Below are 111,875 nucleotides of genomic sequence, written 5' to 3' on the forward strand. Positions count from 1 at the left end.
GAATTTGAACAGATCCAAGCACATGAAGCCAGTGCTTTCTCACTGTGCGAGCGGAAAGCGCGTATGAATCTGCTAGCGCTGATAACGAAAGTGCTCACTGTTGGCCAAGAACGCTGAGTCAATGGCAGTAAAGCTGGCTTGCTTCCACTAACCGAGCTTGTAAGAGGGCAGGGCTTGCACGCCCGTAGCTTTGCCTTTTGAAGACTTTGAGCCGATTCACCTGGCCCTCAACTTGCCCTTGACTGCTGGTAAACAACAACGCATTTTCGACGGCTTCCCAATCCAGACACAGTCTTTGGACAAAACGCATGAGTTCGGGAATCTGGCTGGTCTTAGCTTCATACGCCCATGAGGGCAAAGCGGTCTCGTCACGCTCGGTGAGGATCTGGCGAAACCAGCGTACCAACGCATACGCACGAGCAATGACCTGGCTCTGCTCTAGGACCCCCTGCACAAAGCGTTGCTCCTCAGCCGTTGGTTTCTCTTTGAACAGCAGCCAAAGCGTTTGCTTGGGAGAATACGATGGATACTGTTGCACCTCTTTCGCACGAGCCAGGCTGGCTGTTGGTCCATGTGTGCGCCAAGGTTGAAGAGCAACATACACTTCTGTGAGTCCCACGGAATGCGCAACGAGATGTTCTCTCTCGCGAACTGGCTCTGACCCTGCTTTGAGCCATTGGCCACTTTCTATCTTGGAACCACGTCCAAGAAGTTGGAAGCCTGGCTGGGGATAGCGGTGAAGCGACCTGCAGAGCTATTTCATCTGAACTGTGCATCTCGTTGCGCATCCCGTGGGTGAGTCCTGCGGGGTAGCCTTGCGCCCGGATTTCCTCGAACAAGAGGCGACCATTGTGTTCCCCTTGCTCCCACCTCTGCCGCAAATAGTCCAGATATGGCTCGATCACGCGTCCGCGGGGAGGATGAGGAGCACGTTCAGGAAACTGCCCGGCTTGAAGATAGATTGCCACTGTCTGCCGATGCAGCCCGGTTTCCTGTGCAATCGCCCGCTGCGACCAGCCTTGCGCTTTGAGCTGAATCACCTGCTCATATCGGGCGTACCGACGAGTCCGTCGCTCACTTTGTTGTCGTTCAGGTGCCAAGGGCTTTGGGGGTGGTGCAGGATGGGTTCCCGATAATCAGCACGCAGATTTGCCACGACTCGGCGGATTGCTGCCTGCTCCCCCGTCAGGAGCGTTTCCAGACACGTCATCGCATTCATATGTAAATGGAAGCGATCCGCAATGTGCAGCACATGAGGAGCTCCACGCCGGATCGCATCAGCAAAGCTGAGGCTGCGGTCGCGCGTGACGATCTGCACACTGGGATGGTGGCGAAACCAGGTGGCCACCGTTTCCTCTTCGCAGTCGGCTAAGAGCGCTAACAGCCGATGCGTTTCCAGATCCACTAGGATTGTGCCATAGCGACGTCTTTTTGCCCACGCAAAATCGTCAACGCCCACGACTCGTGGAGCACCTTCAGGGCTGGTGGCCTGGCGGATGAGGCAGCGAAGCAAGGTGGAGCGACTCATGGGAAGGTGCATCTGGGCAGCAAGGCGTGCGCCAGCCTGACCACCAGCGACTGCTCCCAAGCTGCGCAGGAGATGGGTCACCGCTTGCGTGCGGCGCTGATAGCGGGAAGCAAGGGCGGAGAGGTCCTCTCGAAAGGTCTTACGATGACAGGCGGGATTGAGACAACGAAAACGCCGTGCGCGGACGAGGAACATAACTGCCTGGCCCGAACATGGAAGGCTCTGGATGCGGCGAGTGTACCAACCGTGCCCTGCTTGTGAGTTGGTCTGACAGGTGGGACACTGATCACTCTCGCGGGTTGAAACCAGCGTGATCAGAATCTGCCTTCCTTCAGGATGGCGTCCATCTTCAGAGAGGGGAGAGGTGGGAGAAGGTCTGTCCAGGCCATATGAAGCACTCCTGTGCTGAATAAAAAAAGAGTCAATGGATGGACATACTATAGCACCTCTGATTCGGTAGAACAAGCCAGGAAGCTCTCCGGCATGGAACGCAGGCTCATTGATGAACTTTTCCACCGAAAGTAACCAAGACCCAGTATCAGCGCCAAGCGTGAGCAATCAGCGTGAAGAGTGAGCAGCTCATCAATTGACGAGGGGAGAAACCGCGTCAACAGCGGATCGTACTCAATCGTTTCTGTAAATTCAGTTTTCGTTTTGCTGCCATTGCACGTTCTCGGGGTCCCGACATTTTTCCCGGTGTTTTTCCCTCTAAGCAAAAGGGGAAATAGATAATGCTAGAAGTATTTGAGATGAGAACAAGAGTAACTACTCAGGTCTCCTGAGAGAAGACTGGACAAAGCTGGTAAACTACGAGCATGACAGAAGAAGAAGCGAACCACCTGAGAGAAGCGAACGCACACCTGAAAGAAGCCCTCGCGAGAGCAGAGCGGCGCATTGAAGAAGTAGAAGGGCGGTTGATGAGTGCTATGCTGCGCATCGAAGAACTGGAAAGGCGGTTGGCGAAAGATAGCCATAACAGCAGCAAACCGCCGTCCAGCGATGGGTTCACGCGCAAGGTGCGGTCACGCCCCAAGAGCGCGAAGCCGTCAGGAGGCCAAAGGGGACACCAGGGCCATGCCCTGCTGCAGGTCGCCGAGCCAGACCAGGTGCTCATCCATCGACCAGACCAGTGCGCAGGGTGCTCTGCTTCGCTGATGGAGATCCCCGGACAGGTCACCGAACGGCGGCAAGTGCACGAACTTCCCCCATTGCACCTGATCGTCATCGAATATCAAGTGGAAACGGTCGCATGCCCGACCTGCGGACATCGGACCAGCGGGTCGTTCCCAGTAGGGGTCGAGGCACCAGCTCAGTACGGGCCCCAGATGCAGGCGTTGGCGGTCTATCTCTCGCAGTTTCAATTGCTTCCTCTCGCTCGCGTCAGGGAACTGGTGGCGGATCTGTGGGGAGGTCAACTCTCGGAGGGAACCATCGCGCGCTGGGTCGCGGAAGCTGCCCAGATCTTAGCGCCGAGGATGGACATGCTCAAACAATGGCTGGTGGCGAGCCGACTGAACCATGTGGATGAGAGCGGGATCAGAGTCAAGGGCCTCTTGCGCTGGATGCATGTGATCTTGACCAAATGGCTCACCTTGTATAGCTGGCACCCCAAACGGGGACAGGAGGCCATCGACGCGATCGGGGTGTTGCCACAGTATCAGGGCCGTGCCATGCGTGATCGCTGGCACAGCTATGATCACTATTCGTGTCAGCAGAGCCTCTGTGGTGCCCATCTCTTACGCGACTGCCTGTTTGTGGCCGAGCAAGAGAAGCGGCCCTGGGCTGCTGCCATGTATGAGTTGCTCCTGCAGATGAAGAAGACAACGGATGTGTTCCGGGAGCAGGGAGCCAAAGCGGTTCCACCACCCGAGCGCGACGCCCTCGTGCTCCAGTATTTTGAGGTGCTCCAGCGGGGATTCACTGAGCATGGGGCTCTGGCGCTGCCGCCGCCAGGCCCCGCCCCCAAAAAGTCGGGCCGCAAGAAGCAGAGCGCCTCGAAAAATCTGCTGGATGCCTTGCTCACCCGAGCCGAACAGGTGTTAGCGTTCCTGGATGATCTGTCGATCCCCTTTACCAACAATCAAGCGGAACGCGATCTGCGCATGATCAAGGTCCAACAAAAGATCTCTGGCACCTTCCGCAGTGAACAGGGAGCCACCGCCTTTTGCGCCCTTCGCAGTTATCTGTCCACGATGCGCAAACAAGGTCGTCCTATGCTGGCTGCTCTCACCGCTGTGTTTGAGGGATCTCCATTTCCCATTGCTTGGGAACCTGGCAGGGCTTTGTAAATGTCACCTGCCAGCGTTCCGGTACGGCTTCGCCGCCAGAGGTGCTGCGCCCTCTGGACTCCCTTCCCAAAAGCGGCTCATGCCTGCTGTATGGGCTGCGACTTTTCCTTGCCCTGTTCCGTTTCCAGATATCTTCACAGAAAAAGAATGAAGAGGGTATAATCCTCATACACACATCAAAAAAGAGAGAATCCTCTCTAAAAAGGAGTATCCGCGCATGGAAATGTTTCGTCAGGGGGATGTCTTGATCACACGCATTGCTCGTTTGCCCGAAGGGCTGAACGAACGCCAGAGCAAGATTATTCTCGCGGGAGAAGTGACTGGGCACGCTCATCGACTGGTCCAAGGCCGTGTGCTGGAAGACGCATGTGGCGCGCTCTTCTTGGAAGTGCTTCAACAGACGCAAGTAGTCCATGAGGAACACCGCTCGCTGACATTGGAGCCCGGTTCTTATCAGATCACCCGGCAGCGTGAATACGCACCAGAGGCCATCAGGGAGATTGAGGACTGATGGATTTCACGCAAGAGCCACCCTGCCCGAACATTGTCCGTGGGCAGAAGAAACTCACGCGAGAGCAGGAGGCATACGCCCGGCAATTTGCCCAGGAGCGAGCCACGGCCATGCTGGAGCCGGAGGTCGATGAGCTGGCCGCCGAGGACCATTTGCGCCGGGCGTACCAGGTCGCTGGCTTAGCGCCCCCGCGCATCCGCTGGTTTGATTCTCCTCTGGCCTTCACCCAGGCCCGCGAGCTGGAAGCCGAGACCGAACAGGTCCAGGATCAGGAGGCAAAAGAGCTGTGGGACGACATGCAAGCGTGCGTCACCCGTTTGCAGGTCAGCATGGGGTTTCTGCCACCGCGTATCTACCAGCGAAGGCGGCGGTGGGTGGCGGTGGTTCAGCTCGCAGGGATTCTGGCTCTGAGCGGTGCAATGGTTTGGTCATTACATGCCTGGGTGCTCCGGCGGGGATGGCTCTGGGTGATGATCCTGATGCTCTACGTCGCAGTGCTCTTTCTCTGGGCCTGGATCTGTGAGAGGGAAACAAAGCGTTTGCGCAGGGGCCGGCAGAACTGGGGGGCGAGAATATTTGGATGTGTCTGGGTCGTCAGATGAACACCGCGCTCTACGATCGTCTCGGTCTTTTGGAAGCGATTGACAATGGTGAGAACGGGAACATCATCTGGAACCAGATCGCCTCGGACGGTGTCAGGGCGTATATTGAACAGGGCCAATTGACCGTCTGCAGGTTCTTGCACGACGTGTTCAAGCCGAACAGGCTGATTCACCTAGCGCGTTTCAATGAGCTGGTTTCCGGCTATTATCTGGGCCACAAGCTGGCCTGGCTGGTGCGCAAGCCCATTCGCATGCAGCAAGACGCGGATGGGTTGTTGCACAGCGGCGACAGGAAGTGCCTGGAGTATGGTGATGGGTGGGGGGTCTATGCCTGGCATGGGGTAGTCGTACCGGAACGTGTGATTATGCAGCCTGAAACCCTCACGCGCGAGGATTGGCTCAACGAGCGCAATCTGGAAGTGCGGCGCATGATGCAAGAGCGCATGCCCAACTTTGTTGAGACCATCGGGGCTGGGTGGCTGGACACCGGCAAGTACGGGAGCCTGTACGCGGTTGACCTGGCGCCCGATCCCGAAGAGGTTGCCCACTATGTCCATGTTCAAGATAGTTCAAGCGCGCGCTCCTATTATCTGCGCGTGCCCCCGACCATCCACCGCGCTGATGAAGCTGTCGCCTGGACCTTCGGGCTGAGCGAGCAAGAGTATCAACCTGCGCAGGAGGCGTGAAGCAGAGCGAACAGGACAGGGCTTCCAATGGGATCTCTGCTGACTTTTCCATACCCCTGGGAACCTGGGACCTGAGTAGTTACGAACAAGACTCTTATCAGCCTCTTTGGGCACCAGAGAAAGAGGAAAAAGAGGTTTGCCACGCAAAATTGAGGACTCACGCCGGTTCCTCGATGTTTCTTGGGCCAATGTATCTTTCGAAATACTTTTTATCTTTTTATACATCTACTGCTGCCTACTTAGCGGGAAAAACACCGGAAAAAATGTCGGGACCCCAAAGAGGGGCAAAGTGCCGATTTTTCTCAGGGACTTTGGATCTGGAGGCCACGAGGAGAGGGAACGACGACCCTGGCATGCTGCACCTATGGCCGGGATCGTCATTCCCTCTCAAAATCGGGTTCGAGAGTGGAAGCCCGGCGTCAAGTGATCTGGGGGTTGAGAAAGGGAGCTAACCAGTCACTTGCCGCCAAAACCGAGAGACTAATAAGATGGGGTACTGCAGGCCCGTATCCAGCCACTGCCATAATTGTACATGCCAGACGCATAGGCGGATAACGTGTAGTCAGCATCGCCCACCATGCCAGAATAGCATGATGTTTGACCACGAAGCACAATGCCATTGCCGCCATTCGCACAGTCATACTGCCTGCCATCATTATTGCGCGTAATAATGGCGTTGCCAACTTCACCCTCTAGCGGGGAATCAAATTTCACCAATGCCCATGCGGCTCCGCAAGCGGGGCTAAAACGCAGGGAGATAGCTGCTGTACTAAGTCCTGCTGAGCCCGTATCCGTATATTCATACCAAGCATCAGCGTCACATCCCATCACAATGGGATTTTTGCCATCGCAACTGTAGCCATAACAGCCGACCTGGGCCCTCGAGATAATATTGGTATGTGCGGATACAGTGCCCGAGAAGTAAACCCATGTGGCGCAGAGAACCAACGTCATGATGCCGAACAAAGCTAGACGTCTGAGACTTAAAAGGGTTTTTGCGGTGCGGAGAGATAACATACTTTGTGTGTCCTTTCTTTTTTTGCCACAAATCACCAGCAAACGAGGGTGTAAAGTCCCTGCCGCTCACAGGATGAGAGAGTCCACCTTGGAGTGAACCCTTTTTGCCGGTTCACTCTACCTCTGTCTCTCCCGTGGACAGGGACATGAGTTGCCAGATTGTAAAATAATTATAAGAGAAGCCTGTCACAGTTTACCTGTGACATTGCAGATTCTTTTTGTTTCGTTTCCATGAGGGGGCGCTACGGGCTATTATCAGGCGCAAAGGAGCGGGCCTGTTGCCGATTCTCCGATAAAAAGGATCTGCCTACGGGATACGCAACGAGCTTGTAGCAAGCTAGCAGCATAAAAAGAAAAGAGACATCTAATGAGAGGGAAACAAACCATACTCTCACAAGGAGGTCTCTCTGAGTATGAGACCCAACCCGAGCATAGAGGTCCAAACCTCTCCCGTAGATCGTCCCTCGGTGCCCGCATGGTTCGCCGAAGTTGTCATTGTGTCCCAGCATCTCACCACGAAAGGACTCCTAGAAGCCTTTGCGCATCACATCCAATTGGTACGTGGACGCTTCGGCAGCTATGAACCAATTGATTTTTTCGCACTCCTGTTCGGGTATGCGATGAGTGGAGAACGAACGTTATTGGCGTTCTTTGAACGTGTCGCTCCCTTTGGGCCAGCCTTCATGGCCCTCTTTGGGCGTGCTGACCTTCCCCATCGTGCCACCTTGAGTCGCTTCCTGGCGAGCGTCGACCGTCCCTGTCTGGAAGCGTTTCGTACCCTCTTCGAGCAGCACAGCTTTGCGGAAGGCTGGACGAACGATTCCATCGGTGGGATTTGGGATCGGCAGGGACACCGCTACCTCGTCTTTGATGTCGATGCTACCCGCCAGGCTGCACGGCAACGAGGATTGCCCTGTGATCCAAGCCTGCCTCCCCCTCGACGTCGACTCGATGCGGTCTGTGCACCAGGCTACACCGGGCGAAAACGAGGCGAGGTGGTCCGCACACGTACCGTCGCGCTTCAGATGCATACCCGTCAATGGATCGGTACCTATGCAGGCCGAGGCAATGGCGACTATCAAGGAGAACTTGCCTCGGCGCTCCAAGCCATCACAACCTACTTAGGACTTTTTGCTCTCACTCCAGAGGTTGCTCTCGTTCGTCTCGACGGGCAATATGGTGATACTGTCGCCATTGCTCAACTGATGGCAGCAGGCGTCCATCTGGTGACACGAGCGAGAGGGTATCGCATCCTGGAGCATCCTCAGATCCAGCATGTGCTGGCTCATCCACCAACCGCGAGGGTGAGCAGAGTGAACAGTGATGAGGTCGTCGAGTTGTTTGACGGAGGCTGGCTCCAGTTGGATGGAGACGTGCCTCAAACACGCGTCATTGTGGCTCGACACCGCGCCCCTGAGCCGGGCAAGAGGGTGTCAGTGGGCAAGTGCATCGGTGAGTGGGTGTATGAGGTTTTCATCACAACCCTGCCCATCGATGGCTTCCTTGTCGAAGATGTCCTCGACCTTTATCATGGGCGGGGAGCCTTTGAGGCGGTGCTTGCGGATGAAGATGTCGAAGAAGATCCCGACCGCTGGTGTTCCTACACTGAGTGCGGACAAGAGCTCTGGCAGATTGCGTGTCAATGGATGTGGAATATCCGGCTGTCGCTCGGACATACCATGCAAGGAAAGGAACTGCGCGAGATGGAGTGGTCTCCGGCCAAGGAATGTCCCCCACAGGTTTCTTCGACCGATCAGTTCCCAGACGCCTACGGTCCCTGGCAATGGGCCAGAGACAGTGGTCGGGGCCAGATTCCAGCCAGTGCTTTCACACTGCACGATGAGGTCTCGCTCCGCTGCCCGACTGGGGCGACCCTTTGGTTGAGTGAAGTGCGTCAAGAACATGCGTACACCCAACGGGCAGTGTATGTGGCTCAGTTGGATGATTGTCGGCTCTGTTCCCTGCGCGAGCAGTGTTTGGCGCGAGGAGCGAAAGGAAACCGGGCGCGTCGCGTCAGTGTTGTGCGTCACCTGCTCCCAGCACCTTCCTTGGTGGAACCTCAGACAGGCATCCTGGCTGCAACCCGTTGGGTTGATGTTGCAGGTCGCGCACTTCGACGAACCTGGACGGCTCACTGGCGCGGTCAATACGTTGAAATCCTCCCACTTGTTGAGACCCCACAGCACATTCCTCCACCACCTCGCTCACCTCGTGCGGTCCGCTCGCATGATCGGTGGAGTTGGTTAGATCGGCTCGCGCGCAATGCCTGGTTCGGTCCACCGCACGTGCACATTACCGTGGCTGGGGTTCCTGCTTTCCTGACCACATACCACTGAGGAGGAACAAGCTTCAGCAGAACAACTGACCGCGCTCTCCTTTCCCTCTGAATACCTCAGCAGGGCGAAGAAGCTCTGTGCCTTTTTCCGTTCTTCGCCACGCGTTCTTTTCTCTCTCTATTGCTTGGTTGCTTACATCTCGTTGCGTATCTCGTGGGAATATGGTCCTCCTCAATGGGCTCGTCGGTCATTTACGAGAGGCTTCCCCAGATCAGCTTTTACTCCTCAACCGGATGGCAGTCTGCTCTGCCCCACCAATCACCCTCTCTACCCACAAGAACGCCGGCCTGAGCACGATGGCTCGTACCGGCTGCTGTAGGCTGCCCGCGTCGGCGATTGTCGTTCTTGCGAACTGCGAGCGGAGTGTCAGGAAAGCAAATCCAGCATCAAACCTCGACGGGTCAATGCCGTTTTCTGGCCTCTCGCCGCAACCCCGCCAATTCTCGGTCCACCGCAGCCTTGCCCTGACCTGATCGAAGCTCTTCCGATCTACCCGGTTCTGTGGCGTGATTGGCCACGCTGCCAGATTCGGCGGAACTGGCTCAAAGTGATCCGCTCCGAAACAGTCGTGATGACTCTGGAAGCCAAGCCTCCGCCTGAACTGATCAACGGAACCCAGGAGTACGTGATGACCAGAGCTGAGCGTGCGCATTGGCAGATCACGTGGCAGGAGCGCCTGCTCCGCAACGCTCGTCCGGAAGTCGAGGAGCGACTGATCCTCACGCTCCATGGCCTTTCGACTTCCTTCGCTCACCTCTATGGATTTCCTCTCTACAAAGAGGCGTAGACCCTGATCAATAGGCTTCTTTCCTCTCCTCTCCGAGAACAGTCTGCCGGGTGGCGCCTTTTGATTGATATGTATCTATTTGATTGTGCTTTTTCAGGCTTTCTTGCTGGATGGGACATTTGCCCCATGTGATCCTTCAGGTTTCTCGGTGATACTAGAAACAGAGAAAAACGCCGATCGCATAAAGACAGGAGATTCTCATGACAAGTCGTTTTCCTTCTCGCTTTGGAAACGAGCGCTGGTTCGCGCTGATGCTGGTGTACGCTCTGGTTCTGCTCTCGCTCTTCCAGTTGGTATGCCTGATCGCCTCTTACTTCCAAACAGATCCGTATGGCCTCCAGGAGCACGAGCCTGGCGTCTTCTTCCTTTTACTCGGAAGCCTTTTTTTCAGTGGCTTCTTGCTGAGGACCTCGCAGGAAGAGCTGCGTCGCCCGCTCCCTCTCGCCACTTTTGCCGGGCTCGTGCTTGGAGTATTTCTGGGCGGCATCTCTTACCTCCCGTATTTCTTCGCATTGCTGCTTGCCGGGGGAATATTCGGACCCCTTATGGCACTGACCTCCAGGCATCCCACGCCTCTTGCGAGGGCCTACACGTGACCTGATTTCTGGCTCTCGACGCTGGCTGTGCTTCTCTCCCTCTTGCTCTATGCACTGGTCGCCTTCCTTATCGCACGGCGAACAGGCACGCTGTGGCTGGGATTTTGGGCAGCGATGCTCTCGGCATTCATCACCCTTCTGGCAGCAACCTCTACCTACAGCATCATCGCTCTCATCCGAGCTTTCCCAAGTCCTCCCCAGGAGACACTTCCTATTCTCATTTCTTTCCAGGAGCTGCCGCTGCTCGCTCTGCTGCTGGGACCAGCACAAGTTATCCATGCTGCTCTGGCCGGGTTCGTTGGCTCGCGCATTGCCCTGAGACCCCGAAACCGCCGGGAACGGAACAGAGAAAGCCCATAATCCGCCGGATGCCCAACGGCTTTTCCCTGTCTCGCGTACTCTGGCAGATCAGTATCTCTCTTCTGACTCTCCTTTTTCCATGAAGGCCAAGGGGGATTTCTCATCTCTTGCGAGAAAGAACGCGATGTAAGTGCTTCGAAAGCATTTGAGTCGAAAGTCCATCTCGTTGCGCATCCCGTGGGATCTGGCTCACATTTGGTGATAGATGGGTTTATCTGGCGATTGCCCTCCTTTTCCTGAATATGTAAAGAAGAGCAAAACCTCTTCTACTGAAGTGCTTTCGCCAAGATTGGGTCAGTTCCGAATCTTGAGCACTCTGAGAAAAGCATCGAGCAATACGGCTCCAGCAGAGGTCTATGAGACGCTACATCTGTAAATGCAAGCTGGGACGAGGTCTAGGATCTCTCATGATATCTGCAGGTCACTAGCTTTTTGTCTATAAAGATGGTATAGTTCTTATAGATTTCTAAGATCGTATGATAAGGATGAGAGGAGCATCTGTATGGAAATCTTGATGACTACTGAGGAGGTCGCCCATCTGCTGCACGTTGAGCCGATCACCATTCGTCGCCTCATCATGCGAGGAGAATTAGCCGCTTATCGCATTGCTTCGGAGTACCGTATTGATCCTGCTGATCTGGCTCACTATCTCAAGAGGCAACGGCTGGCAGGAACGGCTGGGGCCCCTGGTCCAGCATTACTGGTACGTCTCTTTGAACAAGGAGATGCTGCCCTCAACGATATGTTGCTGGCAGACCAAAAGCTGAATCCCCTGCTGTTTTCCGACGCCCTTCCTCTCGAAGAAGTGGAGCAATGGTTTGGGCCATGCTCCCGGCAGACGAAGATGGTGCTCACGTTAGCCGAGCAGGCGGTACGCAATATGAGGCATGAGATGTTGGGAACCGAGCATCTTTTGCTAGCCCTGCTGCAAGCTCCTGACAGCAATGCCCGCCAGAGGCTGCGTCTAGATGCCGATCGTGTCCGGCAGGAGATCATAAGGATCAATGAAGAGGGAACACAGCCATCACCTTCCTCCCTCCTCCTCACTCAAAGAGTACAAAAAGCGTTGATCCAAGCTGTCATTGCTGCCTATCGCCTGCAGAGCCACGTGCTGGAGCCTGAGCATTTGCTGGAGGGCCTGCTTCAGGATAAGGAAGGCATCGTGGCAGGTATTGTTGGGCATTTGCAGATCGGACCAGGAGTGTCACCTATCCAGACCACTCAGGACACGTCCCTCGAAGAAAGGAACGAAATGTCTTCCCTTACACATACATCCATGGCGCATATTCTCTGCGCCTCCACGGACCTCATGAGCCTGGTCACCACACTACAAGCACACTTGCGTGAAGAGCAGATGCCCGGAGTGGTTTGTTTCTGGAAGTTTACACGTGAGCAGCAAGGGTTTATCCTTGTGGAATGGCCTGATGCAGTAGAGCAAGCGTTTATAGACTTCCTCTATCAAGAGCCACGCATTACAGACTTTTTTCTCTCGAGTCGCGCTGATTTTTACCATCAACTTGCTTAAATGATAAATGCCCAAATGTGAGGGCCTTTTGCTCCCACCCTGAAACTGTCCCAAATCTGGTGAAAGCCTATCAATAAGCTCATCAATCACCAAATGTGAGCCAGATCCCAAACATGAACAGTTGCCCTCAATGTTGAGCAATCGTGATCCATTATCTGAGAACATGGCTCCAGAAGCAGATCATGATACTTGACAACTGTAAATTCAGAGGTGGCAACTTAGCTACAAAGGATCTTTGTTCGTTTCCTATTGTATGTAGATCCCAAAATTCAGCGGGTCTCCCCACGGGATGCGCAACGAGATTCTAGCAAGCTAGCAGCAGAAAGAAAAAGAGATCTCTCATGAGAAGGAACAAAATCTTCTCTCAGAAGGAGGTCTCTCTACCTATGATACCCAACGCTTGCATTCAAGTCCACACATCTCCTGTAGATCGCCCCTCGGTACCAGTCTGGTTCGCTGAAGTGGTCATCATTGTTCAGCACCTCGCAGCGAGTGGTCTGCTTGATGGGTTTGCTCATGAGGTGCGTTTGGTGCGCGGACGTTTTGGCAGCTATGAACCCATCGATTTTCTTGCCTTGCTGATAGGTTATGCAATCAGCGGCGAGCGGACGTTAGCAGACTTCTTTGAGCGCATAGAGCCTTTCGAGACGGAGTTCATGGCATTGTTTGGGCGCAGATGTCTTCCTCATCGTTCCAGCTTGAGTTGCTTCTTAGCCGATGTAGATCGTCCTTGCTTGCAGGCCTTCCGCGCACTCTTCCAGCACCATGCTTTCACTGATGGCTGGACCTTGGAGAGTATCGGCGGATTGTGGGATCGCCAGGGTCACCGCTGCATTGTTTTTGATGTAGATGCCACGCGTCAGGCCGCACGGCAACGAGCGTTACCTTGTGGTCCTGAACTTCCCGCTACGCGACGCCGTCTTGATGCGGTCTGTGCGCCTGGTTACAAAGGGCGCAAGCGAGGTGAGGTGGTACGTACACGTACCACAGCTCTTCAAATGCATACTCGTCAATGGATCGGGACATATTCAGGGAAAGGGAATGGCGACTATCGTGACGAACTTGCTTCAGCACTTCAGGCGATCACCTCCTACGTGAAAACTTTTGCGCTCACATCAGAGGTGGCCTTAGTCCGTCTCGATGGGCAATATGGCGACGCGGCGGTGATCGCGCAAATCATCCTGGCTGGTGTGCACCTCGTGACACGAGGGAGAGGATATCAGATCTTGGAGCATCCCCAGATTCAAGGTGTCCTGGTTCATGCACCAACAGCAAACATGACGAGCAGAAACACGGGTGAGGTCGTTGAGCTCTTTGATGGAGGCTGGCTTCAACCAGGGGAAGACTTCCCTCAAGTTCGCGTGATTGTTGCCCGACATCAAGCTCCTGCACCTGAAAAGTCGATTTCGGTGGGAAAGCGCATCAATGAGTGGGTCTATGAACTCTTCATGACGACCCTTGATGTCGAAAGATTTCTGGCGGAGGACGTGCTGGACCTGTATCATGGACGTGGGGCGTTTGAAGCGGTGCTCGCAGATGAAGATGTCGAAAACGACCCGGATCGCTGGTGTTGCTACTCAGAGTGTGGGCGTAGCCCTCTGGCAAATCGCGTGCCAATGGATATGGAACCTTCGGCTCGTGCTCGGACATGCCATGCAGGGACAACAAATGCGCGAAATTGAGTGGACCTCCTCGAAGGAGCCTCCAGCACACATAGTGGTGTCGGAACGTCTCTCTGAAGAATATGGCCCTTGGCAGCAGGCGAAAGGTGGGGGATGGGCGCGTGGTGGTTTCGGAGCAGATGCCTTCACCTTACAAGAGAACGAGATGCTGCAATGTCCTGCAGGAAAATCTCTCTGGTTGAGCGAAGTGCGCCAGGAGAACGCCTTCTCTCAACGAGCTGTCTATGTCGCCCTCCAAGAAGATTGCTTGTGCTGCCCTCTGCGTGAGCAATGTCTGGCTCGAAAAGCCAAAGGGAATCGTGCTCGTCGCGTCAGTGCTGTTCGTCGTCTTTTGCCTGCACCTTCATGCGTAGAACCCACGTCTGGAATTCTAGCAGCAACGCAATGGGTGGATGTCGCGGGGCGGATGCTTCGCCGAACATGGATGACCCACTGGCGCAGACAACATGTCGAGAGTGTTCCACTGCCTGACATTCCAAAGAACATTTCCCCTCCACAGCGCTCACCGCGTGCCGTCCGCTCGCATCATCGCTGGAGTTGGTATGATCGACTTGGGCGTAACGCTTGGTGGGGCCCAGCGGTGATGCGAGTCACTGTCGCAGGTGTTCCCGCTTTTCTGGCAGTGAAGTAACGAAGGAGGGATGAGGAGAGAGTAACGTGTCTCAAAAGCGAACAATCTCCCTCTGAGCAGAGTACGAGGGCAGTAATCCTTTGTCCATTTTCACACTCGATCTTTTTCTCTTTTTACTCGCTTGCTGCAACCTCGTTGCGCATCCCGTGGGGTCTCCCGCTACTTTGGTGATAAGATCTTCAATATGGTGGAGCGTGTTTTTTATCTGAGCTTGAAAAACAAGAGCCATCAGAAAAACAAACTCATCCTTCACCAAACCAGCGTGTGTATGAGCCATCGATTTGTCCGAACTCTTGACGGATATCCTGTCCAACACTTGGCTCTACAGGCCAGTTGAGACCTATGCCTAAAATTGTTATTGTTCAGCTTTTGACGCATAAACATGACTGCGGCGCAATTTTTGACAGAATTCCTGTCCATTGGTCCATCAGCGCGAAAATGCACCGTCCTGTTTGTTTCTGGATGGACTATGAGGACAGCAATTCGTCAAAACCGGACGGGATATGGATCAAAACGACGAAAAGACCACATTTGGTCCGAGCCGAAGCATGTGACAGAATGGTTTCTTCTCGCATCAGCGATTGTAGCTCTCCTGTCCCAAGCAGCTTATCAGGCCAATGGACCACTTTGCTGTTTTGACCCATAAGATGTCCGGACTGTCGTTAACCGATAAAGTGTCCATCGGGGACAAAGAGATTGTTAAACCACACAGCGGAAGACCCCATCGAATTATCACATTTACAATAGAGAGGCGTGTAAGAACGACGACATGTGGAGAGTGAAGTATCATTCAGTGAAGGGACGCAATAGTATCTGTTATGTCGTGTGGTTGGATGTGGAGGCCGAATTGGGGTTTGAGCACGGTAGGAACCAAAAGTCGGAATAACCAAGAAAAAAGCAATAAGTTTCCTTTGACTTGAGAGGTAAAAACGGCAGAAACAACTTTTGAGAGCGATATTTCGCTGAAAATAGCTTCTTTACCGTCTGAAGGAGATCTTTCTCCGTGCGCTCTCCAGGTCCGTTCAGCACACTACTCCGACTTTTGGTTCCTGCCGTGCTCAAACCCCTATCTTGTGCAGAGACACAATATGTTTTGTTAAAAGCTTGACAGGACAACAGGACGGCAGTATACTACATCACGGTAAAGCACAGCGTTTCTTGGCGTATCCAAGACCCAATGGAGGGAACTGACGGTGCTGTACAACACCATTGAATAAGAATATGGAGATTTTTGTCCACGCATGGAAGCCACTTTAACTGTTGTAGACAAGCCGTCTACAGATAGTGCCCATCTAACCGGCACCTACACTATTGCGGGGCTGATTGGGGTCCTACCAGAAATTCACTTTTATCAGCTTCTTCATCAAGAGAATATTGTCGAGACACGCCCCATCGAGGAACTCAGTAAGTTATGGCTGACGAGTCAGGAGCATTTTTCTCAATCGTCTCCTCATGCTTTGTCCAGTACGTCTATCACCTTTCTGCCAAAGTCCCTGGAAAAGCGAGAGATGGAACTGCGGCGAGGACGTACCTATACGCAGTACTTTTCAGAGTATCGGTTCTGCCTTGCTCCGGTCCGCCAGCTTATTACCCCACAATGGTATGTTAACCTGGATTATCTCCAGACGCTTCAACCCATTGTCCCAGCACCAGGTCAGTTTCAGCAGGCACTTGACTTTGCTTGTGACGAGGGAACGTCGGAACTGGCTGAGCCAAGTATGAGCAATGTTGCGGGTTCACCTTCCCTGGCCTTCTGGACACCACTTTTCCGTGACCTCGCATTTACCTTTTCTCCTCTTCTCCCCCTCAAGGCCCAGCGCATCGATTCACGTAGATTTGCGGTGACTACCCATGTCGAGGTTGAGTTGAAGCCCAACTACCTGCATGTTGCGAAGATCGGTTCACGCCTCCTCATTTTGAACGGCGTCCATCGCTCCCTTGCCTTTATGCAGGCAGGGTGGGAAGCTATACCGTGCCTCGTTCGCGATTTCCCGAACGTTCGTAGCCTCGCCGAGGTTGGTTTTCTGCCGAACCAGCTAGGTATTCTTCCTGATCAACTGCTGCTAAGAGACTCCCGTGCCGCTTACCTGTCTGATTACCTGGACCCACTTGCAGCTCCGCGCTTTAGACAAAGGGATATGGATGCCTTGTGGCAAGTTTCCTGCCCATTGCAGGCGAACAAGCAGCCGATACCCAGATCCGCGTGATAGAGGTAGGCCCAGAACCGGCAAAAAGAATAAGTATAGATGAGGTAGCACTCGATCCCCAAACCACAATATGTTGTGTGACAATTTATTCACCGACACAACATGTTGAGAATTCGGTCCCATTTGGTCTTGAATAACACTGGCTGATTGGGTATACTCGAAACAGCAATATATGAAAGGAGGTGAAGAAGAAGATGACACAAGGCAAAAATAAAAGCTCGCGCGATACGGCTGATCGGCGAGCTGGTCCACGTCAAGGGCCATATGTGAACAACGGGAAGCTCCCCCGCGCTCGCAACAATGATGGCACCTGGCGCAAGAAACGCTCCGACGCTGGAAAGAAGCGGAGCGTCTAAGTAGCTAAGGCTACCCAAGAGAGGCTGCTCGACCTCGGAAATCGAGTAGCGTCTTTTTACTGCTTTTCCTATTATACACCATGTGGCGTAATTGTGACGCTGACCAGGGTCACCCAGCTGTCACGATTGCGCCAAGAAACGAGGTCCTATGACAACGAGTAAGAGAGATGCTCGCCAGGCGAGCAAAATACTCAGAGACCAAAAATCAACACCAGCCCAAAGGAGTGTCGCCGGAAGCGACCTTGCCCAGGCGAAAAAGCCGAAAAAGGGCAACAAGTAGAGGCTGGGATTTATAGCTTCCATAGATCTAATCGTGACGCCAGGTGCAGTTGCATCTGGCGTCACGATTGTAAGAAAGGAATACATCATGACCTACGACGAGATAAAGGCAATTATTGCCAATTCCCATCAAGCAGAGTGGCTGCACATCGAATCAAAAGGGGTATGGACTTATACACACGATCTCCTCATCCATATCAAAGAAGAGCAAACTGACGCAGGCCAGGACGACCGGCAATTTCACGAGCCCTGGCTGGAACGCTTCGCCGACAAGAAAGCATATCGGACCGAGTTTACCATTTACTATGGCAATTCGCCTGTTGAGTCAATCACTATGGTCAGTGTAGATGGGCACCGCACGCTGATGCCCCTTCCCAAATCCCTGAAGGAGCTAATTATCACCAGGTGGCAATATCGTTTTGCCAAACTTCTGGACCGCGATCCAGCGGGGCCTTATAGCCTGGATGCCCAACTGCACCACGCAGGCTTCAAGATAGAAGAGTAGCTCACACCCTCCCCTCGTGCGGAAGAAGCAGGGCATTGTACACGGACAAAGCAAGCAAGTGCTCAATGCGCTGTGTCTTCCGCACCACCACTTTCTCCTCATGCTCCTGCTCCTTGTGCCGTTTCAAGTCGCACTACAGTTGCACTTGTTAGGAGATCAAAGGTAGGATTTACAAGACCGACCTCAAGTATTAGAGGGCAGTGATGTGAGCGTGAAGTGTGGCTGCCATCTGCTCCAGATGGGCGACGGTCAGATGATCAGTGGTGCCCATATAGCACTTGTAGTTGCGACCGTGGATATAGCGATGAGCTCTCCAAGAGCGCGTGCGCTGACCATGGTCGGAGTCGCGGTAAGCCGTAAAGCGCCCGAGCTGCCCAACAAAACGGAATGAGGTGAGGGAGGCGAGCCAGTCAAACCACTCAGGAGAATCAGGGGACAGAGAAAGCTCTCCTTCCCGTGGACAGATGGTGACATAGGCACCAGCCGCCCCATATTCGATGAGAGGAGTCAGGCGAGAGCGAGCTCGCAACTCCGCAGGCAAGAGACGTCGCTCTGGATGAGTGGAGATATCAGAAACCGCTGCGATGTTCGCCACCTCTGGCTCTTGTCTCGAGAGGGGCAGACTCCCCATTTGTGATAAGAGTGCTTCCAGAGAGCTCAAGCGCTGTTCATAGCGAAGCTCCCGCTCACGGAGTAATTCCAAAGCCAGTTGGGCGAGCTGTTCCTGCATGGTCGTTACTTTCGCCTCCAGAGAAGCGAACGCTCTTCGGAGATCAGTCTCACCTGCGCTAGAGGAGGGCGTGGCGCTGCCTCCCAGAGCCAACTGAGCCTCGCTTTCCTGAAAAGGCGCAGGAGGAGGTGACTGGAGCGGGCGAGCGTGGATGGCTGCTAACTGCTGGACTTGCTCCAAGGTCAAACATTTGAGGCGTGCATCTGTTGGGTGAACACTGAACTGCATGTTGGCATGCCTGAGCCAGTTGCGTAAGGTCTTGGGATCGATGCCGAGCATCGTACAACATGTTGTTTGAGGAAGAATAGTCATGAGTAACACTCCTGATCTGGAAGTTGAGAAAGCACGAGCATCAGTCCAAGGGGAAATCACTGGAAGTGTCCTTTTTGTCCCAGGGGTTTCCCCAGGACAAAGGGGAAACCGCACGAAGGCAACCAATAGGGAAGTAACGCTTCCCCAAGGCCACATTACCCTGCTTGGAGACGACGTTTCGTGTGGAAATAACTGGCAGAGCTTCGGTGGCATCGTCGCCACCAGGACCAGCCCAGCACCAGTTTCACAGCCGACGGTGCAGGCCAGATGAGGTGCCCAAGCAGGTGACGCACTTCAGGAACGGTGAGAGGAAGCAGTGGTCTGGCATCGCAGGGCTCTGTAAGTGCAATTGGGGGAGAAGGGGTGGGAACCTGGGCACAAATCGCGGAAAGGTAGGCATGCGCCAGAAGAACCAGCGTGATGTGCCGATACCATCCGACGAAGCTCCGAATCTGGTAGTGGTTCAGGCCCATATCTTTAGTTCGTTCAAAATCTTCTTCAATCCGCCAACGTGTGCCGATAGCCTCCACCATCTCTTGCAGCGTTGTCTGCGATGGTGCAAAGACAAAGTAGTAGGTCTTTGTGCTAGGATCATCCACACATTGGCGAATGAGCAACCAATGGTGCCTGCTGCCTTCCCATCGGTGCAGGATGGGAACGGCAACCCAATCAAAGCATCGGGGTCCTTTGGTTCCCTGGCTCATCGAGAGACGCTCCCAATCGTGTTTCTCAAGCAAGAGAGCTTCCACTTGGCTGACTTCCACTCGTCTCCGTTGCCCGTCAGGGGTCTGGATTCCAACCGGTTCATTACAAGCGACAGCCAGGACATACGAGTAGCGATGATCTTCCAGCCAGAGGCGCAGGTCTAGGTTGCCTCCGTAAGCGGCATCAGCCACAACCCATGAAATGGGGACTTGCATCTTCCAGATCCGTTCGATCATGCGCTGGGCCAATTCACACTTGGTTTGAAAGCCAACAGTGTGAGGAATGCCTGCTTCTCGGCACCGATCCTGGTCCTCTATCCAGGAAAGCGGGAGATAGAGTTCCCGATCAATGAGGGCATGTCCAGAGGTTGTCACATAATCGAATATGTGGAGTAGAAATGTCAAGGGTACCTGAGTAAGTTACAGGGCAATGCATCTTAAATGGGAGTAATAGAGGAGGGCGTGTTCTGTTACTGATTTGCTTACCACCTCATTGTATCTCGCTCGTCAAGGGAAGCGCATCGTCCAAAGGGCCGATGTTTTTTTCAGGGCTTTTGGGTATACTCTCAGCAATTCAATAGACAAGAGGTGAAAAGCTTCATGGAACAAAAAGATGCGTCTATTGTTGTCAATGTTGGTAAGCGTCGGCTGGTAGGGAGAGAAGCAGGAAATGGAGCACCAACCATCGTGCTGGAAATGGGCTTGGGGGCAGCAGGCAGCTTCTACGATGAGATTGCCAAGCAGCTTGCCACGTTTACTCGCGTGGTGTGGTACGATCACGCTGGACTTGGACAAAGTGATCCTGCTCCGACGCCCCGGACCATTCAAGACCTAGTTTTTGACTTACATGCTTTGCTGCATACTGCCGATATTCCCAGCCCCTACATCCTTGTCGGGCATTCCCTGGGAGGATTGACGGTACGATTCTACCGAGAGCATTACCCCGAAGAAGTTGCAGCCTTGGTCTTGATCGATTCCGCACATGAAGAACAGCAACAACGGCAGTTGGCCATCCTGCCTTCTTCGCAAGCAGATGAGTCGAACGCTCTGGCACAGCTACGCTATGCGTGGGAGGTGAGTTGGAGCAATCCACTTAGCAATGAGGAGCACATCGACAATCTGGCCAACAGTGAGCTCATGCGCGCCTGTGGAACGCTTGGCTCGACGCCGTTAATGGTAATCAGCCGAGGACGCTCGAATCGAGATCCTGACAACTATCCTCCTGGCTTGGTAGAACAACTTGAACAGACCTGGCACCAGATGCAGTGCGAACTAGTGGGTCTCTCATCCAGGAGCAAGCATATCATCGCTGAGCACAGCGGTCATCTCATTAATAAAGACGAGCCAGAGGTGCTGATAAAAGCCCTCCGGGAGATAGTAATGCAGATGAGACAAGAAATGGAGATTTGAGAAGAAGGAGAGGAATAGCTGGGGCAACAGCATCTCCATGGCAAGGAGGTGATACAACTAGGTCGAAAAAGCAGGAGACGATAAGCGTATCAAAGCAGGTCGGGACAACCCATATCTCTTGCGCGTTCTGGATGGGGTTAATTAGATATGGTTGCCCTAGCAGCTTGTCGGAGAGAACGGAGCAGCCCATCCATACCACAGGCGCTTTGCCAACAGGTATGCGGCTCACAGCATCAACAAGGATAACAAAAAAGAGCGCGGTCGCAGGCAGAACAGAGGGAAGGTGATCGGATGAGCTGAATGGATGTCACTCCATCCGCACTACGCCCAGGATAAGGTATGGAAGCGCTTGAGATTGAAAGCCAAACAGACCAAACACCACTCGCCCTGGGCGGCTTGCGTCCCGCGCAACGAGAACTGGCGGAAGCCCAGGACCTCTTTGATGATCCCGATCACTGGTTCGACGGTATATTTGCGTGCCCGGTAGATCGCTTGACCCACCACCGTCTTGAGCTTGTACGCCATCTTTACCTGGGCGCTGGCGTCCTCAGGTGGTAGGTCAGGCAAGGAGGCGAAACGCTGTTGCCAACTGGGGTGATGGTGATCACGGCCTGTTGCGATGTACGGCTCGATGCCACGCTTTGCACAGGCGTCCAGCGTGGCGGGGCCAAAATAGCCCGCGTCTAGCGCAGCCGCCTCAGGCGTGCCAATGGTGGATGGGATGGCGGCGAGTGTGGGTTCGGCTTCCTGAGAGTCGTTGGGGTGATTGGAGAGCGCGCATCCTACGATTAGCAAACTTCCCTGATCTACGGCAACCTGCGCATTGTAATCCTGCTCAAAGCCAGCATTCTTCGGGTTTTTCATGATGCGCGATTCTGGGTCAGTGAAATTGTACTGGTCGCCGTCGCGAGCTCCTGGCACAGGCGGGGTTGGCGGGCGGCCACTTGAGCGACGCCCCGTGATGTGCTCCCGCTCCTTGCGCTGCGCCATCTTGGCGTCATAATCCGCCTGCTCTGTTGCTGTGCGCTCCTTCGCACGAGCTTGCAGTACCACTTTGGCCTCCGCCAACCGCGTCAGGCGGTCTTCCCGTCGTGCAATCTCCTCGCGTACCACCAACCCATCGGGCACTTCCGGCTGCTCGTTTTGCTCACTGAGGGCAAAAAGTTCCTCAACCTCGGCTTGCAACTGCGCTTCCAATTCCAGCAGTCGCTTGTAACTCACCGCTTGGTGCTTGGAAGCATCCGCATGGATCTTGGTCCCATCTAGGCTGATTGTCCCCAGCTTCAGCACGCCCGCCTCCTGTGTGAGCAAGAGGACTTGCACGAAGAGGTTCTTCAGTTCGGACAGGAACGTGCGCCGAAACGCGGCGAGCGTATCGTGGTCGGGATGCAGATTGCCCGCGATGAAGCGAAAGGGCACTGACTCATACGTGGCACGCTCGATCTTCCGCGAGCTGAATACTCCCATCGCATAACCATACAGCAACAAACTCAACAATACTTCAGGTGCGTAGGGTTCCCCACCACGAGGCCCATACTGCGCATAGAGCGCCGTGAGGTCAAGTTGGGCCACACTGTCCACCACGAAGCGAGCCAGATGGTCGGGCGGCAAACAATCACCCAGCCGGACGGTCAAATCGAGCGCCTGCTCGTAGTTCACTTTTTTGAATGTTCTACTCATGTACCTCAGTCTACCATTCCTAACCATCCGCTTCTCTCCAACAAGCTGCTAGAGAGCACCTGCTCGAACGTGAGCAACGCTTAGAGGCAAATCTCGCCATGGCCCGCCATGAGTTGAAAACGCTCCTGACGATCATCAAAGGATCTGCACAACTGCTCAAGAGACAACTGAAGAAGCTGGGGCTGGAGGAGCAGGCCAGAACACTCGCCAAAAGAGAAGAGCAGACCGGCATTCTAACCAAGCTCATGAACGAACTGATAGATGTCACAAGGATCCAAGCGCGAGAGGAGAAGCTTTTTACGGTAGTCCCTGGCACGCTCAACGTAATTGTGCCGCTGGAGATCCCATTAGGAGCCTTCTCGTGACAATTGAGCTAAAAATGTTCAGAGACATGATGTCAACCACATCTTTTGGCATTGTATCAGTCTACATCAGGCTGGTTGGTCTGGCGTCGGCACAGCTGGCGCGTTCTCGCCACCCAGGCGACGACGCGCGGTTTCCAGGCGTCCAATGGCTGGGATGTGTTCCGTGGCCGCTGCCATGCCGAAAACGGGCATATTATTGTAAACGCACTCGTAGTTTCCGGCTTCGACCAAGTAGGATTCGTGCCAGATGCCTACGCTTCCATCCGTGCCGATCAGTTTATTAAAACGCCGCCAGGGTTCCAGATGAGGGTCGTTTTTATCGCGAGCAAACTTTTCCAGGTCTTCAAATGATCGCCAGTATTGCACAATGGCTACTCCACGCCAGGTGAGAAAGGTTTGCGCGCCCAGAAAACCTTTCTCCGGGTGCTGATAGAGCGCCCGCAACATTGGCCCCATGGCTCTTGCCGCCATCAGCCACTTCCGCAATGCAAAGAACTTATTCACGCGCATACCAATGAGAAAAATGACAAACGGCTCCTCGCGCCGGGCGGTAAAACGTCCTGGAATAACCTGTGCCATGATTTAAACTCCTTCTTCTTTAAGTGAGAACTATGCTGTTCTCACCCTTTCTCGCTCAAGGTGTGGAGCGTTGCAAGCGTCTCCTCGCACCAAGCCAGGAGCGACTGACAATGCAGAATGCCATATCTTACAGTGATCAGCGAATACATTTCATGCGTTTCGTCCAGGCTGGCTTCGCGCACGCAATCTTGCAGATACCTTTCGATATCCTGGTATTTGTGCAGAAGACGCTGCTGGATCTCCCTAAATTGCTCGACATGAGCAATGTTTGCCTCTACCGGAAGAAGCTGACCAAAAAACAACTTCAACAAGATCTCAATACGCTCTGGCGCCTCTTCTCCCAGCTCGCTTAACCAGTTCACCAACTCTGCTTTTCCCTGCTCTGTGAGAGCATAGATATTGCGTTCGGGCTTCCCCTCCTGTTTCTCTGCGTGACTGGTGGCCAGGCCCTCTTCTGTGAGTCGTTTCAAGATGGGGTAAATCTGCCCATAACTTTCGCTCCAGAAATTAGAGGTGCTCTGCTCCATCAGTTTCTTGATCCCATACCCAGACGCTGGCTTCAGCGCAAGCATGCCCAGAATCGCGTACCGGCTCTTATTCTCTTTGACCATGGGTATCTCCTAGATATATATCTAGGAGATATATATCATAAAGATAGAGAAATGTCAAGGCTTCTGATGATTTCCTGCAGGGATCGGAGGTCGCTCTCTCTGTGCCCAGCGCGACCCATTTCGAGACGCTCTGCTCAGGCCCAGCTCCTGTGCTAGTGCAGGAGCTGGGCCTGAGCAGAGCAACATTTCGAGCGGATGGTGATGTTCAAACGCCTGACGCTGGCGTAATCACCACTGTGTTTGCACGAAACCAGACAGGAACAGTGAGAGCGATTGAGATGCGCAGGCGGAAAATGGTGCGACATCCTGATGTTTCTCTCCGACAAACTGCTAGGGCAACGGGTTCCCGAACAGGCTAAGATGATTGAGAGTAGGCTCGTTCAGGCAATTGCTGACCCGGCTTTCAAGTTGGTTGACACAACAGGTCTGGATGATGAATACGTCACCAGACGCTCAGCTTATGATTACGCATATGATGCACTCTGGCAACTCGTGGCGAGCAGGAGAAGCGCGAAGAATAACTAACGCGATGTGCAAGTTGGTTTAAGCAACCAAACGTTCAAACTGAAGGTAAGGAGCCTGATCTTGCTGATTGAGCCAGAAACAAAGGGTATGCAGCAGCACACACCGCAACAACCGGTTGCGCAAGTGCCACAGATCGCGTGCCCAGACCCGCTTGATCTGACATCGAGAGGTCAATTGCCCAAACACCGTGTCGATGAGATAGCGAACCCGCCCCAGAACGCGGCTGTGATAGGCTTGAGCCTGGGGAGAATGGGCTTTGCGAAACGGAGCTTGCAAGAGAATGCCTTTGCTACGCAAGAAAGCTTGCAGCTTGGGAAGCCAGTAGTTGCGATCCCCCAAGACGACTCCCTGAGTGCCTTCAAGCAGAAGGGGAGCAATCTCCCCATCGGCTTCATTGGCCGGAGCCAGAAACAGATGGGTGAGCACGCCAGGCCAAGCCAATTGAGCATGCAAGCGAAACCCATAAAAGGTTTGCCGATCCGCATGATCTTTGCCAAAACTCGCCTCGCCTTCAAATAGGCCCGCCGGAGAAATTTACAACGCTAAGCACTTCGCTTTGTAATCCGATCCGTAGGGCCATGCAGCAGTGAACTCGCGGACTTGTCAAGATGCAAGAAGAGCCTGTGAGCCAGTTTTTTTGTTGCCTAACAGAGCAAGCTGTGCCATACGTGTTGGGTCACATGTGTTAGGCAACATGATGTGCCTCTTACCATTGCCCAGAAAGGACGCTCTATAACGGTCCCCTTTTTTTGTTGCTCTCGAATCATGCAGAGAATCATCATCACGGATGAAGCCAGTGCCCCCATCGGAAAACTATACTTGGGACATGAACGAACACCGCTTCTTGACCAAGCAGAGATCTATCAGGGTTCTGCGGTGAGAAGCGAGTCAAAGAGCACAAACAATTGGTTTTCAAAAAGGAAAAGAGCAGAGCATGATAAGCGCAGCATTCCCCTATCAAAAAAAGCGGAAGCCCGTGCTGGGATTAGAGATGGCGTATGTAGATGAAGGCCAGGGCGACCCGATTGTCTTCTTGCATGGCAATCCGACCTCCTCTTACCTCTGGCGCAACATTTTGCCGTACGCAGAAACATTCGGGCGAATAATCGCCCCTGATCTCATCGGCATGGGCGATTCGGCGAAGCTGCCCGGTAGTGGTCCCGCTTCCTACACCTTTGTCGAGCACCGCCGGTACTTGGATGCCCTGCTGGAAGCGCTCGATGTGCGTGAGCGGGTGATTCTTGTGGTGCATGACTGGGGCTCAGCCCTGGGCTTTGATTGGGCGCGGCGTCACCCAGAGGCGGTCAAAGGTCTTGTCTACATGGAGGCGATCGTCAAGCCAGGAAGTTGGAGCGAGTTTCCAGAGGCTGCCCGCAAGGGTTTCCAGGCGTTTCGCACTTCTGCTGGGGAGCAGATCGTGCTGGAGCAGAACGCCCTTATCGAGGTCAACCTGCCCAAAGCCGTGCTACGCCAACTTTCCGAGCAAGAGATGCAAGAGTATCGGCGTCCGTTTGCTGAACCGGGCGAGGAGCGTCGTCCCATGCTTAGTTGGGTGAGTCAACTCCCGTTTGACGGTGATCCAGCCGATGTGGCGGAAATCATCACAACCTATGGCGCCTGGCTGGCTCAAAGTCCCGTGCCCAAGCTGTTCATTCACAGCGAGCCGGGAATCATGCAGCCATCGCACGTGGAGTTCTGCCGCAGTTGGCCAGCGCAAAGCGAGGTCAGCGTGCGCGGGCGCCATTATCCCCAGGAGGACTCTCCCGACGAGTTGGGCAGCGCTCTCGCGGCTTGGTTGCAGCATCTGAAATAGAGAACACGAAGGCTTTGAATCCGCAGATGCCGATTAATCGTGTCCACCCAGTCCCACAAGAGCAACGACGGACACGATTAATCGGCATCTGCGGAGATACAAAGAAATAAACGATATTTCTTGCAAGGGAACGTTGTAAGGGTGTAAATGTGATAATTCGATGACGTACTTTTTTGACCATTATCTGACGCATATCCCGGGATATGCGTCAGATAATGGTCAAAAAAGTAGGGTCTCCCGCTACTTTGGTGATAAGATCTTCAATATGATGGAGCGTGTTTTTTATCTGAGCTTGAAAAACAAGAGCCATCAGAAAAACAAACTCATCCTTCACCAAAGTAGCGGGAGACCCCACGGGATGCGCAACGAGGTGAGGAGAGCCGATGAAACAGTCTGGTGAGGCAAGATGAAGAAGCACTGTCATCAATCGAGAGATCCCTTTCCTGATATCCTCCTAGCTGACTTTGCGAATACCATCCGTGTGCGGTATCGTGTGTATTGACATACAGTGAATTCCAAGTCTAACCCTTGTCTCAACAGTGGTTATGCGCTCGCTTCTCAAAAGGAGGAAGTGATGTCCCAGCAGATGCCCTTTAACAAAAATGATACAGGCATCGTCTTTATCGACCCTCAAAATGATGTCTTGAGTGAGAAAGGCCATGGATGGGAATTGGTCAAGGACAGTGTCCAAGAAAATAAGACCGTTGAGAACATGGAGCGCATCTTCAAAGCAGGGAAGGAGAGTGGGTATGAGTTTTTTATCTCCCCACACTATTTCTATCCCACTGACGATGGATGGAGGTTCAACGATCCTCTCGAAACGGTAGAGCATGAGACGAAAATGTTTGCTCGCCGAGGAGCATTAAATCTGGATGGCTTCGTTGGCTCAGGCGCTGACTGGCTTGAACGCTTCAAACCCTTTATCGAGGACGGCAAGACCATCCTTGCTAGCCCTCACAAAATCTGGGGACCGCAGACCAATGACCTCATTTTGCAACTGCGCAAGCGTCGCATCAGCAAGGTGATCCTTGGAGGGATGTTGGCAAACATATGTGTCGAATCGCACCTGCGAGAATTGCTCGAGCAAGGTTTCGAGATTGCCGTCGCAAAAGACGCAACGGCTGCTCCCCGACATCCCGAGTGGGGCGACGGCTACACTGCCGCGCTCATTAACTACCATTTTCTCGCACATGCAGTTCTCTCAACAGACGAAGTCGTGAATGCCTTAAAGTCGTAACAGGATCTTCCTCCAGGATGGAAATGCCACATTCTCACTGAAAGCACAAGAGCAGAAAAGACCGTCTGGAGCCAGTTCAGTCAAGTATGTAGCTCGTTGCACATCCCGTGGGGAGACCCATTGAATTATCACATTTACAGGCAAGGTAGCGGGCATTTAGGGCATCTTTAACGTGTTTTGCTCACCTTGACACTCAAGCATAGAATGCAAGTATGTTCGTCCATGTTATGCGTGGAAAAGGCTTACCCGGCTTAGGAGCGGAATGCCAGAGTAAATCTGGGCTAGTGTGAACAGAGATTGTCCCCTCGCTCCGTAAAATCCCGGGCAGGCCATGCTATTAACAAAAAGGATCGCCCCTCCAACTGGAGGAGCGATCTGATGTTTGCTCATTTAATCCGTTTCCATTCGTCAAGATGCTGCTGTAATTCAGCGATGAGATGAGGCTGTAACTCAATCATCATGCCCTGGCCAGAGTAGTTGACAACCTTCTGAACAAAATCATGTACAGTCATTTCCATAGTTCCCACTAGGTGTGCCGGTGGCGGACCAGGCACACACCAGAGCTTACCAGCTTGCGCGATGAGTGATAGTGGCTCCTGGTGGTCCTTAACTTTAAATGCCAGGTGAAACACGCTCCTGGTAGGCTCACGCATCTCTACACGTAACCCTACCAGCATGTTATGCTTGCCAAGATTCCCATAAAACCATGTGCATATGGCATAGCCGCCCTCTTCTGCGTGGCGATCCAAGAGCGTTTTAACATCTGGCCTCTCGGAAAGATTCAGCCATATAACAGCGATACCATTGCCAGGACTAAGCATCAGTATATCTACATCATCCACAGGTATAGCCGAGCGAAGCATCAACGTCAAATCTTCCATCTTGCCTCCCTTCTGTATCATGTAAGCAAGAGCTTTGCTCTTTTCCGATCTCACACCAGGGCGGGCTTGTGCTACCATTGCCCGTTCCTGGTGCTTCTGTGTGAATGCCTCTAGTATACTCTACTTGCGCCCTATGCGTATTTTCATCTCTATCCAGGCCCCTATGATGATACCAGTTATCTCGCCTGTCTCCTCTATCACCTGCAAATCGCGATCAACCACCTCATAGACACCCTCGCCCACCTTTGCAGGCACACGGTCGGTATCGGTGGTCACCATCTTGAAGGGCCTGGCATTAAAGAGGCTAGAGCCTTTGTAGAGGGCCTCCAGGAAGAACGAAAGGGCCAATGCATCCCATAGATCCATGCTGGCTGGATGTTCTGTGTTTGTGGTATTGCTCTCGGGAAAGAAGACTTCTAAAACTATGCTCATCGTGTGCCTCACACTCTTGTATGTGACATCTCTTCAGCGGTGCCGGTGGCTGTCCATGAGTCTACAAAGCTTTTCAGGGTGATGAGCTGGGCAGGTGCTACGGGTGCGCCTGTGTACTCAAGGTGTGTCTGGTGTTCGTCGCCGGGGTCGGTATCAAAGCCGTGAGCGAGGCTCCACTGGTCATAGGGTGTCTGTGTAAATGGGATGCCGGTTGCATCGATGATGCGCTGCGCCTGGTCAGTGTCTACAACGGTAGATAATTTCATAGTGCCTTCCCTTCAATGTCCTGGCTGCGCTCTTCAGTAGGAAAGCCAGTGTTATCGTCTAAAACGTACATCAAGCCATTCGCTGAGTGATACTTCCATATCACCTCGCCAATCTGCCCACCATCGAAGTAAACGCGCTGGCCTATGGTATATAGGCCAGTCGTGGCCAGATCGCCGTACACTTGGCGGTATTGATTGAAGAGGTTCATTCTGTCTTCTGGTGTACTCATCTTAATGCCCCTTTCTATGAAGGACGAATTCGGGGTTTGAGCACGGCAGGAACCAAAAGTCGGAGTAGTGTGCTGAACGGACCTGGAGAGCGCACGGAGAAAGATCTCCTTCAGACGGTAAAGAAGCTATTTTCAGCGAAATATCGCTCTCAAAAGTTGTTTCTGCCGTTTTTACCTCTCAAGTCAAAGGAAACTTATTGCTTTTTTCTTGGTTATTCCGACTTTTGGTTCCTACCGTGCTCAAACCCCTATTTATAGCTTTATATAGTCACAAGTATGGCAAAAATGGTCATTTTTCGTTTTTTTTTTGGCGGTCCTGGGAAAACTGCTCTACTTAGGACTATATTAAGTAATTTTTAGTCACAAGTCAGCGGGTAACGACGGCGCGGCTGCTCCTAGGGGAGGCCTCTGAGTATTAACCGTACGAAAACGCACGCTAAGGATTTATCGTTCTCTCTTAACCTTGTTTAGGCCGTAAAACATAGACGGTTTGTAGCGGTCTTACAGCACATATCACAGTCCATTCTGTCTAAGTGATAACGTTCATTATCGCAATACAAGCTCAAAAAATCCTTATGATAGATTTTTACACGTATCCTGGGCCTCCCTCGTATACTGCTGTGTGTTGGGGATTGGGGGTAGATGGAATACCCAACGGCAAGGGAAGAAAACGATGCCGAAACTATTAGTCCATATGCTCATCTGGTCACACAGGCACAAACACTACACCCTCTATAGCTACGGCTAACCCGAGCAGGATTTCCTTCCAGAAGACCAGCCAGCATTTGCTCGCTGGTTAGACGGACATGCCGCTTTTGCCTTTGAGGGGCAGGCGGGAAAAATCTCAGTCCTCAAAGAAGCCCGTTCCCGAGGAAGCGGCTACTGGTACGCCTATCGCACACACCAGCGCCGCACTCACAAGCGCTACCTGGGACGGACAGAGACCCTCTCGCTGGCTCGTTTAGAGGAGACTGCCAGGATGCTCTGGTCCGAACAGAAGCCCGAGCCCGCGACTTCCCAGGGGATAGAGCCGCTTTCCAGCAAGCTCTCTCCGCCGCGCTTGCCGCCCTCGATGCGGCGCTTGTCACCAGGCTTTCCCTGGTTCTGGCTCCGGCAGGTTTGGGGTGATAACATTTTTTCCTCCCATTTTTCCCGCTAAGGCTAGACACTCCGAAAGTAAGTCAGAATGTTTCCCGCTAAGCAGAGAACAGTGCATTTGATCTATGCTTCCGAAGCTTTCTGCTCAACTTCTCTAACATAGCGATACAATGTTGAACGAGAGATATCAAGCGTTGAGCAAATCTCAGGAATAGAATGGTTAGGATCAGCAAACAGGCGTCGAGCGAGGGTTACTTTTCCACTGGTAGCGAGTCTCTTTGGCCTCCCTCCGATGCGTCCTCTCGCCCTTGCAGCGGCGAGCCCAGCATTCGTGCGCTCGCGAATGAGATCCCGCTCGAATTCAGCCAACGCTCCTCAGATGGAAAATAAGCTTGCCACCAGGTGTCGTGGTATCGATCTTCTCTGTTAAACTGATAAAGTCCACGTTGCGGTCTTTGAGAATGTTGAGCGTTTCGATGAGATCTCTAAGGGAGCGCCCCAGTCGGTCAAGTTTCCAAACAATCACGGTATCACCTGGTCGCACAAACGCCAGAAGACCTTCCAAGCCCTGTCGCTTGAATTTCGAGCCTGTGATCTTGTCATTGAAATACTTCTCGCACTCTGCTCCTTTTAAGGCATCTCTCTGGAGGGCCTCGTTTTGTTCCTGCTTCGAGACTCGAATATACCCAACCTTCATAGAACCTCTTCCTTTTGTGTCAGATACTCATCTCCATCATCGGAATATGAGATTTTGATTTTGACACATTTTTTGAGACAGAGCAAATCGCTGCGCCACGCTTGCGGATAGCATGAAGAGCAACGCCTGAATAGCTGAACAATGTGTGCCAGAAAACGGTCGTTTTGGCTACTCATCAACTAGCCTCAGGTAGAATGGACCGATTGTGAGATACGCCCACCTCTTGACTCTCCCGTAAGGGGAGAGGGTACACTTGTTCTATCTCTACTGAGAGACCTGTTGTGATAGGTATGCTCCTTGGAGCAGCACGAGACCTGTCCGGGCGCGAATCCGTTGCGACTCTCATGGAAGTGAGGAACAGTATTGCTTCAGGACAGTGTGTCTCATGCGAATAGTGCATGCGGCACGAGAGCGTATATATCAGCAACAGTCCTCATGAGGTCACGTGCATGAGAAAGGAAGAATGCTCAAGAGATGGGAAGATACATGTATGCTGAAAATCGGTGACTTTTCGAAGTTGGGTCTAGTCACAATTAAGGCGTTGCGGCATTACGATGAGCTGGGGCTGCTCAAACCGGCACGGGTGGATGCGTCAACTGGCTATCGATATTATGCAGCTAGCCAGTTGACGCGATTGAACCGCATTCTGGTACTCAAAGATCTGGGACTCGAGCTTCAGCAGATTGCACAGCTCTTGGATCAGGATGTCACCCCGGAGCAGATACGGGGGATGTTGCGACTCAAACAGGTGGAATTCCATCAGCAGGTCGAGGAGGGAAAGGCACGATTAACGCGGGTGGAAGCGTGGCTGCGAGCGTTTGAGCAGGAGGCAATGATGCCTCCCTATGACATTGTGCTCAAGAGGGTTGCCCCGCTACGAGTAGCCCAGGTAGGCTTTGTTGCCCCCAATTGGGGCAGGTGAGTCCGACCCTTGGTCGTGTGTTCTCGCAGTTACAAGGATACATCCAGCAACAAGGGGCGAGCTGGCAGATCCCCGGTATGACACTCTTCTCTAATAGGGAGCACGTCCTGGAGGAGATCAGCATCTCAGCGTGCCTGACCTTTGGAGGCTCTCTCGATGATGGTTTCCTCAAGGATGGTGAGGCGGTGAAGGTGGTCGAATTGCCGGGTACCGAGAGGATGGTCTCGGTGATCCATCACGGCAGTTTTAGTATGTTGCATCTGGCGTACAATGCTCTGCTGAAGTGGATTGAGAACAACGGCTACACGATTGCAGGTCCCAATCGCGAATTGAATCTTGCATATGACCCCAACGGCGATGAAGCCCAGTACGTGACAGAGATCCAGTTTCCTGTGGAGAAGCAAGAGACTCAATCTTTCGAAAGGAAAGAAGAAAGTGAGAAGCATGTATGAGTTTTATGACGGAACCAAAGAGTGAAGATCGCATGGCGCAACCTTATATGGGGATGAGGACCAGAATTCCTATGCAGGAATTAGGTGTGGTGATCCCGCAATATATTGGAGAAGTGTTTGCCTTCTTAGGAAAGCAGGGCGTGGCACCAGTGCATGCACCCTTCGTTCGCTATCATGTCATCAATATGCCGGAGATGCTTGATATTGAGGTAGGCATTCCGGTGGCGAGTCCACTACCAGATGAGGACCGCATTCATGGGGGAGTTCTTCCGGCGGGTCGCTATGCATCGCTCGTCTATACTGGGATAGAGAATGGGATACAGGCGAATGCGGCGCTGATGGAGTGGGGAGCGCGTCATGGTCTGGTGTGGGATAGCCGGGAGACGAAGGACGGTGAGGCATTCGGCTCGCGTTTCGAGTCCTTCCTGACTGATCCCGAGAAGCAGCCGGATCAAGGAAAGTGGGAGACGGAGGTGGCGATTCGGCTGGCGGAGAGTCAGGAGAAGTAGATCATCGTCGTGAGGGGTCCTGGTCGGTGGTGCATATTGCAGCTTCATTGTTGACCGAGATCCCTCCAGAGCCTCCTCTATTTCATTCCTCCTTGCTCTGACGTGTTCTGGTACGGGCAGGTGCTTCTCTGGTAGCAGTACCATCATCTCTTTGCCTTTAGTAAGATTTCGTTGGCTCTCCTCACCTGTTTGGCCCTGCGCTATGTAAGGTGACACCAGGTGTATGAGGTTCGATCCTTATGACCCGGCTGGTTTCCTCAAGTCGTAGCCGGACCACTTCGAAGCCTAAGCTCAAATACCACGGGCAGTATACTCTTTTCAGGATAAGTTTCTGCTTGAAAGGAGAACAATGATGCAACAAGAGCACTGGTTAGCAGACCGAGCATTGCTTCAGCGATTCCTGCGAGAACACCCTGAATGGAGCCGACAAGAGCTCGCCCAGCGCCTCGGTCGATCCCTGGGGTGGGTCAAGAAGTGGAAAAAGCGCTTGCGTGAGGCTCCTGCTGGTGATACAAGCGTGCTGTTTGGCAAACCCTTCGGACGCAAAACTCCATACCCACAGACGGACTCTGAGGTAGAACAACGGATCTTAGCCATTCGCGATGCGCCGCCAGAACATCTTCACCGTGTTCCTGGACCACGAGCGATCCTGTACTATTTGCCCCGCGATCCCCAGCTTCAACAGCGAACGGAACCTCTCCCCCGATCTACACGCACCATTTGGAAAATTTTACGGAAGAATGATCGTATTGTGCAGAAAAAACCGCGCACCTGTCGCCCGATCGAGCGTCCCCAGCCACTTGAAGAAGTGCAAATCGACTTCAAAAGTGTTTCGAGTGTGCCAGCCGATCCAACAGGCAAGCAACAACATGTGGTTGAGGTCTTCAATTTTGTCGATGCTGGCACATCGATTTTGCTCAAAGCCCAGGTCAGCGCCGATTTCCACGCGCAAACCGTTCTGGATGCGGTGCTGAACTTTTTGCAGACCTACGGCTGCCCTCATCAAATGACCTTTGATCGCGATCCCCGCTTCACCGGCGGAACCACCGGAGGCGACTTCCCTTCCCCTCTCATCCGGTTTCTGCTCTGCCTCGGTATCCAGCCTCACGTGTGTCCCCCTCATCGGCCCGACAAAAATGCGTTCGTTGAACGACTCAATCGCACCTATGATCAGGAGTGTCTCCAGGTCTTCCATCCCGAAACGCTTGAGCGGGTTTGCGAAGTTACTGAGACCTTCCAGATGCATTACAACACCGAGCGCCCGCATCAAGGGCTTGCCTGTGGCAATCAGCCGCCTCGTGTGGCGTTTCCTCACCTGCCAGGGTTGCCCGCGCTTCCCTCCTTGATTGATCCCGACGCCTGGTTAGCATCCATCCACGGACACCATTTTATCCGTAAGGTTCGACAAAATGGGACCGTGCGCATCGCTGAGGGAAGCTACTACGTGGACTTAGACCGGATCGGGCAGTACGTGGATCTGTGCGTCGATGCCCACCAACAAGTCTTCGTCATTCGGCACCGCCAGAAGCTTCTCAAGCAGGTTCCAATCAAAGGGCTGCATAAGCGCTTGCTGCCCTTTGAACAATTTGCTGTGTTGATGTGCCAGCAAGCGCTTTCCGAGCAACGTCGCCTCCAACAGGCTCGACAAGCATTCCAAGGGACGGTTAGAAAGCTCGGGGCAGCGTCTTAACCAACAGCACATGTGGGCCAGTGCCAGGCTGATCAAAGAGATCGCCTTCCTGCACAAAACCGAAGCGCTCGTAAAACCCTTGCACATGAGCGCGACCGTGGCACCAAATTTCGGCAGGCAAGGCTTGTGCGCTGGCATGGTCGATGAGCGCCTGAAGGATTTTGCCTCCGACCCCGGCCCCGCGCGTGTTTTCTAGGACAGCCATGCCGCGAACACGCCAACTGGTGAGCAGTGGAGCATTGTCACGCGGCTCAGGCACGATGGAGCCGATGCCGATCAATTGTCCGTTCAGGAAGCTCCCAATATGCAGGGCACCAGGCTCCGTGTCGCTCGGATGAGCGCGAAGACTTCGAGGCTCATGGGGCCTGAGAATGCGATGACGCAAATCGTGGGTTTCTGTGGCACGAATGGGACGAGTTTCAATGGTTGACAAGAATGATCCCTTCTTTCATCAAAATGGCTCTTCGCCTATTGTATCAAAGCGAAAAGGCGGAAGGAAGGATGTCACAGGGCCTCGCAGGCCATCTGTAGAGAAAGGTGCGGAATGGCCTTTGCGGATTGGATTGCTCTCTCTTCTGATCTGAGAGGGCTACGACTTGAGGAAACCAGCCGGGTCATAAGGATCGAACCTCATACACCAGCCGCAAGGTAGCGGGCATAACAGAAGCGGAAACCTTAAAGATGCTATTGATAATTAATAATAAATAAAAAGGTAAAAGGGATAAAATCAACATAAGGGATGCTGAGCATATATTGGTAGCATCCCTCGCGAAAACATTTCTCTATCTACACCCATGCCAAGTGCAAACGGATGAGCACACGTTGGATAGGTCTCAGGCGCTCGCCGCCAAGGATACGCAGGAAGCGCGCGGTACGCAGGTACACCATTCCTCCAATACCTGCCACCAAGGCGAGCTTAAGCGCCACGAGCGCGAAGTCCGCTATACTTGCGACCCGATGGGTCGCATTGGTGCCAATGACAAGCCATTGATCCAAGGCCCAGCGCGCAATCGTGATGGCGAGGAGCATGGCAAGCGAGGCGAGCGCGATACGCACTACGAAGGTGAATAACTCACGTAGGCGCAAGCCACCTACGCGGATGTGCAGCAGCCAGAGAAGGAGGCCCGCTTCAAGTACGCCGGCCAGCGAGGTTGCCAAGGCCAGTGCGCCCATACCCCATGCCCCGATGAGCCAGGATTGAGAGAGAGAGGAGAACCAGAAATGCATTCCCCCCGTTTGCGCTAGCCAGATCATGGGGTTGAGGAAGAGGAGGCTGAGCGCGATCTTGATCACAAATTGTCCAATGCTGACATAGACAGGAAGCTTGCTCTGACGTAGAGCGTAAAAAGGGCGCGTTAGGATCTCGACGAGTGCCAGCCCAGGCAAGCCGAGAGCGTAGCAGATGAGCAGAATCGCCGTCGCCTGAGCCTGGTCAAAATGAATATGGTACAGCACCTCTACCATAGGAAGACTTAGTGACACTAGGCCCAGGGCCGCGGGGATCGAGACGAAGAGCACGCTTTGCAGAGCCTCCAGGATCAGAAGGCGCAGCTTATCAAGCCGACCCTCTGCGACATAGCTTGTCATGCGGGGGAAGGCTGCCGTTGCTACCTGAATAATCACACTCAGCGGAATCGAAGCAATCGTAAAGGCGTTGAGATAGAGCGTTGTATAGCCATTCGTGCTTGCTCCCGTCACACTGACGACCAGGCCAATCAGGATCAGGTCGACGTTGGTTGAGAAACTCAGCATGAGCGCATTGCCGATGCGGGGGAGCATCTGGCGGACAATCTGTCTGATGCCGGGATGCCGCCAATCAAAGGTAAAATGATACTGCATGCCAATCAGTTTCAAGCCCGGAAGTTGCACACCCACCATCAGGATCGCGCCCAGCACGACCCCCCAGGTGGCACAGTAAATCACCAGCGTACTACTACTGACGTGCATGGTCCATTGTAATATTACGCCTACACCCAGGCCAAGAATGGAACCAAGCGGATAGAGGACGGAACCGAGGGCGGGCAGGAGGAAATGTTGGCGCGCATTAAGCACCCCATTGACGATAACCCCCATGCCGAGGAAGATGGTCTGCAAAAAGAGAATGCGGGTAAGGGCCGCCATCAAGACAAGCTTCTCCTGCGATACGTTGCGTGCATAGAGATGTACGAGTTGGTCGGCGAAAATCATACCCACGAGCGAGAAGACAACCATGCAGCCTGTGGAAAGGTTCAGAGCCGAACTCGTCAGGTGCCAGGCCGTTTTTTCATCCTTCTTGCTGATAAAATAGACATTAAAGATAGGGATGAAGGCGGAGAGCAACGCGCCACCGGCGACAATATTGTAGATGGTGGTAGGAAACTGAGTTGCCAGGTTGAAGGCATCGGCGCTGTCATTCACGCCAACGGCGACAGTAAAGAGTGAGACGCGCAGGAGACCAAGAAAGCGGCTAGCGAATGTCGCGAACGTGAGAAGCAGAGCAGCCTTGCCCACGCTGGAAGGAGAGAACAATTTGCGCAACGTACTCCTGAATTTGCTGACGGATGTGCCTTGAGAGCGCGCGAGACGCTGCTCGCGTAGCTGCTTCAGGCGCGCTTCTCTTGCTGTTCGCGGTAGGCGGAGCGGCTGCGTAATTTGGATGTGCTGCTGGTCGATCCCCTGTAAGTAGTTGAGCGTGCCACCATCATTAAATGGGTCCTGTTGCCATGCCTGCTGGCCTTGCTCTTTATCCTTCATACGTCTATCCTTATAATTATATGTATTTCTCCATGCCTCGCATCTATTACCACTTCTAGTATAGAAGACTCATATGTGACCCGACTGTAACGCTTACTAGCAAGCATCCACCATTATTTCTTACCAATTTCCTCCCAAAACAATCTTTTAGTTGGGTATGAGACTGTACTTTTTCTCTTCTCCAGTAGACTTTATCCAATCGATAGACAAAAAACGAAAGGCAGAGTAAGCTTCCCTTAAAATTCTTACCAAGGAAAAAGAAGAGATGCTGACACTGCCTAAAAGGATTATACACGTCTTGCGCCATTTTGAAGAGGCTTTCAGCGAGCGCGTATGGGAATGGGGCAAAGTGCTCTTGATCGGGGCCATTCTGGCCCCCGGAGAGAGAACCGTTGCAGCCATCCTGAGAGTGATGGGATGTGCCGACGAAAAGCAGTTCCAGAACTATCACCGCGTCCTTAATCGCGCCATCTGGTCTTCGCGAGAACTGAGTCGGCGCCTGCTGGTGTTGTTGGTGTGTCTGTTTGTTGCAGGAAATGAGCCAGTCATCCTGGGCCTTGATGAAACGATAGAACGCCGAAGAGGCCGTAAGATTGCTGCACGAGGGGGTCTATCGTGATCCCGTTCGTAGTAGCAAGGAGTTTTTTGTGAAAACGAATGGTTTGCGCTGGATCTCGATGATGCTGCTGACCTCTATCCCGTGGGCACAGCGGGTGTGGGCCTTGCCTTTTTTGAGCGTTCTGGCTCCTTCGGAGCGCTATCATGAGGAGCGCCACATGCGGCACAAAACCATCACCGATTGGGCCTGGCAGATGATCCTGCAAGTCGTTCGCTGGCTCCCTGGTCGAAGCCTGGTCATCGTCGCTGATGGAACCTATGCCGTGCTGGATTTCTTGCTGAAAGTCAGCCGCTTGCCTGGGGTGAGCGCCATCACACGCTTGCGCTTGGATGCCTGTTTGTATGATCCAGCACCTGCGCGTGAAGCTGGCAAACGCGGTCGCACAGCGCTCAAAGGCCCCGCGCAACCCAAGTTGGCTCAGCGTCTGAAAGATCCCACGACACAGTGGGAGAAACATCCCCTCTCCTGGTATGGGGGCACAACGCGTGAGATGGAGATTGCGACCGGCACGGCTCTGTGGTATCAATCTCCCGTTCCCCCTGTTGCGATTCGTTGGGTGCTCATTCGTGACCCTGCTGGCCAATACGAGCCGATAGCCGTGCTGTGCACCGATCTCCACGCTCAGGTGGCTCAGATCGTGGAGTGGTTTGTCTTGCGCTGGACAGTCGAAGTCACCTTTCATGAGGTGCGTGCGTATCTGGGCGTCGAGACGCAGTGCCAATGGTCGGATCTGGCGATCCTGCGTACCACGCCTGCATTGTTTGGCCTGTTTTCGCTTGTCACCATTTTTGCGCAGCAATTGCTGGATGCTCAAGCGTTTCCTGTGCGCCAGGCCGCTTGGTACTGCTAAACCTTGCCGACCTTTTCTGATACGCTAGCTTTCGTTCGTCAGCATCTCTGGCCCTCCACCTTTTTTTCGGTGTCGTCCCCAGATGCCGACACCATTCAAATTCCACGAGCCCTTTTCGACCGCTTTGTGGAGACGCTCGCTTTTGCTGCTTGATCAGCACAATTCATCTGAAACATTTGGATAAAGTCTACCTGAGCAAAGCTCCTTTTAAATAACCGTCCATCTAGTTCGTAGCTGTGCTACTTCCCGCTTTTCTTGACGGGAAGTAGCATTTTTTATGAAGGCGATGGTACAAAAAGAAGTCAAGAGGAGCATGTGCGCATATAGGCATTCCCGTGATCTGCTTACGGTAGGCAAAACATTTTGCTTGAAGATGATGCTGAACTATCTTGCGAGCTTCAAAGGGATACGATGTAGGAGAAAGCCCGGTCATGTTCGTCACATCACTTGACTCAATCACTTGAAGAAGCACAAGGAGGCCTTGTGCTGATTGAGTGAGATATACTGCAAGTAGTAACACATTCTCTGCCCTGGTTGAGCCATCCAATGGAACAAGAATACGTGTTAACATACACGTTTCCTTTCCACTCACGACCCGTTTTAGCCACGAAACCGCTGAAGGCAAAACGGTTGGGCATGTCCTTGATATCCAACTGACGAAAACACCAGACATACACATACAGGCACTCATGTATGGGTGCCTTGGTCTGCTTCATCGCTTGCACATGCTGAATCCATTTCATCAAACACCGCCGGTCACATCCCCACCTACCACCATCCCATGGGAGGCAATGGACAGCTTCATCCATCCACTCATACGCCTCAAAACTGGCTTCAATCTCCAACAATATGCTCACGAACCTGGCTGTTATCAGGATCAAGGGCAATGATAATCATATCCACCTTCCCTCCGTTTCGCTTCTCATGCAATTTTAGAATAAAGCGCGTCTAGCGAAGTGACCGGATGTGGCGCTCATGCAAGGAGTGAGAGACAGTTCTTACAAAGACAATGGCGATGGCAATACAGGGAAGAAAGAGCACTAGCGAAGGCCAATTGAGCGTGATGAGTCCACTTATGAGGGCCCCAAACAAATAGATCAGCAACATTGTTGCCTGAAGGCTCGGCGTGGTGAAGGGAATGAAAGCAGCAATTTCATCATTCGAAGTGGCGGGAAGCGAGCCATGAGGAGACTGCTTCAGACTTCGCACGAGGGTGCGGATAAGGCTGTTCATCGTATCTGTGATATAGGTAGTCACCACTCCGTGAATCGTCAGCCTCGTCACGGCAACGCTCTGTAACCCCATCGCCATGGCAGAGAGTACTAACAGAATAAGTAAGGTGAGAAGCGCATGAGCAGGTAAGGTATACCAGAGAAGGCAAAAGACCCCAAACACCAGGGTTTCAAACACCAAAATCTTAGTCACGCTCAATGGCCAGAGCAGAGATGGTGTTTCTTGCCAGGGGATCGCTGCCCCACTCGCCACTCCGATACAAAAGCCGACAAGAGCCGAGCTTGTATAAAGGATCGCCTCAAAATGGGCCTGGCCTAAAGCCAAACCGAACAAAACGACATTCCCTGTCATATTTGCGATAAAGACATGACCAAGCCGCAGAAAGCTGATTGCATCCATGCTACTCGAGACGCACGTGAGCAGCAAAACCATGGCATTTCGTCCTCAAATGGTTGAGAGCGATAAAGGGTTCGTACCTTGCAAGCGGTTCCCAGGTCGTCGCATAGAGACAACCTCTCTTTCACATCTTTGACGACATTTCTGTAGCAGCAGGCATTCGGTGGTCTCATCTTCTCTTCATGAGGAACAGAGTGAACAAACGCCCTTCTGCTGTGACACGAGAAACAATCCATCATAGTGTCTGCCTATGTTATATAGTTGAAGGCTACTGATTGGGTAGTGTTGCAAAAAAACAAAGCTCTGCAAATTGAAGTACACACAAACATACCTCACTAGTAAAAGATACAAAACGTGCGCCCTTTCTCTAAAATGCTGCAAGAGATCGGCGATCCACTCGGAGTCCTTCACATCCGTTTTGCGCCCTGGGACGGTTTTGAGATGGTGCGCATTGACCACCAGGATCTCAAAATCCCCTTCTAGCAAGTTATAGATGGGCTTCCAATAGACACCGGTCGACTCCATGGCCAGATGCGTGCATCCCTGCTCTTTCAGCCAATCTCGCATTTCCAGCAAGTCTGCCGTCTTCGTGGCAGAGGTTCGAATCTCTTTGTCGGGGTGTCCTGGTTTCCCCGGCAGGATCAAGCACACCTTCACATTCTTCTTATGGACATCCAGTCCTGCACAGCGTTCGTAGAGCAATTCCATCGGTTCTTCCCTCACATGAGATCTTGCACCAGAAACAGGCTTCTTTCGGATGATGCTCCAACGTAAATTTTGGCCAAAATAGTGGCAGCAAGCTTGGCAAAAGAAGAGCTTGCAAAGAAAAAGATGATGGTCTATAGCTCTTGCAGAAAGTCAACCAAGCAAGAGGAGAATCATCATCATGACAGAATCTACGATGAAACTGACCCAACGTTTTACCGGATGTGCGAGCCTGGCCGCACTGGGCATCAAACTGCGCACCCTGGATCTGCTGGCACCGATCCGAAAGCTCGTTCAGATCCCGCAGAAGACCGTGAAAGACACGCCCTTTGAGAAACTGTCCGATGCCTTCATCAGTATCCTGGCGGGAGCCACAGGGCTGGTGGAGATCAACAGCCGCTTGAGGAGCGATCGTGCGCTGCAACACGCGTTTGGACGGACGCGCTGCGCCGAGCAATCGGTCGTCCAGGAGACGCTCTCTGCCTGTACCGCCGAGACGGTGAAGCAAATGGAGCACGCGATGAAGCTGATGTATCGCCAACACAGCCAAGGCTATCGGCATGACTACCATCGGCAGTTTCAAATCCTGGATGTTGATCTCACGGGTCTGCCGTGTGGCAAAAAGGCTGCTCTGGCTACCAAAGGCTACTTTGCTGGGGCGCGCAACCGCCGTGGACGGCAATTGGGCCGTGTCCTGGCGACCCGCTACGGGGAAGTCGTCGTCGATCAACTCTTTGAGGGCCGGACCAAACTGTCCGAGGCGTTTGTGCCTCTAGTTCAAGCTGCCGAGGAGATCCTGGACCTCAATGGCGCGAAACGCGCGCGCACCCTGTTGCGGGTGGATGCTGGGGGTGGCAGCCTGAACGACGTGAACTGGTCGCTCACCCAAGGCTACCAGATCCTATGCAAGGATTACTCCGGCCAACGTGCGACTCGCCTGGCAGCTTCCGTGACCCGTTGGGTTGACGATCCCGATGAGCCGGGTCGGCAAGTTGGATGGGTCGAAGTGCAAGCGCCGGAGTATGTGCGGCCTGTGAGGCGCATCGCAGTTCGTAAGCGCAAACCTAATGGACAGTGGGGCATCGCGGTCCTGATCTCCAGCCTGCTGCCCGATGAGGTTGAAGAACTGAGCGATGGCCTGCTTGTCCACAGTCTTGATCCTGTCAAGGATCTGCTGCTTGCCCACCTGCGTCTCTACGATCAGCGTGGAGGTGGGGTCGAAACCTCGTTCAAAGGCGACAAACAGGGGGGGCCCTCGGCAAGCGCAGCAAAAAGCGGTTTGAAGCGCAACAGATGGTTATGCTCTTGGGCAGCCTGGTCCACAATGTGCTCGTCTGGGCACAAGAGTGGTTGGCCGTAACGACCTCTGCGGTGCAGCACTACGGACCTTTGCGTTTGGTGCGCGATGTTTTTCATATCAGTGGCTTTCTCCTCCTTGATGCGTGGGGGCGCGTCCGTCAGATCGGACTCAATCAGGATGCTCCGCTGGCTCCTGTTTTACTCAGCCCTTTCCAAACACTCGTCGCTCCTGCACATGTCGCCATTTATTTGGCCAAAACTTAGGTCCAACAGAGGTGGGGATAACCAAAGATTCTCTTCTGCGTGCTCCTCTCCGAAAAGAACCTTCTCGCGAGGGCAACAATATGTGGTTCCTGCGCACACCTCGGTCAGCCTTGGAACTGGCCCGCAGCACAAAGAGGGGCCGACCTTGGTGTCAGAGCATCACCTCATTGCTTGTTCCCGCAACTACTCAACCAAAGGAAAAGAGATTCTCCACAATCATTGTGCCTGTTGTCAACGAATAGTCAAGAGTCAAAACAATGCTTGTACTCTCGGGTAACCCACCTGATGCTCTCCACAAGAGCATCTCAGATGGATACCCACTCTGTCTCCAATTGTTTCCTCCACACTCACGGTTTCATCCCATTTGCACGAATCCTGATCTTATTGCTGGCCATCCCGCCGTTCAAGGGCAATAACAGGAATGGTGCGTGGTGTTGTCTTTTGATACTCAGCATAGAAGGGAAAGACTTCCACAGCTTTGGCAAACGCCTCTTCCCGCTCATTGCCAGTGAGTATCCTGGCAATGGCCTCAAACGTCTCACTGCTCACCTCAACCGTCACCTGGGGATGAGCCAGCAGGTTGTAGAACCAGGAAGGATGGTTTGAGCTTCCTCCTTTAGAAGCAACTGCCAGAAGTCGATCCCCATCAGGCACATACATCAGTGGAGTGGTGTGCTGTTGGCCGGTTTTGGCTCCTGTGGTCGTCAGGAGGATGAAGGGCCCATATCCTCCCAGCCTCACTTTGCCTCCATTTGCACGGAATTCCTCAATAATCGGTTCATTTTGTTTCTGCCATGTATTCATCTTCAGATCTCCTCAGATACCGGCTCCCCAGGGGCATGAGCCGCCATCCGTATATACTCGTGTCATTGCCGCCAGTTCTTCCTTATTATTCCATGCCCTTGACGGCATGGAGGAGCCTGGGTTGCAGGCAACCAGGCCCACTATATTCGACATCAATGAGATTACATGATCAGGTTTCCACCGTCCACTGTGAGATATGTCCCGGTAACGAAGGATGCTTGATTTGAAGCCAGGTATGCAATGGCAGCAGCAACATCTTCGGGCTCGCCATTTCTCCGCAGGGGTGTCGCTTGTGCTATCTGATCTCTTATTGCTTGTGGTGTACCCGCGTTGAGATCAGTGACGATGTGGCCCACCCCCACAGCATTCACCCGAATGCCATAGGGCCCTAACTCTTCCGCCATATTTTTGACCATACTTTCAACACTTGCCTTCGCGACTGCAATCGTCATGCCTCCGCCTCCAGGTCCAGGCCGCCGTGCGATTGTTGCACTGACAAAGACGATGCTGCCCCGTTGTTGTTTGATCATGGTAGGAACGACAGCCTGACCAGGGTAGAATGCGGATTGCAATTGTCCGCGTACAAATGACTCAAGGACTTCCCATCTGCTTCCTGTGAAAGGGGCGAGTATAGCCTGAATATGCTCTCCGGCGGAGAGAGGAGTGCTGGTGGGGAGGGGGCTAGCGGAGGCTGGAGCATTGAGGACCAGGGTGTCAATTGGGCCAAGGATCTCTTCAACAGATTGTACCATTGCCTCTACCTGCTCTTGGTTTGCCACATCAGCCTGGACAGCGATCGCTCTGCCTCCCGCTTGCTCAATGGCCGAGACAACCTTCTGCGCCGCAGCCTCGTTGTGATGGTAGTTGACCCCGACCCTGGCACCAGAGCGTCCAAACAGAAGAGCAGTAGCGGCTCCTATGCCCCGGCTTCCTCCGGTGACTAATGCGACACGGTCCTTCATGGATTTATATCCATCTGGAAATGTTTGGTCTCCTGTGATCATCTCATGATATCCTTTCTCGTTGCTTTTTACATCCTTTTTAAATGATATCTACGCTTCGGTAACGGAGAGCCAAATATCATATCTCGCGTGAAATACACGTTGCAACAGGGCTACGTAAGAGAGATGGGAGAGCCATTGTGCTCGATCTGGGATTAGAGATCGCCAAGAGCTTCGCACATGCTCTGTAGTTGAAACTGATGCATTCCACTTGCCACATTGTAGGAGAAAAGCACGATGAGGTCATAGGCCCGCAGACCAGTATTTCCCTGTACAAACGAACAGGAGGGAACAGGAAACCGATGCGTCTTTCTCACAGAGGAACTTTCCTCTAGAACTACAACTGTCGTATTAGACATGGCCATGCTATGGGAGCAGATGGAGACGCTGGTTGATGTGCTTTCGTTATGCCTGAAGATTCAGCAGGAGCACAATCTGCTAACGGCGCGAAATATACGGAGACAACTTAGACGCTGGAGAAGAGAAGAGGGCAAGGGGGAACAGGGATGGATAGAGCTCAGGACGATTCGGGGCCATGGACCCTATGTCTATTATCGGTGGAGGCAGCCTGGAGAGAGAAAACTGCACACAACCTACTATGGTCGAGGTGATACATTGCTTTGTGATCTGGCGATTGGGATTGCCAGGAGCACGCGCCTGTAAAGGGGAAGGAACGCCCCTTTGAAAAAGCGTGGGAAGGTTGTGAGCCAGGTACGTAACGTGGTTGGAATGGTTCTCCTTAGTAGGAGATCGCGCTAGTGCTCTTTGATGGCAATGATGGAGTTGTTTGGGGAATCGAAATCGGTGATGGTGTGCCAGGGAAGGACCCGGCCTTCGAGAGCTGGATCGCGGTGCAGGGTGGTCATGAGAGCGGAAGAGCCAACGAGCAGCAGCGTACAGATCTGATCATCGAAGAGGTAGGAACGGATGCATTGGGCAAGCATGAGAGAGAGCTGTTCTGCCTGGTCAATGATGAGCAGGTTCACAGAGTTATAAGTGAGGGCCCTGGCAGCCTCGTTCCAGAGTTCGGACGTGCTGCGTGCAGACGGGAACCATTCCAGATCCTCGGCCAGGCGGCGGGCGAATTGTGCAGGCGTTTCTTGTTTTTTGGCGAGAATGTGATGGGCGGTGATTGCTGGCGAGGCCTTCTGTGTGGAAAGGGAGGTGAGCCATTCTTGCACGAGGAGCGTTTTGCCACTGCCTGGCGGGCCTTCGAGAACCAACATCCCTGGAAGTGGTGATGGATGAAACTGAAGAAGCGTTGTAATCCAAGTGTGAAAGTTGGTGATGCGCGCCATTTCCCTTTCCTTCCCAAGATTCTTCTTGCCGACCTTTGGCACAAAACCCCGCCGATACGCATTGCTAGCGCTACTCTCCCTTTCTACAGTATACGCATACTTGCAAGCGTTATATGCATGTTGCAGGAAAGACATGTTGTCTCTCTGTTTTAAAGAATAAAATTTAGTTACTGCTTGACAGTAACAAAGGAACATAGTATACTGTGTGTAAGACATGTTGTTTTTGAACCAAGGAGGAGCAGATGGCGACTGTTTTGGGATGGGTCCAGCGGCGCTGGAACGACGTCTTAGAGCCTGTGGTGAGCTGTGCCACGGTGGCGCAGGTGGTAATTCCGATGAATGTTGAGCACTTTTTAGCGCGAATGGTAGGATTTTGGCGTGAATGTTGAGCAACCAAGCTATCGGCCATCTGAAAAGCCACTCCAGAGGCCGATTGTTTCGCACCGTTTCTGTAAATTCGACTACCCATTCAGGCCGCTTTTGCTCGTTCTATTCGGTTCTGCCTACCTGGAAACATGGCTGAAGGTTCAGACAGATCCGCAAAAGATTGAGCTAAACGGTGATTACTTCTGCGTATGATTCGAGTATTTCGGGCATTCTGTGCTAGCGGATTTACAGATTGTGAAAATTGTGATCCACTTCTGGAGCACGTTCTCGCTTGATCAATGGCTGAGGTGCTCAACATTCGCGCCAAAATCCCACATTTCGCGCCGATTTTGGCTCAACATTCACGCAAATTACCAGCAGGAGTCCCAGTTGCGAGCGCTGTGGGAGCGTGAACTGGAGTGGTGGAAGACGCAGCGGGGGTTAACCGGGGATTCGCTGTTGTTGATAAATGAAAAGGGGACCAAATGGCTCCGAATGATAAAAAAAGGGGGCCAAGAGGAGAGGGAGCCAAGGCGAGTGCTAAGAGCCTATCCCAGTAGGCCCGCAGCACGGTAAGTAATCCAGGCGCAAGCAAGATGGAGCAGGCCCGGATAGTTCTCAACCTTTTTCTCCCAGCGAATCAACACTCCACGAAAACGGTTCATCCAACTGTGTGTGCGCTCCACTACCCACCGTCTCGCCTTGAATCCGACTTGCCGTTTGAGGGCTTGTGCTTCTTCCTTTCTCGCTCGAATATGCAGGATATAACCAAATATTTTCCCCAAGTCCCGAACCTCGTTGTAGTCATACCCTTTATCCAGGCAAAGGTTCTGCTTTTGCTCATCAGTTGGCTCCGGCCGTGTAATGGGAATACTCTGAAGTGTTGCCTGCACAGCGCGGGGGACTTTTTTGCCCACCGAGGACGATACGCGCGGGAAACGGCGGGGACGGAAGCAGCCAGGCTCTACTCTCTAGAGACGGTTATGCAACTGTGTGCCTCAGCCTGCCTGGATTTGGTGACGGTGCTTGGGTGGGGGGTACTCCTGGAAGAGGAACGGCTCTCTTTGCCAGGCATACTTGATCTGAAGTGGTGGCTGGAGCGGGTGAGGTCCGCGCGGATCTCCTCTCGGGTTGAGGTATCGCCGCTGTGGTTGCCCCAGGGGTTAAGAGATGTGGTGGCATGGGCTCGCCCGGCCTGCAGGCCGATATCCTGCCGCGAAGGGGCATGGGAGTCCATGCCACCATGGACCCTACATAGGGCTTGCTACCGGGGTTTGACGCCGAGGCCGGGTCCCTTGGGGAGGATCAGTTTGCCCTGCTCGACGGCGACACCGGTATAGGGATCGTCGTCAATAAGCAGGTTGCCGTCGAGGTCAGCATAGTCGACCAGTGGCGTCAAGTGGGCCGCGGCGGTGATGGCGAGTGAGCTCTCAATCATACAGCCAAGCATGATCTTCAGGTCGTGGGCGCGCGCGACGTGGATCATCTTCAGGATCTGGGTGATACCATTGCTCTTCATCAGCTTCAGGTTGATGCCATCGACGCATTCGCTCAGGCGAGGAATATCCGTCAGGACGACGGAGCTCTCGTCCGCGATAATGGGCAGGGGCACATTGTCGCGAATCAGTTTGAGGCCAGCCAGGTCGTGCGCGGGAACAGGCTGCTCCACAAACTCAATATTGTAGGGCGCCATGGCGTTGATATTTTTGATGGCTTCCTTGGGCGTCCAGCCAGCATTCGCATCTACACGAATGACGGCGGAGGAGACCTCGCGAATGGCCTTGATGATCTCCAGGTCCTGTTTGGTGCCAACCTTGATCTTTAAAATAGGGTAATCTTTAGCGAGCAAGGCCTTCTTGGCCATCTCAGTCGGCGTATCGATGCCGATAGTAAAGGAGGTATAGGGTGTACGGGCAGGATCGAGGCCCAGGAGTTTATAGAGCGGCACTCCCAGTTGCTTTCCTACAAGGTCATAGAGCGCCATATTCACGGCTGCCTTCGCGGCGGGATTGCGACCAATGACCTTGTCCAGGCGGCTCATAATGTCATCGATCACAAATGGATCGTCGCCCAGGTTGCCCGCGAAGAGCGAGATACAGGCCAGAACAGTTTCAGCACTCTCACCATAGTAGTGGGTGGGTGCGGCCTCGCCATAGCCAGTATGCTCGCCATATGTGAGCTGTACCTCCGCATTCGCGGCGACATGCTGTATGGAGCGCGCAATACGGAAAGGCGTAGTCAACTTGAGATCAATAGGCTTTGCGTCAATATGGATCATAGGTTCCTCTCTCCTTATCTAATCGGTGGGTCTGCTATATTCTAGCAGTCAAAGAAGCCTCATGAAAAGGGCCAGAGGAGAGTAGGCACGCTTTCCACCAGACACCCTTTACCCAGCCGGGGCAGGCACGAAAAGTTAAGAGCCTATCCCAGTAGGCCCGCAGCACGGTAAGTAATCCAGGCGCAAGCAAGATGGAGCAGGCCCGGATAGTTCTCAACCTTTTTCTCCCAGCGAATCAACACTCCACGAAAACGGTTCATCCAACTGTGTGTGCGCTCCACTACCCACCGTCTCGCCTTGAATCCGACTTGCCGTTTGAGGGCTTGTGCTTCTTCCTTTCTCGCTCGAATATGCAGGGTATAACCAAATATTTTCCCCAAGTCCCGAACCTCGTTGTAGTCATACCCTTTATCCAGGCAAAGGTTCTGCTTTTGCTCATCAGTTGGCTCCGGCCGTGTAATGGGAATGCTCTGAAGTGTTGCCTGGAGCATCTTGAAATCATTGCGGTTGGCTCCTTCCACCTCTAACCCGATAGGGATACCATACCCTTCAACAAGCAGGCTTCGTTTTACTCCTCGTTTGGCTCGATCAGTTGGATTGGGTCCGGTTCTTTCCTTGCCCAACGGGGCTTTCGTCATCGCCCCATCCATGGCTTGCCATTCCCAATCCAGGCCCTGGAGGTCATCGTAGGCAAGTAGCCCCTGCACCCACAACTCTTTAAAGATGCCCGCTTGAGTCCACTCTTGAAAACGTCGATGGGCACTACTGCTTGAACAAATTCCTGTGGCGTCAAGTGCTTTCCATTGACATGCTGTCCGTAAACGGTAGAAAATTGCATCCATCGCTTTGCGGTCATCTACCCGTGAGCGATGACATCCCAATGGATGCGGCTTGCTTGGTGGCAATAAGGGGTGTATCTTCACCCATAATGCATCTGGGATTCGCCAACTATGACTGACATTGGTGTGACTCATTTTTCCTGTTTCCTCTTTGGCGCAGAGAAGAGAACGGAAGGAATAAAGCAGCAGAAAGGCTTCATTCCTTCTTTCTGTTGTGCTGATTATCGATCAATGGTAAAGCAGATTTGTTTCACTGGGATTGAGAGCATAGGTAGAGTCTCTGGGAAAATAAACGGCTCTGAAGTCTGTATGCAAAACTCTGGCCCAGGTCCCAGGTTCATTTGCCGTCCCCAGAGCATTCCTTTGACCTCTTGCGAAAGGGGCTGTAATATCTCATAGAATGTTCCATAGGTCATTCCAACTGGCTTGTCAAACCGATAGGCGAAACGGACAATAGAGAGATCAGGGTTGCCCCAAACCAACTGATACAGTCCACCTGCACTGCCCTGGGTCCAACGAGCAATCTGGCGATGCGGTTCCTGACATGGCCCGCTGACCGCACGTTCATTGAGTAGGTCTAAGGCTGCCGAGTTCTCAACCAGGTGCCAATCTTCATAGGTAACCTCGTTTCTCTGCAACCAGGACGCTTGCTCCGTCTGCAAGACTCTTGTATGATGAAACCCGCTCGGTTTGTGCATAGCGAGTGTTCGATGGTACGCGATTAAATCATGTTGGTAGGTAGCTGCTTCGATGTCTGGAACATGCCAGTGACAGAAAACATAGGCAAGCATATAAAACTCCTCCTCTGTCCGGTTTTGGATGGTTGCTTCTTGTCGAAATGATCACTTGACGGTATACTACAAGACAAGTGGATCTGAGGAAAGGGCCACTTGGCGCAAAAACAAGGGAACCACTAGAAGGAGAGGGAGAACAGAAGTGAGAGCTTCTCTCGACCTCCCGATCACGTTAGATCGGGAGCATGAACAGTCGCTCCATGTCCAGTTAGCACAACAAGTGCGTAAAGCTATTGTGGATGGACTGCTCTCGGCTGGGACACAGTTACCATCCACTCGAGCACTCGCGGCAGCACTGACCGTTTCGCGCAATGTCATTGTTGCTGCCTATGATGAACTTTTTGCTGAGGGGTATCTTGAGGGGCGGCGTGGATCAGGCACCTATGTCAGCCAGGATCTTCCATCACGCCCTCATTCTTCTCGCCCATCTCCATCTCCATCTCCCCGATGGGTCCGCCCCACGACGCTCCCCGTAAGTCATCCGCCCTCTTCAGAACCAAACATGATTGAATTTCGGCTAGGCACCCCAACAATTGCGCCACTTTCGACTCGTGTCTGGCACGAGATCTGGCGCAAGGCTCTGGCGAACTTGCCACCAAATATGTGTGGATCACCAAATGGAGACCCACGCCTTCGAACGGCCCTGGCCGAATATCTCGGACGAGCGAGAGGCATTGTGTGTCAAGCGAACGATCTGATTGTAACCTCTGGTGCGACCCAGGCGCTCGATCTGCTGGCACGAGCGATCCTGGAGCCAAAGGATCTGGTGGGTTTTGAGGAGCCGGGCTACCCGACGGCCCGTCATATTCTGGCAGCATGTGGGGCAAAGATTCTGCCGCTTCCCGTTGATGATGACGGCGTTCGCGTGGATCAACTCCCGAATGGCCCGGGCGCTCCTGTACTCGTCCATGTCACGCCCTCTCATCAGTATCCCCTCACCACGAGGCTCTCGGTCGCTCGCCGTCTGGCATTGCTGGACTGGGCTCAAGCCAACGATAGCTTGATCATCGAGGATGACTATGACAGTGAATTTCGCTTCCATGCTCCTCCATTGCCAGCACTTGCCAGTCTTGATACGTCCGGGTATGTCGCCTACATCGGAACCTTTTCGAAAGTCCTGACACCTGCTTTACGCGTTGGGTATATGCTCGTGCCACCACCATTGCGGGAGTCCATTGAGCGCTTAAAACGTTTTTCAGACTATCACACCTCCTGGCCAACACAGCAAGCACTGGCGATTTTGCTCTCGGGAGGGCATCTCGATCGACACATTCGACGGATGCGGCTCCATTATGCACAAAAGCGTCAGGTATTAAAGGATATACTTGCCCCCATTGCCCATCTAGCTCAATTACGTGGCCTCGATGCCGGGTTACATGTGTATCTTGAACTGCGTGCAGACCTGGATTCCTCTCGCGTTGCTCAGAAGGCAAAGGCGCGCGGCATTCTGATCTCGACGATAGATACGTGTTATGCCGGAACATCTGATCGCAATGGACTTCTTCTTGGATATGGGGGGCTTCCATTAGAGGATGTCGTGCGAGGGACGCAGATCCTGCGAGAGGTGCTTGAACAACTTGAAGTCAAGATAACAAGCACATCTAAGAAAGAGAGCATACCTTGAGAGTGCGCTCCCTCACACTGCTTCTTGTCCCATGAGAGCGTGTATCAGCCTATTGGGATAGGCTCTTAGCCTCTACCTGCCGACGACATGGCAAAAGCACCGCCAATGCTGTGGACGGGTCGCTTTGGGCCAAGTAGACCCGGGCCTGGCTGAGGGGGAGGTCGTATAAATGCGCCAGATGAGCGGCTGCCGAAAGACTCCCCTGGCGAAGCAACGTCAGCACTTGTGCTGCCGCAACGTCAGGCATCCGAAACACGAAGTGATGCCGACGCACGAACGCTTCGGCCTCATCCAGAACAGCGACCGCGCCGGACACATCGCCCTGGGCGAGTCTCAGGCGGGCGAGCAATACCCCACAGGCAGCAACGGCGTCGACGTTTATCTGCCGCGCGAGCTAGGCACTCTGTTGCCCCTGCTGCAAAGCTTCCTCCAGGTGGATACGTCAGGACTGAGAACAAGAACAGTGGAAATCAGTGTTGTGATACACTGATAGTCCTAGAGGACATCATTATAAGGAGAGTATCATGAACTGCCCGCACTGCGCATCCCCAACCACGAAAGAACAGCGCAAGAAAACGACACTCGGCTATTCCACGTTCTCCTGCATGAGATGTCACCGCACCTTCAACGAGCGAACTGGTACTCCCTTCAATTATCTCGAATATCCGACCGATATCGTGCTCCTCGTCGTCCTGTGGCGGCTTCGCTACAAGTTGAGCCTGCGTGATCTCGCTGAAATATTTTTGGAACGCGGTTTTGTGTTCACACATGAGACCGTTCGAGAATGGGAAGCTCGTTTTGCCCCTTTACTAGCGGAGAGACTGCGCACCAAGCGACGCGGACAAGCGGGTCGATCCTGGTATGTCGATGAAACCTACGTCAAAGTGCATGGGAAGTGGTGTTATCTGTATCGAGCCATTGATGCAGATGGCAACTTGGTGGATTCGCGCTTGAGCGAGAAACGAGATATGGAGGCTGCTCAGCGCTTTTTTCAGCAAGCACTCCAGACAATTGGCCATGCACCAGAACAAGTGACGACGGATGGGCATGGCTCCTATCCACGAGCGATTCGCGAAACACTCGGTAGCGACGTTCTCCATCGCTGCAATCCGTATCTGAATAATCGACTGGAACAAGACCATCGCGGGATCAAACAGCGTTACTACCCAATGCGAGGCTTTGGAAACGTTGAGTCGGCATCTCGTTTTTGTCGTGCCTTTGAGGAGGTCCGTCAGTTCTTTCGCTTTCGCACCACTATGAACCAATCAGTGTCTCTTGCCCACCAACGTATGATGTTTTGTCAGCGTTGGGTAGCCTTACAAGGGATGTTCCTGGCTGCTTAAACGCTGAGAACGATCCTGTTCAATTGAGCACAGGTCTTCCTGTTCTCAGTTCTGACGCTTCCCTCCATGTGCATCACCCTATGAGGTGCGCGTCTTTGGAGCACTCACCGATGAGCAACCCTTTGTCATGATTTTTATGTTGTCCAAGATGCCATTGGGCGCGCTAGCGCTTGCTATGGTCGCCATTGGGCAGCTGCGCATCGGCCGCGCAGAAGTGGCCCTGGGTGAGGAGTACTGGGTGTGCTCCAACGTGAGAATCGAGGGTAGCACTCTCCACTCTGACCGCGAGGTGTAATACCCTGGTGGTGTGATACCCATTATCTGCCCTCTACCGCATTGGCTCAAAGGTTGTTCCTGTATTGTGGAAGACGACCTGGAGGCCGTCTATGGTCGCCACCAGATCCGGATGGCGTGCATCGCCTGAGAAGGTGAGCATGACTGGTGCCAGGTCAGCACCAGGGCCAACAAGGCGTGGGCCTTGCAGGAGTCGGGCATGTTGTGGATCGGCGCCAGGAACCTCGAAAATCAACACCTGTCCCTTGAGATTCATAGCCATAAAATGGGTTTGTACGTGTGGATCGATTTCGTGGCCCACAAAGTGGTCTACCTGGGTTGTCCTTGGATAGCCATAGTGAACATCGTCAAGAACTCGACCACTCCAACTCATCGCCGCCGATCCAGTGAGGGCAAGCAGTAAGGCGCAAAACATTCCCACCCCAAGAGGCAGGAGCCAGTTCCCACCTCGGGATGTTTTCGACGGTGGAACTGACGACCGCGAGAATTCCTGTACCTCTTCAGTCGTGACAGGGCGCTGTGCACGTGGTTTGGCGAATTGAGAGGCACGCGCCGTCTGGACGGCTGGCGCTTTCGCGGGCTGGGACCTCGGGCGGCGGCGTACAACGAGACTGCGTGGGGCCAGACGAGGCTCCTCTCCCTCGATAGTTGCAGGCATAGTGGTTCTCTCCTTTGCTAAGAAAAAGCACAAACGATCAGAGATGAAATAGAAGGGCCACCGCCGGGCGCAGGAAGGGGAAGAACACTCGTTCCTCCAAAGGATACCTGAACCGTAGGGCACGGCGCAACCCATTTTTCCACGAAGTTATCCAGGGGGGTGTGCACGAATTGTGGAGAATATCGAAGAAACCAAAAGCCTGGTCAGGAGATGCGAAAAGATGGTAGCCAACTGCACCTGATAGGCGCAATTGAAGAAGGAGTGTTCTGAGAAAGGGTGTGTTTAGGAATATGACGTATGAAGAAAGGCTTCGATATGATTGGGCTTGAAGAAGCCTTCCTGCAAAGCGTCCAGGGGCAAATGCAGAGGGCAGAGCTCATCTCTTCCATGCGCCTGTCTCGCTTTGAGGAAGGGAGAGACGAGACAGACGTTCCTTCTTTGCGAAAATTCTTCTAGTCGTTTTAGCATGTTGTTCGCTTTGCACCTGCATAGGTGAGGAGGATGTGCGTTGCGGCAGTGGAAGCAGAGCCGCCCCGCCGCAACGCACTCCTTGCCAGAGAGGAGCGCCGAGGGGTGGGCTCCAGCAGGTGCTGTGTGTGGGGCCACCGTACGCAAAGGGAACAGATTTTGCTTGCGCTTCCGCTATTACTGTATATTCGTCTTATCCTATGTAAAGGTGTGAAGAATAAAATTCCTCTTGTTTCTCTAGATTTCTCTCGTTTTGTAGGGTATAGTGAGAGATGTTGATGTGTTGATAGAGACAATGGTGCCTGTGGAGAAGGGAACAAGCGGATGGCGATGGCAGAGGACCGGTGCCAGCAAGCCTTCCAACGTTTTCGTGTCATTCGTCCTCCACTTGAGGCGCGTGGTGTGTCAAACCAAGGTCGTACGGGTGCCTGGTATCCCGCTGAAAACGGTGCAGCGGTGGCTTCGTTCGTAGGTGAGCCAGGTCGTCCAGGAGTACCAGTGCCCGCTTCCAAAGGCGTGCCCAGGTGTATCGAATGGTTGGACAGCTTTCCGAGTCTTGTGACGCTGGGCCGAGGCGCGGAGCGGTGGCGTATCGGGAGGCATGTCGGGAGGCATGTGCTCTTCTGTGGCCTCGCGAGGCCACGTGTGCGAATGCGATCTGGCAGGCTGATCACTGTCAGTGACGTATCTTCCTCAAAAATGAGGAGGGAAAAGCGCAGCTGCCGTTGTTGACGGCGAGAGAGGACGAGTAGAGTCGTTGCCTTGCAGGCTATCGGCTTGCCCCTTCGGCCCTGAGGAGGCGCTGGGCCATCAGAGTCAAGGATGATTCGCGCTGGCCCATTCATGGGGTTCCCGCGTGTTTGTCTACCGATCACGGAAGTGATTGTACGAGCATGGAAGTAATCGGTAATGAAGGAAAAGGGGGCCCAACCTGGGTACCATGAGGGGCCAGGATAGAGGAGAGTACGTTGTAGAAGCGTACGAGGTGTCATTTGTGTGATGTGGAAAAGAGGTGTATGAGTCAGAGTATGGGAGTTTTTCGGTGTGTGTCGTGTCCGGAGGGGGTGACGAGCCGTTATCGAGAAGTGGTAGTGGATGGAACGGGTGCTCCCCACTATGCGTTGACGGAGTTTGCCTGGCAGATGAACCAGATCTTGTCGGCTGGTGCCGCGCGAACCTATGTGCGTGTGTTATTGCCGTATGCGCACCTATCTCCTGAGTCATGAGAGCCAGTGTGCCCATGGAACAGGCTGGGAGAGTGCGCCAGAGACGGTGCGCGAGTTGGTGCGCGAGTATGTGGTGCAACGGCTGCGGTGTCATGCGCGTCGGTCTCAAGGATATGAGGTGATTGGACGCGAGAGAGGGGAGTTCAAGTACCGTGCGAGTGTTTCTGGCCGCGCTCAAGCACTTTTACCAGATGGCGTGTCGTGCTGGATGGTATGCCTATGGCAATCCATTGATCGATACGGCAAGTGCGGTGCTCCATGAGGTGGAAGCAGCGGAGCGTCGTGCGGCAGGAAGGCGACCACGTATGCCTGCGTACAGCGGCATGGAGATTGCCCGAGGACACCGCTGTTCGGAAAATTATTTCCGTTTGCAAGAGGAGCAGTGGATTCCCCAGCCGATGGATGATCCAAGTTTGCCAGCACGACTGGCGCAGGGAATGAGAATGGCTCAGTGGGGGTTGCGTGATCAGATTGTGGTCAGGATGGCCTATGAATCAGGGGCTCGTATTCGAGAAATTCTCTACGCTTTGTGCTAGTGGATGACAAAAAAGGAGAACGGAAGTACGCTTCTGTTTGTAAAGCCAATCAACAAACAAGGAGCGTCCAGCAATGCTTGACAAAGCGACCGTTCTCACCACTCTTTTTCTCATAGTTGATGACCTAATGAAAGGATCAGCCGTGATCAAAGACGCCTTAGAGCGACCAGGACCCGCTCCCCAGCTTTCAGATAGCGAGGTGGTCACCATCGGGTATTGTCAAGTTATTGTATGAGGGAGAGCATAATTCTGAGGGAACGCTTGTTAGGAGAACAATGGCAGGTGAGAACTGGGAAAAGATGCCTCATCATGCAACCCTGTTTCCAGCAGTGATATCATTCCAGGTCCCAAATCGCTCCTTCATGAGAGCACGATAGCCTGAAGCACAGAGACGATGTCGTTGGGGACGGAAGTGATCCGAGATCGGTCCAAAGGCTGAGAGGAAGCGCTGCGCATGTCCAGGAGATGTGAACCGACGCATGCTTCGTTCTCGTTGCCGCGTCGGTTGATGGGAGTTTTCCGCTCGGTTGTTCAACCCTTTGTGTTTGCGGTGCTCAACGCTTGGTAGAATCTCTTTCTTAGCAGCCCCATAGCTAGCGAGCTTGTCGGTGATGATCACTCGCGGCGCGTATTCAAGCCCCTTGAGCAACTTGCGAAAGAACTTCTTCGCTGCCTGTTTGTCACGTCGACTTTGTACGAGGATATCGAGAACAGTGCCGTGCTGGTTGACGGCTCTCCACAGGTAGCTTCGCTTTCCATTGATGGTCAAAAATACTTCATCCAGATGCCACTTGTCTCCCGGCCTTGTGCGTCGACGTTTCAACTCATTGGCATACGTTTGGCCAAATGTGAGGCACCACTGGCGAATGGTTTCATAGGTAAGCACGATGCCACGCTCGGCCATCAGTTCTTCCACGTCACGCGCAACTGAGGGGAAGCGAAAGTACAACCAGACAGCATAACCGATAATTTCCGGCGGGAAGCGGAAGCCTTTGTAGGGAGACGCGGAGACATTCTTTTTCATGGCGCCATTGTATCACACTGTTCAGTTTTCTATGAAGGAGTCTCTCCAAGTTGACAATACCGTCCAGGGGCACGTGGTGATAGAAGAGGGGAGCCAGCTTTGCGAGATTATGGGATAGGCCAGTGTGGTTGGTCCAGAGAAGGAATTGGACTTGCTTATTTTAGGAGATGCAGATGGAGAAGATGAACGAGCCTGGCGTTGGGTGTATCCAGCGCCAGGTGCTCTGCTGCTGCTTTCCACCCATCCATTGGTTGATGCCTATCAGTTGTAAGAGGCCGTGATTCAGAGGACCGTCTCACGTCTCTTTTCTTCCAGTACCCTGCTGGGAGTGCCTATGCTGGCGGAGGTATTCCTCGGCGCGGCGCTGATATGTTGCCACAGCAGCGCGGGTTGCGTACCAGTGGCGGTCCCGCTTACGTGCCTCTAATCTCCCGTAGCGCGCTGCCCAACTCAAGGTCTCCGGGTTGTACCCGAACTCTCGCGCTAGCTGTGGGAGAGGCAAATAATCCTCCTCCTCTGTTGCCGGTACGGTCGCACATGCCTCCAAGTAGAGGTCAAGACTCGCCTCGACGGCCTGACCTATCAAATTCGCCAGGGGGCCATAGTTGCCAGTGTTGCCAGTATCAAGTGCATGAATGTAGCGCACACGCCAATCTTTGAGCACCAGCGCGGGTGGGTAGCCCTCTTGCATCAGCATGAGATTGAGCAGCAGGCGGCCTACCCTGCCGTTGCCATCGGGGAATGGGTGAACGGCTTCAAAGCCGTGATGGGCGATGGCGGCGCGGGTGACGGGATCATACTGCTGGCCCTGCCTACCGTTTATCCACTTCTCCCACTCATGCATAAGCCGGGGAACATCGCGGGCTGGCGGCGGCGTCATGTTGCTTCCTCGAATGTACACTGGCACAGTACGCCACACTCCGGTCTGAGCTTCGTCGAGAATGCTACTCATCACAAACTGATGCAAGGTCAAGATGGTTTCCTGCGTGATCGGCTCTTGTTTGCCAGCTACCAGAGACACAACATAGTCATAGGCGCGGGCGTGGTTCTCCGTCTCCTTATACTCCCGGAGTGAGTGACCCCCAACGGTGATCCCGTACTCAATCACCATGGCCGTCTCGTTGAGGGTGAGCGTGTTCCCCTCAATCGCCGTGCTATGATGGGTCAGCATGACTTTGAGGTCCTCATTCAACCGGTTCACGGTTCCGGCTGGGAGGGGCCGGTATCTGTCTAACGCCGCCTTCTTCTGTTGGACACGGGTGGCTAGCCTCGCGTCCATTGCTGGCTTTTGCTGCCTGCTCATGCTTATCTTCTTATCTCCATTACTATGCAACGGAACACGAAAAATAACACGTTCCGTTACGTATTTTGTGCTCACTGTTCTCTTCTTTTCATACAACGGATATACGGAAATAAAGCTACCCGTTGTATGAAATTTGGGACGTGTGACGGTTGCTTGTGGTCACGTTTGCGGCCTGACGTTGGTTATTGTAGGAGATGCAGACGCAGAAGATGAACGCGCCTGGCGCTGGGTCTGTCCAACCTCAGGCTCTCTTTTGCTTCTGTCCACGCATCCGCTGGCCGAGGAGAGGTATTCTCTGAAGAAATGTTGACCCAGGGCCAGCTCTCGCGCTCCTGGTGTTCTGGCGCGCTGGATCCGCAGATAGAGCGATTCCCAGTCCAGATCCAGACTCGCTGGTGACAAACCAAACAGGGGCGATTGGGTGAGGGTAGGCGGTTGTGTTGCAAAAACGATGACGAAGGCGAGATGGATGTGAAGAGGTCCTCCTCGTTCAGGTAGGCGATCACTCCAAACAGTGTGGCGACCGGCGCGACCTGCTCTCCCACATCTCCTTTTGCCACTCCTTGTCCTTGCCCTTTCCTCAGGATGTTCATCATCTCGTCTCCTTGGAGGGTTCGCCAGGCCGTCTCGAACGAGAAAAAGCCCATCCCTGGCTTCGTCAACCGTTTGATGAAACGATGATCTTTTTCAATGAGGTTATGAAGATATTTGACTTGCCGCAATACACACTCTTCGGGGAGACAGCCTTCCGCTTTCAATTCCGCGAACGCTTTGGGAGAGGCAGCGTTTTTGTCTACGTTGATGACCCGTGGTTCCCTGGTATGGGAAGCGGCGAGCGTTTTCAGAAAGAACTGCTTGGAGGCTTGGGCCTCTCGCATCGAGCTGAAGAAGAAATCGAGCGTCTTTCCGTGCGAATCAACCGCTCGATACAAATACACCCACTCTTTTTTGACCGTGATGTATGTTTCATCGGCCCACCAGAAGATCGCGATAGCTCAAAGCATAACGAAGGTACCATCGTACGCACAAGAGAATGATATCGGCTTGGAAGTGGCGCCCTTTGAACGGGGGTTGCTCAGTCACGGTGAGTCCTGTGTTGGCTACTTGGAATATCTGTTCATAAGATCGGAAAATCGGTCCAGGATACGCTCTCGTCTTCCACATTGCTTTCACAAAGAGGCGCACCGCCAAGCAAGGGGAGGCCTTTGCTTCATGAGCAGAGAAGCACCGATCTCGGTAATGAAGCGGAGAAATAACCTGTTCTTTTGTCCGATGAGGGAAAACGGGCAAGAAACGTTCAGATACCCCATCTGATATTTTACGGGTTGCACCTGCTTCTTGGGGTATATGCTTGCCATTGTTTAAGCTGCTCTGCGGTAGTTGTGGTGTAAGCCACTCAATACAGGAATGGCGCTCACCTGGTTCGGTGGGTTCGGCAGAGGAGTAGATGGAATCGATGGATCAGGAATTCGCTGCCCCAGCCCTTGCTGCGGTCGAGCCTGGTTGAAGTACATGACAGACGCTTTGAGAAGGCGGTACAGCTGCTTTTCCTGAAAGATCAGGAAGTGATCCAGGCATTCTCGTCTCATACTTCCCAGAAAGCGTTCACAGATGGCATTCGCTTGTGGGGTTCGGTACGGCGTTCGAAGGACTTTGATGCGGCTTGTGGCTGCTACTCGTGCGAATGCCGGCCCGAATTTGCGATCATTCTCCCGGATCAGATATTTTGGCGCGTGTCCATAGGGAGTCGCTTCTCGCAACTGTTGCGCTACCCAGGGATCGCTGGGAGAGCGCGTCACATTGACATGAATGACCTTTCGCGATTGCAACTCGATGATGAAGAACGCAAAAAGCGGGCGGAAGAAGAGGTCAGGGACCTGAAGGAAATCGCAAGCCCATATTTCTGCCGCATGGTTGCGCAGGAACGTTTTCCAGATCTGTCCACTCAGCCTTTTGCGGCGGATGGGTCTCATATAGTTCTGAATCGTGCGTTTACTCACCCGAATATCGAGCTTGAGAAGCTCACCGCGAATACGTTCCGCTCCCCAGAGCCGATTGTTTGCGGCCATCTCCTTGATCAAGCTGATCGTTTCGGACGAGAGCTTCGGCTTTCTCTCATGCCCCTTCGATGTGCGCTTCCAGAACAGACGGAAAAGCTCGCGGTGCCAGCGGAGGAGCGTCTCTGGCTGGACAAGGAAAAGCGCCTGTTTCCAGGTTCGGACCATCCTGGCGAGGAGCACGAAAAGAAGCCGATCCGTCTTCCGATAGGTTGGTCGCTTGACCTGTCGATGCAGAATGATCAGTTGTTGTCGCAAGAGCGCATTTTCAGCCAAAAGTTCGGCTTTGCTGCGCGTCAGATCGGCGAACGTGCCGAGTACAAAGGAAGTTGTCGACGGTTTAATCCAACGCAAAACATGTTCTTGAAGCGTATGGAAGCAAAAAGAGACATGTTGCGTGACCGAGGAAAAGAGACGCAGCACACATAGAAACCTCTTCTTTGTGAGAACGGCGTATGGTCGGAGGGCATACGTAGAATGGCCCCTGTTGATTGTACACGCATCCCACGTGCTTTGACAAGGGGCGTCCGTTCGGGTGCCAGATGACCAGGCTGTAAACAGCCTACGGACAGGATGAAGCTGCCCGTTCCTAACCTCTCCCGCCCTGTCGGTCTCACTCGATAGGGGGCGCAGGTGACGAAGCTGATAAGCCCTGTGCGTATTGGTTAGCCCGGAGAGGGACATGCGGCACATGTGCGGGAAATCGTCGTACCAAGAGGCATGTGCTGCGAGGAGAGCTGACTACGGTAAGCGGGTCGAATCCGCGAAGGATAGAGCCACTAAGATAGCACACCCGGCTCAGGACGGTTGAAGGGCCGATGAGATCAGACGAACAGGCTACTTGTTTGTCGTAGCCGTTCCCTCGCTCTCCGAGTGCTGTAGAGGCTTCATCACCAAAGCAGGAATGATCTCAGCGTAGCGTAGGTTACGCATGTGGTTGTCCTACCTACGGTCAGCGGGTAAAGTGATCTGGCGCTACCGGAGAACCATGTGCTCCTCGCTCCTCCAAAGTTTTTTTTGAAGGATAGGTGGTGAGGACACCGAAGAGGACATATGGGGCGGAACCGCCGTAGTACTCTGAGCGCGGGAAAGCCGCGAGCATGGGGAAGGGCGGTAGTGTTGACGGTGTTTTAGTACCGAAAGACGAGGGAACTAGACCCTTGAACAACGTCAAACAGGAACAAACACACCTTGCCAAAAGCAAGAGTCAACAGGGAAAGCTGAGTACTCCGAAAGGGGTCCGCTCAGTTTGAGGGAGCACGGTGGAGAAACCTACTCATGAAAGTGGGCCAGGCGCTCCACCTTGACTCCACAAAGCTCACTCCATCATACATAACAGTCCGATTTATCGAACGGATGTCCCAAATAGCCAGCACAGGGAAAAAATATCCCAGGAAAACTGTTCATCTGGTTCCAGAATGGTTTCCGTTCTATACTTCCTCTCAGCTGGTTGGTTCTCTGGTTATCCTGGAGAAGGGAGAATGAGTATTCGTGTCAGGATGCGTGTGCCTCTACATGATTGTCACATGCGTCTTCCTTCCAAGGGAACAGAGGATGCTCTTGAAAGTCATACAAAAATTGTTCCCCTTCAGAGGAGTACGAGAGATGTTGAGGAGATACCACATGCAAGAGATCATTCGCACGGACTTGATTCTGTCCCAATCGTCCTTCAGCCACACCCTGAATATTCCCATCGACAACGTCGATATCGCCTCCTGGGTGTTCACCGTGCCCGAGGCTGAATACCAGCGCTGCTGCTCTCCGGACCACATCACCGCAGCTTCTACGACGACCGATGACGGGCGCCGTATGTCGATCAATGTCGAAAAGATTGGCACGAGCCTAATGATCCAACACTACATCGGCGAGGTCGCCGAAAAACACTACTGCAAAATGGTCTCAACCTCGGACCTGTTTACCCCCAATGGGCGTACCCGCATCCAGGTGATCTGGGAGCTCCGCATGAAAGCCATCGATGCGCAACATTGTGAATATACTAATAGTGTGACCTCCCATCCCACGCAGGAGTTCCTGGACTTTATCCAGAAACAAGGTCTGACGTTTGAGGAGGCGGCGCGTGCTCGGCAGCCGATCTCTTCGGATCATAACCGGCGCGAAACGCCACTGTTTGCCGAGAGCATTGCCCGCGCCGCACGCGCCAACCGCTAGTGATTGGAGGAGAAGCATGTCTCTCGAAGAGAACCAAAGAAGTCAGACAGCATTGTTGTTTGTTGATCCTTATAACGACTTTCTTTCGCCCGGAGGCAAATTGTATCCTCTTTTCAAAGAGGTTGCCGAGTCCGTGGATCTCCTGACGCATTTGCGCGAGATGGTGAGTGCAGCGCGACACGCCAACATTCCCATTTTCTTCGTGCCTCATCATCGCTGGGAGCCAGGCGATTACACAACCTGGAAGTATCCCTCACCGAGCCAACTTGCCTCGATGAAACGTGAGTCGTTTGCCAAAGGAAGCTGGGGGGGAGAATTCCATCCCGATTTTCCCGTTCAAAAAGGCGACATTGTGATCAAAGAGCATTGGGCGCAAAACGGTTTTGCCAACACGGACCTGGATCTACAGCTCAAGCAACATGGCATCCAACGCCTGGTGCTGATTGGCATGATCGCCAACACCTGTATCGAAGCGACCGGTCGCTTTGGCATGGAACTCGGGTACCATGTGACCCTGGTTACAGATGCGACAGCAGCGTATAGCCGAGAAGCCATGCATGCAGCGCACGAGATTAATGGACCGACGTTTGCTCATGCCATTCTCACGACGAGTGAGGTGGTTGCCCTCTTCCGCTCTCTTGAGAAAAGTGAACAGTGAGGGAAAGACAAGAGCTGGCGAACAGCGCTTTCTCCGGTTGTGTTGCAAGAAATTGCAAAGGAAGAAACTGGGCGTGATTGTTCCTCACAATCTTTCTTAAACAGCCACTCCAAACAGTGTGGCAACTAGCGCGACCTGGCCTCCCACATCCCCTTTTGCCACGCCTTGTACTTGCCCTTTCCTCAGCATGTTCATCATCTCGAACCCTTGCAGTGTTCGCCAGGCCGTCTCAAACGAGAAAAAAACCATCCCCGGCTTCGTCAAGCGTTTGATGAAGCGATGGTCTTGTTCGATCAGATTATTGAGGTATTTCACCTGTCTCAATTCCACGTGTTCAGGCAGAACTCTAGCGGCTTTCAGGTCGGCAACGGCCTTGGGATAGGCTGCGTTCTTATCGACGTTGATCACTCGCGGCTCGCTCGTATGAGAGGCGACGAGGGTTTTGAGAAAGAAGCACTTGGCGGCCTTCCCATCTCTGGTCGGACTGAGCACGAAGTCGAGCGTATTCCCTTGTGAATCGACAGCTCGATAGAGATAGATCCATTCCTTTTTGACCTTGATGTACGTTTCATCGACCCGCCAGGAGTCATTGGAAGGCTTGAGAAATGGTTGGCATCGCTTGTTCAGTTCAGGAGCATAGTGTTGGACCCAACGATAGATCGTCGTGTGGTCGACCGAAAGCCTCCGCTCAGCCATCATTTCTTCCAAGTCCCGGTAGCTCAAAGCATAGCGGAGGTACCATCGTATGCACAGGAGAATAATGTCGGATTGGAAGTGACGCCATTTGAATGGATGCTGATCTGTCATAATGGGGTCCTCTTGTGGTTCTTTTCCTCCCACTCTAGCAGATCAGATTATTTCTTGCAACACAGCCACCCGCAGAGTTATGCAGATTCCGCCCGCTCAATGCTGGGATTTACAGTGGTTTGTTCTCTAATGGCAAGAGATGTTATTCTCTGTTGAAAGGAAAGCTATTCAATGGTCAAAGCAGCAACCTATAGCTCGATTACACCAGGCAACGTTCGCATAACTTATCTGCCCGATGGATACATTCTCTTCAATCCAACAGCCGTATTCCCAACAACCACCGCGACGGACTGACAGTTCTATCGAAATTATCTCGATGACAATGGTCAACTTGTCGGTAGCCTGGGCGCCTATCTGCTCCAGACTCCTGAGCATACGATATTGATTGACACCGGCCTCGGCCCCAGAACCTATGAGAGCAGTCGCTTCAAGTGCTATGCCGGTCAGCTCCTCTCCCAACCTTGAGCGTGCGGGACTCGATCCTGCCAACATCGATATTGTCTTTTTCACGCACATGCACTCAGATCATGTAAACGGGGCCGTGCGCGAGGTCAATGGCGAGCTGGTCCTGACCTTCCCGAATGCACGCTATCTAGTACGGAGTGCTGAGTGGCACCGCTTCGACAATCAGCCGGAGAGTAGAGCCAGTGTGGCCGATGCGCTGAATCTGCTGGAGCATCGCATCGAGTTTGCAGAGGAGGGAGAGTATATCGTACCCGGAGTGAGGGTTCTCGCTACCCCAGGGCATACCGCCGGTCACGCATCGCTGCTGGTAACAGCGGGCGAGGAACGAGTCATCATTCTCGGCGATATCTTCCATAGTGCTGTGCAGATCGAGCATCCCGAATGGACCAACTCCCTGGATAGCGGCGATCCCGAACAGGCGAAGGTCACTCGCAGGCAGATGCTTCAGGAACTCGCGCGGCCCTCGACAACAGGGGTTGCGACCCATGTCGCCAATTCCGTCTTCATGAAAGTGGAAGCTGCACACAGTGGATTCCGGCTCTTAGAAAGATGAAAGGACGGTATTGTCAACTTCATTACAATTGTAGAGTTTATAGAAGAGAAACAGACCTCAAAGTGGGGATTGTGCCCTGTTTCTTGCCCTTGTTTGTTCGAGAATTCTGGCTGATATAGCATCGAAGGGTATTGTCAACTTAGAGGAGCAATAGAAGAGCTTTTTAGAAAAGAAGAGCCAAGGGGAGGGAAAGAAGCTGAGGGGAGGGAGGAAGATGTGGTATCATGCTGCTGTTTTTGCTTCTATTATCTGGTTACACACCTGGAACCGATCTTGCATGGTGGCGCGATGCTCTGCTGCACGCAGACAATGTCGTCGCGGCCGGGAATGATCCGAGAAGGGTCCAAAGGCGGAGAGAAAGCGCTGCGCATGGCCTGCTGATTTGAACCGTCGCATGGTTCGCTCGCGTTGCCGCGTTGGTTGATGCGAGTTCTCCGCACGGTTGTTCAAGCCTTTGTGCTGACGGTGCTCGACCCCTGGCATAATCTCCCTTTTAGCGGCTGCATAGCTGGCAAGCTTGTCCGTAATAATCACCCGTGGCACATACTGGCATCCTTTCAACAGCTTGCGGAAGAACTTCTTTGCGGCTTTCTTGTCGCGTCGACTTTGAACCAGAATGTCAAGCACGTTGCCATGCTGGTCAACGGCACGCCAGAGATAGTGCGTTTTCCCATTGATGCGTGAGAAAAACCTCATCAATGTGCCATTTATCTCCACAGCGAGGATGGCGACGGCGCAACTCGTTCGCGTAGGCTTGCCCAAATTTCAGGCACCACTGCCGAACCGTTTCATAAGTAACGATGATGCCTCGCTGTGCCATGAGTTCCTCGATATCGCGAAAGCTGAGTGAAAAGCGGAAATACAGCCAAACGCAGTGGCTAATAATCTCAGGCGGGAAGCGGAAACCTTTGTAATCTGGAGGAGTGGTTTCTGTTTTCATGAAGGTATTCTAGCACATTGTTTCGCTACGTTACCAAGTTGACAATATCTGCTGGGCCCTCTTTCCGCCTTACGTAGCGATGAGCCAGGTACATCAATGCTTGGGGTGATTTTGTGTCGATCATTGAGGATGTTTTTCCAGCCGTGACCGGGATCCCACCAGGGAAAAGACGGCAGGCAACGATACCGAAGTAATCGAGATCGTTGCTGCCGTGCACTCCTATTTCAATGGACTTCTGAGCACAGTTTGAGTCCATTCTGATTGATGATTTGCTTCACAACCAGTGCATGATGATTGGTCAAATCGCAAAGGTTCTTACGCAGCGGGACCCTGCTCGTAGAAGATAACTTCCTCATGAGGGTGACGGCTTCCTTCCTCTGGTGTCTCGTCTGCATAACCAACAGGAAAAATACTATAGCTTCTCCACGTCGCAGGCACACCGAGGAAGTCACGCAGTTCCTCTTCTATTTGCAGATTAATATGCTGATTGGAGGCTGCCAGCCCGGCGGCAGCGATAGCATTCCATACATTGGCCTGGGCTATCCCCAGAGCCTGAGCAGAGAAATTTTTCCAGAGTTCCTGGCCTCCCGGAAACGGTGGATTGTCCGCAACGGCAGAGTCCTCGTAAAAAACAAGTGTGAAAACACCTGAACGATAGCCAGGAAGGCGGCCCAGAGCACGTTGCAATTGCTCCCCCTGTAATTTCTGCTTCAATGTGCTCTCAATAAAATCCCAAAGCTCCACATGACGCTCTTTCACTACGGCAATACGGGTTGGCTGTGAATTGGCAGAGGAAGGCGACCAGCGGCCTGCTTCAACTATGCCGCGAATCGTCTCGTCAGGGACTGGGCCAGATGTAAGCTTACGTATAGAACGCCGTTTCTGGACATAATTCAGATAGGACTGGAGTCCGGCGTAATCTGGCTGGAATGATTCCTCTTTTGCCGTTATTTCAGTACTCATTTTTCCTCCAAAATGGGAATAGTTTTGTTGGGTATGGTCCGGTCAATTTCAAAGGCACTGTTCAAATAGGGATCAGGCGCTCTCATCCTTCTCCCCTTGAATGAGTTCCTTCGGGACGACTCTCTCCATTTGTCAACAGGTGTTGACAACTAAGAACACTATAAACTATCCCATCTGCTTTTGTCAACACCTGTTGACTATGGTATGATTGATGATGAGATAGGAACAGCATGAGAGATACACGTGGGTCCAGGAAGGCGAGGAATCGAGATGAGAGACACAGCGAAACACACTGCTCGTCGTTGTCGCGACGCAGCTGCGACACGCCAGGCTATCTTAGAGGCTGCGCGCACGCTCTTTGCACATGATAGCTATGAGTACGTCACCATTCGCGACATCGCCTCCAAAGCCGGTATCGATCCCGCTTTGGTCATTCGCTACTTTGGTTCAAAAGAAGATCTCTTCCTGGCAACATTAGATAAAGGCAACTGTAGCAGCCTCCCTGGTGGAGAGGGTATGGAGCTGGGTCATGGTTTGATTCACCACTACATATCACATTGGAGCAAACAGGATGCCAGCGATCCGCTCCTCATCATGATCCGTTCAGCATCGAGCAATGATAACTCTGACCTGCTCCGCCAGGTCTTAAACGAACAATTCCTGCAGCCTATCGCGGAGCAGATTGGCGGACCCAATGGGCATCTACGCGCCGAACTGGCCTTGTCACAACTCATTGGCGTCAATATTATGCGTAGCTTGCTACACACCGAGGCCCTGAGCGCGATCCCTGATGAGCAGCTCATCCAGATTGTCGGTTCCGTCTGCCAGCACTATATTAGCGATGAACTTGAAGAGACGAGCACATCTCAAGAAGAGCCCATAGAGAGAAGATAGATTCATGGCTGGTTATTTGCTTCTAAATTTGGGAATGAAACGGCTCTCCCTCACTTTGCGTGATAAGCTCTTCAGTATATGGCTATGCAAAGGTTTGTGCGGCTCGACAAGCGAATGCTAAAAAAGTACTGGCCCTTGAGTACAAACGGACCGGAATACCACGCTAAGCGCTTAGCGTGGTATTCCGGTCCGTTTGTACTCAAGGGCCTAATACAGGAAGAGAACGAACATTCTCAACACGTGAACATTGTGGTGTTTCATTGGCACGAAACACCACACATGCTCTTCATGGCACGTCTGCAACAGACTTTTAGAGGCTGGAGCCATGTTTAAAGACGCATGTTTTGATGCTATTCCTTGCGTCGTCTGACCAAGGAGTTCCACTCATGTCGCTGATCCATCGATCAGCGACAAAGGATCTCAACCAGATGAGATGCTGAGGAACGATGCAAAGTCAATGAAGAGAGTATAGAAAACAAGGCGTACAAATGAGGTGTTGTGGATTCTCAGAGTAAAATTCGTTTTTTAATCAGATAACGGCTCTGGGACATATTCGGTGTGCCTGTCGCGTGATTTTGTGCTAGAATAGCATCAGTTCTCATCATTTGAGTCATCTGGAGGCATTTCCATCGATCTCTCCCCTGTTTTTGCATTTCCTTCAATGGTGCGTCTTGAGACCATTGAGGTCCAGAATCAGACTATCATCGTCCATCTTCATGCCATCTCGGCAAGCGCTCTTTGCCCACAGTGTGGGACGCCAGGCTCTCGGGTTCATAGCCGCTATGTATGTACCATTGCCGATGTCGCCTTTGGTGGGCGATGCCTTGTGCTCAAGTTACAGGTGCGCAAGTGGATCTGTCGCGAGGCATCCTGTCCCCAGCACATCTTTGCCGAGCGCTTTCCAGAGTTGGTCCAACGCTATGCACGAATGACGGATCGGCTCGTTAAGGCTCTTCAGGCACTAGGAGTGACCACCAATGGAGCCGATGCAGCGCGGATCGCCTCGTCGCTTGGCATGCCCACCACTGCCAAAACCATCATTCGTCGCGTCTTGCAGCTTCCCTTACCCAGCGAAGGCAAGGTTGCAAAGGTGGGAATAGATGAGTGGGCGTGGAAGAAAGGCCGGCGCTATGGAAGGTATTGTCAACTTAGCAATAGAACTGAACAATATGCTAGAATGGCTGTATGAAAACAAACAGCATTGCTCCCGCTTACAAAGGTTACCGCTTCCCGCCCGAAATTATCAGTCACGCTGTGTGGGTGTATTTCCGTTTCTCGCTCAGTTTTCGTGATGTCGAAGAGCTTTTGGCGCAACGCGGGATCGTTGTGAGCTATGAAACAGTCCGGCAATGGTGTTTGACGTTTGGGCAGACCTACGCGAATGCACTGCGTCGTCGTCGCCCTCGCTGTGGCGACAAGTGGCATCTGGACGAAGTTTTCCTCTCCATCAGGGGCAAGAAGCATTCCCTCTGGCGAGCGATAGATCAGGATGGCAACGTGCTGGATATCCTCGTGCAGAGCCGACGCAACAAAAAGGCGGCTAAGCGATTCTTCCGCAAGCTGCTCAAGGGGCTACTCTCTGTCCCACGCGTGATCATCACCGATAAACTCAAGAGCTATGGTGCAGCTAAACGCGAGATCTTGCCAAGCGTGGAGCATCGGCAGCACAAAGGACTGAACAATCGAGCAGAGAACTCCCACCAACCCACGAGACTGCGCGAAAAGAAGATGCGGCGCTTCAAATCAGCCAAACACGCCCAACGCTTCCTCTCGGCCTTTGGCCCCATCGCTGGACATTTTCAACCGCGACGACACCGTCTGAGGGCCGGAAAATACCGCGCTCTTTTACAGGACCGATTTCAGACTTGGAATGAACTGACTGGAGCAACGCGAGTCGCATAACCATAGGTATCCCCCACCTCTTCCATGACCCATCAGCATCCTTCTTCGCTATAACTCAGCAATATTCTTCATTTTTCTGGTTAAGTTGACAATACCTCTCGATCTGCTGTGGAATTTCGGCCAGGAGGTGGATGTCAGTCAGGACGACCAAGTTGGTCCCATGTTGAAGGTGGTCCTTCAAGCGGTACTCTTTGGTGTAGGCTGCCTCGCGTTCACCCAACGGTAAATGGTGGTGTGATCGACGCAGAGTCCTCGTTCTCGCATGAGTTCTTCGAGGTCGCGGTAACTGAGGACGTACCGCAAATACCATCTCACACAGACAAGGATGATTTCGGCCTCGAAGTGATGCCATTTGAAGGGTTGTTGCTCTGTCATGGTGGGCTCTCTTTCGTTCTTTTTCTCAACTCTAGCCGATCAGCTTTCTTTTTTGCAACACAGCGGCGCGTGGTCCAGCCGTCGATGGTGCCAATGAGTTGAGAGAGGAGGAGGTCGCCGGTGTTGGCAGCGAGGTATGCCAGGGTGGTTCCCTGTTCCGATCCTTGCAGAGAGCAAATCAGAGTTTGATAGTAGTGCTATCAAGTTTTCTAACATAGATCTTATAGATTGCATACGTTCTTCTAACACGGTTGAGGATATACTCTTCTCAGTGAAGGAAAGATCCGGACGCACCTGGGCGAATCCCACCAGTGAGTTGTCCGATATGTCTTCCCATACTATTCCATTTCGAGGAGGAAGAGATCATGGCCAATCTGACTCGCTACAATCCCTTCAATGAATTTGTGACCTTGCGCGACGCGATGGATCGATTGTTTGAGGAGAGTGTCATTTCCCCACGCAACACGAGCGCCTTCTTCACTCGTACTCTGCCTGCCAACCTGTATGAGACGGCAGAGGACTTCACGATGCAGGTGCCGATGCCCGGTGTCACACCTGAGGATGTTGAGATTACCGTCCAGCAGGAAGTGGTGAGCCTGAAGTGGCAGGCAGGAGCAGAGATTCCTGAGCATGCCACGGTCCATTATCATGGCTTCCCCAAGAGTGAGCATCAGCGGAGCTTTACGCTTCCTTCGCCCGTCAATGCTGGGCGGGCGGAGGCGAGCTACAACGATGGCATCCTGACCCTGCGTTTGCCCAAGGCGGAGCACGCTCGCGCTCGCACGATCAAGGTCAACGCTGCGAAGGAACTCAGCTGACGGAGCTACATTGATGCTCACTTGAGATGCCGCAACGACACAAGCGCGAAGAACGCTTTTCTCTGGCGTTCTTCGCGCTTGTTTGTGTGTGAAGTGAGGGGAAGAGGCGTCGAAGAGAAGGAAGAGGCGTCGAAGAGAAGGAAGGGGGAGCGTGAGAGAGGAGGCCCACACGGTCGGATGTGTTTGCCTTCGCGCCAGCGATGAACGGACGTAGGGCTCATCTCGACCGTGAGAGAGGAGAGCCTCTTGGGGGAGCGAGGAAGATCGTTGGGACCGCGCCCTGCGCCAAGACGGTAGAGATGTGTGGGCAGCGCGAAGAAAAAGCGGTCCTTATGGAACAGAAACGGATGAAAGCGCGGAGTCGCGCAATCGTGCCAAAGGCAGTATTCCCCTTGTCGTGGAGCGAGGAGGATGGGGTGTAGGATACCAAAAATCTTGTTTTTGTCTGAGCTCAAATCTTCAAGAAAATCCCCGAATTCATGTCTTTCTCTCTTAGCTAGACTTTATCCATCTCAGGCAGCAAAAGCAAGCGTCTGGATGAAGCGCTCGAAAAGAGCCCGAGGGATTTTTACGATATCGGAAAAAACTAGAATCGTAAACTCATCTTAGAGAGGCGTTGTTCCAAAGCAACCAGATAGGCATGGGGATCTTTGCGAAAACGAAGCTGTTTGCAGCGAGCCTCTTGCCGAGAGGAGACCTCGGAGCGCAATTGGCGCCAGCGGGTCAGGTCGTTGGGAACGAGCTCCTCGCCGCTGAACAGGTGCAAGCGGGTGGCCAGAGCTGTGGTCACGCGAACCGATCCGCGCACGACCAAACCAGGAATGGCTCCTCGCCGTCCCGTGGCTCGACGCTCTGCGGATCGAACCTTGCCAAACGCTTGCTCCAGGTCGTTGTTCGTTTTGGGCAGATCGGCAATCTGATAACAGAAAAAGAGATGTGGCGCGTAGCTTTGAGTGACCTTCAGGAAGTGCAAGAGAGCAGCGCGGCCAGTGTCTGCTTGCTCAGCGCATGCCCGCACTTGTGTGACATATTCCTCAAAGCGGTGCGGGATCGCTCCTGCCTTGCACTGCTCCTGATTGCTCAGGATCTCAGCCCCTTGCAAGAGCCATGCAAAGAGTGGGCCCACGACCGCAAAGAGATCCTTGGTTGCCAGCAGCCCTTTCTGCAAGAGTTGTTTCAATCGTCCAAGCTCTCTGGGAAGCCCCTTTTTTCTTCGACCCGCTCCAGCGAGTCGCTGATGGCTTGCAGCCGTTGTTGTAACCGGAGCCCAGAAGCAGACAAGGGCGGCAACCCATCATCGGTCACACTCGCTCGAACCGCCAAGCAATACTCGTGAATCACTTTTGCCTCCTCATCGTCTCTCCCCTCGATGGCTCGTTCGATGGGACGAACCCCTCTCACCTGTTTCTTTAACTCCTTTTTGGCATGTCGATCGGCTTCGTAGATAGGCTTGCCAGCTTCTCGCAGGTAATGGAAGTGACAGAGTTGATGCGGGACTTGAGGCATGGCCATGGCAACCGCACGGCGAATGGAAAGCTGCCCATCGGAGATGATACCGTGGATCGGGACACTGAGCAGGTCTCTTGCTTCGCAGAGCAGCCTGCGAAAAAACTTTTTGGCGGCATGCTTGTTGCGTCGACTCTGGAGCAAAATATCCGGCACATTGCCACCCTGATCGACCGCTCGCCAGAGATAATGAGTCTTCCCATTGATTTTGAGAAACACCTCATCCAGATGCCACTTGTCGCCCATCTTGCCACGGCGGCATTTGAGCTCATTGGCGTACGTTTGCCCAAATTTCAAACACCATTGCCGAATGGTTTCATAGGTCAGCATCACACCGCGTTCAAACATAATCTCTTCAATGTCACGATAGCTGAGGGAAAAACGGAAGTACAGCCAGATGCAGTAACTAATAATCTCCGGCGGAAAGCGGAACCCTTTATACAGGAAAGCAGATAATGGCGTTTTCATCCCATCAGTATGCCAGAGGTTTCAGTCAGCCTGCAAGTTGACAGTACCCTGGAGAGACTGGAGCACCTACGGAAGTTGAATAGCAACAGACAGTGGGTGAACCACGAAATTTATAGGCTCATGTACAGGGAAGACCTGTATATTGTTGCCTACGAACGGATTAAGTCGAAACCTGGAAATATGACACCGGGAACGGATGAGGAAACGCTCGACGGATTCTCTCTGGAAGGGATTCGGGAGATTATTCAAGAGATGAAAACCGAACAATTTCGCTTCAAACCAGTCCGGCAACAGTTCATACCGAAGCCGAGCGGTAAGATGAGAAAATTAGGAATCCCTTGCGTAAGGGATAAAATCGTGCAGGAGGTCATGAGAATGATCCTCGAAGTGATCTATGATAGCCCAAACACGCCGTAATTCTCCGGTGCCGGCCACGGGTTCGGACCCCATGGCTTTCCAGTTCTCTTTTGTACAGCTTCGACTCGCTACGCTCGCCGCAGGCGCGAAGGGCTCCATATGTATGAGAATTGGAAAGCCCTGCTTCCCCGGTTTACAATTGACAGACATCGATTTTGATGGTAATCTCTTTACAGAGGGTTAAACGTTTCACCTCGTGAAAGGCAGATTGATGGCACCTACGCTTCCCACCTTACGAGATGTCGCGCACCAGGCTGGTGTCTCTATTGCGACTGTATCGTATGTGTTAAATGGGCGGGCTTCAAGTACGAAAACGATCAGCGAGGCGACACGCCAGAGGGTAATACAGGCGGTGGCAGAGCTGGGTTATGCCCCTAACCAGACGGCCCGCCATTTGCGTCGCCAGAAGACAGAACGAATCTGCATCGTCCTACCGCGTTTAGGCGTCCCATATTACGAGATTCTCTGCCAGCACGTGGAAGCCGTTGCGGAACAGCACAAGTATAGTGTTATTATCTCGCTTGCCAGTTCACGCGAGCAAGAGGCGGAGGTATTAGAACAACTACAGCGCCGCCTGGCCGATGGCGTCCTTGTCGTGCACGGCTCATGGAAAGCTGAGGAACTGGAACGCCTGGCCGCGTCAGGGGTCGCTGTCACCGCAATGCATAATGCCCTTCAAGGGAGAGGTTTTGATGTTGTGCGTACTACCGAGGAGGAGGCTTTTTACCAGGCGTTTTGTTACCTTCTCCAGAAAGGCTACCGCCAGGTCGTCTGCTTTACTGCGCAGAATGATGCCAATGATACGCGTTTTGAAGCATATCAGCGAGCCTTGCACACGTTCCACCTCCCGCTGGATGAACGCCTTGTCATTCCCACGCCTGCAAACCGCAAAGAGACGTATGCCATTCTTGAGCGCTTATTGCGGCAAGAGCAGCCTCCCGATGCCATCTTTGCTGGCTCTGACATGGTAGCGATAGCCACGCTCTGGGCCGCGCGCGATGTGGGGGTGAGCGTGCCTGAAGATATTGTGGTCATAGGTAGCGGCAATATTCCCGAAGGCGAGATTGCCAGTCCCCCTCTTACCACGGTGGGGCCAACTTCCCTTGACTTTCGTGATGTCGCCGAACTGCTTCTAGAACGCCTGCACAATCCCGAACAACCAGAGCGCACACTGTTACGAGAATGGGAATTGATCATACGTAGAACCGCCTGATTTGGCGGATGTACCATTGATGTATTTTTGCAAAGAAGCAACTCCAGGGAAGGAAAATGACATGGACAATACACATGAGTCTCAGTCTTCTCCACGCAAGGAGAGGCCATACACAACTATTTCACGGCGCGACGCCTTAAAACTAGGCGGAGGCTTAACATCTACCGTGTTTGCTGTTCCCATGCTGCTCTCAGCCTGTGGCGGAACAGGAAGTCTCGTTCCCTCTTCATCCTCTGCGGATAAAACGTTGCGCGTCTACTGGAACGCAGGTCACGCCTACACTACCTATCAACAGGTCATTTCTCAGTTTGAAAAGGATCATCCGGGTTGGAAGGTCAAACTAGAGTTATACCAATGGCCGGATATGCGAACAAAAGTATTGGCGAACTTTGCGGCTGGCGATGCCCCTGATTTGATTGAGGAGCCCGGAGGCTGGGTGCAAGAGTTTGGCCTGGCTGGTAAGCTACACTCCTTGCAACCGTATCTAGCAAAAGATGGAGCCAGCCTGGGTTTCCCCAATGACTGGCAGTCATACACAGTAGAGCGCAATACCGTCCACGGTGAAGTCTACGGTATTCAGTTGCACCTGACGTGTATGTTGCTCTTTTACAACAAAGAGCTTTTACATAAATCTGGACATACATCAGTCCCGGCGACATGGGAAGAGTTTCTGGAGATAAGCCGGGCCGTAACTGCCAATAATCAGTATGGCTTTGCGGCCAACCAGGATTCAGGCTATAGCTGGCCCTGGTACCTCCAGAATGACGTCCACCTCTATGATCCAACCAGAAAAGCGCTTGCGATGGATACTCCCGCCGCCGCCGAAGCGCTCCAGTTCCAGTCGGACCTGATTCATAAATACAAGGTCGCGCCAGTGCCTGTAGCAACCGGGAGCTATGACGGACCCCAAAAACTACTCTCCGCCGGGCGGGCTGCCTTTATTATCACGGGTCCATGGGATATTAAACCTATCCTAGGAGCTAACAAGGATTTTCCCCTGGGAATAGCCCAGGCCTTGAAGAAGAGCACACAGGCAACTTCTGCCGCTGGTACCAGCCTTATGATTCCCAAAGCCGCCAAAAATCCAGATATGGCCTGGGAGCTAATGAAACGCCTGCTAGCCCTTGAGACCGAGGTCGCGGTAACGAAAGAGGCAAGCATGACCATGCCTCGTTTATCCTGGTCACGTCACCCAGATGTACAAAAGTTAGAACTTATCGCGCCATTTGCCAAAGGTTTAAGCTATGCGCAGTTCTCCGGTGCTCAAATAGAGAAGACGGGCAAATCTGGACCGATCACAAGCCTCTTCGATAAGTCATACCAGGATGTCATTTATAAACAAACGCCCGCATCTGAGGCGCTCAAAGCCTTCACTGAGGCCGGAAACAAGGTATTGTCACAATAGCGTCGCGAGCAGGTGAAGAGGAGGACATATTATGAGTCTGATTATGGCGCGCGATAGTTTGGGAGAGAAACGTAGCGTGCGAATGGGTCTGGCAAGTCGCCAGGCCCTCATCGCCTATGTTTTTCTCGCGCCTGCGCTCATCTACTTTACCATTTTCTTCTTTTATCCTATCTTGCTGGAGCTGTGGGCCAGCATGCAAAGTACCACGGATTTTGTGGGGCTTGCGAACTACCTTACGGCATTTCAGGATCAGCGTGTCTGGGCAACCTTCCAGGTGACTGTGCTCTTCGCGATAGGGGTGACTCTGCTCAATATCCTGCTTGGCCTGGGCCTGGCCCTGCTCCTGGATCTGCCTTTTAAGGGACGGGTAGTCTTTCGGGCTGTGTTTCTCGTGCCTTATATGACCTCGATGGTCATTGTTGGCCTCATGTGGCGCAACATTCTGGACCCCCAGGTTGGTATACTCAACCGTCTCCTGTTTTCGCTGGGCCTTCCCCAGCAGGGCTGGCTGACAGATTACCAACTGGCCTTGCCGGTCGTGATTGGCATTACTGTCTGGCAGGGAGTCGGGTATACGATGATCCTCTTCCTGGCTGGCTTACAGGGCATTCCCGAGGATTACTATGAAGCTGCTCAGGTCGATGGCGCGAACGGCTGGATGCGCTTTCGCCATGTGACTTTGCCTCTCCTGGCCCCGACCACGCTTTTTGTGGTGATCATCGGGGTTATCAATAGTCTGCAAGCCTTTACACAGGCATTTGTCATTACCCAGGGTGGCCCTGCGGACGCGACACGTTTCTACGTCTTCCACGTCTACAACATCGCCTTTAATGAAAACAATCTTGGTTACGCCTCCGCGCTCTCCTTTATCATGTTTGTGCTGATTCTTGTATTGACGCTCATTCAATGGCGCCTGGGCAATAAGGTAGTTGAGTACTAAAGGAGGTGAACACGATGCACAAAAAAAATATCCCTGCGCGCCGCGTTGCTGGCTATATAGCACTATATACGCTTCTGATTCTCCTGGCAGCGGTGGCGCTTCTACCGCTTGTCTATATGGGATCACTCTCCCTCCAGAGTGATGCCGAGGTTTTTTCGGGCATCCCGGTCCTATGGCCAGCAGCCCCTCAGTTTCAGAATTACCTTGTCATATGGCAGAAGGCACCCTTTGCTCGCTTCTTCCTGAACAGCTTTATTGTCGCGGGGGCCATTACGCTCTCGCACCTGTTCTTTGATCCTTTAGCGGGCTATGTCTTCGCCAAGTTTCGCTTCCCGCTCAAGAATGTGCTTTTCTTGCTCTTCCTGGGTACGATGATGATTCCCTTTTTCGTGAGGATGATTCCGCTCTATATCCTCATGGCCCAGCTTAACTGGCTTGATAGCTACCAGGCAATGATCGCGCCATTTTTGATGAGTGCCTTCGGTATCTTCCTGATGCGCCAGTTTATCCAGCCGCTTCCTTTCGAGCTGATTGATGCCGCTCGCCTGGATGGCTGCTCGGAGTTTGGCATCTACTGGCGCATTATCCTGCCCCAGGTCAAACCCGCGCTAGCCACGCTCGGCCTCTTTACCTTCATCTTCCAATGGGATGAATTTATCTGGCCATTGATCGTCGTCAACAGCACGGAAATGCGTACAATGCCCATTGGGCTGACGCTCTTTAATCAAGAATACTTTACACAGTGGAACTATACCGCCACGGGCGCGGTCGTGCTTTTTGTACCAATCCTTGTGCTGTTCCTCTGTACACAGAAATACTTTGTTAAAGGCATCAGTCTGACAGGCTTAAAGTAATCACATAAGACCCTAGTGGAGTAATTGATAAACATGACCCAGGCAACAAAGCGCCCCAACGTTATTGTCTTCTTTACCGACCAGCAGCGCTGGGATACCTCCAGCCTGCATGGCAACCCACTGCAATTGACGCCGAACTTTGATCGGTTCGCGCAGCGTGGAACGCATGTCACCTCAATGTTTACCTGTCAACCGGTCTGTGGACCCGCACGCTCGATTATGCAGTCAGGACTCTATCCTACCACAACCGGCTGCTACCGCAATAATATCCCTCTGCCCCTGGAGACGCGGACCCTGGCACATGCCTTTAAGGATGCAGGCTACACAACAGGATATATCGGTAAGTGGCACCTGGGAAGCGCCGATCCCGTCGTGGAAGATGAGCGCGGCGGCTATGATTATTGGCTGGCCTCAAATATTCTCGAGTTCACCTCGCGCCCATACGATACCGTGGTGTATAATAACGAGAATCAAGCAGTCAAGCTACCAGGCTATCGCGTAGACGCGATAACTGATGCCGCTATTCGCTACGTTGATCAGCATCAGCGTGAGCCCTTTTTCCTCTTCATCTCCCAACTGGAGCCACACCAGCAGAATCAGCAGGATTATTTTCCCGCGCCTGATGGCTACGAGGAACGCTATCGTGGCGCGTGGATGCCACCCGACCTGGCGGCACTGGGCGGCTCAGCGCACCAACACCTGCCGGGCTACTTTGGCCAGGTAAAACGCGTTGATGAAGCCTTTGGCCGCCTACTAGAGGCCGTCAAAAGCCTGGGCATGGAAGACAATACCATCATTCTTTTTACCTCCGATCATGGCTGCCACTTTAAGACGCGCAATAGCGAATATAAGCGCTCCTGTCACGAGAGCTCCATTCGTGTCCTGGCTGCTTTCCAGGGCCCTGGCTTCCACGGCGGGAGGCGCATTGAGGAGCTTGTCAGCCTGGTCGACCTTCCGCCAACCTTGATTGATGCCGCAGGGCTTCCGATACCTCCTGCCATGCAGGGGAACAGCCTCTTAAAGCTCATCAGGAATGGGGAAGCAGATTGGCCACAAGAGGTCCTGATCCAGGTTAGCGAGAGCCAAGTGGGGCGCGCGCTCCGCACGAAAAACTGGAAGTATGGTGTTGTTGCTCCCGATAAAAATGGCTGGCACGACTCACATGCTGAGCACTATATCGAAACCTACCTGTATGACCTGGAGGCCGATCCCTACGAACTGAACAATCTTGCTGGCAAGCCAGCACACCGCGAAATTGCGCATGGCCTTAAAGAACTCCTGGTCAGCCGCATGGTTGAGGCAGGGGAAAAGCCCTGCCTTATTACGGAGCCAGAATAAAGGGCTGTGTTGCAAAAATAAAACTCATCAGATAAGATGCGATCAAAAGATGGTTGTGTTGCAAAAACTATGCCAAAGGCAAGAGGATGTGAAGAGGTTCTCTTTGTTCAGCTAGGCTGCGATTCCAAACAGCGTGGCGACCAAAGTCATCTGCCCTCTCACATCACCTTTGTCTACCCCTTGTAGCTGGGCTTGCCGCGTCCCTCTGGAAGTCAAGCTCGAAAATGACCAGTTGCCAGCGCCAACTGCTGGACAAGAGGTGCTTCAAAGAGGCATGAACGCTGGCTGGAGTGGACGCTCGTACTTGGCTGCGCCAGAAGTCAAAAATCGTGTGACGCGGGAACGCCTGGCGCGCAGACATGGGAAGGAGCGTCACCCACCAGTCTTCTCCACAATTCGTGCACACCCCCTTTGGAAAACTTCGTGGAAAAAGGGGTTGTGCGTTTACCTCTGGTTCAGGTATGCTTTGTGTGAACGAATGCTGTTCCCCCCTCCTACGATGGCTCAGGCCTCTCTATTTCTTCTTCGTCCTTGTTGTGCTTTGCTTGTCAAAGGAGGGAATCATCATGCCTGCAACCATCGAGGAGGAGCCTCGTCTCGCGCCACGCAGCCTTGTTGTGCGCCGCCATCCGAGGTCCGAGCCCGGGAAAGCGCCAGCCGTCCAGACGGCGCGTGCATCTCAATTGGCCAGACCACGAGCGCAGCGCCCTGTACCGGCCGAGGAGGTGCAGGAATTCTCGCGTCTGTCAGCGCCATTGCGATCAAAGCGTCAAGGAGGGAACTGGCTCCTGCCTCTTGGGCTGGGGATGTTGTGTGCGCTGCTCCTCGCCCTCGCCGGATCGCTGGTGCTGAGCTGGAGTAGCACGCTCATTGACGGGGTTCGCTATGGCTATCCGCGAACGACCCAGGTGGACCACATCGTCGGCCATGAGCGGGATCCGCGAGTCCCAACGCACTTCACGGCCCTCAATCTCAAGGGGCAAGTGATGATTTTCGAGGTTCCCGGCGGCGATCCAGAACATGCGCGACTCCTACTCGGTCCTCGCCTTGTTGGTCCTGGCGCTGACCTGGCACCTCTTCTGCTCACCTTCGCAGGGGATGCGCGCCATCCGGATTTGGTGGTGACGGTCAATGGCCTGCAGGTCATGTTTCGTAATACTGGAACGAGCTATAAACCGATGGGGTAAAAGACAAAGGGCACAATTGTCATGAGGGCCACCATTCACCTGGCTATGATGAGTGTCCCTTTCTCGCGCGGCATGGCGAGGGAAAAGTGGCAACCGGTTACCACTTTTCGTAAGCGCACCATATTCCTCGTGAGGAGAAGCAATGAGGAGCAGCGGCTTGAAAAGCCGCTGCTCCTCATTCTGCTGTAATGGAATGGGGAGTGATCTCTTTGAGCAGGTGTCGGCTCTCACCGCGCGTTGTCGCCCGTCTCACGGAAGATGACGTCAGTCTCAGAGATGGTGTCATGATGGTGTGCGAGAGGACGGGAGACGAAGGCGCGAGGCGCGCTCCTGGTGAGCGCGAGAACGCCGGGAGCTGGGAGGAGGGCGCGCGGGCGGTGGGCCTGGTGCATGTCGCTTGCGCGGGCAAGAGAGTGAGGTCGATGGTATGGATCTCCTGGGTGAGCTGTTGGCCCGAACTTCCTTCCCCACGGCAGAGGTTCTTCTCGCCGTACCATCTCCATGCCACTTTTTCTGCGGTCCGCTCGTGCGGAGGAAGAGCATGTTCCTCCGTTCCTACTTGACAGTAACGAAGGAACACTCTATACTCTTTACAAGACAAAAAAGCGGGTGTCTGCTAAAGACGATTTCGAAGAGGCGCGACAAGAGCGTTTGAGAAGGAGGAATGAGGCCATGGCGGCGATCTTAGGCTGGGTGCAGCGGCGCTGGAGCGAGGTGCTCGAACCAGTGGTGAGTGGTGCCACAGTGGCGCAGGAGGCGCAATTACGCGAGGTGTGGGAGCGTGAGTTAGCGTGGTGGAAGACGCAGCGGGGGTTAACCGGGGATTCGTTGCGCAAACCCATTACCCAGGTGCGACATTTGATCAAAGGGCTGCCGATCACGGAGGACAATAGTTGGGCAAATCCGCGGACGGGGGAGCAAGAACATATCGGGTTGAAGGTCTTCAACCTCTCGGAGGGGGAATGGGTGCAGATGAATGCGCGCACGCAAGGCGTGACCCAGGACCGATTAAAGCAGCAAGTCTTGCTCAAAGACCCCGATGCCCTGGTGGAGCGAGCCCTGTCATTGCTGTTTTCGCCGGAGTGGGCAGACCTGGTGGTTGGTATCGCCGTGTGTACGGGGCGCCGCTGTTGTTGATAAATGAAAAGGGGACCAAATGGCTCCGAATGATAAAAAAAGGGGGCCAAGAGGAGAGGGAGCCAAGGCGAGTGCTAAGGAAAGGAGCCACAGATACGCTCGTAAGGACATGCTATTGTAGGTGGTGGGGGGAGAAGAGTGAAGGAGGATCATGCGATGTGGGCGTCACACCTAGCCACTTGATGCTCTCCATATATGTGCAGTATCCATTGCAAAAAAACTTGCCCAGCGAGAACTGAGCAAGAAATGGAAGAGAAGAAAAAAGCTATTCAGCCAAAGCTGCCCTTAGTTCAGAGACATACTTTGCGTACTCATGTGAAGGAAGAATGCGCTCTGCCATATGCCCTGGAGCTGCATCACCATAATAGCGAGGTTTGAGACGACAATAGAGATGTGGATACCCACTACTTCCCATATCTACGCTCATTTTTAGTGGAGCAAAAACCTTCTCTATCGCTTTGGCTGAGCGAGCGAGATCCTCAATAAACAAAGAACGATCCTCTTGGGAAAGATCATAGAATTCTTTGATATGGTGCTTAGAGGTAAGAATACATTCTCCATGAATATATTGGTTCTTAGTGAGCTTGAGGCGTGTCACACTGAGATCCGCAATGATAAATCCGTAGCCGTCGAAAGCGCCATTCTTTTCGAGTTGCGCACAGAAAGCGCAATTCTCTCCTCGAACTAACGCATCCCATTGTTCACGTGGCATCCACCCCGATGAGCCAGAAGGGAGCAATTCCTCAAGACGTTGTTGCACTTGCTGCGTAAACCACTCTGCTGTGTCTTGTTCAGCAATTCCAGCCTGTTTCGCAATGCCTGCAATTTTTGCAAACATCTCATCTTCGAGGTTGAGTGTGACTGTTTTCATAGGTTCCTCCTGATAATTGAATACTTTCAGCTAGTAGCTTACGTGGTTTGCTCGACTCAGGCAAGTCTTTTTGTAACAAACACTGCACATATATGGAAAGGATCAAATGGCTATGTTTGGTAGGCGTGAGGAGAAATGCTAAAGAGGGGAGCCACAAGGAGGAAATGAATAGATGCATAAGGATATATGGAAATAGAAGAAGTGATAAGAAAGGGTTGCCAAGGAAAAGGGGATTGGGTATTCTTAGAGGAGCGATAGGTTTCAATAGATGAAAGGAGCGGAAGGTGCCTGTGGGAGGAGAAGAGTGGGAAGTGGTCCGACGAGCGTATTATGTGGAGCGGAAGAGTCAACGGCAGATCGCGAAAGAGGGAGGGATGAGTCGAAAGCGGGTGAAGCAGATAGTAGAGGGAAAGGAAGGAGAGAAGCGAGGGGGCTCGAAGGGGTCGGTGTATGAGCCGTATCGGGAGCGAGTGGAAGCGTTGTTGGTGGAGAATGAGGAGCTCCCGGTGAAGCAGCGGTATACAGCGGCGAAGATCTACCAGATGATTCGTGAAGAGGGGTATACGGGGTGTGAATCGAGAGTGCGGCAGGAGGTAGGGAAATGGAAGAAGAGGCAGCAGGTGGGAGAGGTGTATCTGCCGTTGGCGTTTGAGCCAGGGGAGGACGCGCAGTGTGATTGGGTGCGCCGTGTCGGTGCATATGAAATACCCGTGTAACACGGGAGAGGAAGGGGGTAACGAACCTCTAGGACATCCAACCAACCTGGAGCGGAAACGCAAAGGGGAAAACAGCATGTTGGAAAGTGCGCCCAAAGAGGCACATGATCTTCTGTCGTGCGAGAGCGCGACCTCACTCAGGCGAAGTGAGTAACGCAGCCCCTTACTTCCCGCCGAAAGGTTTGGGGGGGACTGTAGCATGGGGTTAAAAGTCTGTTGAAACCCTAACACCAAGGGTCAGAAGATAGGCAGCGAGGTCGTCTATGGTCAAGGCATGATTGCTTCAACTCTAGTCGTGGCGGAATACATGCGTCCTGTGGGAGCGGTGTCATCGCCCATGTCTGATGGTAACCATGAACGTTTCCAGCGTGGTTACAGCCTGCATCAGAGCCAGCTCGTAGGGAACGAGAAACGACGTACGGAGGGCCTAAGGACGAAGCGAAGATGATGTGTAACTTGGGGATCGCCTACCATCCGAGAGGGTCAGGGCGACGGAGTGGTAATAGTAGTTCGCCAATGGGAAACCATTCGTTGAGCGAAGTACCACAGGAGGCCAGACTCAGGAAATGATGGTTGACACGGATGTGTCATGAGACCATCGTGGGAGTTGCATTGAAAAGATGCGGGTCTCTGGAGAGCCTGGTGCATAGAAAGTGTGCATGCCATGGTTCGGGGAGGACGGTTGGAAACGTGCCGAGAGGTAACGCGCTGGCCGTCTATCCTACCGCGGAGAACCCTTGAAGGCATGTAAAGAGTTGCTCTGCAAGTCCTGTGTGCATGGTGAAGCTGGCCAATTGCTAAACCTGAGTTCTCGCATGATGATCACTTGCATCCGTTACAACCATGCCTGAAAGAACGACATCAGAAAAGCGTGAGACCCCAGTCCTCATGATAACACCCCCTCTGATGAATGGCGGGTAATGAACCCGAAAGAGAACAAACGGGCACCTAAACACACTACACGTTTCATATGCGCAAAAGCGGGATCGCCTACGGGTGCGATACCTATGGCGACGGAACCCCCATATGAGACTTCAAGGGAACAATGACGATCCTAAGAGGTCAAAGGGGCAGCCCTCGAAGGAGGGCCAGATTATGTGAAGGATACCCACATAAAGGGAAGGTATCAAAGAAGTGCCTAACGCATGGAGGTATGCGAAATGCAGGGAACCGAAGAGCTTTTAGGACTTCTCCGTGAACGCGGCAAGCGGGGCTTGCCGATCAAGCGCGTCTATCGAATGTTGTACAACACAAACCTGTACCTCTCGGCCTACGGTCGCGTGTACCGCAACGCTGGTGCGATGACGCCCGGCGGGACGGAAGAAACGGCTGACGGCACTTCACTGGAAACCTTTGAGACCATCATTACTGCACTGAAGCAGGAACGATATCAATGGCAACCAGCGCGAAGAACCTACATCTTGAAAAAGAACGGGAAAAAGAGACCGCTCGGCATACCGATAGGTCTTTCATACTGCCTCTCTTTCCCGGCGCGTTTCGGAATACCGATGGTCGCCAACGGGGTGGACTAGGAGCCCCAGCCCACCCTCTTCGTACTACTCTACCACGTTCTGCTGCGGCTTTCCAGCCTGACGGGGTTTCCAATATTGTTGCGTCGGCTTACGAAGTTCCGCGATGCGTTCTGGGGTGAGCGTAATCCAGCGTGGTCCATGAGGAGCCGTTTGCACATACTCCAAGCGCCCCGTTTCACACCACTTCGCAATGGTTGAGATATTGACATGAAGCAAGGTGGCCGCTGTTCGTGCTGAATAGCGCCCATCACCACGCTGCCCGGTGGGGCACGCTGCCGGGCCCTGAGGGCAGCCTGCCTCAATCTGGTAATCATACCGCAAGGATTGCACTTTCTTCGCCGTAAACATTCCTCCTCCGCCAGCACTGTATCCAGCTTCATTCAGCAAACTAGCCATGGATGCATCCGAAGAGGTGGGAGCCCATTTCTGGATAGATGCAATGACCTCCGGTTGGGTTTGGCGAAGCTCCCACGACTTTTTGAGGCGCGGGATGGACAGACCGGTGCGGGCCTCTGTCTGCCAGCGAATATCGATCACCACCAGGTCGCCACGCTTGGCCAGGGTCACGTCTTTGATCAGCCAGCGCACGAGTTGTTTCCGTTGGGCGTTCGTCGTCGTGGGAGCTCCCCAGAGCGTCGGCAGGTCCTGGGCCAGCACGCGGATCTGTTCCCGTTGCTCCGCCGACAGCCTCAGTGCATCAGGCACCGGTTGGGTTTGATATTCCCGTTCCAGGCGATCCACTTCCACGAGTTTCTCGTTCCAGTCCCGTTCCAGGCTACGCGCCACGAGTCGATTCTCTGGGTCCACTGCATGGTAGCGTCGGCGCGCCAGGTCAGCATCGTACTGCGCCCGCTCAATTTGCCGCTTCGCCTGCTGATCGAGTTGTTTGGCGCGCCCCTCCAGATGGGCGAGAGCCGAGAGCGCGACTTCCAACTGTGCTGGCTCCATGGCTTCCAACAGCACTTTGCCAACGACCTGGTCAATGCGATCCCCTCGCATGGTTTGGCAGACCTTGACCGCCAACTGGGTATGCGCCTGGCTGCATTCGTAGATCAACACCAATCCCTCGCGCTGATAGCGTACACTCATCCGACGGCCACACGAGCCACAGAGCACGATCCCTTGCAAGAGCGAAGGGCCGTCACGTACCGCTCCTCGGTGGGCAGCAGCCGGGGTATTCTGGTTATCAGCCAATTGCTGCTGATTGCACCGGAACTGGTCCCAGGTGATATAGCCTGGATGTCTGTCCAGCAGCACGATGGGCCACTCCTCTTGTTTGACTCTGCGTGTACGTCCCTTGATCCGTGGTTCTTCGCCGGGCAGGGCGTGCCGACGGGTGTGCGTTCGCCCGTAGACGTAGGCTCCGGCATAGAGCGGGCTATGCAATACATCTAACACTCGGCCATGACAGAGTGGCACCCACTCCAACTCACCAGAACGGACACCACCCCAGTGCCGGGTAGGGAAGCGCAACTGATGTTTGGCGAAGTGGCTTACCACGGCCAGCGCCGATTGATGCTGCTCAAAGAGGGTGAACACCAAACGGATGGCTCCCTGAACCGCCTCATCGGGATCAAGGACCACATGGCCCACTGGGTCATAGATGAGTCCGCTCGGCAGGCGGAAGCGCAGCTTCCCTTGTTCGGCTTTGGTCAGCTTGCCACCCTGCAAGCGCTGATGCAACCAATGCAGTTCTGCTTCGCTCATGGTCCCCTTGAAGCCCAACAGGAGGCGGTCATTGTACAAGCCGGGATCGTAGACGCCCTCCTCGTCAATGACCAGAGTATCAGTGAGGGCACAGATCTCCAGCAGGCGATACCAATCACTGCATGAGCGGGCCAAGCGCGAGACTTCCAAACTCAGGACCGCTCCTACATGGCCCAGCCCGACTTCAGCCACCAGCAATTGAAAACCGTCGCGCCCAATGGTCGAGGAACCGGATTGACCTTGATCCTGGTCAATCACTTCGATGCCTGCCTGTTCCCAGCCCAACTCGTGCGCGCGCTTAACCAGGTCATATTGGCGCGTGGTACTGCCGATATTCTCGCGAACTTGCAGCAGTGTCGATTGGCGCACATAGATCACCGCTTGTCTGCTGAGATGATCAGGACGGATTTTGAGGGTGTGCTGCTGGATCGGCATAGCACGCCTCCTCTCTTTCACACTGGCTAGCAGGACGCGTTACGACTGCATTCAAAGCTAACTGTGCTAAGAGGCCAATGACGCGGATTTGCAGGTCAGAAGAGAGGTGAGCCCAGATGTGGACCAACGCGCTCTGCTCCTGATCAGAAGAGGGAAGTGGGGCCATGCGGCGACCTCCTTGCTGTGCCCAAACCACAAGACAGGCAGATAGCTCTATCATATCTCATGGGCTCCTTTCTGCTGCCTGACCCATTGCGCGATCTGCCACAAGCCCTCAATCGAGAGCAACGGGGGTTCAACTGCACTGAGATCAGGATTAGCGGGCCCTGCGTAGTCGGTCAAACTGGCTGCGATGGCTCCGTGATAGCCGTCGGGCATGCGAATGATGAGGTCAGGATCTGGCCCGCGTCGCACGCGGACGAGCTGGACGCGTTGCCCGTGCAGAGGGTGGTGAGGATGGGTTACCGTTACCCATTCCACAGATCCTTTGGTAAAGGGGGTAGTGTGCTGTGAATATGCCTGTCTGGAGCGACAAGCTCCTAGCTGAGGTTATGAGAATGATCCTGAACGCCTACTTCGATGGGACATTCAGCGAACACTCCCACGGCTTCCGTGAAGGACGGGGATGTCATACGGCTCTTCGAGAAGTCTACCAGATCTGGCAAGGCACTGTGTGGATCATCGAGGGCGACATCGCCGACTGCTTCGGCTCCCTCGACCATAACCTCATCATTTCGGCACTCGCCGAACCCATCCAGGACGGGCGATTTCTCAATCTCGTCAAAAAGCTGCTCGACGCAGGATACCTTGAGGACTGGAAACTCAACAACACATTCAGTGGAGTTCCACAAGGAAGCATCTTGAGTCCAATCCTCTCCAATATCCTGCTCTCGAAACTGGACAGGTTTGTCGAAACGGAACTCATCCCCGAATACACCAGAGGGAAGAAGAAAAGGCCAAATCAGGAATACAACCGCCTGATCAATCGCGCCCGCAAACGATACAACAAAGGACAGAAGGAGGCTGCCCACAAACTCAAGCAACAGGCTCAAAAACTTCCCTCCATCGATCCCCAGGACCCCGACTTTCGACGACTGAGGTACGTAAGGTACGCAGATGATTTGGCCCTGTCGTTCGTTGGTCCCAAGGAAGAAGCAGAGGCCATTAAACAGCGGCTCCGAGCATTCCTGCTTGAAGAACTCAAGCTCAATCTCTCGGACGAAAAGACGTTGATTACCCTCACACGGGACAGCGCTGCCAAATTCCTGAATTACGAAATCACGACGTTACACTGCGACACCAAACAAACCCGCGACAAAAACGGGCGAAGAGGCCGAAGTATTAACGGAGGTATCGGCCTGAAAGTACCCAGAAAGGTCATTGAAGACAAATGCAAGCGGTATATGCGCAAAGGAAAGCCCTCTCACCGAGCAGAACTACTCAATGAGAGTGACTTCACCATCATCGCCACCTACCAGCTTGAATATCGGGGATTGGTCAATTACTACCGGATGGCCTACAACCTTTACACGCTCCGAAAACTCAAATGGGTCATGGAGCAATCGCTGACGAAGACGTTAGCAAGCAAACACAAAATATCAGTAAGCAAGGTGTACAAGAAGTGCAAGGCGGAAATCGATGTGGAGGGGAAGAAATACAAAGGATTGCAAGTCACAGTCTCGCGTGAAGGGAAAAAGCCACTCGTAGCCACCTGGGGAGGCATCCCCCTTACCTGGGATGTCACCGCACCCATTGAGGATGAAATGAGGCAATACGCCTGGAAACGGTCGGAACTAGAACGACGACTCCTGGCCCAAACCTGTGAACAATGTGGGGCGACTCGCATGACCGCTCAGATAGAGGTGCATCACATACGGGCACTGAAAGACCTGAACAGGTATACAGGTCGAGAGAAGCCGCAATGGGTCCACATCATGGCTTCACGCAGGCGAAAAAACACTCGTCCTCTGTCACACCTGCCACATGGACATCCAACATGGACGCCCACAGAGACGCGCGGTATCACGTACACGGACAGGATCAACCTGATGATGCTGGAAAGCTGATTACAGTGAAAGCTGTACGATCAGTTTGGAGGGGGCCAGTCGGAAAAAGGAGCAGGAATGTCACCTTCGTCGGCTGGCTACCCTACGGTAAAACCTCCTGGAGAAACGCCTCAGGTGCTTTACTACACCTCAACTGCTGCGGTGTGTCTCTTCATGCGTCATCCAGACAACCTGGATGAAGGCGAACAGATGGATCTTTCGGCTCTTCGCCAAGCTCATCCAGATATGAAGACGGCGTATAGCCTGGCTCAGGACTTTCTCCAGATGCTGCGCAAGCGTGAAGGGGCGCGGCTGGACACCTGGCTCACCCAGGTACAAGAGAGTCACCTCCCAGAGCTTCAGAGCTTTGCACATGGCGTAGAACAGGATCAAGCGGCTGTGCAGGCCGGATTAACGCTGCCCATCAACAACGGACAGGTTGAAGGCCACGTCACCAGGATCAAACTCATGAAGCGCATGATGTATGGCAAGGCCGGATTACATGTTATTCGGAATAGAAGAGGAGCGCACTATTCCCAATAACATGCATTATTCGGACTGTGACGCAGGAGCATTCCGAATAATTGCCCTCCTGCGTCAACGCGTTCTCTACCGTATTTAACCTGAGTTTTGCGTAACGAGAGTTGTGTTGAGCTGAAAAGGAAGCGCAAGACATCCCGCCGCTGTTTTGTGCGATACGTCAATTATCTCGACTTTTCTCCCATTTCCCGCTCAATCAACGTCATTGATATATCATTGACGAATATGAAAGATGGGTTTCCCGCACGGTTTGGGCTTCGCTCTCATCTCAGAAGGAACAAATAAATCAAACAAAGTCTCAAAGTGACCAGAACTATAACCAGCAACATGGAGCGTAAACTATTCTGCGCTCCATCTGATATACTTAATCATACCGGTTTCCTTGAGCTTACTCGCTTGGCTTATCCATTATGTAACGGGAGAGATACGATGATAGAGACCTCCTCATCTAATCTAACCCTGACGTATTTGGGGCGTTCAAACTAGCCAAGCTCTGGGCTTGGGACTGGCTCTTTGCAGATCGATGGTCGGCCAGTCTGAAAACTCCATCTTTGTGAACCGTTAGATGAGGAGGTCTCCGATGATAGCAAGGTTTCGCTCATGGTGGCAGCAAATTAAGCAACATCGAGTAACAATCCTGATTGTTGCAATTATCTTGGTAGTAGTCATTGCATTGATTGTCGTAGGCTACTGGTTCGACTGGACTGGCTTCAATGGCTATAACCAAGTAACAATAACACGAACTTTAAGTGGCACGAACGCTGGTACAATTACCAGGACTGAAGTATACCAGCCAGGAAAAACGCTTTGGGACTGGCTAGGGCTACTAGGTGTGCTTGCTATCCCTGTTGTGGTAGGGTTTGGGGTAGCCTTGTTCACGGCACAGCAATCTCAGGCAGAGGCAGCCAGAACAGCACAGCAGGCCAGGGAAAGCGAGGCAAATAGGAACAAGCGCCATCAGACTGATCTTGAGATCGCAGAAAAAAATAGGGAATTGCAACAAAAAACTGACCTTGAGATTGCAGCAGAAAACCGACGCGAAGTGGCACTACAAGCATATATCGATAAAATCTCGGAACTCCTTCTGGAAGAGCATTTAGGTGAGCGAACAGAAGATGGTAAATTAAAACCAGAATACGAGCAGGTACGTAATATAGCACGGGTGCGAACAATAACCGTTCTGACGCAGTTAAATGCAAGGCGTAGTGGCTATGTGTTCGCTTTCTTAAGAGAAGCCGGTCTCATGTCACCTACAGTAGAGAGCATTGTCAGCTTGAAAGATGCCAACCTCAGCAAAGTCGACCTCAGTGAAGCTTTTCTCTGGCAAGCCAACCTCAGTGGAGCCAACCTCAGTGGAGCCAACCTCAGTGGAGCCGAACTCTTTGAAGCCAATCTCAGTAGAGCTTACCTCAGCAAAGCCAACCTTAGTGGAGCCCACCTTCTCCATGCCAATCTCAGTAGAGCCGACCTCAGTGGGGTCGACTTCAGTGGAACCGACTTCAGTGGAGCCGACCTTAGTGGAGCCGACCTTAGTGGGGCTCACCTCAATGCAGCCGACCTTAGTGGAGCCGACCTTAGTGGGGCTCATCTCAATGCAGCCGACCTTAGTGGAGCCGACCTCAGGGGGGCTCACCTCAATGCAGCCGACCTCAATGCAGCCAATCTCAGTGGAGCCGACCTCAGGGGTGCCCGCCTCAGTGCAGCCAACCTCAGGGGTGCCGACTTCAGTGCAGCCATCCTCACATACGCCAATCTCAGTGGAGCCGACCTTAGTGGAGCCGACCTCAGTGACGCCAACCTCCATAGAGCCAACCTCAATGCAGCCAACCTCAATGCAGCCAATCTCAATGCAGCCAACCTCAGTGACGCTAACCTCAGTGAAGCCAACCTTAGTGCAGCCAACCTTAGTGCAGCCGAGTTCTTTAAAGCCGATCTGAGCAAAGCCAACCTCAGTGCAGTTGACCTCAGTGCAGCCAGCCTCTTGATGGCCAACCTCAGTGGAGCCGACCTGAGCAAAGCCGACCTGAGCAAAGCCAACCTCGGTGGAGCCGACCTCAATGCAGCCAACCTCAGTGCAACTGACCTCAGTGGAGCCGACCTCAGGCAAGCCAACCTTAGTGCAGCCAACCTCAGTGACGCCAACCTTAGTGCAGCCAACCTCCATATAGCCGACCTCCATGGAGCCAACCTCCATACAGCTAACCTCCATGCAGCCATCCTCAGTGCAGCCATCCTCACATACGCCAATCTCAGTGGAGCCGACCTCAGTGCAGCTAGCCTCTTGATGGCCAATCTCAGTGCAGCCGACCTGCACAATGCTAAGAACATTACTACTGAAGAGTTGGAAACGCAAGCCAAGTCACTCCAAGGCGCAACTATGCCCGATGGGTCAAAACACCTGTAGTGTACTAGCACTACCTTTTTGCCAAAGTTGGAATAATGTGTCAACCACGTATCAAAAAAGCAGCCAGAAGATACGGCGTATACGTTCTGAACGCTTTAAAAAACTGGTCGAGATAACTGCAATCAAGACAAAACAAGGCAAGAAACAGCTAGATTGCACATACAGGAGGAGCCTGATGCCAACCATGCCCTGCGACTCTTCGCCGCTTGAACGCTACGGCCACAATTTGACCAGACTGGTGAAACTCCTCACCTTTGCCCCTCTCACCACCCACGAGGCAGTGATACACCGGGTCTTTGAGGTTCTCCAGCGACAGGGAACCACGAAAAATTCCCCAGTGATCCTGGCTTCCGATGAAACGAGGCGTTGGTCAATCGTGGCAGAAGTCATTCGCCGCATGGGGAGAGGAGACGCGCCTTTCCCTTTGCGCTTGCGGCAGGTGATCGGGCTGGATTACGAGGCGCTGTTCACCAATCTGTCTGATGACACGGTAATCCGCCAGGAACGGATAGAGCAGGCATATGCACCCCTGAAAGAGAAGCTTGCCCAAGCGAAGCCTGGTTCTGATGAGGAATGGACTTTGTTGGATGAGTTGTTTCGCTGGCCTTCTCTGGAGGAGTGGATAGCGCCAACCATGACCCTTGAACGGCTCCAGTCGATGTTCATTGCCATGAACCAGGCTCCAGGCTCCTTCGTGCTCTACGTCGATTATTTTCATCGTCTTGTCGGTGGTGAACCGGACACCTATCCCATTGATGCGAGCGCCCTTTTGAAACCGTCCCTGGCACGCGGCCAGATCCAGTTGATTGGGGCCTGTACGCTCGAACAATATCGCCAGCATATTGAGCGGAATGCCGCCATCCAACGCCGCTGTCAGGAAATTTGCGTACCAGAAGTCGAAGACAATCTCTGATGAAGGAATTGTGCAAAACTCAAGTACAATCTTCACTGAAGGGCTTATCCCCAAAGCTGTGTCTGAGCCATATACTCGCCAGATTGATAGATTGACACATATCTCCCCTTATTGGCGAGGTTATGGTATTTTTGACAATAGCTCTTTGCCATGCGCAAGAGAAAAGAAGATAAAATATATTTAGGGCAAAGGCGTCTCTTGACAAGAAGGCGACTGGGCGACGTACACACGTGCTGTGAGTCCAGCACGAAGACGGATACCAATGTGATTGCGCGTTTGAAGATACCACCCCGCTGCATCACTTTGCACTTGTCCAGGGATCCAGCGATGAAATACGCATATTTCGATCCATACCTCTGGTGTGAGCAGTTGCCCATTGAGTTGGAGCTTGTGGTGATGTGTGTTATAGCGAAGTACTCCCGGTGAAAGACCCCCCTCATGCTGATTGATCATGGTAACAGTTTGCTTTCCTCCTTCTAAAAATAAGGGCCTCCGTTCAGAGAAAACCCAAACACGCCTCTTTTTTCAGAGTGAGATGGGAATCATAGTCTGGCAGAATCCTTTCATCATGATACGCTAAAATAGCGTACAGTCTCACAACAAGCCTTGTCACTCCAAGGAATCGTGGTTTCGATCAGATTGCTTGCCAATTTGCAGCGTGAAGTTCCTCTTAAGAACAATTCAGATGCACGTACGATGGTACAAGAAATGTTGCATAATTGAGTTCTCAGAGGAGGAGAACATAGCTGCTTCAACTCCTCATAGAAAGCCATTGCGGTTTTTCTCGCCATACGGTGTTCTTTCTGATGTGAGCGTTCCTCCTGTTACGCTGCCTAAAAAATAACAGTAATGCTCTGTCAAGGTTTCTCGGGGCGGATACTTTCAAATTCATCTCTAAGATATTCAACACGGGCTTCTTATCCCGTCTCTTCAAGAAATTTACGGATGGTAACTTCTTGAATCGCTTCTCCAAAGACAATATCTCCACTTAGGATACACCACTCAGGGGTACCATCTGTATGAGAGGGGAGAATGAGGAGAATTTGTTGTCGCCAGATAATAGAACCTTCTCCTGATGAGAGCATCTCTTTGAAACAAAGAGACGCTCTTGCTCTCACCAGAATAATTGTAGAGATCTCACCAGTTCCGTGTTGGACGGAAGGAAGCTCTCTCATTGTGAGAAAGGAAGCAATGTGAGCGCTTCATTGCGAGGCTGAAGCTTCTACCAGAGACAAGAGAGCAAAAACATCATCCACTGTTTCACAGCCATAACAGACACCACTTTCATCACCCTGTTGCTCGAATGCGTAGAGGCACTCCCTCTCGCATTGGCTCCTCCTTTCTTTCGTGCATTCTTGAAATCCATACTGCCTCAGGTTTTGAAGGGCATCCTGAATGGTCATGTGTACCACTTTCTTCATGACTCTTCTTCTCCATGAGCATTGACAGGCACAGAAGTTGGAGGGATCGGTGGAATTCGCCAAGCCTGCATTTCCTGTTTGCCAAAGAGTCTCAAGCCTACGGTAAAGTAACCAAACAAACCAATGACCAGGCCAATCGCATACCAGCCAAATAACACATCACTTCTCAAGAAGGTAACCACCGCTGCACTCCCAACTACTCCTACAATGGCGATGAGGTTCGAGTATCCAGAGGCACCCGTGGCTTGTCGTAGTATCCGATACGTAATGATACCGATAATGAGACCAAAGAAGGTGACGCCGAGTCCAGCAATAAACATATGCACTTCTCCTTCTCCTTAGAACGTGTGAATTGCAGACGATAGGATTCTGAACCAGACGAGGAGAGGCCATCGGAGATGGGCTAACCTCAGAGGGAACGTTGCATCCATGCTGCTTTTGGTTACGGTCTTCCCCCTTTTTGGTGATAACGAAGCAGACCTACCTCAGAGAAGTAAAGATATCATACCTCTCTCTCCATGAGAGAGAGGTTACAATGAAATAGCTCATAAGGATGGGAAAAGGAGAGGAAAGTCATACACGAAAGGAAAAGAGAGAAACCTGGCTAGCGTCGCTCGTTCTATAATAAAGCCTGGGTGAGGAGCAGGCACGTCAGCGAGCTTGCGTTGGAGAGGTCGGAAAACTGAAAAACCCTACCGAAGTAGCAGGAAAGGAACGCATTATGCGACAGAAGAATGGCACGGAACTCTTTGGACCCGACGATCCACGCAGCGCCAGCGTTGGAATTCTTCACGTGGCCGCGTCAGATGACCGGCAAAGCATTCTGACCGCGATTCTTGCTCAGGAGAAGCTGGGACGCAGACATACCGTACTGGTCATGCCTGACGATAACGCCGCATTCCGGCGTACAACCGACTTCGCAGACCTGAGAAACCTGCTACAGGGGCTGAAGACCCAACTTGTGATTGTGGCCTCATCTCACACGACGATTGCCAGATTAGCACAACGCCAGCAATTCCCGGTCTTTCTCTCGCTAGAAAACTATGCCAGCTATGCGAAAACATTTATTAGCGGAGATCAACCCCCGGCCTCCGCTGAAAAAAAGACGACCGAGACACCTTTATCTCCACCCAAGAAGCCAGCACGCACCTCTACCCCAGCGCCAGCCTCCGCTGACCAGTCGCCGGCTCCGCCACTTGAACGTCCTGCCGCTCCCCCTAAGAAGCCAGCGCCACGAGACAAGGTCGCACAGAAGAAGAAGAAGGAGAAAGAGGATCTACCAGTACCACTACAGCCAATGGAGGCCAGACCGATAGTGGTGGATGAGGTCGTCACGCCGCGCAGCGTTCCCAGCCAGATGCTCACTCCAATAGATGTGGTGGTCAGCCTGGTCCCAGCCTCACCGCCACGACGCAAGCACAGACGCACACGTGCGCTCCTGGTTGCTCTGCTGCTGGCGCTCTTCCTGCTGATCGGCGGTTCAATGTTGAGCGTTTTTGTCGGATTCGGCCCGCTGGCCCGGCTCTTCCCCGGCAGTTCCGCTAGTGTGACCATCACGCCTGAGAAGAAAACATTTAAAAATGTCTATGCTATTTCGGCGACGACCTGGGTCCCTGACCCGGCGCTGCACCAGGTAGCCGCGCACTTTATCAGCGTGACCACGTCACCCCACACAAAAACGGTGCAAACTTCCGGACGCGGCATGACTCAGGCCATCAATGCCCTGGGCTTGCTGACCTTTTATAATGCCCTATCCTCTTCACAGAACATTCCCGCCGGAACGATCTTTGCCGATGAGAAAGGCATCCAGGTCGCCACCGACGAAACGATTACCATTCCCGCGGCCAATCCGCCCACCGAAGGCAGCATGAGCAGTATCGCCCACGCGCTCATTCCCGGCGCGCAAGGTAATATCCCGGCCCTGGATTTTAAAGAGACAACCTGCTGCCACGCCGGCATTACGCTGACCAATCATGATGCCTTCAGTGACGGACAGGATGCCCGGCCCTACTCGTATGTGCAGCAGAGTGATATTGATATGGCCGTCAGCAACCTGACAGCCGAAATGACCAGCGAGGGACAGCAGGCGATACAAGGGAAGATTCAGAGCGGGGAACAGCAGGCCGGAAATGCGAAATGCAGTGCCAGTTCGAGCGCCAGCCATAGCGCGGGCGAGCGCTTCAATAGCGTGACCGTCTCCACGACGATGACCTGCATAGCTGAAGTATTCAATCGCGATGATGCCTATGCCATGGCGACCAACCTGCTCAAAAGTGATGCCACGCAGACCTTTCACAACCACTATGCCCTGACCAGCCCGCTGAAAACGACATTGATCAATGCTGTGATTCAGAATCCACAGGGCATGATCTCGCTGCACATCGAGGCGCAGGGGCAGTGGGTGGCACAGTTTGATGCAGCGAGCCGGCAGGAGATGGCGCGTTTGATCGCGGGCCTCAATGCGGCCTCGGCGCAGGATCTGCTGTTGCACCGGCCCGGGATTACCCAGGCCCGCATTACAGTCACCAATAGCCCCGGCAATGTGCTGCCCCTCGACGAGCACAAGATTCTCATTCAGGTTGGCCCGTAGGGGTTGGGGCACCACTCTCGTGGGTTGTGTTGCAAGAATGATAAAGGGAAAAAAACTGGGGAGAAAGAGTGGCTCACTTTGATCCGTTTAGGTAGCCATGCCAAATAGGTTGACAACCAGTGCCACCAGACCAGCCACAGCACCTCTTTCTATCCCTTGTCCTTGCCCCTTTGCGTAACATGTTCATGATCTCGTATCCTTGGAAGGTTCGCCATGCTGTCTCGAACGAGAAGAAACCCATCCCTGGCTTCGTCTGCCGTTTGATGAACCGATGGTCTTGTTCGATCAGGTTGTTGAGATATCTGACTTGCCGCAATACCACCGCTTCAGCAAGCATTCCAGCCGCTTTAAGGTCAGCAATGGCTTTCGGGTAGGCAGCATTGTTATCGACATTGATGACGCGGGGAGTTGGTGTGGTGGGAGAGTCAGTCAGCGTGGAGGACTGGATCATCGGCTCCTCGACAGGATGTCCTTGAGGCACGCAATCAGCAGTAACGTGCAACACTTTGCAGAAAAAGCGTTTGGCAGCCTCAGCGTCACGTGTTGGGCTCAAGAGAAACTCCAGGGTCTGACCATCTGAATCAACGGCTCGGTAGAGGTACATCCATGTTTTCTTGATCTTGATAGAGGTTTCATCGACACACCACGAGGCATTGCAGGCTTTGAGAGAAGACCGAGATCGCTTCTCCAATTCAGGTGCGTCGCGTTGGACGAGAGCGATAGATTGTCGTATGATCGACGTAGAGACCTCGTTCTTGCATCATCTCTTCCAAATCCCGGTAGCTTAGAGGGTAGCGAAGATACCATCGCATGCAGCAGAATGATGTCGGATTGGAAATGACGCCATTTGAACGGAGTTTGCTCGATCATGTCTGATCCTCTTTTGCTTTTTCGCTTCACTTTAGCAGATCAGCTTACTTCTTGCAACACAACCGACGGTAGTGAGCCTGAGGACTTTCGGAATATGGGGAAGCGCCTTGGAGTCCCATACTCCTCGTTATACACGCGTCATGATAGAGCTGTGAAGAAGCTTCGCAAGCACTTTAAGCGAGCGTAGTTGCTAGTGGAGATGTGCCCCACCATACCTCCACATTGTTGCTGTGTGGCTAGCGGGTCACATGGCCCGCTAGCCACACTCCCCGCCTTCCCACCCCACCTGCGGCGGATGACAGTAGGAGTCCGCCGCCCCCATTAACGAGTTGTGGCTACGACGCACGATGCTTTCTGACATTAACGAGGATAGACCGGGTAAGTGCTGCCAAGCAATCGGCGCAAAGATCTTTCATATCGCCGAACAAGGTACGTGTTTCTTTAAAGAGTGCTTGAACACGTTCATAAGGCAAAGCATCGACAGTGCGGATGTAGTTTTTGGCTTGCCTCATTAGCCTGTTCACACGCGCTTTGAGCAGTGTGAGAGCTTTGCCCGCGTCCTGCGGGCAAAGCTGGAGATCAAGTACGGCCTGGAGCATGGCTTGGTAGTAGTGGAGATACACCAACTTTTCTTCGTGCTGGTCGCCGTTTGCTTCATCGGTCTGTATGGCTGTGCGTAGCTCGCTCACTAAGAATTTCTGATTGGGATCGGTGGCTTGCGACATAGGCAGTCCTTTCGTTGCCTAGCAGAGACGTTCACTGTATTCTAGAGCAAGAGAGAACGTATGTCCTATCAGTCCTGTCAAGGGGGAAAGATGGATGAGGTGTTCATAACACAGTGCTCTAAGGGTATACTAGCGGTGATGGTTGGTGCCTTCACCCTCAACACACTTATACATTTGCTCCATATTTACCAATGCAAGAAGACCATCAGACGATGGCAGAGAGAACAGGAGGAACTTGCGCATGGGAAAGACCTATCTTCGTGCCGCCTGGACCGAGGCCGTGGCTGCTTTGATCTACAACCGCATTCACGGGCCAGAACTTGATCGCACCTGGACCGATTGGCAGCTCCCACTTCACCCAGATAGCGCGAGCAAGTATCGCTATCTAGCCATCGATCTGCTGAACGTCCTACGCGAAACACCCGATGCAGACAAGACGGTGGTATTCGCATCCATCAAGCAGCAACCGGATATGGATGGGGACATTGTACAACAGCTTGAGCGTGGAAATCACCTGGAGGTTATTCGTCGGTTCGTGCAAGATCCCGAGCACTCAGACGAAGAGGAATACAAAATCTTGACGAGCCTCGGGTAGAAAACCTCCCTTTCTTGCTTTGTCGCGATAGGTAGGGCTTCTCAGCCTTTCCCCTGCTTCAAGTGAAGGAGAGCACCAGCGAGGGGTAGTGTTGCAAAAAATTTAGAGCTGAGAAAATAGAGTAAGTAATTACGGCACAAGAAGCATTTACATAGAGAAAGTGGGTTCTCCGTCCTTCCAGGTGAAAGATGAGGTAATAACATGTCATACTGCGTCTCCAATCAGGATGCGAAGACGCAGATTTCCAAGATTGCGATAGCCATAGGCCTGGCGCATAATCGCCTTCGTTCGGTTGTTTTTGCCTTCGACAAACCCATTGGAGATGCGCGTTGGCAAAAAACGGAAAAACGCCAGGATTTCCTGTTTCCATTTGATGAAGGCAGAAAGCGCTTGACGCAGAGCATCCGGTCCCTTTTCACGAACCTGATCGATCCAGTCATCAAGCTGCTGTTCCGCCGTCTCGATGGTCGCAGTTGCATACCAGGTTCGCAAGGTCTCTTTGAGTTGCCAGGCAACCTCAAGCTCGGACAAATGAGAGCCAATGCGTGCACGTTCGGCTTGCTCATCTTGGGTTAAGCTTTCTTGGGCACGAAGGAAGAGATGTTGCTTGTGATACAAAAGGATTTGCCCTTCTTTCTTGTGCGCCCAGGCTGAGACCACTTTTCGGAAGGCTTTCATGACATGCTGAATGACATGAAAATGATCGATGACAATCTGAGCATGTGGCAAACAAGCTCGAACGGCTGGGGCAAAGGAGGCACTCATATCCATGCTGACCGCTTCCACCTGTTGGGGGGTGGCGAGCCGCTTGAGCAAGGGGACCACATCCTCCAGACGACGTCCGTCACTTCCCTCAAGGACTTGCCCGGCTTCCAAATCACAGAGGATGGTTGCATAGCGATGGCCTTTGTGCATGGCGAACTCGTCTAGGCCCAGAGAACGAGGCGTGGGAAGCGCGTTCTGTTTCTCCAGGCTCAGGCCTCGCTGCTCCAAGAGCGGGCGTGCAAGATGCTGGAAACAGTCACCGACAAAGCGCGCTCCAACACGAAAGGATTGGGCGACATGAGCCACAGGCTGCGTTGCCGCTTGTCTTCCAATGGCTTCACGCAACCATGCGGTCGTTCTTCGGCGTGGGCCATAGGCCGTATCCGGCTCGGTAAAGGGTTTGCGACATACCCTACAACGAAAGCGACGTTTGAGCAAGATCAATGTCATGGGATAATCTCGCAGGTTGATATCACGCTTGACGCGTTCACGACAATCATGCATCTGCTCACAACACTGGTGACAGCGAGGACAGGTGGCGGTCTTCGTTTTTGCGATGAGTGTCACGCACAGGCTTCCATCACCGCTCCATTCTTGCTTCAAGACGCAGAATTCGGGCAGGTCCAAGGGAACCAAAATCCCTGCGTCAACGGCTATCTCTTCGGTCTGTTCTTTGGTATGATGACGGGACAAGGCTTGTTTCTCCTGATCTTGGCGTTTTCTTTCTTACCAAGATCAACGAGTGACAAGCCCTTGCTTTATTCCGCGTGCTTGTCTCAGCGAAAAAAGCTTATCCTTCACCCGAAAAGACGGAGACCCAGAAAGTGTGAGCATTCTGCACCTTTTTCCTTGTGAAATGTATTCGTGTGTACTTCCATTTGCTGAGCTTTAATTTTTTGCAACACTACCCCATATGTGCCCTTGCTCACGACGTGTGTAGGCAGATCGAGACCATGCTGCTTGAACTCCCGTACAACCTGCCGTGCGACGCCCAGGCGGCGAAACGCCTCAAAGAGGTAGGCCAGACGTTCGCGGACCTGTTGGTCTGGGTCCAGCTCCCAGGTCCCATCGGACGCCCGGACATAGCCGACTGGGAGAGGGAACTGCAGCAGCCCTTTGCGCGCTTTGTTCCAGCGCCCCTCATGCAAGCGAGTGCGCAGCGTAAAAAGTTCTGCTTCCGAAAGTGTCCCCTTCACACCAAGCAAGAGGCGATCATTTGGGTCACGGGGATCGTAGATCGTGCTCTCGTCGGCCAGCAAGGTATGACTGAGGCCACACAATTCAATTAACTGATGCCAATCGCTGGAGTTGCGGGCCAGGCGAGAGGCTTCCAGCATCAGCACCATCCCGACCTGGCCCAGGCTGACTTGGGTGACCAGCCGCTGAAAACCGGCGCGGGCAGTAGCGCTGCTCCCGAGCGCCCCTGGTCCTCATCGATGACTGCAATCGCCGTCGGCGGCCAGCCCAGTTCCAAGGCGCGTTCCTGCAACCGATACTGCCGCTCAGTGCTCTCTTGATGTTCATTCTGTGGGTCGATTGCCGTACATAGACGTATGCTATCCGTTCGCGATGAGCTGTGGTGATATGAGCAGTACTCATGGATCTCCTCCTGGGCCGGTGCGGCCTGTACGCAGCGCTGTGCGAGTTCGGTGAACAAGACGACAAGTGCTTGGGCTGGCGGTTCCGGCCAACTGCCGACAGCCAGCGTCTCCATGCCTGATGAAGAGGCTTGAGCACTGGAGCGGGGACGAGAGATGGAAAAGGGCGGCTCAACATTCGGACAACACGGGGGTGGTGGATCCGGTTCATCACGAATCCCCTCCTTGGGAGCGCAAACCTGACGATAAACGAGTCTCGCGAGGATGTGAATCATCATGCCCTCCTTTCTCTCCCCTCCTGGGAGATCGACATTTTCCTGCATGATACCGCACAAACTGAACCAACTCGACCAGGGTCTGCGGAGCAAGCAGTGCCGGATACGGTTGCACAGTGGGACCGGGGGGAGACACAAGGGGAATGGGAAGGTCTGTCCAGTGCCAGGGTAAGGAGAGCAGGAGGCCATTCTGACAACGGAGGAGGATCCAGGGCTCCTCTTGGCGCCAGAAGACACGGCAGACGCGTCCCATTTGCCCGCAGGCGGAACTCTCCTCGGCCAAAATCGTGGCACGTGCTCCCTGAAATGCAACATATGGTGCAATTTGTTCTGGGGTTAAAGGGCACGATGAGTGAAGCAGAACTTTTTGTGCTGCGCGCCCGCCTGCAAGGCGGTATTCTCAACAAAGCGAGGCGAGGAGCTCTCAAACTGACCTTACCCATCGGGTTGGTCTACACCGAAACGGACGCTGTGGTGCTTGATCCTGACCTACAAGTACAAGCGAGCATTCGCGAGGTCTTTCGCAGTTTTGCGCACACTGGCTCCGCTTTTACAACGGTTCGTCACTTTCGCCAGCAGCATTTGCTTTTCCCACGCCGCCTGCGTCGTGGAGCACATCGCGGAGAACTCGTCTGGGCAGAGATTGAGCACCATGATGTGTTGCGGCTCTTACATCATCCAGCCTATGCAGGAGCCTATGTCTACGGGCGCACCCGCACCACCAAGACCGCTGATGGCAAGCTCCATATTCAGGATGTTCCCCGGGTATTGTCAACTTGACGGAGAAATAGAAGCGCTTTTTAGGAAGAAGGGGGAAGAGCAGAAAAGAAGCGGAGGTTTGGAGAGGATGGTTGGTGTTAGGCGGCAGTTTTCCTCTTGGTTACCTCGTTCCAGACCAGAAACCGATCCTGCATGAGAGCATAGTAATCTTCTGCTGTGAAACGGTGCCGTTTGGGTCGAAAGTGATCCAGGATCGGTCCAAACGCTGAGAGGAAGCGTTTGGCCTGTCCAGGTGATGTAAACCGCCGCATGGTTCGCTCGCGTTGTCGGGTAGGTTGATGTGAGTTTTCGGCCCGATTGTTCAAGCCCTTGTGTTGGCGATGCTCGACGCTGGGCATGTTCTCTCTTTTTGCGGCGGCGTAGCTGGCCAGTTTATCGGTAATGATCACTCGTGGGACGTATTGCAAGCCTTTGAGCAGCTTGCGGAAGAATTTCTTGGCCGCATGTTTGTTGCGCCGACTCTGCACCAAGATATCCAGGATGTTGCCGTCCTGATCAACAGCTTTCCACAAATAGGAGGTTTTGCCGTTGATTTTCAGGTACACTTCATCCAGGTGCCATGTATCTCCCGTTTTCGGACGACGATGTTTCAACTCATTGGCGTACGTCTGGCCACATTTCAGACACCACTGCCTGATGGTTTCGTAGGTCAACCCGACCCCACGCTCCGCCATAATTTCTTCAATATCACGAAAGCTTACAGAGAAACGAAAATACAGCCAGACGCAGTGACTGATAATCTCGGCTGGAAAGCGGTATCCTCGATAAAGAGGGGTAAGTTCTTCTGTTTTCATACCTATGAGTGTAGCAAAGATTTCTGCTTCATCGCAAGTTGACAATACCTTGGTAATGGCCGAAGGTCCCTGTATCGGAAGGGGATTTCTTGCCCATGTAATTCAGGAAGATCTGTTTCTACCCAGAACAGTGTCCAGTGAGGACCACGATACCAGTCCTCTGGATCGACGTAGCTGTTTGGGTCAGGGCACAACTGAATGCGTCTGATGGTAGCACTTTGCTCCCAAAAGCAACTGAGTCTGCCGCAAAAATATCGCTCTTTCGGTCGCAATTGCACCTTGTCACCTACCGCAAAGCAGGGTCTCTGGTTCATCTGAGCGTTCTCCTCTCGAACTGAAGTACATCTGAATATCGTCAAAGTCTCGATAGACAGCCCTCAGCATATTTTACTGTATTGTAACATACTCATATTCCCAACCAAAGAGTAGACACTGCCTCTCCGTGCGGGCCCGCCAAGCCTACCATGCGGCTCAATGCTCTCACTCGCAAGACCCATGCCTTTGCCAAACGTGATGTCACCTTTGATGCCTTGATCCATCTGCAACTCTTTGAATACAACTGGATATGTCCTCATCGGGCGTTACGTCTTCCGAGGTACTCGACTCCACAACGATATCAGCGCCGCACTCCTGCCATGGCGTTGGGTCTCACCGATCATCCCTGGTCCTTCACCATGTTCTTGATGACTTCCTTATATACCACTTCTCAATAGAGTCACTACCAAAATTGTGAACACCACAACAAAAGAGTCTAGGTGTATTGCCCAGGCTCTTAATAGATGTCAAGTTCAGGTGTCAAAAACCTATCATATGGACGGAAGAAAGCCTCGGGACGGGGCACAGAATTGCGCACATAGCATATGGGGAATGTAGCAGTAGGAGCAATAAAAAGCGGTGTTAGACTTCTACAAACTTCGGTTTTAGTGAGGTAATGTTCCCCCGACCAGACACAAGGCTGCTCACCATCGACATAAAAGAGTCTGGAGCACCAATAATACGTGCTTATCGGGAAGCATTAAGCGAGAGCACAAAAGAGTGAGGAAGCCCTGGTAGTCACTACTATCAGGGGCTTTCTTACTTCGATAAAGGCGAGCCGACCAGCTCCGTTCCACTTTCTTTACACGGAGCTGGCTCGGGTCGCCTAATTAAACTCAGGGGGCTCATAAAGTTCAACAGCGATATCCCTTTGAGATTGCTTATCAAATACTTGATTTTACTAACCTATAGGCCACTTGAGCATTAATCACACGAAAAGCTACGCTAAGTGAAAATATTCTCTCTTAACATCTGTTTTCCCGCAAAGCATATATAAACTGTAACGCCTTAGACACCAATTACGTGTCAAAATAGAGAGGTATAAACGTCCATTATCACTCCTATAAGCTCTTAACGTGGTTTTCCGGTCCATTAATACTCGGGTCCCAAATACCATCTAACCCCATCTATATAAATGTTCAAGAGTATGGAGGATCATCGTGAACAACAATCCAAACGAATACCCGCAACAACCCAACGAAGGGCAACCACAGTACCAGCAACCTACACAACCGTATCAGCAACCAACCAACTACCCGCAACCCGGCATGATGCCACCACCGTATCCACAGCAGCCAACCAAGAAGCCGATGGGCAAGATGGGCAAATTCGGTATTGGCTGTCTGGTGCTCGTAGGCGTGCTTATTGTCTGCGGTGTCATCAGCACCCTAACACGTGGCACCCCTACTCAGAGCAATCCCAACCAGACACAAACACAGACACAGGCCACACAGGAGCCAACCAAACCGGCAACACAAGCACCCACGCCGAAGCCTTATCCTCACTTCGGCGATGGCACATTCGAGGTTGGCAAGGACATCCAGCCCGGCACCTATCGCACCCGCGAGGCTTCCTCCGGCTGTTACTTTGCACGGCTAAAAGGCTTTGGTGGAGCAGTTGGTGATATCATCGCCAATGGCAATACAGATGCCCCGACCGTAATCACCATTGCCCGCACTGATAAGGGTTTCAATCCACAAACTGCGGCACCTGGACTCAGGACTTATCGGCAATCACAACCAGTAAGACTTCCTTCAATGACGGTATATATATCGTAGGAACCGACATCCAACCTGGAACCTACAAAAGCAGTGGACAAAGCGGTTGCTACTTTGCACGCTTGAGTGGCTTCGGAGGAACAACTGATGACATCATTGCCAACGGCAACACCGACACCGCCACGATAGTAACCATCGCTCCTAGTGACAAAGGCTTTCAATCCACAAACTGCGGTACCTGGGCTAAAAAGTAGCCATCTAGCATTCTGCGCAAAAGAAGAAGCATCCTGCGTGAGGAGTGCTTCTTCTTTAAGCTGTTGCCCTTCTTTCCTACTCCAACGTAAATTTTGGCCAAAATAGTGGCAGCAAGCTTGGCAAAAGAAGAGCTTGCAAAGAAAAAGATGATGATCTATAGCTCTTGCAGAAAGTCAACCAAACAAGAGGAGATTCATCATCATGACAGAATCTACGATGAAACTGACCCAACGTTTTACCGGATGTGCGAGCCTAGCCGCACTGGGCATCAAACTACGCACCCTGGATCTGCTGGCACCGATCCGAAAGCTCGTTCAGATCCCGCAGAAGACCGTGAAAGACACGCCCTTTGAGAAACTGTCCGATGCCTTCATCAGTATCCTGGCGGGAGCCACAGGGCTGGTGGAGATCAACAGCCGCTTGAGGAGCGATCGTGCGCTGCAACACGCGTTTGGACGGACGCGCTGCGCCGAGCAATCGGTCGTCCAGGAAACGCTCTCTGCCTGTACCGCCGAGACGGTGAAGCAAATGGAGCACGCGATGAAGCTGATGTATCGCCAACACAGCCAAGGCTATCGGCATGACTACCATCGGCAATTTCAAATCCTGGATGTTGATCTCACGGGTCTGCCGTGTGGCAAAAAGGCTGCTCTGGCTACCAAAGGCTACTTTGCTGGGGCGCGCAACCGCCGTGGACGGCAATTGGGCCGTGTCCTGGCGACCCGCTACGGGGAAGTCGTCGTCGATCAACTCTTTGAGGGCCGGACCAAACTGTCCGAGGCGTTTGTGCCTCTGGTTCAAGCTGCCGAGGAGATCCTGGACCTTAATGGCGCGAAACGCGCGCGCACCCTGTTGCGGGTGGATGCTGGGGGTGGCAGCATGAACGATGTGAACTGGTCGCTCACCCAAGGCTACCAGATCCTGTGCAAGGATTACTCCGGCCAACGTGCGACTCGCCTGGCAGCTTCCGTGACCCGTTGGGTTGACGATCCCGATGAGCCGGGGCGGCAAGTGGGATGGGTCGAAGTGGAAGCGCCGGAGTATGTGCGGCCTGTGAGGCGCATCGCAGTTCGTAAGCGCAAACCTAATGGACAGTGGGGCATCGCGGTCCTGATCTGCAGCCTGCTGCCCGATGAGGTTGAAGAACTGAGTGATGGCCTGCTTGTCCACAGTCTTGATCCTGTCAAGGATCTGCTGCTTGCCCACCTGCGTCTCTACGATCAGCGTGGAGGTGGGGTCGAAACCTCGTTCAAAGGCGACAAACAGGGGGGTGCCCTCGGCAAGCGCAGCAAAAAGCGGTTTGAAGCGCAACAGATGGTTATGCTCTTGGGCAGCCTGGTCCACAATGTGCTCGTCTGGGCACAAGAGTGGTTGGTCGTAACGACCTCTGCGGTGCAGCACTACGGACCTTTGCGTTTGGTACGCGATGTTTTTCATATCAGTGGCTTTCTCCTCCTTGATGCGTGGGGGCGCGTCCGTCAGATCGGACTCAATCAGGATGCTCCGCTGGCTCCTGTCTTACTCAGCCCTTTCCAAACCTTCGTCGCTCCTGCGCATGTCGCCATTTATTTGGCCAAAACTTAGGTCCAAGTAGGTATACTATAGCGGCGGCACTGGTGAGCCGAAACCTTTTTACCATCAATACCAGTACGCTTCTTAAGTGTTCTGAAAAGCGCCGCAACCCCCCACTGAGTAAGCGGATCGCCGTTGTCGGCCAGGAACACCTTGTCTTCTTTGCGTGGGGCCAGCCCTCCAAGAATTTTCCCATAATACTACAATATGGAGACAAATCGCTGTGGTTAAAATCCAAGGAGAACTGGTCATATCTGAAAAAAACGCATAAGGTGTCAAACTTGGTTCTGTCAGAACTGAGAACACAGAAAAGCTTGCCGGATCAGAGCAATGCTCACTTCTTATTTCATTGGCCTATAATGCCGCTTGTATCACTGTTTGCAGGGCTGCAAGACGTTGGAGAAAAGCCTGTCGTTGTTCCAGGAGGGAGATCACTTCGCCCATGCTGCGGCGCAGACGGAAATAATTGCGCAATTCGTCAAAGGCACGACAGAAGCGTGCCGCCGCTTCAATGGTTCCAAAACCACGCATCGGATAGTACCGTTGTTTGATACCCCGATGATCTTGCTCGAGCCGATGAGTGAGATATTTGCTCGTTCGATGCTGAACATGACTGCCCATCGCCTCGCGGATGGCACGCGGATAGGGCGTATGACCATCGGTCGTCACCTGTTCTGGCGTATGGCCGACCACATCAACTGCTTGCTTGAAAAATCGCTGCGCTGCCTCCATATTTCGCTTCTCACTCAACAGAGAATCTACCAAATTGCCATCGTGGTCGATCGCTCGATAGAGGTAGCACCATTTCCCATGTACTTTCAGGTACGTTTCATCGGCGTACCACGATGTTCCCGCCTGCCCACGCCGTTTTGTCCGTAATTGGTCCGCAAGCAACGGCGCAAACCGCGCTTCCCAGTCTCTAATCGCCTCATGTGTAAACTGGAAGCCCCGCATTAAAAACATCTCTGCGACATCACGCAGACTTAGTTTGTAACGCAGACGCCACAGGACTGCGAGCAGGACAATATCTGTCGAGAACTCCAGATGATTGAAAGGAGTACCAGTTCGCTCGTTGAAGGTACATCGGCACTGCGGGCAGAAAAAGGTGGTGTATCCAAGTTTGGTTTGCTTCGCTCGTTTCCGGGTCGTCGTGATAGCACAGTGGGGGCAGTTCATCAATCATCATTCCTCATTCCATCCTCTTTTCACAGCATCATCATACCAGAAGGATGGCTGCTCTGCCAAGGGCGTTGCCTGAGTTCTGACAGAACCCAACGTCGGGAGCTGGCCGCGCTTAACTCTATCTATGTGCTACTCGTTAAATGGTTCCCAGGATTGCCACGCCTTGAAAAGCAAGTCTAATTCCCCATCACCTAAATTAACCGCTTGCGTTACCGCTGTGGCTGCGCTGGTCGAATTAAACGTATATGTGGTAGTGACAATATCGACACTCCCGTCTGTATGGAAGCGTGCGAAGGTGGTATAGCGCGTGTCACCTTCAGGGGTAAAATCGTCCTCTAGTTGCACCATGCGAACATGGCGTTCGTGGCCGCTTTCATCCTTGACACTCATGTCCTTGATGATTGGATCTTTCATCGTTTTAGATATCCTTTCTGTCTATGCGCTCTTATTGGTAATCTCCACACCAGTATCCCACATCTCAACCGCTTGTAACTATGTGTAAATTTGGGAATTCTATGTATGGCTGGAATCAGAATAAATCGGTGAGTGGTCCTTGGGAACGAACCACGTGTCGTTTCCTCCATACGTGATTACTCGTAAAGGTCAGCAAATAGCTCCGCCTGGAAGCACTTCATCGTCAGGGTACTGTATCGCTATTTCGATAGCCATCTTGGCCGCGCTCAACACATCCGCATAACTCATTGTTGGCTCTGAAGAATCAGTAATGATGTCCCCTGTATAAGGAACATGTATAAAGCCACCACGTGCGCCGGAAGCCCTGGTGTAGTGCCGGAGAAGGTAGAAGAGTCCATTGCACAGATACGTGCCAGCAGTGTTGGAAACATAACCGGCTATACCGGTACGTTGCCAGAATGCCTGGATTCGTTTAATTGGAAGTCCGGAAAAATAGGCATCCGGGCCTCCCGGAACAATAGGGGTATCGATAAGTTTCTTACCATCGTTATCGGGTATTGAAAAGTCGAAGCAGTTAATGGCCACTCTTTCTATAGCCATGCCTTTTCTTCCGCCGGCGAGACCAAAAGCAATTACCAGGATCTCGTCATCAAGACTCTCTTCATAAAGCAATTTGGCATAATCATGTATTCCCTGAACGGTAACAGGCAAGAGATGCAACTGAAGTGATGCGCCGTCAATACGGTAGCTATCAAGGTCTTCAATCAAGCGGGCCGTGGGATTTGTTTTTTCCTTTCCAAACGGCCCAAAACCGGAAATGTGTACTTTCATGTGATAACTAACCTTCCATCTTTTTGTCTGCTCTCGTCCGTGATAAGTGGATGTACATCTGCATATATTTCTAATGAAGCAGCAGTGATAACATCAACGGCTTCGGCATCGCACGCCGCCTGTTCGGATTCCAGACATATATGAATAGCATACTGTTCTTGAGTTTGTTTTGCAACCGTTCTGCCTGGCAGACGGAGCTACGATGTGGGCCGGAAACCGGGACTACCACCAGCGTATCGGAAGGTCTTCGGAGGAGCCTGGATCGGGCCTGTGTTCGTCCTGATGCATCACGCACCTGACGACGAAGAAGATGAGACGATCACGTTCCTCTCAGATGACATTCGATCCGCAGTTGCGACAGGCTTGCGAGCCACAGAGGGGAAGAATCTGCTGATCATCGGTGCCAGCCTTGCCCGTCAGTGTCTCGAGGCAGGGCTGATTGACGAGATCCTCGTGCATGTAGCGCCCATCTTGCTCGGTGCTGGTGTCCACTTCTTTGCCCGAAAGGCGGGCGAACAGGTTGCCTGAGAGACGATAGCCGTCTCACAAGCAGAGCAACTGACCACCCTTCGTTTCCGCGTGAGAAAGGCATGCACAGACGCAACAGATGGGGGATAAACGCACCTCTCCGGCCAAGGGCACGCTCGCCAGAGAGAGACCAGTTCCAAAACCTGGCATCGCAAAATGGCTCCGTACTTTCCATAGAAAATGGCCCTTGTAGGAAGACCACTATCCTTCTATAATTTTGCCAGGTAAAGCACTTCGGAGCCCCATGCAGGTACATATCCATGCAGAAGCTCCCCTTTAGCTCAAGACTTCTCAGCGCCTGCGGCATTTCGTTGGGTCATGTGTTGGTTTTGCGGGAGAGATCAGCCTGGGAATGCTCTGGAAGAATGAGGAAGAACAAGGAGACATGGAAGAGATGAAAGCTATTCGCCTCTATGCTCAGCGTGGACCCGATCAATGTGTGTTCGAAGATGCACCGCAACCTCAGCCAGGAGTAGGAGAAGTCCTGATTCGTGTCCATGCGACAAGTGTGATGTGGCAGGAACCGACCTGGTCAGAAACCTGGAAAACACCGGCTGGTACCGAACGTCAGCATCCCATACCAGGTCATGATGTTTCTGGTGAGGTCGTTGAAGTAGGACCCGGCGTCACTGGTGTGGCTGTAGGAGAGGCTATCTATGCGCTCACCGAATTTTGGCGAGATGGCGCGGCTGCGGAGTACACTATCGCACGCGCGACTGATGTGGCGCCCAAGCCACGAACCCTTGGGCACATCCAGGCAGCCGGAGTCCCCCTGGTTGGACTGACAGCCTGGCAAGCGCTTTTTGAACACGCAGGGCTTACCAGTGGGCAATCGCTTCTCATTCATGGTGCCGCTGGTGGCGTGGGAAGCATGGCGGTTCAAATGGCAAAGTGGGCTGGTGCCACGGTGATCGCGACAGCCTCTGTACGCAATCATGCATTCCTACGCACGTTGGGAGCCGATGAGATCATTGATTATACCACCACGCGTTTCGAGGATGTGGTGCGTGATGTTGATCTGGTGCTTGATACCATAGGCGGTGAGACAGTAGCTCGCTCCTGGTGCGTCGTAAAGAAGGGCGGACTGCTCCTGAGTGTGTTTAGCCCCCCATCCCAAGAGCAGGCTGCCGCCTTTGGTGTGCGTGCGTTCTTTTTTGTTGTCAAGCCCAATCGCGAACAGCTCATACACATCGGGAACCTGATAGATACAGGCCAGCTTCGGCCAATCACCGAGCGGGTCTTCCCGCTCTCAGAGGCATCCCAGGCGTTTGAGCAGGCCCTCCAAGGGCACACGCGCGGAAAAATCATTTTGCGCGTAGAGTAGAGGACGAGGAAAGGAGGAGATGACCATGATGCTTGTGACAGGCCCAACGAGTGCTGTGGGGAATGCCGTCCTGAAAGAACTCTTGGCACGGAAGATCCCA

118 protein-coding genes and 7 pseudogenes (1 of these 125 cut by a window edge) are annotated in these 111,875 nt (G+C 53.0%); 66 read left to right on the forward strand and 59 right to left on the reverse strand.

Annotation, left to right across the window (positions count from 1 at the left end; translation table 11 throughout):
* Positions 1-118: 118 nt before the first annotated feature.
* Positions 119-538 (reverse strand): transposase, encoded by a 420-nt coding sequence (locus JMJ16_RS12565; RefSeq protein ID WP_201381665.1) that lies wholly within the window; start codon positions 536-538, stop codon positions 119-121.
* Positions 539-1,036: 498 nt separating this feature from the next.
* Positions 1,037-2,044, reverse strand: coding sequence for an ISL3 family transposase (locus JMJ16_RS12575; protein ID WP_236601435.1), 1,008 nt, complete (start codon positions 2,042-2,044; stop codon positions 1,037-1,039).
* A 299-nt stretch (positions 2,045-2,343) separates the two neighbouring features.
* Here JMJ16_RS12575 and JMJ16_RS12580 point away from each other — a divergent pair, with 299 nt between their 5' ends.
* From JMJ16_RS12580 to JMJ16_RS12595, 4 genes are all read left to right on the forward strand, one after another.
* Positions 2,344-3,816 (forward strand): IS66 family transposase, encoded by a 1,473-nt coding sequence (locus JMJ16_RS12580; protein WP_201381671.1) that lies wholly within the window; start codon positions 2,344-2,346, stop codon positions 3,814-3,816.
* Positions 3,817-4,033: 217 nt separating this feature from the next.
* Positions 4,034-4,327: a hypothetical protein gene (locus JMJ16_RS12585; protein WP_201381673.1), complete on the forward strand. Its 294-nt coding sequence runs from the start codon at positions 4,034-4,036 to the stop codon at positions 4,325-4,327.
* On the forward strand, positions 4,327-4,929 hold the full coding sequence (locus JMJ16_RS12590; protein ID WP_201381675.1) for a hypothetical protein: 603 nt from the start codon (positions 4,327-4,329) through the stop codon (positions 4,927-4,929). The genes JMJ16_RS12585 and JMJ16_RS12590 overlap by 1 nt, the downstream gene beginning before the upstream one ends.
* Positions 4,908-5,615: a DUF6745 domain-containing protein gene (locus tag JMJ16_RS12595; protein WP_201381677.1), complete on the forward strand. Its 708-nt coding sequence runs from the start codon at positions 4,908-4,910 to the stop codon at positions 5,613-5,615. The genes JMJ16_RS12590 and JMJ16_RS12595 overlap by 22 nt, the downstream gene beginning before the upstream one ends.
* 480 nt (positions 5,616-6,095) lie before the next feature.
* On the opposite strand, the gene JMJ16_RS54120 is transcribed toward JMJ16_RS12595, so the two are convergent.
* Positions 6,096-6,632: a DUF2690 domain-containing protein gene (locus JMJ16_RS54120; RefSeq protein WP_201381679.1), complete on the reverse strand. Its 537-nt coding sequence runs from the start codon at positions 6,630-6,632 to the stop codon at positions 6,096-6,098.
* 413 nt (positions 6,633-7,045) lie between these two features.
* On the opposite strand from JMJ16_RS54120, the gene JMJ16_RS12605 reads away from it, so the two are divergent.
* Positions 7,046-8,968 carry a transposase gene (locus JMJ16_RS12605; RefSeq protein WP_236601436.1) on the forward strand — a complete coding sequence of 641 codons (1,923 nt, stop codon included), beginning with the start codon at positions 7,046-7,048 and terminating at the stop codon, positions 8,966-8,968.
* Between the two features lie 211 nt (positions 8,969-9,179).
* On the opposite strand, the gene JMJ16_RS12615 is transcribed toward JMJ16_RS12605, so the two are convergent.
* Complete coding sequence (locus JMJ16_RS12615; protein WP_201381682.1) at positions 9,180-9,722, reverse strand: hypothetical protein; 543 nt, start codon at positions 9,720-9,722, stop codon at positions 9,180-9,182.
* A 233-nt stretch (positions 9,723-9,955) separates the two neighbouring features.
* On the opposite strand from JMJ16_RS12615, the gene JMJ16_RS12620 reads away from it, so the two are divergent.
* From JMJ16_RS12620 to JMJ16_RS12655, 8 genes are all read left to right on the forward strand, one after another.
* Positions 9,956-10,351, forward strand: a complete 396-nt coding sequence (locus tag JMJ16_RS12620) for a hypothetical protein (RefSeq protein WP_201381684.1) — start codon at positions 9,956-9,958, stop codon at positions 10,349-10,351.
* A gap of 27 nt (positions 10,352-10,378) precedes the next feature.
* A complete protein-coding gene (locus tag JMJ16_RS12625) occupies positions 10,379-10,711 on the forward strand; it encodes a hypothetical protein (protein ID WP_201381686.1) in 333 nt (110 codons plus the stop codon).
* Between the two features lie 502 nt (positions 10,712-11,213).
* Positions 11,214-12,236 (forward strand): helix-turn-helix domain-containing protein, encoded by a 1,023-nt coding sequence (locus JMJ16_RS12630; RefSeq protein WP_201381688.1) that lies wholly within the window; start codon positions 11,214-11,216, stop codon positions 12,234-12,236.
* Positions 12,237-12,622: 386 nt separating this feature from the next.
* Positions 12,623-13,918, forward strand: a complete 1,296-nt coding sequence (locus JMJ16_RS12635; protein WP_201381690.1) for a hypothetical protein — start codon at positions 12,623-12,625, stop codon at positions 13,916-13,918.
* Positions 13,905-14,549, forward strand: a complete 645-nt coding sequence (locus JMJ16_RS12640) for a transposase (protein ID WP_201381692.1) — start codon at positions 13,905-13,907, stop codon at positions 14,547-14,549. The genes JMJ16_RS12635 and JMJ16_RS12640 overlap by 14 nt, the downstream gene beginning before the upstream one ends.
* A 1,241-nt stretch (positions 14,550-15,790) precedes the next feature.
* Positions 15,791-16,756 carry a hypothetical protein gene (locus tag JMJ16_RS12645; RefSeq protein WP_201381694.1) on the forward strand — a complete coding sequence of 322 codons (966 nt, stop codon included), beginning with the start codon at positions 15,791-15,793 and terminating at the stop codon, positions 16,754-16,756.
* Positions 16,757-16,950: 194 nt separating this feature from the next.
* Entirely contained in the window at positions 16,951-17,112 is a 162-nt protein-coding gene (locus tag JMJ16_RS12650; RefSeq protein ID WP_201381696.1) for a hypothetical protein, read from the forward strand.
* A 367-nt stretch (positions 17,113-17,479) separates the two neighbouring features.
* A complete protein-coding gene (locus tag JMJ16_RS12655; RefSeq protein WP_201381698.1) occupies positions 17,480-17,896 on the forward strand; it encodes a hypothetical protein in 417 nt (138 codons plus the stop codon).
* A gap of 190 nt (positions 17,897-18,086) precedes the next feature.
* Here JMJ16_RS12655 and JMJ16_RS12660 read toward each other — a convergent pair whose 3' ends face one another.
* Both JMJ16_RS12660 and JMJ16_RS12665 read right to left on the reverse strand, forming a co-directional pair.
* Positions 18,087-18,938 (reverse strand): hypothetical protein, encoded by an 852-nt coding sequence (locus JMJ16_RS12660; RefSeq protein WP_201381699.1) that lies wholly within the window; start codon positions 18,936-18,938, stop codon positions 18,087-18,089.
* Positions 18,939-19,093: 155 nt separating this feature from the next.
* Positions 19,094-20,047, reverse strand: a complete 954-nt coding sequence (locus JMJ16_RS12665) for an IS701 family transposase (RefSeq protein WP_201381701.1) — start codon at positions 20,045-20,047, stop codon at positions 19,094-19,096.
* 195 nt (positions 20,048-20,242) lie between these two features.
* On the opposite strand from JMJ16_RS12665, the gene JMJ16_RS12670 reads away from it, so the two are divergent.
* Entirely contained in the window at positions 20,243-21,052 is an 810-nt protein-coding gene (locus tag JMJ16_RS12670) for an alpha/beta fold hydrolase (RefSeq protein WP_201381703.1), read from the forward strand.
* A 321-nt stretch (positions 21,053-21,373) separates the two neighbouring features.
* Here the strand turns inward: JMJ16_RS12670 and JMJ16_RS12675 are convergent, their stop codons facing one another.
* Positions 21,374-22,732, reverse strand: a complete 1,359-nt coding sequence (locus JMJ16_RS12675; RefSeq protein ID WP_201381710.1) for a transposase — start codon at positions 22,730-22,732, stop codon at positions 21,374-21,376.
* Positions 22,733-22,830: 98 nt separating this feature from the next.
* Between JMJ16_RS12675 and JMJ16_RS12680 the strand changes: the two genes are divergently transcribed.
* Positions 22,831-23,097, forward strand: coding sequence for a histidine kinase dimerization/phospho-acceptor domain-containing protein (locus tag JMJ16_RS12680; RefSeq protein WP_201381712.1), 267 nt, complete (start codon positions 22,831-22,833; stop codon positions 23,095-23,097).
* A gap of 66 nt (positions 23,098-23,163) precedes the next feature.
* Here JMJ16_RS12680 and JMJ16_RS12685 read toward each other — a convergent pair whose 3' ends face one another.
* Entirely contained in the window at positions 23,164-23,676 is a 513-nt protein-coding gene (locus tag JMJ16_RS12685) for a DUF4188 domain-containing protein (protein WP_201381714.1), read from the reverse strand.
* Between the two features lie 41 nt (positions 23,677-23,717).
* Positions 23,718-24,287 (reverse strand): PadR family transcriptional regulator, encoded by a 570-nt coding sequence (locus tag JMJ16_RS12690; RefSeq protein WP_201381716.1) that lies wholly within the window; start codon positions 24,285-24,287, stop codon positions 23,718-23,720.
* A gap of 309 nt (positions 24,288-24,596) precedes the next feature.
* On the opposite strand from JMJ16_RS12690, the gene JMJ16_RS12695 reads away from it, so the two are divergent.
* Positions 24,597-24,812: a hypothetical protein gene (locus JMJ16_RS12695; protein ID WP_201381718.1), complete on the forward strand. Its 216-nt coding sequence runs from the start codon at positions 24,597-24,599 to the stop codon at positions 24,810-24,812.
* 18 nt (positions 24,813-24,830) lie between these two features.
* Here the strand turns inward: JMJ16_RS12695 and JMJ16_RS56980 are convergent, their stop codons facing one another.
* Positions 24,831-25,346 carry a transposase gene (locus JMJ16_RS56980; RefSeq protein WP_374229001.1) on the reverse strand — a complete coding sequence of 172 codons (516 nt, stop codon included), beginning with the start codon at positions 25,344-25,346 and terminating at the stop codon, positions 24,831-24,833.
* 400 nt (positions 25,347-25,746) lie between these two features.
* Here JMJ16_RS56980 and JMJ16_RS12705 point away from each other — a divergent pair, with 400 nt between their 5' ends.
* Positions 25,747-26,625: a haloalkane dehalogenase gene (locus JMJ16_RS12705; protein ID WP_201381722.1), complete on the forward strand. Its 879-nt coding sequence runs from the start codon at positions 25,747-25,749 to the stop codon at positions 26,623-26,625.
* Positions 26,626-26,833: 208 nt separating this feature from the next.
* Here the strand turns inward: JMJ16_RS12705 and JMJ16_RS12710 are convergent, their stop codons facing one another.
* Positions 26,834-27,049, reverse strand: coding sequence for a hypothetical protein (locus JMJ16_RS12710; RefSeq protein WP_201381724.1), 216 nt, complete (start codon positions 27,047-27,049; stop codon positions 26,834-26,836).
* A 162-nt stretch (positions 27,050-27,211) separates the two neighbouring features.
* Between JMJ16_RS12710 and JMJ16_RS12715 the strand changes: the two genes are divergently transcribed.
* On the forward strand, positions 27,212-27,862 hold the full coding sequence (locus tag JMJ16_RS12715; protein WP_374229002.1) for an isochorismatase family protein: 651 nt from the start codon (positions 27,212-27,214) through the stop codon (positions 27,860-27,862).
* 386 nt (positions 27,863-28,248) lie between these two features.
* Here the strand turns inward: JMJ16_RS12715 and JMJ16_RS12720 are convergent, their stop codons facing one another.
* The 6 genes and pseudogenes from JMJ16_RS12720 to JMJ16_RS54130 form a co-directional block, all read right to left on the reverse strand.
* Complete coding sequence (locus tag JMJ16_RS12720; protein ID WP_201381729.1) at positions 28,249-28,743, reverse strand: hypothetical protein; 495 nt, start codon at positions 28,741-28,743, stop codon at positions 28,249-28,251.
* Positions 28,744-28,863: 120 nt separating this feature from the next.
* Positions 28,864-29,175: a hypothetical protein gene (locus JMJ16_RS12725; protein ID WP_201381731.1), complete on the reverse strand. Its 312-nt coding sequence runs from the start codon at positions 29,173-29,175 to the stop codon at positions 28,864-28,866.
* 8 nt (positions 29,176-29,183) lie between these two features.
* Positions 29,184-29,441, reverse strand: a complete 258-nt coding sequence (locus JMJ16_RS12730; RefSeq protein WP_201381733.1) for a hypothetical protein — start codon at positions 29,439-29,441, stop codon at positions 29,184-29,186.
* Positions 29,438-29,671 (reverse strand): hypothetical protein, encoded by a 234-nt coding sequence (locus JMJ16_RS12735; protein WP_201381735.1) that lies wholly within the window; start codon positions 29,669-29,671, stop codon positions 29,438-29,440. Before JMJ16_RS12735 ends, JMJ16_RS12730 begins: the two co-directional genes overlap by 4 nt.
* 924 nt (positions 29,672-30,595) lie before the next feature.
* On the reverse strand, positions 30,596-30,805 hold the full coding sequence (locus tag JMJ16_RS12740; RefSeq protein WP_201381737.1) for a hypothetical protein: 210 nt from the start codon (positions 30,803-30,805) through the stop codon (positions 30,596-30,598).
* An 87-nt stretch (positions 30,806-30,892) separates the two neighbouring features.
* Positions 30,893-31,466 (reverse strand): annotated as a pseudogene (locus JMJ16_RS54130) (recombinase family protein).
* 490 nt (positions 31,467-31,956) lie between these two features.
* Between JMJ16_RS54130 and JMJ16_RS12755 the strand changes: the two are divergent.
* The 4 genes from JMJ16_RS12755 (at position 31,957) to JMJ16_RS12770 (ending at position 35,039) form a co-directional block, all read left to right on the forward strand.
* Positions 31,957-32,388: a helix-turn-helix domain-containing protein gene (locus JMJ16_RS12755; protein ID WP_201381743.1), complete on the forward strand. Its 432-nt coding sequence runs from the start codon at positions 31,957-31,959 to the stop codon at positions 32,386-32,388.
* Complete coding sequence (locus JMJ16_RS12760) at positions 32,385-32,840, forward strand: GyrI-like domain-containing protein (protein ID WP_201381751.1); 456 nt, start codon at positions 32,385-32,387, stop codon at positions 32,838-32,840. Before JMJ16_RS12755 ends, JMJ16_RS12760 begins: the two co-directional genes overlap by 4 nt.
* 5 nt (positions 32,841-32,845) lie before the next feature.
* Positions 32,846-33,349 (forward strand): GyrI-like domain-containing protein, encoded by a 504-nt coding sequence (locus JMJ16_RS12765; protein ID WP_255553184.1) that lies wholly within the window; start codon positions 32,846-32,848, stop codon positions 33,347-33,349.
* 349 nt (positions 33,350-33,698) lie between these two features.
* Positions 33,699-35,039 carry an integrase core domain-containing protein gene (locus tag JMJ16_RS12770; RefSeq protein WP_236601438.1) on the forward strand — a complete coding sequence of 447 codons (1,341 nt, stop codon included), beginning with the start codon at positions 33,699-33,701 and terminating at the stop codon, positions 35,037-35,039.
* Here the strand turns inward: JMJ16_RS12770 and JMJ16_RS12775 are convergent.
* Entirely contained in the window at positions 35,014-35,472 is a 459-nt protein-coding gene (locus JMJ16_RS12775) for a GNAT family N-acetyltransferase (RefSeq protein WP_201381755.1), read from the reverse strand. The genes JMJ16_RS12770 and JMJ16_RS12775 overlap by 26 nt on opposite strands.
* A gap of 353 nt (positions 35,473-35,825) precedes the next feature.
* On the reverse strand, positions 35,826-37,772 hold the full coding sequence (murJ, locus tag JMJ16_RS12780) for a murein biosynthesis integral membrane protein MurJ (RefSeq protein ID WP_201381757.1): 1,947 nt from the start codon (positions 37,770-37,772) through the stop codon (positions 35,826-35,828).
* Between the two features lie 265 nt (positions 37,773-38,037).
* Here murJ and JMJ16_RS54135 point away from each other — a divergent pair, with 265 nt between their 5' ends.
* The gene (locus tag JMJ16_RS54135) at positions 38,038-38,391 is read left to right on the forward strand and encodes a transposase (RefSeq protein WP_236601439.1); all 354 of its coding nucleotides are present in this window, start codon (positions 38,038-38,040) and stop codon (positions 38,389-38,391) included.
* A gap of 28 nt (positions 38,392-38,419) precedes the next feature.
* Positions 38,420-39,241: a transposase gene (locus JMJ16_RS54140; protein WP_236601440.1), complete on the forward strand. Its 822-nt coding sequence runs from the start codon at positions 38,420-38,422 to the stop codon at positions 39,239-39,241.
* Positions 39,242-39,464: 223 nt separating this feature from the next.
* Here the strand turns inward: JMJ16_RS54140 and JMJ16_RS56985 are convergent, their stop codons facing one another.
* The 3 genes and pseudogenes from JMJ16_RS56985 to JMJ16_RS56990 all read right to left on the reverse strand — a co-directional run.
* Entirely contained in the window at positions 39,465-39,932 is a 468-nt protein-coding gene (locus JMJ16_RS56985; RefSeq protein ID WP_374228955.1) for a universal stress protein, read from the reverse strand.
* Between the two features lie 257 nt (positions 39,933-40,189).
* On the reverse strand, positions 40,190-40,906 hold the full coding sequence (locus tag JMJ16_RS12795) for a YoaK family protein (protein ID WP_201381761.1): 717 nt from the start codon (positions 40,904-40,906) through the stop codon (positions 40,190-40,192).
* Between the two features lie 336 nt (positions 40,907-41,242).
* Positions 41,243-41,578, reverse strand: a pseudogene (locus JMJ16_RS56990) (transposase); the annotation flags it as partial.
* 178 nt (positions 41,579-41,756) lie between these two features.
* Between JMJ16_RS56990 and JMJ16_RS54145 the strand changes: the two are divergent.
* Together JMJ16_RS54145 and JMJ16_RS54150 are read left to right on the forward strand one after the other, a co-directional pair.
* On the forward strand, positions 41,757-42,935 hold the full coding sequence (locus tag JMJ16_RS54145; protein ID WP_236601441.1) for a transposase: 1,179 nt from the start codon (positions 41,757-41,759) through the stop codon (positions 42,933-42,935).
* Positions 42,926-43,138 (forward strand): hypothetical protein, encoded by a 213-nt coding sequence (locus tag JMJ16_RS54150; RefSeq protein WP_236601442.1) that lies wholly within the window; start codon positions 42,926-42,928, stop codon positions 43,136-43,138. The genes JMJ16_RS54145 and JMJ16_RS54150 overlap by 10 nt, the downstream gene beginning before the upstream one ends.
* Positions 43,139-43,519: 381 nt before the next feature.
* Here the strand turns inward: JMJ16_RS54150 and JMJ16_RS12810 are convergent, their stop codons facing one another.
* The 3 genes from JMJ16_RS12810 to JMJ16_RS12820 form a co-directional block, all read right to left on the reverse strand.
* Positions 43,520-43,942 carry a nitroreductase family deazaflavin-dependent oxidoreductase gene (locus JMJ16_RS12810; RefSeq protein WP_201381765.1) on the reverse strand — a complete coding sequence of 141 codons (423 nt, stop codon included), beginning with the start codon at positions 43,940-43,942 and terminating at the stop codon, positions 43,520-43,522.
* 161 nt (positions 43,943-44,103) lie between these two features.
* Positions 44,104-44,946 carry an SDR family NAD(P)-dependent oxidoreductase gene (locus tag JMJ16_RS12815; RefSeq protein WP_201381767.1) on the reverse strand — a complete coding sequence of 281 codons (843 nt, stop codon included), beginning with the start codon at positions 44,944-44,946 and terminating at the stop codon, positions 44,104-44,106.
* Positions 44,947-45,098: 152 nt separating this feature from the next.
* Entirely contained in the window at positions 45,099-45,260 is a 162-nt protein-coding gene (locus JMJ16_RS12820; protein ID WP_201381769.1) for a hypothetical protein, read from the reverse strand.
* 61 nt (positions 45,261-45,321) lie between these two features.
* On the opposite strand from JMJ16_RS12820, the gene JMJ16_RS12825 reads away from it, so the two are divergent.
* Positions 45,322-45,606, forward strand: a complete 285-nt coding sequence (locus tag JMJ16_RS12825) for a hypothetical protein (protein ID WP_201381771.1) — start codon at positions 45,322-45,324, stop codon at positions 45,604-45,606.
* A gap of 92 nt (positions 45,607-45,698) precedes the next feature.
* On the opposite strand, the gene JMJ16_RS12830 is transcribed toward JMJ16_RS12825, so the two are convergent.
* Complete coding sequence (locus JMJ16_RS12830) at positions 45,699-46,241, reverse strand: ATP-binding protein (protein ID WP_201381773.1); 543 nt, start codon at positions 46,239-46,241, stop codon at positions 45,699-45,701.
* Between the two features lie 242 nt (positions 46,242-46,483).
* Between JMJ16_RS12830 and JMJ16_RS12835 the strand changes: the two genes are divergently transcribed.
* A complete protein-coding gene (locus JMJ16_RS12835) occupies positions 46,484-46,630 on the forward strand; it encodes a hypothetical protein (protein WP_201381775.1) in 147 nt (48 codons plus the stop codon).
* A gap of 525 nt (positions 46,631-47,155) precedes the next feature.
* Here JMJ16_RS12835 and JMJ16_RS12840 read toward each other — a convergent pair.
* The 4 genes and pseudogenes from JMJ16_RS12840 to JMJ16_RS12855 form a co-directional block, all read right to left on the reverse strand.
* A pseudogene (locus JMJ16_RS12840) lies at positions 47,156-47,506 on the reverse strand (transposase); the annotation flags it as partial.
* Between the two features lie 365 nt (positions 47,507-47,871).
* Positions 47,872-48,885 (reverse strand): dipeptide epimerase, encoded by a 1,014-nt coding sequence (locus JMJ16_RS12845; RefSeq protein ID WP_201381779.1) that lies wholly within the window; start codon positions 48,883-48,885, stop codon positions 47,872-47,874.
* A 143-nt stretch (positions 48,886-49,028) separates the two neighbouring features.
* Positions 49,029-49,859, reverse strand: coding sequence for an IS5 family transposase (locus JMJ16_RS12850; RefSeq protein WP_201381781.1), 831 nt, complete (start codon positions 49,857-49,859; stop codon positions 49,029-49,031).
* Positions 49,860-49,945: 86 nt separating this feature from the next.
* Positions 49,946-50,515 (reverse strand): hypothetical protein, encoded by a 570-nt coding sequence (locus JMJ16_RS12855; RefSeq protein WP_201381783.1) that lies wholly within the window; start codon positions 50,513-50,515, stop codon positions 49,946-49,948.
* Positions 50,516-50,660: 145 nt separating this feature from the next.
* Between JMJ16_RS12855 and JMJ16_RS12860 the strand changes: the two genes are divergently transcribed.
* Positions 50,661-52,142: a PLP-dependent aminotransferase family protein gene (locus tag JMJ16_RS12860; RefSeq protein WP_201381785.1), complete on the forward strand. Its 1,482-nt coding sequence runs from the start codon at positions 50,661-50,663 to the stop codon at positions 52,140-52,142.
* A gap of 49 nt (positions 52,143-52,191) precedes the next feature.
* On the opposite strand, the gene JMJ16_RS56995 is transcribed toward JMJ16_RS12860, so the two are convergent.
* Entirely contained in the window at positions 52,192-52,491 is a 300-nt protein-coding gene (locus JMJ16_RS56995) for a hypothetical protein (RefSeq protein WP_201381787.1), read from the reverse strand.
* Positions 52,492-52,666: 175 nt separating this feature from the next.
* Between JMJ16_RS56995 and JMJ16_RS12870 the strand changes: the two genes are divergently transcribed.
* Positions 52,667-53,485 carry an IS6 family transposase gene (locus JMJ16_RS12870; protein ID WP_201381789.1) on the forward strand — a complete coding sequence of 273 codons (819 nt, stop codon included), beginning with the start codon at positions 52,667-52,669 and terminating at the stop codon, positions 53,483-53,485.
* Between the two features lie 127 nt (positions 53,486-53,612).
* Positions 53,613-53,780 (forward strand): hypothetical protein, encoded by a 168-nt coding sequence (locus JMJ16_RS12875; RefSeq protein WP_201381791.1) that lies wholly within the window; start codon positions 53,613-53,615, stop codon positions 53,778-53,780.
* Between the two features lie 33 nt (positions 53,781-53,813).
* Here JMJ16_RS12875 and JMJ16_RS12880 read toward each other — a convergent pair whose 3' ends face one another.
* Together JMJ16_RS12880 and JMJ16_RS12885 are read right to left on the reverse strand one after the other, a co-directional pair.
* Positions 53,814-54,437: a hypothetical protein gene (locus JMJ16_RS12880; protein WP_201381793.1), complete on the reverse strand. Its 624-nt coding sequence runs from the start codon at positions 54,435-54,437 to the stop codon at positions 53,814-53,816.
* Between the two features lie 873 nt (positions 54,438-55,310).
* Positions 55,311-55,520, reverse strand: coding sequence for a hypothetical protein (locus JMJ16_RS12885; protein ID WP_201381795.1), 210 nt, complete (start codon positions 55,518-55,520; stop codon positions 55,311-55,313).
* Between the two features lie 401 nt (positions 55,521-55,921).
* Between JMJ16_RS12885 and JMJ16_RS12890 the strand changes: the two genes are divergently transcribed.
* The 3 genes from JMJ16_RS12890 to JMJ16_RS12900 all read left to right on the forward strand — a co-directional run bounded on the left by JMJ16_RS12890 (position 55,922) and on the right by JMJ16_RS12900 (position 56,902).
* Positions 55,922-56,131 carry a hypothetical protein gene (locus JMJ16_RS12890; protein WP_201381798.1) on the forward strand — a complete coding sequence of 70 codons (210 nt, stop codon included), beginning with the start codon at positions 55,922-55,924 and terminating at the stop codon, positions 56,129-56,131.
* A gap of 152 nt (positions 56,132-56,283) precedes the next feature.
* Positions 56,284-56,667 (forward strand): hypothetical protein, encoded by a 384-nt coding sequence (locus JMJ16_RS12895; RefSeq protein WP_201381800.1) that lies wholly within the window; start codon positions 56,284-56,286, stop codon positions 56,665-56,667.
* A gap of 73 nt (positions 56,668-56,740) precedes the next feature.
* Positions 56,741-56,902, forward strand: coding sequence for a hypothetical protein (locus JMJ16_RS12900; protein WP_201381801.1), 162 nt, complete (start codon positions 56,741-56,743; stop codon positions 56,900-56,902).
* Positions 56,903-56,974: 72 nt separating this feature from the next.
* Here the strand turns inward: JMJ16_RS12900 and JMJ16_RS12905 are convergent, their stop codons facing one another.
* From JMJ16_RS12905 to JMJ16_RS12920, 4 genes and pseudogenes are all read right to left on the reverse strand, one after another.
* A complete protein-coding gene (locus JMJ16_RS12905; protein ID WP_201381803.1) occupies positions 56,975-57,691 on the reverse strand; it encodes an IS6 family transposase in 717 nt (238 codons plus the stop codon).
* A gap of 295 nt (positions 57,692-57,986) precedes the next feature.
* Complete coding sequence (locus JMJ16_RS12910) at positions 57,987-58,994, reverse strand: Fic family protein (protein WP_201381805.1); 1,008 nt, start codon at positions 58,992-58,994, stop codon at positions 57,987-57,989.
* A 497-nt stretch (positions 58,995-59,491) separates the two neighbouring features.
* Positions 59,492-60,077 (reverse strand): annotated as a pseudogene (locus JMJ16_RS12915) (IS6 family transposase); the annotation flags it as partial.
* 278 nt (positions 60,078-60,355) lie between these two features.
* Positions 60,356-61,474 carry an integrase core domain-containing protein gene (locus JMJ16_RS12920; RefSeq protein ID WP_201381807.1) on the reverse strand — a complete coding sequence of 373 codons (1,119 nt, stop codon included), beginning with the start codon at positions 61,472-61,474 and terminating at the stop codon, positions 60,356-60,358.
* Positions 61,475-62,674: 1,200 nt separating this feature from the next.
* Here JMJ16_RS12920 and JMJ16_RS12925 point away from each other — a divergent pair.
* Together JMJ16_RS12925 and JMJ16_RS12930 are read left to right on the forward strand one after the other, a co-directional pair.
* Positions 62,675-63,220, forward strand: coding sequence for a hypothetical protein (locus JMJ16_RS12925; RefSeq protein ID WP_201381809.1), 546 nt, complete (start codon positions 62,675-62,677; stop codon positions 63,218-63,220).
* 16 nt (positions 63,221-63,236) lie between these two features.
* Positions 63,237-63,878 carry an isochorismatase family cysteine hydrolase gene (locus JMJ16_RS12930; RefSeq protein ID WP_201381811.1) on the forward strand — a complete coding sequence of 214 codons (642 nt, stop codon included), beginning with the start codon at positions 63,237-63,239 and terminating at the stop codon, positions 63,876-63,878.
* Positions 63,879-63,974: 96 nt separating this feature from the next.
* On the opposite strand, the gene JMJ16_RS12935 is transcribed toward JMJ16_RS12930, so the two are convergent.
* The gene (locus JMJ16_RS12935; RefSeq protein WP_201381813.1) at positions 63,975-64,685 is read right to left on the reverse strand and encodes an IS6 family transposase; all 711 of its coding nucleotides are present in this window, start codon (positions 64,683-64,685) and stop codon (positions 63,975-63,977) included.
* Positions 64,686-64,856: 171 nt separating this feature from the next.
* On the opposite strand from JMJ16_RS12935, the gene JMJ16_RS55980 reads away from it, so the two are divergent.
* Positions 64,857-64,979: a hypothetical protein gene (locus JMJ16_RS55980; protein ID WP_255553185.1), complete on the forward strand. Its 123-nt coding sequence runs from the start codon at positions 64,857-64,859 to the stop codon at positions 64,977-64,979.
* Positions 64,980-65,121: 142 nt separating this feature from the next.
* A complete protein-coding gene (locus tag JMJ16_RS12940) occupies positions 65,122-65,703 on the forward strand; it encodes an MBL fold metallo-hydrolase (RefSeq protein WP_201381815.1) in 582 nt (193 codons plus the stop codon).
* A gap of 222 nt (positions 65,704-65,925) precedes the next feature.
* Here the strand turns inward: JMJ16_RS12940 and JMJ16_RS12945 are convergent.
* Both JMJ16_RS12945 and JMJ16_RS12950 read right to left on the reverse strand, forming a co-directional pair.
* A pseudogene (locus JMJ16_RS12945) lies at positions 65,926-66,643 on the reverse strand (IS6 family transposase).
* A 315-nt stretch (positions 66,644-66,958) separates the two neighbouring features.
* Positions 66,959-67,606 carry a nitroreductase family protein gene (locus JMJ16_RS12950; protein ID WP_201381817.1) on the reverse strand — a complete coding sequence of 216 codons (648 nt, stop codon included), beginning with the start codon at positions 67,604-67,606 and terminating at the stop codon, positions 66,959-66,961.
* A 270-nt stretch (positions 67,607-67,876) separates the two neighbouring features.
* Here JMJ16_RS12950 and JMJ16_RS12955 point away from each other — a divergent pair, with 270 nt between their 5' ends.
* The 3 genes from JMJ16_RS12955 (at position 67,877) to JMJ16_RS12965 (ending at position 70,402) form a co-directional block, all read left to right on the forward strand.
* Positions 67,877-68,500, forward strand: coding sequence for a TetR/AcrR family transcriptional regulator (locus tag JMJ16_RS12955; protein ID WP_236601444.1), 624 nt, complete (start codon positions 67,877-67,879; stop codon positions 68,498-68,500).
* A gap of 661 nt (positions 68,501-69,161) precedes the next feature.
* Positions 69,162-69,689 (forward strand): transposase family protein, encoded by a 528-nt coding sequence (locus JMJ16_RS12960; RefSeq protein WP_236601445.1) that lies wholly within the window; start codon positions 69,162-69,164, stop codon positions 69,687-69,689.
* A complete protein-coding gene (locus JMJ16_RS12965) occupies positions 69,686-70,402 on the forward strand; it encodes an IS6 family transposase (protein WP_201381819.1) in 717 nt (238 codons plus the stop codon). The genes JMJ16_RS12960 and JMJ16_RS12965 overlap by 4 nt, the downstream gene beginning before the upstream one ends.
* Positions 70,403-70,600: 198 nt before the next feature.
* Here the strand turns inward: JMJ16_RS12965 and JMJ16_RS12970 are convergent.
* A pseudogene (locus tag JMJ16_RS12970) lies at positions 70,601-70,777 on the reverse strand (IS6 family transposase); the annotation flags it as partial.
* A gap of 365 nt (positions 70,778-71,142) precedes the next feature.
* Between JMJ16_RS12970 and JMJ16_RS12975 the strand changes: the two are divergent.
* The gene (locus JMJ16_RS12975; RefSeq protein ID WP_201381821.1) at positions 71,143-71,595 is read left to right on the forward strand and encodes an Hsp20/alpha crystallin family protein; all 453 of its coding nucleotides are present in this window, start codon (positions 71,143-71,145) and stop codon (positions 71,593-71,595) included.
* A gap of 586 nt (positions 71,596-72,181) precedes the next feature.
* Here the strand turns inward: JMJ16_RS12975 and JMJ16_RS12980 are convergent.
* Together JMJ16_RS12980 and JMJ16_RS54160 are read right to left on the reverse strand one after the other, a co-directional pair.
* Positions 72,182-72,775, reverse strand: a complete 594-nt coding sequence (locus JMJ16_RS12980; protein WP_201381823.1) for a hypothetical protein — start codon at positions 72,773-72,775, stop codon at positions 72,182-72,184.
* Positions 72,772-73,569: an IS6 family transposase gene (locus JMJ16_RS54160; protein WP_236601446.1), complete on the reverse strand. Its 798-nt coding sequence runs from the start codon at positions 73,567-73,569 to the stop codon at positions 72,772-72,774. Before JMJ16_RS54160 ends, JMJ16_RS12980 begins: the two co-directional genes overlap by 4 nt.
* 75 nt (positions 73,570-73,644) lie before the next feature.
* Here JMJ16_RS54160 and JMJ16_RS12990 point away from each other — a divergent pair, with 75 nt between their 5' ends.
* The 8 genes from JMJ16_RS12990 to JMJ16_RS13025 all read left to right on the forward strand — a co-directional run bounded on the left by JMJ16_RS12990 (position 73,645) and on the right by JMJ16_RS13025 (position 81,112).
* Complete coding sequence (locus JMJ16_RS12990) at positions 73,645-73,986, forward strand: hypothetical protein (protein WP_236601447.1); 342 nt, start codon at positions 73,645-73,647, stop codon at positions 73,984-73,986.
* Between the two features lie 211 nt (positions 73,987-74,197).
* Complete coding sequence (locus JMJ16_RS12995; RefSeq protein WP_201381825.1) at positions 74,198-75,199, forward strand: LacI family DNA-binding transcriptional regulator; 1,002 nt, start codon at positions 74,198-74,200, stop codon at positions 75,197-75,199.
* Between the two features lie 61 nt (positions 75,200-75,260).
* Positions 75,261-76,604 (forward strand): ABC transporter substrate-binding protein, encoded by a 1,344-nt coding sequence (locus tag JMJ16_RS13000; RefSeq protein WP_201381827.1) that lies wholly within the window; start codon positions 75,261-75,263, stop codon positions 76,602-76,604.
* A 31-nt stretch (positions 76,605-76,635) separates the two neighbouring features.
* Positions 76,636-77,544, forward strand: coding sequence for a carbohydrate ABC transporter permease (locus JMJ16_RS13005; RefSeq protein ID WP_201381829.1), 909 nt, complete (start codon positions 76,636-76,638; stop codon positions 77,542-77,544).
* Between the two features lie 14 nt (positions 77,545-77,558).
* Entirely contained in the window at positions 77,559-78,398 is an 840-nt protein-coding gene (locus JMJ16_RS13010; RefSeq protein ID WP_201381831.1) for a carbohydrate ABC transporter permease, read from the forward strand.
* Positions 78,399-78,431: 33 nt separating this feature from the next.
* Positions 78,432-79,736, forward strand: coding sequence for a sulfatase-like hydrolase/transferase (locus tag JMJ16_RS13015; protein ID WP_201381833.1), 1,305 nt, complete (start codon positions 78,432-78,434; stop codon positions 79,734-79,736).
* A 566-nt stretch (positions 79,737-80,302) separates the two neighbouring features.
* Positions 80,303-80,923 (forward strand): hypothetical protein, encoded by a 621-nt coding sequence (locus JMJ16_RS13020; RefSeq protein ID WP_201381835.1) that lies wholly within the window; start codon positions 80,303-80,305, stop codon positions 80,921-80,923.
* Positions 80,924-80,944: 21 nt separating this feature from the next.
* On the forward strand, positions 80,945-81,112 hold the full coding sequence (locus JMJ16_RS13025) for a hypothetical protein (protein WP_201381837.1): 168 nt from the start codon (positions 80,945-80,947) through the stop codon (positions 81,110-81,112).
* Here JMJ16_RS13025 and JMJ16_RS13030 read toward each other — a convergent pair.
* The gene (locus tag JMJ16_RS13030; protein WP_201381839.1) at positions 81,099-81,503 is read right to left on the reverse strand and encodes a hypothetical protein; all 405 of its coding nucleotides are present in this window, start codon (positions 81,501-81,503) and stop codon (positions 81,099-81,101) included. The genes JMJ16_RS13025 and JMJ16_RS13030 overlap by 14 nt on opposite strands.
* Before the next feature lie 92 nt (positions 81,504-81,595).
* Here JMJ16_RS13030 and JMJ16_RS13035 point away from each other — a divergent pair, with 92 nt between their 5' ends.
* A complete protein-coding gene (locus JMJ16_RS13035) occupies positions 81,596-82,060 on the forward strand; it encodes a protelomerase family protein (protein WP_201381841.1) in 465 nt (154 codons plus the stop codon).
* A 265-nt stretch (positions 82,061-82,325) separates the two neighbouring features.
* Here the strand turns inward: JMJ16_RS13035 and JMJ16_RS13040 are convergent, their stop codons facing one another.
* Positions 82,326-82,931: an HIT family protein gene (locus tag JMJ16_RS13040; RefSeq protein ID WP_201381843.1), complete on the reverse strand. Its 606-nt coding sequence runs from the start codon at positions 82,929-82,931 to the stop codon at positions 82,326-82,328.
* A gap of 284 nt (positions 82,932-83,215) precedes the next feature.
* Between JMJ16_RS13040 and JMJ16_RS13045 the strand changes: the two genes are divergently transcribed.
* Together JMJ16_RS13045 and JMJ16_RS13050 are read left to right on the forward strand one after the other, a co-directional pair.
* Positions 83,216-83,647: a hypothetical protein gene (locus JMJ16_RS13045; protein WP_201381845.1), complete on the forward strand. Its 432-nt coding sequence runs from the start codon at positions 83,216-83,218 to the stop codon at positions 83,645-83,647.
* 1,160 nt (positions 83,648-84,807) lie between these two features.
* Positions 84,808-85,179, forward strand: coding sequence for a hypothetical protein (locus JMJ16_RS13050; RefSeq protein ID WP_201381847.1), 372 nt, complete (start codon positions 84,808-84,810; stop codon positions 85,177-85,179).
* A gap of 24 nt (positions 85,180-85,203) precedes the next feature.
* Here the strand turns inward: JMJ16_RS13050 and JMJ16_RS13055 are convergent, their stop codons facing one another.
* Genes JMJ16_RS13055 through JMJ16_RS13065 form a run of 3 tightly spaced genes read right to left on the reverse strand, consistent with a single transcriptional unit; the run spans position 85,204 to position 87,801 of the window.
* Positions 85,204-87,321 (reverse strand): recombinase family protein, encoded by a 2,118-nt coding sequence (locus tag JMJ16_RS13055; protein WP_201381849.1) that lies wholly within the window; start codon positions 87,319-87,321, stop codon positions 85,204-85,206.
* The gene (locus JMJ16_RS13060; RefSeq protein WP_201381851.1) at positions 87,284-87,541 is read right to left on the reverse strand and encodes a hypothetical protein; all 258 of its coding nucleotides are present in this window, start codon (positions 87,539-87,541) and stop codon (positions 87,284-87,286) included. Before JMJ16_RS13060 ends, JMJ16_RS13055 begins: the two co-directional genes overlap by 38 nt.
* A complete protein-coding gene (locus tag JMJ16_RS13065) occupies positions 87,538-87,801 on the reverse strand; it encodes a DUF5372 family protein (RefSeq protein ID WP_201381853.1) in 264 nt (87 codons plus the stop codon). The genes JMJ16_RS13060 and JMJ16_RS13065 overlap by 4 nt, the downstream gene beginning before the upstream one ends.
* A 35-nt stretch (positions 87,802-87,836) precedes the next feature.
* On the opposite strand from JMJ16_RS13065, the gene JMJ16_RS13070 reads away from it, so the two are divergent.
* The 4 genes from JMJ16_RS13070 to JMJ16_RS13085 all read left to right on the forward strand — a co-directional run bounded on the left by JMJ16_RS13070 (position 87,837) and on the right by JMJ16_RS13085 (position 93,223).
* On the forward strand, positions 87,837-89,387 hold the full coding sequence (locus JMJ16_RS13070; protein ID WP_236601568.1) for a reverse transcriptase domain-containing protein: 1,551 nt from the start codon (positions 87,837-87,839) through the stop codon (positions 89,385-89,387).
* 57 nt (positions 89,388-89,444) lie between these two features.
* Positions 89,445-89,909, forward strand: coding sequence for a transposase (locus tag JMJ16_RS13075; protein ID WP_236601448.1), 465 nt, complete (start codon positions 89,445-89,447; stop codon positions 89,907-89,909).
* Positions 89,910-90,486: 577 nt separating this feature from the next.
* The gene (locus tag JMJ16_RS13080) at positions 90,487-92,310 is read left to right on the forward strand and encodes a pentapeptide repeat-containing protein (protein WP_201381861.1); all 1,824 of its coding nucleotides are present in this window, start codon (positions 90,487-90,489) and stop codon (positions 92,308-92,310) included.
* 175 nt (positions 92,311-92,485) lie between these two features.
* Entirely contained in the window at positions 92,486-93,223 is a 738-nt protein-coding gene (locus JMJ16_RS13085; protein ID WP_201381863.1) for a hypothetical protein, read from the forward strand.
* Positions 93,224-93,403: 180 nt separating this feature from the next.
* On the opposite strand, the gene JMJ16_RS13090 is transcribed toward JMJ16_RS13085, so the two are convergent.
* Both JMJ16_RS13090 and JMJ16_RS13095 read right to left on the reverse strand, forming a co-directional pair.
* Positions 93,404-93,676, reverse strand: a complete 273-nt coding sequence (locus JMJ16_RS13090; protein ID WP_201381865.1) for a DUF5348 domain-containing protein — start codon at positions 93,674-93,676, stop codon at positions 93,404-93,406.
* 964 nt (positions 93,677-94,640) lie between these two features.
* Positions 94,641-94,964, reverse strand: a complete 324-nt coding sequence (locus JMJ16_RS13095; RefSeq protein WP_201381867.1) for a hypothetical protein — start codon at positions 94,962-94,964, stop codon at positions 94,641-94,643.
* A gap of 401 nt (positions 94,965-95,365) precedes the next feature.
* On the opposite strand from JMJ16_RS13095, the gene JMJ16_RS13100 reads away from it, so the two are divergent.
* Complete coding sequence (locus tag JMJ16_RS13100) at positions 95,366-97,234, forward strand: hypothetical protein (protein ID WP_201381869.1); 1,869 nt, start codon at positions 95,366-95,368, stop codon at positions 97,232-97,234.
* A gap of 87 nt (positions 97,235-97,321) precedes the next feature.
* On the opposite strand, the pseudogene JMJ16_RS13105 reads toward JMJ16_RS13100, so the two are convergent.
* Both JMJ16_RS13105 and JMJ16_RS13110 read right to left on the reverse strand, forming a co-directional pair.
* Positions 97,322-98,104 (reverse strand): annotated as a pseudogene (locus tag JMJ16_RS13105) (IS6 family transposase).
* Positions 98,105-98,439: 335 nt separating this feature from the next.
* Positions 98,440-98,829, reverse strand: coding sequence for a hypothetical protein (locus JMJ16_RS13110; RefSeq protein ID WP_201381871.1), 390 nt, complete (start codon positions 98,827-98,829; stop codon positions 98,440-98,442).
* Between the two features lie 241 nt (positions 98,830-99,070).
* On the opposite strand from JMJ16_RS13110, the gene JMJ16_RS13115 reads away from it, so the two are divergent.
* Complete coding sequence (locus JMJ16_RS13115; protein WP_201381873.1) at positions 99,071-99,424, forward strand: hypothetical protein; 354 nt, start codon at positions 99,071-99,073, stop codon at positions 99,422-99,424.
* Between the two features lie 204 nt (positions 99,425-99,628).
* Here JMJ16_RS13115 and JMJ16_RS13120 read toward each other — a convergent pair whose 3' ends face one another.
* The 3 genes from JMJ16_RS13120 to JMJ16_RS13130 form a co-directional block, all read right to left on the reverse strand.
* Positions 99,629-100,882 carry an ISL3 family transposase gene (locus JMJ16_RS13120; protein ID WP_201381874.1) on the reverse strand — a complete coding sequence of 418 codons (1,254 nt, stop codon included), beginning with the start codon at positions 100,880-100,882 and terminating at the stop codon, positions 99,629-99,631.
* Between the two features lie 104 nt (positions 100,883-100,986).
* A complete protein-coding gene (locus JMJ16_RS13125; protein WP_201382854.1) occupies positions 100,987-101,568 on the reverse strand; it encodes a recombinase family protein in 582 nt (193 codons plus the stop codon).
* Positions 101,526-102,065, reverse strand: a complete 540-nt coding sequence (locus tag JMJ16_RS13130; protein WP_201381876.1) for a hypothetical protein — start codon at positions 102,063-102,065, stop codon at positions 101,526-101,528. The genes JMJ16_RS13125 and JMJ16_RS13130 overlap by 43 nt, the downstream gene beginning before the upstream one ends.
* A 312-nt stretch (positions 102,066-102,377) precedes the next feature.
* Here JMJ16_RS13130 and JMJ16_RS13135 point away from each other — a divergent pair, with 312 nt between their 5' ends.
* Positions 102,378-102,842 carry a recombinase family protein gene (locus JMJ16_RS13135; protein ID WP_201381878.1) on the forward strand — a complete coding sequence of 155 codons (465 nt, stop codon included), beginning with the start codon at positions 102,378-102,380 and terminating at the stop codon, positions 102,840-102,842.
* Positions 102,843-102,919: 77 nt separating this feature from the next.
* Here the strand turns inward: JMJ16_RS13135 and JMJ16_RS13140 are convergent, their stop codons facing one another.
* Positions 102,920-103,636, reverse strand: coding sequence for an IS6 family transposase (locus JMJ16_RS13140; protein WP_201381880.1), 717 nt, complete (start codon positions 103,634-103,636; stop codon positions 102,920-102,922).
* A 464-nt stretch (positions 103,637-104,100) separates the two neighbouring features.
* Between JMJ16_RS13140 and JMJ16_RS13145 the strand changes: the two genes are divergently transcribed.
* The 3 genes from JMJ16_RS13145 to JMJ16_RS13155 all read left to right on the forward strand — a co-directional run bounded on the left by JMJ16_RS13145 (position 104,101) and on the right by JMJ16_RS13155 (position 107,508).
* On the forward strand, positions 104,101-104,349 hold the full coding sequence (locus tag JMJ16_RS13145) for a hypothetical protein (RefSeq protein WP_236601449.1): 249 nt from the start codon (positions 104,101-104,103) through the stop codon (positions 104,347-104,349).
* A gap of 762 nt (positions 104,350-105,111) precedes the next feature.
* Complete coding sequence (locus tag JMJ16_RS13150; RefSeq protein ID WP_201381882.1) at positions 105,112-105,729, forward strand: hypothetical protein; 618 nt, start codon at positions 105,112-105,114, stop codon at positions 105,727-105,729.
* Between the two features lie 396 nt (positions 105,730-106,125).
* On the forward strand, positions 106,126-107,508 hold the full coding sequence (locus JMJ16_RS13155) for a transposase (RefSeq protein WP_201377970.1): 1,383 nt from the start codon (positions 106,126-106,128) through the stop codon (positions 107,506-107,508).
* 342 nt (positions 107,509-107,850) lie between these two features.
* On the opposite strand, the gene JMJ16_RS13160 is transcribed toward JMJ16_RS13155, so the two are convergent.
* From JMJ16_RS13160 to JMJ16_RS13170, 3 genes are all read right to left on the reverse strand, one after another.
* Positions 107,851-108,672: an IS6 family transposase gene (locus JMJ16_RS13160; RefSeq protein ID WP_201381884.1), complete on the reverse strand. Its 822-nt coding sequence runs from the start codon at positions 108,670-108,672 to the stop codon at positions 107,851-107,853.
* Positions 108,673-108,807: 135 nt separating this feature from the next.
* On the reverse strand, positions 108,808-109,092 hold the full coding sequence (locus JMJ16_RS13165; RefSeq protein WP_007921555.1) for a hypothetical protein: 285 nt from the start codon (positions 109,090-109,092) through the stop codon (positions 108,808-108,810).
* Positions 109,093-109,281: 189 nt separating this feature from the next.
* Positions 109,282-109,923, reverse strand: coding sequence for a peptidase (locus JMJ16_RS13170; protein ID WP_201381885.1), 642 nt, complete (start codon positions 109,921-109,923; stop codon positions 109,282-109,284).
* A gap of 204 nt (positions 109,924-110,127) precedes the next feature.
* On the opposite strand from JMJ16_RS13170, the gene JMJ16_RS13175 reads away from it, so the two are divergent.
* The 3 genes from JMJ16_RS13175 to JMJ16_RS13185 form a co-directional block, all read left to right on the forward strand.
* The gene (locus JMJ16_RS13175) at positions 110,128-110,451 is read left to right on the forward strand and encodes a dihydrofolate reductase family protein (RefSeq protein WP_201381887.1); all 324 of its coding nucleotides are present in this window, start codon (positions 110,128-110,130) and stop codon (positions 110,449-110,451) included.
* A gap of 394 nt (positions 110,452-110,845) precedes the next feature.
* Entirely contained in the window at positions 110,846-111,775 is a 930-nt protein-coding gene (locus JMJ16_RS13180) for an NADP-dependent oxidoreductase (protein ID WP_201381889.1), read from the forward strand.
* 25 nt (positions 111,776-111,800) lie between these two features.
* Positions 111,801-111,875: the start of an SDR family oxidoreductase gene (locus tag JMJ16_RS13185; RefSeq protein ID WP_201381891.1), read on the forward strand. The gene runs 255 nt beyond the window's last position; only the first 75 of its 330 coding nucleotides appear in the window; its start codon is at positions 111,801-111,803; its stop codon lies off the right edge, out of view.

This window comes from Ktedonobacter sp. SOSP1-52 (assembly GCF_016587395.1).

Coding starts and splice junctions, on each gene's coding strand:
- JMJ16_RS12580 (WP_201381671.1), top strand. CDS start 2,344: ATGACAGAAGAAGAAGCGAACCACCTGAGAGAAGCGAACGCACACCTG.
- JMJ16_RS12585 (WP_201381673.1), top strand. CDS start 4,034: ATGGAAATGTTTCGTCAGGGGGATGTCTTGATCACACGCATTGCTCGT.
- JMJ16_RS12590 (WP_201381675.1), top strand. CDS start 4,327: ATGGATTTCACGCAAGAGCCACCCTGCCCGAACATTGTCCGTGGGCAG.
- JMJ16_RS12595 (WP_201381677.1), top strand. CDS start 4,908: ATGTGTCTGGGTCGTCAGATGAACACCGCGCTCTACGATCGTCTCGGT.
- JMJ16_RS54120 (WP_201381679.1), bottom strand. CDS start 6,632: ATGTTATCTCTCCGCACCGCAAAAACCCTTTTAAGTCTCAGACGTCTA.
- JMJ16_RS12605 (WP_236601436.1), top strand. CDS start 7,046: ATGAGACCCAACCCGAGCATAGAGGTCCAAACCTCTCCCGTAGATCGT.
- JMJ16_RS12620 (WP_201381684.1), top strand. CDS start 9,956: ATGACAAGTCGTTTTCCTTCTCGCTTTGGAAACGAGCGCTGGTTCGCG.
- JMJ16_RS12630 (WP_201381688.1), top strand. CDS start 11,214: ATGGAAATCTTGATGACTACTGAGGAGGTCGCCCATCTGCTGCACGTT.
- JMJ16_RS12635 (WP_201381690.1), top strand. CDS start 12,623: ATGATACCCAACGCTTGCATTCAAGTCCACACATCTCCTGTAGATCGC.
- JMJ16_RS12640 (WP_201381692.1), top strand. CDS start 13,905: ATGCGCGAAATTGAGTGGACCTCCTCGAAGGAGCCTCCAGCACACATA.
- JMJ16_RS12645 (WP_201381694.1), top strand. CDS start 15,791: ATGGAAGCCACTTTAACTGTTGTAGACAAGCCGTCTACAGATAGTGCC.
- JMJ16_RS12650 (WP_201381696.1), top strand. CDS start 16,951: ATGACACAAGGCAAAAATAAAAGCTCGCGCGATACGGCTGATCGGCGA.
- JMJ16_RS12655 (WP_201381698.1), top strand. CDS start 17,480: ATGACCTACGACGAGATAAAGGCAATTATTGCCAATTCCCATCAAGCA.
- JMJ16_RS12660 (WP_201381699.1), bottom strand. CDS start 18,938: ATGACTATTCTTCCTCAAACAACATGTTGTACGATGCTCGGCATCGAT.
- JMJ16_RS12670 (WP_201381703.1), top strand. CDS start 20,243: ATGGAACAAAAAGATGCGTCTATTGTTGTCAATGTTGGTAAGCGTCGG.
- JMJ16_RS12675 (WP_201381710.1), bottom strand. CDS start 22,732: ATGAGTAGAACATTCAAAAAAGTGAACTACGAGCAGGCGCTCGATTTG.
- JMJ16_RS12680 (WP_201381712.1), top strand. CDS start 22,831: ATGGCCCGCCATGAGTTGAAAACGCTCCTGACGATCATCAAAGGATCT.
- JMJ16_RS12685 (WP_201381714.1), bottom strand. CDS start 23,676: ATGGCACAGGTTATTCCAGGACGTTTTACCGCCCGGCGCGAGGAGCCG.
- JMJ16_RS12690 (WP_201381716.1), bottom strand. CDS start 24,287: ATGGTCAAAGAGAATAAGAGCCGGTACGCGATTCTGGGCATGCTTGCG.
- JMJ16_RS12695 (WP_201381718.1), top strand. CDS start 24,597: ATGTTTCTCTCCGACAAACTGCTAGGGCAACGGGTTCCCGAACAGGCT.
- JMJ16_RS12705 (WP_201381722.1), top strand. CDS start 25,747: ATGATAAGCGCAGCATTCCCCTATCAAAAAAAGCGGAAGCCCGTGCTG.
- JMJ16_RS12710 (WP_201381724.1), bottom strand. CDS start 27,049: ATGACAGTGCTTCTTCATCTTGCCTCACCAGACTGTTTCATCGGCTCT.
- JMJ16_RS12715 (WP_374229002.1), top strand. CDS start 27,212: ATGCCCTTTAACAAAAATGATACAGGCATCGTCTTTATCGACCCTCAA.
- JMJ16_RS12720 (WP_201381729.1), bottom strand. CDS start 28,743: ATGGAAGATTTGACGTTGATGCTTCGCTCGGCTATACCTGTGGATGAT.
- JMJ16_RS12725 (WP_201381731.1), bottom strand. CDS start 29,175: ATGAGCATAGTTTTAGAAGTCTTCTTTCCCGAGAGCAATACCACAAAC.
- JMJ16_RS12730 (WP_201381733.1), bottom strand. CDS start 29,441: ATGAAATTATCTACCGTTGTAGACACTGACCAGGCGCAGCGCATCATC.
- JMJ16_RS12735 (WP_201381735.1), bottom strand. CDS start 29,671: ATGAGTACACCAGAAGACAGAATGAACCTCTTCAATCAATACCGCCAA.
- JMJ16_RS12740 (WP_201381737.1), bottom strand. CDS start 30,805: ATGTTATCACCCCAAACCTGCCGGAGCCAGAACCAGGGAAAGCCTGGT.
- JMJ16_RS12755 (WP_201381743.1), top strand. CDS start 31,957: ATGCTGAAAATCGGTGACTTTTCGAAGTTGGGTCTAGTCACAATTAAG.
- JMJ16_RS12765 (WP_255553184.1), top strand. CDS start 32,846: ATGACGGAACCAAAGAGTGAAGATCGCATGGCGCAACCTTATATGGGG.
- JMJ16_RS12770 (WP_236601438.1), top strand. CDS start 33,699: ATGATGCAACAAGAGCACTGGTTAGCAGACCGAGCATTGCTTCAGCGA.
- murJ (WP_201381757.1), bottom strand. CDS start 37,772: ATGAAGGATAAAGAGCAAGGCCAGCAGGCATGGCAACAGGACCCATTT.
- JMJ16_RS54135 (WP_236601439.1), top strand. CDS start 38,038: ATGCTGACACTGCCTAAAAGGATTATACACGTCTTGCGCCATTTTGAA.
- JMJ16_RS56985 (WP_374228955.1), bottom strand. CDS start 39,932: ATGAGTGCCTGTATGTGTATGTCTGGTGTTTTCGTCAGTTGGATATCA.
- JMJ16_RS12795 (WP_201381761.1), bottom strand. CDS start 40,906: ATGGTTTTGCTGCTCACGTGCGTCTCGAGTAGCATGGATGCAATCAGC.
- JMJ16_RS54145 (WP_236601441.1), top strand. CDS start 41,757: ATGACAGAATCTACGATGAAACTGACCCAACGTTTTACCGGATGTGCG.
- JMJ16_RS12810 (WP_201381765.1), bottom strand. CDS start 43,942: ATGAATACATGGCAGAAACAAAATGAACCGATTATTGAGGAATTCCGT.
- JMJ16_RS12815 (WP_201381767.1), bottom strand. CDS start 44,946: ATGATCACAGGAGACCAAACATTTCCAGATGGATATAAATCCATGAAG.
- JMJ16_RS12825 (WP_201381771.1), top strand. CDS start 45,322: ATGGAGACGCTGGTTGATGTGCTTTCGTTATGCCTGAAGATTCAGCAG.
- JMJ16_RS12830 (WP_201381773.1), bottom strand. CDS start 46,241: ATGGCGCGCATCACCAACTTTCACACTTGGATTACAACGCTTCTTCAG.
- JMJ16_RS12835 (WP_201381775.1), top strand. CDS start 46,484: ATGGCGACTGTTTTGGGATGGGTCCAGCGGCGCTGGAACGACGTCTTA.
- JMJ16_RS12845 (WP_201381779.1), bottom strand. CDS start 48,885: ATGATCCATATTGACGCAAAGCCTATTGATCTCAAGTTGACTACGCCT.
- JMJ16_RS12850 (WP_201381781.1), bottom strand. CDS start 49,859: ATGAGTCACACCAATGTCAGTCATAGTTGGCGAATCCCAGATGCATTA.
- JMJ16_RS12855 (WP_201381783.1), bottom strand. CDS start 50,515: ATGCTTGCCTATGTTTTCTGTCACTGGCATGTTCCAGACATCGAAGCA.
- JMJ16_RS12870 (WP_201381789.1), top strand. CDS start 52,667: ATGAACTGCCCGCACTGCGCATCCCCAACCACGAAAGAACAGCGCAAG.
- JMJ16_RS12875 (WP_201381791.1), top strand. CDS start 53,613: ATGATTTTTATGTTGTCCAAGATGCCATTGGGCGCGCTAGCGCTTGCT.
- JMJ16_RS12880 (WP_201381793.1), bottom strand. CDS start 54,437: ATGCCTGCAACTATCGAGGGAGAGGAGCCTCGTCTGGCCCCACGCAGT.
- JMJ16_RS12885 (WP_201381795.1), bottom strand. CDS start 55,520: ATGCCTCCCGACATGCCTCCCGATACGCCACCGCTCCGCGCCTCGGCC.
- JMJ16_RS12890 (WP_201381798.1), top strand. CDS start 55,922: ATGAGTCAGAGTATGGGAGTTTTTCGGTGTGTGTCGTGTCCGGAGGGG.
- JMJ16_RS12900 (WP_201381801.1), top strand. CDS start 56,741: ATGCTTGACAAAGCGACCGTTCTCACCACTCTTTTTCTCATAGTTGAT.
- JMJ16_RS12905 (WP_201381803.1), bottom strand. CDS start 57,691: ATGAAAAAGAATGTCTCCGCGTCTCCCTACAAAGGCTTCCGCTTCCCG.
- JMJ16_RS12910 (WP_201381805.1), bottom strand. CDS start 58,994: ATGAGCAGGCAGCAAAAGCCAGCAATGGACGCGAGGCTAGCCACCCGT.
- JMJ16_RS12925 (WP_201381809.1), top strand. CDS start 62,675: ATGCAAGAGATCATTCGCACGGACTTGATTCTGTCCCAATCGTCCTTC.
- JMJ16_RS12930 (WP_201381811.1), top strand. CDS start 63,237: ATGTCTCTCGAAGAGAACCAAAGAAGTCAGACAGCATTGTTGTTTGTT.
- JMJ16_RS12935 (WP_201381813.1), bottom strand. CDS start 64,685: ATGACAGATCAGCATCCATTCAAATGGCGTCACTTCCAATCCGACATT.
- JMJ16_RS55980 (WP_255553185.1), top strand. CDS start 64,857: ATGGTCAAAGCAGCAACCTATAGCTCGATTACACCAGGCAACGTTCGC.
- JMJ16_RS12940 (WP_201381815.1), top strand. CDS start 65,122: ATGCCGGTCAGCTCCTCTCCCAACCTTGAGCGTGCGGGACTCGATCCT.
- JMJ16_RS12950 (WP_201381817.1), bottom strand. CDS start 67,606: ATGAGTACTGAAATAACGGCAAAAGAGGAATCATTCCAGCCAGATTAC.
- JMJ16_RS12955 (WP_236601444.1), top strand. CDS start 67,877: ATGAGAGACACAGCGAAACACACTGCTCGTCGTTGTCGCGACGCAGCT.
- JMJ16_RS12960 (WP_236601445.1), top strand. CDS start 69,162: ATGGTGCGTCTTGAGACCATTGAGGTCCAGAATCAGACTATCATCGTC.
- JMJ16_RS12965 (WP_201381819.1), top strand. CDS start 69,686: ATGAAAACAAACAGCATTGCTCCCGCTTACAAAGGTTACCGCTTCCCG.
- JMJ16_RS12975 (WP_201381821.1), top strand. CDS start 71,143: ATGGCCAATCTGACTCGCTACAATCCCTTCAATGAATTTGTGACCTTG.
- JMJ16_RS54160 (WP_236601446.1), bottom strand. CDS start 73,569: ATGAAAACGCCATTATCTGCTTTCCTGTATAAAGGGTTCCGCTTTCCG.
- JMJ16_RS12995 (WP_201381825.1), top strand. CDS start 74,198: ATGGCACCTACGCTTCCCACCTTACGAGATGTCGCGCACCAGGCTGGT.
- JMJ16_RS13000 (WP_201381827.1), top strand. CDS start 75,261: ATGGACAATACACATGAGTCTCAGTCTTCTCCACGCAAGGAGAGGCCA.
- JMJ16_RS13005 (WP_201381829.1), top strand. CDS start 76,636: ATGAGTCTGATTATGGCGCGCGATAGTTTGGGAGAGAAACGTAGCGTG.
- JMJ16_RS13010 (WP_201381831.1), top strand. CDS start 77,559: ATGCACAAAAAAAATATCCCTGCGCGCCGCGTTGCTGGCTATATAGCA.
- JMJ16_RS13015 (WP_201381833.1), top strand. CDS start 78,432: ATGACCCAGGCAACAAAGCGCCCCAACGTTATTGTCTTCTTTACCGAC.
- JMJ16_RS13020 (WP_201381835.1), top strand. CDS start 80,303: ATGCCTGCAACCATCGAGGAGGAGCCTCGTCTCGCGCCACGCAGCCTT.
- JMJ16_RS13025 (WP_201381837.1), top strand. CDS start 80,945: ATGAGGGCCACCATTCACCTGGCTATGATGAGTGTCCCTTTCTCGCGC.
- JMJ16_RS13035 (WP_201381841.1), top strand. CDS start 81,596: ATGGCGGCGATCTTAGGCTGGGTGCAGCGGCGCTGGAGCGAGGTGCTC.
- JMJ16_RS13040 (WP_201381843.1), bottom strand. CDS start 82,931: ATGAAAACAGTCACACTCAACCTCGAAGATGAGATGTTTGCAAAAATT.
- JMJ16_RS13050 (WP_201381847.1), top strand. CDS start 84,808: ATGCAGGGAACCGAAGAGCTTTTAGGACTTCTCCGTGAACGCGGCAAG.
- JMJ16_RS13055 (WP_201381849.1), bottom strand. CDS start 87,321: ATGCCGATCCAGCAGCACACCCTCAAAATCCGTCCTGATCATCTCAGC.
- JMJ16_RS13060 (WP_201381851.1), bottom strand. CDS start 87,541: ATGATAGAGCTATCTGCCTGTCTTGTGGTTTGGGCACAGCAAGGAGGT.
- JMJ16_RS13070 (WP_236601568.1), top strand. CDS start 87,837: ATGCCTGTCTGGAGCGACAAGCTCCTAGCTGAGGTTATGAGAATGATC.
- JMJ16_RS13075 (WP_236601448.1), top strand. CDS start 89,445: ATGTCACCTTCGTCGGCTGGCTACCCTACGGTAAAACCTCCTGGAGAA.
- JMJ16_RS13080 (WP_201381861.1), top strand. CDS start 90,487: ATGATAGCAAGGTTTCGCTCATGGTGGCAGCAAATTAAGCAACATCGA.
- JMJ16_RS13085 (WP_201381863.1), top strand. CDS start 92,486: ATGCCAACCATGCCCTGCGACTCTTCGCCGCTTGAACGCTACGGCCAC.
- JMJ16_RS13090 (WP_201381865.1), bottom strand. CDS start 93,676: ATGATCAATCAGCATGAGGGGGGTCTTTCACCGGGAGTACTTCGCTAT.
- JMJ16_RS13095 (WP_201381867.1), bottom strand. CDS start 94,964: ATGTTTATTGCTGGACTCGGCGTCACCTTCTTTGGTCTCATTATCGGT.
- JMJ16_RS13100 (WP_201381869.1), top strand. CDS start 95,366: ATGCGACAGAAGAATGGCACGGAACTCTTTGGACCCGACGATCCACGC.
- JMJ16_RS13110 (WP_201381871.1), bottom strand. CDS start 98,829: ATGTCGCAAGCCACCGATCCCAATCAGAAATTCTTAGTGAGCGAGCTA.
- JMJ16_RS13115 (WP_201381873.1), top strand. CDS start 99,071: ATGGGAAAGACCTATCTTCGTGCCGCCTGGACCGAGGCCGTGGCTGCT.
- JMJ16_RS13130 (WP_201381876.1), bottom strand. CDS start 102,065: ATGATGATTCACATCCTCGCGAGACTCGTTTATCGTCAGGTTTGCGCT.
- JMJ16_RS13135 (WP_201381878.1), top strand. CDS start 102,378: ATGGTGCAATTTGTTCTGGGGTTAAAGGGCACGATGAGTGAAGCAGAA.
- JMJ16_RS13140 (WP_201381880.1), bottom strand. CDS start 103,636: ATGAAAACAGAAGAACTTACCCCTCTTTATCGAGGATACCGCTTTCCA.
- JMJ16_RS13145 (WP_236601449.1), top strand. CDS start 104,101: ATGCGGCTCAATGCTCTCACTCGCAAGACCCATGCCTTTGCCAAACGT.
- JMJ16_RS13155 (WP_201377970.1), top strand. CDS start 106,126: ATGACAGAATCTACGATGAAACTGACCCAACGTTTTACCGGATGTGCG.
- JMJ16_RS13160 (WP_201381884.1), bottom strand. CDS start 108,672: ATGAACTGCCCCCACTGTGCTATCACGACGACCCGGAAACGAGCGAAG.
- JMJ16_RS13165 (WP_007921555.1), bottom strand. CDS start 109,092: ATGAAAGATCCAATCATCAAGGACATGAGTGTCAAGGATGAAAGCGGC.
- JMJ16_RS13170 (WP_201381885.1), bottom strand. CDS start 109,923: ATGAAAGTACACATTTCCGGTTTTGGGCCGTTTGGAAAGGAAAAAACA.
- JMJ16_RS13180 (WP_201381889.1), top strand. CDS start 110,846: ATGAAAGCTATTCGCCTCTATGCTCAGCGTGGACCCGATCAATGTGTG.